The organism is Kosakonia sp., assembly GCF_032104925.1.
Taxonomy (GTDB): Bacteria; Pseudomonadota; Gammaproteobacteria; order Enterobacterales; family Enterobacteriaceae; genus Kosakonia.
The window spans coordinates 57,672-172,552 of the sequence record NZ_DAMCGF010000009.1; the positions used below are offsets into that span (position 1 = coordinate 57,672).

Here is a 114,881-nt window from a genome sequence, read left to right on the forward strand (position 1 = left end):
AAACGGATGCCGGGGAGAACAGCCGCGTCTGGCAACTGTTCATCGGCCGCTGCATCTATTGCGGGCGCTGCGAAGAGGTGTGCCCGACGCGGGCGATCCGTCTGTCGGAAGAGTTTGAACTGGCGGTCACTAACAAAGCCGATCTGTATGTGCGCGCCACCTTCCGCCTGCAGCACTGTAGCGAATGCGGCGTGCCGTTCGCGCCAGAAAAATCCGTGGCGCTGGCGGTGGAACTGCTGGCCCTGAACCAAAACGCACCGCACCAGCTTGAGAACCTGCGGGCGCAGGCCTCTCTCTGCCCGGCGTGCCGCCGACGCGCGGCGCTGGAGCATCGCGGCAGCGTTAACGTGCACTATTACCTGAAGGAGCAAGCATGAGTTCCGACCTGAAAGTGCTGAACCAGCATGTCAGCCAGCCGGTGCCGCTCGAGGAATCCGCGCAGAAAATGAAGCAGCTACTGCTGCGCGATATCCAGCGTTCTGCCTACGTTTATCGTGTCGATTGCGGCGGCTGCAACGGGTGTGAAATCGAAATTTTTGCCGCCATTACGCCGCTGTTTGACGCGGAACGCTTTGGCATCAAAGTGGTGGCTTCGCCGCGCCACGCGGATATTTTGCTGTTTACCGGCGCGGTCACGCGCGCCATGCGCATGCCTGCCCTGCGCGCCTGGGAATCGGCACCGGATCATAAAATCGCCATCTCCTACGGCGCGTGCGGCGTCGGCGGCGGGATTTTTCACGATCTCTACTGCGTGTGGGGCGGCAGCGACACCATTGTGCCGATTGATGTGTGGATCCCCGGCTGTCCGCCGACGCCAGCGGCAACCATCCACGGTTTCGCGGTGGCGCTTGGCTTGCTGGAGCAAAAACTGCACGCCGTCGACCATCAACAAGCGGCAGATGAAATTGCCAGCGTACGCTGGCCGACACTGCCACTGGCATTGCGCGTGACGCTTGAACGGCTGGCGCGCCAGCTGGCGGGTTATCGCCAGGGACGCGAGATCACCGACCAGCTCTTCGCTTTATTAACCGCAGGCGATCCCGCGCAGGCTACGCTGCGGGTAAATAACTGGCTGCAACAGGCGGCGGACCCGCGTCTGACCTCCATCGTGCAGCAACTGATGAACGAGCTGGAGCGTGCCCATGTCTGAGCAGCAAGCGAAAGTGATGTTCTGGATGCTGCGGCAGAAGTTTGTCGATAACAGCGTCGAACTGGAAGAAAAAAGTCGCCAGGTGATGTACTACTCGCTGGCGATTGGTCATCACGTTGGGGTGATTGACTGCCTCAACGTGGCGCTCGAATGCCCGCTTGATGAGTATCAGCACTGGCTAACGTTAATCGACGACGCGGATGCCAGGCGCAAAATGCAGGGGTTATTAACCTTTGGCGAAATTGTCATCGATGCCAGCCACGTGAATACGCTGGCACCGACGTGCGTGGAGTTATCAAAAACAGCAGAAGAACCCTGGCGGAGCTGGAGCCGCCAGTTGCTGCAACATTTACAGGATATGGCGCATGAACCGGCGATCTATCTGATGGTGCGGCTGCTGCGCTGAATGATTCATCACATAAATATCACCCCAGTGATTTATACGTGAAGCTTGTAACACTACAAAAATAAGGGGTAATGTACTATTTACGCTCACTATTAAGGGCGACGTATCCATGATCTTACGGCAGTTGCTGGAACAGAATACTCACACTTCGTTACTCCGGGCGTTTATCCCTTTACCGCCGCCTTTCAGCCCCGTCCAGTTTATCGAATTACGCTTAAATAACGCCCACTTCTGGCGCTGCTTTGATGATGGCAGCGTCGAAACCAGCGAGCGTGAATACGGCGGAAAAGTCAGCGACAGTTCGCTGCACCTTATTCTGCTGGCGCAAAGTGAGGCGCTGGAGTTGCGTTTTGCCCGCACCGATAGCGGCCAGTTCTCGGAGCAGGACAACACGATGTTTAGCTGGCTGGCGCGGCTGGCAAGCCAGGCACTGGAAACGCAACTTTCTCAGGTGGCGTTGAGCGAGTCGATCGAAACGCTGCGTGAAGAGCGCGACCATGATCGGGTGCTGGTGGACATTACCAACTCGGTGCTTTCGCATCTGGATCTTGACGATCTGATCGCCGATGTTTCGCAGGAAATTCACCGTTTTTTCGGTATCGATAATGTCCGCGTGGTTCTGCGCGACACGCTGCACTCCCGCCAGCTTATTTGCCATGCCACCCACTTTCCCAGCTGCCCGCCGGAAACCGAGCGCTTTGCGCTGCGCAGTGATAGCCCGGTGGTGCTGGCGGCGCTCAATGAAAATCAGGGCGCGCTGCTGCACCAGGCGCAGGATGCCGGGTTATGGCAGCGCGATCCGGTATTGCAACAGCTATTGATGCAGGGGTTAAACGTGGTGTTTATTTTGCCACTGACCTTCAGCCACCACGCGCCTGGCGTGCTGTTGCTGGCGCACCGGGACGCCTCAATTTTCAGTGAGCAAAACTGTCGATTATTGCAGCAAATTGCCGACAGAATTGGCATTGCCGTCGATAATGCCGACGCCTACCGGCAGGTGATCCATTTAAAAGAGAATCTGAACAGCGAAAACCGCAAACTGAACGAGCAAATCGCCTCCAGCCAGAGTTTTGGCGACATCATTTACCAGAGTGATGCCATGCGCGACGTGCTTCAGCAGGTCAATATTGTGGCACTGAGCGACAGTACGGTGCTGATCCTCGGTGAAACCGGCACCGGCAAGGAGATCATCGCCCGCGCGCTGCACCAGATGAGCCCGCGCAAAGACAAACCGCTGGTGAAAATCAACTGTGCCGCCATTCCCGCCAGCCTGCTGGAAAGCGAGCTGTTTGGTCACGATAAAGGCGCTTTCACCGGGGCTATTAACGCCCATCGCGGGCGCTTTGAGATGGCTGATGAAGGCACACTGTTCCTCGATGAAATTGGCGATATGCCGCTTGAGCTGCAACCGAAGCTGTTGCGGGTGTTGCAGGAGCGCGAGATCGAACGCATCGGCGGTACGAAAACCATTCCGGTTAACGTGCGGGTGATTGCCGCCACCAACCGCGATCTGCGCCAGATGGTGATTGATCGCGAATTCCGTAACGATCTGTTTTACCGCCTGAATGTGTTTCCGCTGGTGCTGCCGCCGCTACGCGAGCGGCCGGACGATATTCCGCTGCTGGCGCGTTATTTCACGCAAAAACTGGCGCGCCGCCTTAATCGCACCATTGATACCATTCCCGCCGACACCATCCAGCAACTGATGCGCTATGAGTGGCCCGGCAACGTGCGCGAGCTGGAAAACGTCATTGAACGCGCGGTGCTGCTGGCGCGCGACAACACCTTAAACCTGCATCTGCACGCCCAGCCGGTCAGCATGGTGCAGCCGGTTAGCCACGATCCCTTCCCCTTCACGCTGCCCAAAGTGGCGGAGATGATGCGCCCGGAGCCGCCGGAAAATGACGAAGCGGAACGCCAGCAAATTATTCAGGTGCTGCGCGAAACCAACGGCATTGTCGCCGGGCCGCGCGGCGCGGCCGCCAAACTCGGCATGAAACGCACCACGCTGTTATCGCGAATGCAGCGTCTCGGTATCGCCGTGCGCGAAGTGCTGTAACCCCCTTCGGGTTCTGTGAACCCGCTAACGCTCTCTGGTTTGTCGCTGGTATGCGCTATGCATAAGACGGCGGGTGTCTACTATGCATTGAATCAGGAGAATCAAATGGATACTGCCAACGCGTTTGACCTGCGACTTCCTGCGGAAATGGCAAAAGTCGCCGAGCAGTCTGGATTGTATAAAGTCAGCAAACGAAAAGAGCTGTCGTTCTTCCTCGCGATTACTGCGGGCGTGTTTATCTCGATTGCGTTTGTGTTTTACATCACCGTTACCGCCGGGCCTGCGCCTGCGACCGCGCTGGCGAAGCTGGCGGGCGGCGTCTGTTTTTCCCTCGGGCTGATTCTGGTGGTGGTCTGCGGGGCGGATCTCTTTACCTCAACCGTGCTGACGGTGATGGCCAAAGCCAGCGGGTTGATTAGCTGGCGGCAACTGTTTACCAACTGGGTGATCGTCTATTTCGGCAACCTCGTTGGGGCACTGTTTTTTGTGGCGTTGATTTGGTTTGGCGGCCAGGCCATGAACAGCAACGGCTTGTGGGGGCTGAATGTGTTGCAAACCGCTGACCATAAAATGCACCACACCTTTATCGAAGCGGTGTGCCTGGGCACGCTGTGCAATTTAATGGTCTGTCTGGCGGTGTGGATGAGTTATTCCGGCCATACGTTGACGGATAAAATCATGGCGATGTTGCTGCCAATCGGCATGTTTGTCGCCAGCGGTTTCGAGCACAGTATCGCCAACATGTTTTTGCTGCCGCTGGCGGTGATCATTCGTGACTTTTCACCACAGAGTTTCTGGACGGCGGTACACAGCTCACCAGATAACTTCCCGGCGCTGACCATCAGTAACGTGATTACCGATAACCTGCTGCCAGTGACGATTGGCAATATTATCGGCGGCGGCGTGCTGGTGGGGGTGACGTACTGGATTATCTATCTGCGTCATCAGAACGACACGCATTGAGGAGAATGCCGGGCGGCAAGCTGTCTGCCGCCCGGCAAGATTACTCTTCTGACACCGGCGGCGAATCCGGCCAGGCGTGGATCACCGCCTGAATCAGCGTCGCCAGCGGAATAGCGAAAAAGACACCCCAGAAGCCCCACAGCCCGCCGAAGATAATCACCGATAAAATGATCACCAGCGGGTGCAGGTTAACCGCTTCGGAGAACAGCACCGGCACCAGCAGGTTGCCATCCAGCCCCTGAATAATCAGATAAACGGCAAAGCAGCTCCAGAACTCAGTGCCAAGACCGAACTGGAACAGCGCCACGCCAACCACCGGAATGGTGACGACAAACGCGCCGATATAGGGGATCAGCACCGAGAAGCCGACCAGCACCGCCAGCAGCAGGGAGTAGTTGAGACCAAACAGGATAAAACCGATCCAGGTGGCGACGCCGACGACAATCATCTCCAGCACTTTGCCACGGATGTAGTTGGTGATTTGCTGGTTCATCTCTTTCCACACCTGGCCTGCCAGCCCACGGTTGCGCGGCAGCACGCGACGCACGGCGTTGAGCATCTGCTCTTTATCTTTTACCAGGAAGAAAACCATCAGCGGCACCAGCACCAGATAGACCGCCAGCGTCAGCAACCCGACCAGCGAGGCGAGCGAATATTTCACCACGGAATCGCCCATTGTCAGCATGCGGGAGCGCATGTTTTCCGCCATCGCATCGATTATCCCCGCATCCATTAACGCCGGGTAACGGCGCGGTAAGGTGGCGGCAAAATCAGAGAGCTTGCTTAACATGCCGGGCATATCACGGATCAGGTAAATCCCCTGCTGCCAGGCAACCGGCATCACCACAAACGCCATCACCAGCAGGATGCCGACAAACAGCACCAGAACGATGGTGGCAGCCCAGGTACGCGAACAGCCGATACGTTGCAGACGTGCGGTAGGCCACTCAAGCAGGTAAGCGATCACCAGCGCTACCAGCAGCGGCGCAAGAAGGCCGCTGAAGAAGAAGAGAATACAGAACCCCGCGAGCAGAATGACCAGCAGCGCAATCGCCTCCGGATCGCTGAAGCGGCGGCGATACCACTGCATTAACATTTCGAGCATAACGTTCCTTTATGAACCTCTTGAGCGGGGGTAAGGAGTGGAATTGTATCGAAATGTCACAAAAAAGACTTCGCTTTTCGTATCCTTTGCGGGAAACATAGCAATCCACTGAATACAATGTTTTTCATCCCTAAAGGCGGCTACACTCGAAGGCCGGTGAGCCGGAACGACGCCGCCGAAAGCAGGTCAACAGTGTGTCACCCCAAATACAGGAAAGAGGTTATGTTCAGGCAGTTGAAACGAACGCTGGTCGCAACCCTGATTGCCGCACTCAGTGCAGGTAGCGTTGCCCCGGCATGGGCTGATTCGATAGACAGCACGTTGCCGGATATGGGCACCTCGGCGGGAAGCACGCTCTCCATTGGTCAGGAGATGCAGATGGGCGACTATTACGTTCGCCAGCTTCGCGGCAGCGCGCCACTGATTAATGATCCGCTGCTGGTGCAGTACATTAATTCCCTCGGTATGCGTCTGGTGGCGCACGCGGATTCGGTCAAAACCCCTTTCCACTTCTATCTCGTCAATAACGATGAGATCAACGCCTTCGCCTTTTTTGGTGGCAATGTGGTGCTGCACTCCGCGCTGTTCCGTTATACGGATAACGAGAGCCAACTGGCCTCGGTGATGGCGCACGAAATCTCCCACGTCACCCAGCGCCACCTGGCGCGCGCGATGGAAGACCAAAAACGCAACGCGCCGCTGACCTGGGCGGGCGTGCTGGGTTCCATTTTGCTGGCGATGGCTAACCCGCAAGCCGGGATGGGCGCGCTCACCGGCACGCTGGCCGGTACACAGCAAGGGCTTATCAGTTTTACCCAGCAGAACGAACAGGAAGCGGACCGCATCGGTATTCAGGTGCTGCAACGCGCCGGGTTTGATCCGCAAGCGATGCCGACCTTCCTCGAAAAACTGCTGGATCAGTCGCGCTACTCCACGCGCCCGCCGGAAATTTTGCTGACGCACCCGTTGCCGGAAAGTCGCTTGTCGGATGCGCGCAACCGCGCCAACCAGATGCGTCCGGTGGTGGTGCAATCATCCGAAGAGTTCTACATGGCGAAAGCCAGAACGCTGGGCATGTACAACTCCGGGCGTAACCAGCTCACCAGTGACCTGCTGGATGGCTGGTCGAAAGGCAACGTGCGTGAACAACGCGCGGCACAATATGGTCGGGCGTTACAGGCAATGGAAGCGAAAAATTACGCCGAGGCGGCAAAAACCTTGCAGCCGCTGCTGAACGCCAGCCCGAACAATGCCTGGTATATCGACCTGGCGACCGATATCGATTTAGGGCAGAACAAAAGCGCGGACGCCATTAAACGCCTCAATGCCGCCAGCGAACTGAAAACTAACCCGGTGCTGCAACTCAACCTGGCGAACGCTTACCTGGAAGGTGGTCAGCCCGCGGAAGCCGCGCGCATTCTTAACCGTTACACCTTTACGAATAAAGAGGATGTCAACGGCTGGGATTTACTGGCGCAGGCCGAAGCGGCACTGAATAACCGCGATCAGGAACTGGCCGCGCGTGCCGAAGGGTTAGCGCTGGTAGGCAAGCTGGATCAGGCGATCACCTTGCTAAGCAGCGCCAGTTCGCAGGTGAAACTCGGCAGCCTGCAACAGGCGCGTTACGATGCGCGAATTGACCAGCTACGCGAGTTGCAGCAACGGTTCAAGCCGTACCAGAAAATGTAATAAGGAGAAGAGATGTCAGAGACGGTGAAGATTTACCATAACCCACGCTGCTCAAAGAGCCGCGAAACGCTGGCGCTGCTGAAGGAAAACGGCGTTGAGCCAGAAGTGGTGCTCTACCTCGAGACGCCGCCGGACGCAGCGACGGTGCAAAAACTGCTGAAAATGCTCGGTATGTCCAGCGCGCGCGAACTGATGCGCAGCAAAGAAGATCTCTATAAAGAATTACAGCTTAGCGATAGCGCACTGACGGAAGCGCAACTGGTGCAGGCGCTGGTGGATAACCCGAAACTGCTTGAACGCCCGATTGTCGTTAGCCACGGCAAAGCACGAATCGGTCGCCCGCCGGAGCAGGTGCTGGAGATTTTGTAGCATTAAAAAACCCTCGCCGCGTGGCGAGGGTTCAGAGTTTGAGGATCTCTTTGACGAACGGAATGGTCAGCTTGCGCTGGGCGGTGATCGACGCGCGATCCAGCTCATCCAGCGTATCGAACAGCGTGCGCATTTCTCTGTCCAGCCGCTTTAACAAAAACCGCCCCACGTCTTCCGGCAGTTCAAACCCGCGGATCCGCGCCCGCAGCTGTAAGGCTTGTAATTTGTCTTCGTCGGAGAGCGGTTGCAGCTTGTAGATTTGCCCCCAGTCCAGCCTTGAGGCCAGATCCGGCAACCCCAGATTGAGCTGGCGCGGCGGTCTGTCGCCGGTTATCAGCAAGCGGGTTTTGCCCTGTTCCAGAATGCGATTGTAGAGGTTGAAAATCGCCATCTCCCACGGCTCGTCACCGGCGACGCATTCGATATTGTCGATACACACCAGCGAGAGTTGCTCCATCCCATCCAGCACTTCCGGTACAAACCAGGTGCGCTTATCGAGCGGCACATAGCCTACGGCATCGCCGCGCTGGGAGAGTTCGGCACACGCGGCATGCAGCAAATGGCTGCGGCCCGCGCCTTCACGTGACCAGAAATAGATGTATCCGCTGTGCGCCTGGCGCAGAACGTTTTGCAGTGCCGCCAGTAAAGAGGGGTTATCACCCGGCCAGAAACTCGCAAAGGTTTCATCATCGGGTAAGTACAATGGCAGGGAGAGCTGTGCCGGCGTGTTCAGAGGTACCTCAACAAGGCTTACAAAAAACGCAGTGAGTCTATCACAAAATGTTGCAAGGTTTGAACCGGGCGCGAGGCCCGGTTCAATTCTGCACGATGTTTACGACTTCGCGACGTCATCTTCTGGCGCGTCCAGCACCACTTCTTCCGGGCGCAGTACGCTAATCAGTTTAAAGATCAGGCTCAGACCCACACCGACGATCGTCGCCAGCGCCATGCCTTTCAATTCAGCCGCGCCAATGTGCACTTTCGCGCCGCTAACGCCGATGATCAGGATAACGGAGGTGAGGATCAGGTTTTGCGCTTTGCTGTAATCCACTTTCGATTCGATCAGCACGCGGATACCGGAAGCGCCGATTACCCCGTACAGCAGCAGAGAAACACCGCCCATTACTGGCACCGGGATAATCTGGATAGCCGCCGCCAGTTTACCGACGCAGGAGAGCAGAATGGCGATAATCGCCGCGCCGCCAATCACCCAGGTGCTGTAGACGCGGGTAATCGCCATCACGCCGATGTTCTCACCGTAGGTAGTGTTCGGCGTAGAGCCGAAGAAACCGGAGATGATGGTTGAAAGGCCGTTGGCGAACATGGAGCGGTGCAAACCCGGATCGCGGATCAGATCTTTTTTGACGATATTCGCCGTCACCACCAGGTGACCGACGTGCTCGGCAATTACCACCAGCGCCGCAGGCAGAATGGTGAAAATGGCAAACCACTCAAAACGCGGCGTGTAAAACGTTGGCAGCGCGAACCAGTGCGCCTGAGCAATCGGCGTGGTATCGACAACGCCCATCGCGAAGGAGAGCGCATAACCCGCCAGCACGCCAATCAGGATCGGGATAATCGCCAGAAAGCCGCGGAACAGCACCGAGCCAAACACCGTCACGCCCAGCGTCACCAGCGAGATAATCACGGTTTTGGAATCCGCAGACTGCCCTTCCGCAGGCAGCAGACCGGCCATGTTCGCCGCCACACCCGCCAGTTCCAGACCGATGACGGCAACGATTGCGCCCATCGCCGCAGGCGGGAACATCACATCCAGCCAGCCGGTGCCCGCTTTTTTCACAATGAACGAGACGATGCAGAACAGCACGCCGCACATAATGAACCCGCCGAGCGCCACTTCGTAGCCCAGCGGCAGCAACAGCAGTACCGGGGAGATAAACGCAAAGCTGGAGCCTAAATAGGCCGGGATTTTCCCTTTACAGATAAAGATATACAGCAGCGTTCCGACACCATTGAACAGCAGCACGGTGGCCGGGTTAATGTGGAACAGGATTGGCACCAGCACGGTTGCGCCGAACATGGCGAACAGATGCTGTAAACTAAGCGGGATCGTCTGCAAAAGCGGCGGTCTTTCACTTACCCCGATAGCACGGCGCGTCATAGTGTTTTCCTCTGAGTGTTGTTGTTGTCCGCCCGTCCAAAACGGCGGGCAGTGTTATGAATTCCAAAAAAAAGCCGACTATCAAAGTCGGCTTTCGATTTCTTATCAGTTACTTCGTACCAAAGATTTTGTCGCCGGCGTCGCCGAGGCCCGGAATAATGTATCCGTGCTCATTCAGCCCCTGGTCAATCGACGCGGTGTACAGCTCAACATCCGGGTGCGCTTTTTCCAGCGCCGCCAGCCCTTCCGGCGCGGCAACCAGCACCAGCACTTTAATACTGTGGCAACCGGCATTTTTCAGCAGGTCGATGGTAGCGATCATCGAACCACCGGTCGCCAGCATCGGGTCAACAACCAGCGCCATGCGCTCGTCGATGTTGGATACCAGTTTCTGGAAGTACGGTACCGGCTCCAGCGTCTCTTCATTACGGTAGATACCCACCACGCTGATGCGCGCGCTCGGTACGTGCTCCAGCACGCCTTCCATCATGCCCAGACCTGCGCGCAGGATCGGCACTACGGTGATTTTCTTACCTTTAATTTGATCAACCTGTACCGGGCCGTTCCAGCCTTCGATGGTCACTTTTTCCGTTTCCAGATCGGCCGTTGCTTCATAGGTCAGCAGGCTGCCCACTTCTGAGGCGAGTTCACGAAAGCGTTTGGTGCTGATGTCGTTCTCTCGCATCAGGCCCAGCTTGTGTTTGACGAGTGGGTGTTTTACTTCCACGACCTTCATACTCTTCTCCTTTCCCCTGACAGGTGGCAGCCACAAAAAAAATCGCCGGATTATACCGCTTTTTCTCCGTTGCGCTACAGGAAGGCGCTTGATCGCGATCAATCAGACTGGAAAAGAGTATATCGCAAGAATCCGCCGCGCCCTTAAATAATGGACTCGCAAACGTTTGCCTTGGCTGTTAGAATTGCGCCGAATTTTATTTCTACCGCAAGTAAACGCGTGGGGACCCAAGCAGTGACCGATAAAACCTCTCTCAGCTATAAAGATGCCGGTGTTGATATCGACGCGGGCAATGCTCTGGTTGACCGAATCAAAGGCGTGGTGAAGAAAACCCGTCGCCCGGAAGTGATGGGCGGTTTGGGCGGCTTCGGTGCGCTGTGCGCGCTGCCGCAAAAATATCGTGAGCCAGTACTGGTTTCCGGCACTGACGGCGTGGGCACAAAACTGCGTCTGGCAATGGATCTGAAACGTCACGACACCATCGGTATTGATCTGGTGGCAATGTGCGTTAACGATCTGGTGGTACAGGGCGCTGAGCCGCTGTTCTTCCTCGACTATTACGCCACCGGCAAGCTGGATGTTGATACTGCCGCCAGCGTGATCAACGGCATCGCCGAAGGCTGTCTGCAATCTGGCTGTGCGCTGGTTGGCGGCGAAACAGCGGAAATGCCGGGTATGTACCACGGTGAAGATTATGATGTCGCCGGTTTCTGCGTCGGTGTGGTAGAAAAATCAGAAATCATCGACGGCTCGAAAGTGGCTGACGGCGATGTGCTGGTCGCACTGGCTTCCAGCGGCCCGCACTCCAATGGCTATTCGCTGGTGCGTAAAGTGCTCGAAGTGAGCGGTGCCGATCCGCTGGCTACGCAACTGGAAGGCAAACCGCTGGCCGATCACCTGCTGGAACCGACCCGCATTTATGTGAAGTCCGTGCTGGAGCTGATTGAAAATGTCGATGTCCACGCTATCGCCCACCTGACCGGCGGCGGTTTCTGGGAAAACATTCCGCGCGTACTGCCGGATAACACCCAAGCGGTAATCAATGAGTCCTCCTGGCAGTGGCCGGCCGTGTTTAACTGGCTGCAAAACGCCGGTAACGTGAGCCGCCACGAAATGTACCGCACCTTTAACTGCGGCGTTGGTATGGTGATTGCGCTGCCTGCGGCTGAAGCCGATAAAGCCATCACTCTGCTGAATGCGAAAGGTGAAAAGGCGTGGAAAATCGGTATCATCAAAGCATCCGATTCCAGTGAGCGTGTGGTTATTGAATGAAAAACATCGTGGTGCTGATTTCCGGTAACGGAAGCAATTTGCAGGCAATTATCGACGCCTGCAAACAGAAGAAAATCAACGGCACCCTGCGGGCAGTATTCAGTAATAAGGCCGACGCGTTCGGCCTTGAACGTGCGCGGGAAGCCAATATTCCCGCCCATGCGCTGAGCGCAGATCAGTTCGCCAGCCGCGATGCGTTTGACCGCGAGCTGATGCAGGAAATCGACGCCTACGCCCCGGATGTGGTGGTGCTGGCGGGTTATATGCGTATCCTCAGCCCGGCGTTTGTCGCGCATTACGCCGGACGTCTGCTGAATATCCACCCTTCCCTGTTGCCAAAATATCCCGGTCTTCACACGCACCGCCAGGTGCTGGAAAACGGTGATGAAGAACATGGTACCAGCGTGCATTTTGTTACCGATGAGCTGGACGGTGGCCCGGTGATTTTGCAAGCCAAAGTGCCGGTGTTCGAAGGTGATACGGAAGAAGAGATCACCGAACGTGTGCAGTCACAGGAACATGCGATTTACCCGCTGGTGGTCAGCTGGTTTGTTGATGGCCGCCTGAAAATGGACAGCAACAGCGCGTGGCTGGATGGTGTGCGCCTACCGCCTGAAGGCTATGCGGCCGACGAATAATTACTGCAATTTATCGCTTTTCACCCTGCCCGCCGTGGCAGGGTTTCTTTCCTCTTCCCCTGCTAAAAGAAAAAGTTACTTTATTTCCATCACCTTAGATGCGAAAAACGGATTACTGTCATACTTTTTTGGCACAGTTGGACATCTGACGGCAAAGCTCGCCATAATAAGTTGTGTCATACGAAGGGACGCCAGCAACGTTCACCTGTCAGTCAGGGCACCGCGAGAGCGAGAAGGATTTGCCGTGTCCCGAGCAAGAACCGGAGTGTAAACAGGAATGGGTCAGGAAAAGTTATATCTCGAAAAAGAACTAAGCTGGTTGTGCTTCAATGAACGTGTTCTCCAGGAAGCCGCCGACAAAAGTAACCCGCTTATCGAACGCATGCGTTTTTTGGGGATCTATTCCAACAACCTCGACGAATTTTATAAAGTCCGTTTTGCTGAACTGAAACGCCGCTTAATCATTAGCGAAGAGCAAGGCGTTACCACGAATTCCCGCCATCTGCTGGGCAAGATCCAGTCTCGCGTACTGAAAGCCGATCAGGAGTTCGACAGTCTGTACAACGACCTGCTGCTGGAGATGGCGCGTAATCAAATTTTCCTGATTAACGAACGTCAGCTTTCGCAAAACCAGCAGAGCTGGCTGCGCAATTACTTCAAACAATATTTGCGCCAGCACATTACCCCGACGCTGATTAACCGCGAAACCAACCTGGTACGCTTCTTAAAAGATGATTACACCTACCTGGCGGTAGAGATTATTCGCGGCGACGAAATCCGCTACGCGCTGCTGGAGATCCCGTCAGATAAAGTGCCGCGCTTTGTTAACCTGCCGCCGGAAACGCCGCGCCGTCGCAAGCCGATGATCCTGCTGGATAACATTCTGCGTTACTGCCTGGATGATATCTTTAAAGGCTTCTTCGATTATGACGCACTGAACGCCTACTCGATGAAAATGACCCGTGACGCCGAATATGACCTGGTGCACGAAATGGAGTCGAGCCTGATGGAGCTGATGTCCTCCAGCCTGAAACAGCGTCTGACCGCCGAGCCGGTACGATTTGTTTATCAGCGCGATATGCCCGATGCCATGGTCGAGATGCTGCGTGAAAAGCTGACTATCTCCCGTTATGACTCCATTATTCCTGGCGGGCGTTATCACAACTTCAAAGACTTTATTGGTTTTCCGAATGTCGGCAAAGCCAACCTCGTCAACAAACCGATGCCGCGTCTGCGCCACATTGGGTTTGATAAGTTCCGCAACGGTTTTGACGCCATTCGCGAACGCGATGTGCTGCTCTATTATCCGTACCACACCTTTGAACACGTGCTGGAGCTGCTGCGCCAGGCGTCGTTCGACCCGAGCGTGCTGGCGATCAAAATCAACATTTACCGCGTGGCGAAAGATTCGCGCATTATCGATTCGATGATCCACGCCGCGCATAACGGTAAAAAAGTCACCGTGGTGGTGGAGTTGCAGGCGCGTTTCGACGAGGAAGCCAACATCCATTGGGCGAAGCGGCTGACGGAAGCGGGCGTGCAGGTGATCTTCTCGGCGCCGGGCTTAAAAATTCATGCCAAACTGTTCCTCATTTCCCGTATGGAAGGGGAAGAGATTGTGCGCTATGCGCACATCGGTACCGGCAACTTTAACGAAAAAACCGCGCGGCTTTATACGGACTACTCACTGATCACGGCCGATGCGCGCATCACCAATGAGGTGCGCCGGGTATTCAACTTTATTGAAAACCCCTACCGTCCGGTGAGCTTCGATTATTTGCTGGTGTCGCCGCAGAACTCGCGCCGCCTGTTGTACGATATGATCGACACGGAGATTGCTAACGCGCAGGAAGGTAAACCTTCCGGCATTACGCTGAAGCTGAATAACCTTGTCGATAAAGGGCTGGTGGACAGGCTGTATACCGCCTCCAGTTCCGGCGTGCCGGTGAACCTGCTGGTGCGCGGTATGTGTTCACTTATTCCGCAACTGGAAGGCATCAGCGAAAATATTCGTGTCACCAGTATCGTTGATCGTTATCTTGAGCACGATCGCATCTATATTTTTGAGAACGGCGGCGATAAACGCGTTTATCTCTCCTCCGCAGACTGGATGACACGTAACATCGATTACCGTATCGAAGTGGCCGCACCGCTGCTCGATCCGCGCCTTAAACAGCGCGTTCTGGATATCATTGATTTGCTTTTAAGTGATACCGTGAAAGCCAGGTACATCGATAAAGAACTGAGTAATCGCTATGTGCCGCGCGGCAACCGTCGTAAAGTGCGCGCACAACTGGCGATTTACGACTACATCAAATCACTCGAACAGCCCGACTAACCTATGCCGATACAAGAAAAGACGCCACGACCGGAGGAATTTGCCGCGGTCGATCTGGGTTCAAACAGTTTCCATATGGTCATTGCGCGTGTGGTCGACGGCGCAATGCAGATCATCGGCCGCCTGAAACAGCGCGTGCACCTGGCTGATGGTCTGGACAGCAATAACATGCTGAGCGAAGAGGCAATGGAGCGCGGGCTGGCTTGCCTGTCGCTGTTCGCCGAACGCTTGCAGGGCTTTGATCCGGCAAGCGTGTGCATTGTCGGTACGCACACGTTGCGCCAGGCACTGAACGCCACCGAATTTCTTAAACGCGCAGAAAAGGTAATCCCCTACCCGATTGAAATCATTCCGGGCAATGAAGAAGCGCGCCTGATTTTTATGGGCGTGGAACATACACAGCCGGAAAAAGGCCGCAAGCTGGTAATCGATATCGGCGGCGGTTCTACCGAATTGGTGATCGGTGAAGATTTCGAGCCGAAGCTGGTGGAAAGCCGCCGTATGGGCTGCGTAAGCTTTGCGCAGATGTACTTTATGGGCGGCACGATTAACGGCGAAAACTTCCGCCGCGCGCGCATGGCGGCAACACAAAAGCTGGAGTCGCTGGCGTGGCAGTTCCGCATTCAGGGCTGGAATGTTGCGCTTGGCGCATCCGGTAGCATTAAAGCCGCCCACGAAGTGCTGATCGCCTCCGGCGAGAAAGACGGCTTTATCACCCCGGAACGGCTGGAGAAGCTGGTCGCCGAAGTGCTGAAGTACAAAAGTTTCAGCGAACTGAGTCTGCCAGGCCTTTCCGAAGAGCGTAAAGCGGTGTTTGTGCCGGGGCTGGCTATTCTTTGCGGCGTGTTCGATGCGCTGGCGATCCGCGAGCTGCGCCTTTCCGACGGCGCACTGCGTGAAGGCGTGCTGTATGAGATGGAAGGTCGTTTCCGCCACCAGGATATTCGCAGCCGCACCGCGCAGAGCCTCGCCAGCCAGTACAATATCGACCGCGAGCAGGCGCGTCGCGTGCTGGAAACCACCACCCAGATTTACGATCAGTGGCTGGAGCAAAACCCGAAGCTCGCTAACCCGCAACTGGCGGCGTTGCTGAAATGGGCAGCGATGCTGCACGAAGTAGGGCTTAATATTAACCACAGCGGGATGCACCGCCATTCGGCGTACATTCTGCAAAACAGCGATCTGCCCGGTTTTAATCAGGAGCAACAGCTGATGATGGCGACGCTGGTGCGCTGCCACCGTAAGGCTATCAAGCTTGATGATTTGCCGCGCTTTACGCTGTTTAAAAAGAAGCAGTATTTGCCGCTGGTGCAAATCTTACGGCTTGGCGTGCTGCTGAATAACCAGCGCCAGGCGACCACCACGCCGCCGACACTGCGCCTGACTACCGATGCTAATCACTGGACGCTCAGCTTCCCGTACGACTGGTTCAGCCAGAACGCGCTGGTGTTGCTGGATCTGGAAAAAGAGCAGGAATACTGGGAAGCCGTGACCGGCTGGCGACTGAAAATCGAAGAAGAGCACTCTCCGGAAGTGGCGGCCTGAGCCGCCCGTTCGCTACTCGTTAACCAGCGTCTCCAGCGGCGCTGGCTTACCAATCAGATACCCTTGTAAATAGTCGATACCCAGCGCGATTGCCGCGCTGCGTATCTCTTCGCTTTCCACATACTCTGCCACCACCAGCATTTTTTTCATCCGTGCCAGATGGCAAATCGACGCCACAATCTGATAATCCAGGCTGTTCGAGACAATATTGCGGATAAAACTGCCATCGATTTTCAGGATGTCGGCATTAACAGTTTTCAGCCGCGCATAGCTGGCATAACCGGTGCCAAAATCATCGATCGCCACCCGGCATCCCATCTGTTGCAGTTGCCCCAGCGTCTGGTTGGCCTGCTGAAGATTGGTCATTGAGTTGCTTTCGGTGATCTCAAAAATCAACTGCCAGGCTTCGATGCGGTATTTGCGCAATAAACGCCGGACTTCCTGGGCAAACTGCGTGCGGCAAATTGAGGCCGGAGAGAGGTTAATGGAAAAACGCTGGGCGGGGAGTTTTTCACGGTTTTGCGCCATAAACATCAGCACATGTTCGATCACCCATAAATCGATGCGCGACGACAAGCCGAACTCATACGCGACAGGCAAAAACGCATCCGGGCTGATGTTGTCGCCGTTCTCTTCCCGCATGCGCAGCAGGATCTCGTAGTAGTCATCGCCGCGCACGCCATGAATTAACTGAGCCATCAGGATAAAGTGATTTTTTTCCAGCGCCAGTTGCAGGCGATTCATCATATCCACTTTGCTTTTCAGGCTGCGTTGCAGATTCGCCGCGCCCCGGTTTTGCAAATTTTCCGGGTGGTTGGTCGCCAGCGACAAATCGGCGATGGTGCTCATTTCACCGAGCAGTAAATAGAGGTGCTTCACCGGTGAACGCACGTAGCAGTAACTTAACCCCACCTGCGGCTGCAGCGGCATATCATCCCAGATAAAGCGGAACTGCTTGATGCGCGCGTCCAGTTCCTCAATGCGTGTCTGGTGCGACTGGGCATTCAGGCGGATCGCCAGATCGTGCCCGGAAAGTTGATACACGTTCTCTTCCGCCGACAGCAGCGGCCTGAGCCAGTCCGCCATGCGCTGTTTATACTGAATGCGCAGCAGCACGCCATAGTTACGCCCCAGCAGTTCCAGCTCCGGCACGCGCAGAAAACAGAGTACCGACCACGGCGTATCCGCCATAGCCCGGCTCAACGCACGAAGATTGGGCATATTGGCAACCGGATCGATAAACGCCAGACGGCGGGCGCGATCATGCACCAGTCTCTGACGTGTCGCCATCATCGCCATGGCGAGAATGATGAAGGAAAAGACCAGGTAACTTGATGAGGCGATCGCCAGTTGCACGTCGTAAGCGGGAAACCACGGCAAATAACGGTAAAAAAAGTGAATAGAGATGACCAGCAGCGGTGTCCAGACCAGCGACATAAAACGATAGCCGTAGCGCATTGATCCCCACAGCATCACCGGTAACAGAAGTGAAAGCGTGTAGTTGGTGCTGAAAATGGAACTGTTTTTATTCAGCGGCATCAGTAACAGCAGCAAAATGCCAATCACCACGGCGAACCAGACCCCAATCTCAATGCGCGTAACTTTACGATCAAACTCGTGGCGCATTTGCGATAACCACGACATCGCGTAACGCGGATGGCGAATAACGCGGATCAACAAATAGCTAAACGGCACTCCGGTCATCGTCCCGACCAGTAATGCCTGGTAATTGATGAGCATCGGCACATTCCACGCCAGCGCGCCGCCGTCGCTTGTTGCCCGATCGTAAAGATTCAGCCAGACGCCCAGCTCAAGAATAATCAGATAAATCGACGCCGGGCAGAGCACCTGCCAGAAAATACGCTGCGAAACCAGCAATGCCGTGCCATAAGCCACCCGGTGGCGGCGAGTGACAAAAATACGGTAACCCGCCCAGCTAAGTATTACAGGCAGCAGCAAATGCACGCCTTTACTGACCATTTCCAGCGGCGGTGCGGGCCAATAATGGCAAATCAGCGCCAGCACAATGCCCGGCAGCGCCGCCCAGCCATAAAACATCATCAGGGCGATCAGCAACGCCATCGGCAGATAATAGAGAATGACCGTCTGACCAGAAACGGTAGTAAATGTATTAGCGAGGCTAAACAGTGGGTACAAAATAACAGGCGTGATGAGCGGCAAAGCCCACCACTGATCTTTCAGGCGATGATATTTTTGAATAAGTGTCATAGATGCTCGGTTACCCAACCCAGATCCTGGCGGGTGTTTCAGGCAGGTATCCGACCCGACTGTGCTGTGCTACGGTGAAGTGCCAGTTTGTTAACAAACAGAAATTCTAATTCCGGACAATATCTGTTAATTGATTTGCATCAAAAAAAGCGCGCCAGCCAGCTTTAATTACCGGCTTAATGCGCATTATCGTCCATTTTTCATTGCTCACGTAAATATTTAATTTATCTTATATAATTCCTGATGATAATTTAATCATTGTCATTTTGCGCCAGGCTTAATTGACCTGACAAAAAGAGTGTGCATTAATGTCGCTGTCGCCCGTAAATCGGGTATTCCTAAAGGAAACATTGTGAGTCAGGCAACCAGTATGCGAAAACGACATCGATTTGACAGTCGCATGACCCGTATCGTACTTCTTATCAGCTTTATCTTTTTCTTCGGCCGCTTCGTCTATTCATCTATTGGCGCCTGGTACCACCATCAGGACAAAAGCCAGTCACAACAAATCAGTCAGACTATCGACCCCACCGCACGACGCTAAAGTTTACCCGATTTTGCTTACACGCTTTACCGCGTGGGTTTACGCTCGTCTGTGCAACGGTATTCGCTCCATTGCACAAACGCATTGCTTATCTGTCGAGGTTTAACCAGCGCTCTTCCAGCCGCGCCAGCGCCGTGTAGGCTTCGCCAAGCCCAACCGCCAGTTTGAACCCTTCCGGCCAGTGACCAGTTGCGGAAATACCTTCACTTTCAAGCCGCAGAACAAACTGCAAACGCCCATAATCCGACACGCATTCCGCCATGATCTTCGCGATTTGCGCACGTTTAATGACTGAGCCAAAGGTCAATTTCCGCAGCCTCCGCAGATCTTTAATCCCACCGCGCACAGCTTGAATAAAGGTGAACACCACGTATGCCGCCATCAATGCAATCAGCACAGAGAAGGTCGCCTTAAAGACCGGCTCCGCCATCGGATAGCGGGAGATATAATGGATGAGGCTGAAAATAATTCCTACCCCCGCAGCGGATGCCGCAAGAACCGACAGCGCCGCCAGCCATTTTTTGGGGTTCAGCAAATCATGAATTTTACTACGAACAAACCGACAGATTGCCACCCAATCAAGCAACATCAACCCTAACACTACATTCGCGGCGGCCAGCCAGCCGTTATAAATGGCGTATCCGCTATAGGTGTAAAACGGTATCGCCGCCAGCGACAGCGCCGGGGAGAACAGCCCGGCAATACTGATCACCAACAGGATGACAAAACTCATCACGCGAAACAGTACAAAGGTGCCGGATATAAAACCCTTATCAATAAATGACGCAGCAGCGCGAGGAGCCGGACTATCACTGCCCGTTTTTTTCGCTTTCTCTGTTTGCGCCGTGCGCCCCGCTTTGCCGAACAGCAAAATTGGTGCGGTCACCGCCATCGCGTAACTCACGCTGAAAAGGGTAATAAACGGCAGCGCAATGGCCAGTGACAACGTGCTGATAAGTGCTGCTTTCATGCTCCATAAACGCATCTTCGCAACGCGATAAACCCCGCGTAAGGCATCGGATAATGACAAGCTCAGCAGGATATTCTTGCGCCCGCGCCAGAAGTTGGTTTCCGAAATATTCAGCACGTATTTCTTCATCCCCTCTTCCAGCTCATCATTCATTTTCGGCAGATGACGACAGGCGCGAAACGCGGTCTCCTGTAACCAGCCATCCTCACCAGCAATCGCGGTGGTCAGCACCGGCGCGGCACGCGATTCGGAGAGCAGCCCGGTCGCTTCCAGGCAAATTTTCGCCAGCAGAATGTTATCGCCCGTTTTAACGTGCTGTATCACAAAGGCAGAGAGATCCTCTTCGAACGGTTGTAGCACCTCGCGGCGGGAGCCAAATGCGTCAATTAAAAAGCGCAGGCAGTGAATAGCGCGAATGCGCTGACCTGCATCCGCAAAATGGTGCTGGATCTCACCCCAGCAGAGTTCCGCTAACCGTTTTGCTTCGGCTTCGCTACACAACTGGGCATACAGCACCAGCGCATCGCGACCGCGCGAATCCGTAGGAATGTGCGAATCCGGCACTTCCGCGGGCTGCTGCAAAAAGCGGGTGGTGACGAAATACTCCAGAAAGCGTCGATGAACAAACGCAAACGACTTCTCATCGCCAGGGGTGACTCTGGCAATACGGGCAAAACGCAGGAGTTCCAGCACCGTGTCCACGTGTTCTGAATTGAAATAGCTGCGGATCACTTTCACCGGCGCTTCGAGGCCAAACGTCGAGGAGCGAAAAACAAACCACGCGATATCCGTCGCAACCTCGATCACCTCACGAGAGGAGATCCCCGTATCGCGCAGCTCCTGTTTGCAGAGCTGTATCCGGCTGTCGATATAGTTTTTATAAATCTCAGCCTGATTGATCGGCAATGTCTCGTTGACCGCGATCCATTCGCCAAGAAGCGCCATCATAAACGGGTTACGCACCAGCGGGATCAGATCCAGTCGGTGGCTGAATAACGTATTTCGCACCTGATCAGTAAATTGCGGATACCGACTCAGCGCTTCTGAAATACCGGCTTCGGAAAGCGGGCGGACCTCCAGCACTTTATCCGCCAGAAACGCGCGCGTCGGCTGGCGGAATACGCGCGAAGCTAAAACCCCGCGTGAGGCCGTTTGCGTAGTAATAAAGCGCGAGATAACCGTGGACAACGAATCGATGACCGTCGAGTTTTCGCTGGCGTCCAGCAACTCGGAGATCTCATCAAACGAATCGAAGATAAAAAATAAGCGACCGGTACGCCACAGGTCATGAAAGTAATCATTAACAAAATCTCGCGTGTAGGCGTCACCACGCCGGACGAGGTTTTTAATGACAAACGCTTCCAGATCTTCGACAGAAAACTCTTTGCGACCGCCAGTGACAATGCCGTCAGGTACCCACTCGCGCAGGTTGATGTAAATCGGCACGCGGTGCGTCTTTTTAACCTCCGCCAGCATATCTCTGGCAAGTTTGCGCAGCGCCACGCTCTTGCCGGAACCCGGTGCGCCCAGAATCAAAAACGACCGTGAGGTTCTGTCTTTGCGGATCGCGTCTTGCAGCCCAAGGATCTTTTTACGGGAAGCGAGACCTTTCGCTTTACGGATCTCGACCTCGGCTTCCAGTTCGGTGTAGTACTCAGGGCTCCAGTTACTGCTCACGTCAATCGAGGTGAGATCCTGCTGCAACATGTTGCAGAACACCTCCAGCTTTCGTGCAAAACGATCTTCCGGGAAATCCTTTTTCAGCGGCGTCGGATGCCCACCGCCAACGCTTCGATCGCGCAGGCAAAAGAACACAATACCAACGATGATGACAACGCTGGCAAGGATCCACGGCGAAGGCTGGCTGATTAGCTGGATATTCTTCAGCCACGCAGGAGCATTTTGCAGCACCGGCAATGTCCAGATAGTCGGTAACAGCGTATTTAACGCGCTGGAACCGCTGCCAATGATGCCGAACCCGAGCACCAGCACCAGCGCGCGTATCTTGTTCGCACCATACCCGGCGGGCATCAGCAACGGGCGCGTGAAATAGATCATCAGGCAGATAAACACGGCAACTGAAGCCGCATTAAACCACGAGGAATAGAGCCCGGTTCCCACCACGAAGCACAACGCCAACGCAAGGAGGAGTAAAACGAATTTTTGGCTACCCGACATGTGAATCCCTTCTTTGTGCTTGTGACGCCTTTTGCAATAAAACAGCACTATAACGCCTCCGGCACTGCAAGTCGGAAGCAAACTACCTGATTTAGTGGGGGGTTGTATGAGGGGAAAAGCCCGATGCGCATCAGTGAGCAATGGGCACGACGCTTTGACTGCGCATGCGTTGCTTTAATCCGCTACAGCGCGACGGGTGAGGATCTCTTGCACATAATGCTCAATTGCAATGTGATGTTCCCGATTGATGCGCACAATAAAAGTCTGCAGGGAATCGTTCGTTGCGTGGAGCGTATCCGCAAGCAGTTTATCGAAATCGCTTTGCGTGAAACGGGCATTTCCCTTTAGCGTGGAATGCTGAAGCAGGGTGTGCGCAATGATTTCGAGCACGGCGCGTCGGTAATTATCGGCAAGCAGGACATCCAGATCGCTTTGGCGAATAACAAAACGAAAATCGAAGCTGACAAACCCGGAATCGACCGGCAACGAGTATGTCAGTTTATCGCCTTCCTGCCAGACCTGCGGCTCATAGCCATCCCCCATTAGCTTTACTGACTGCATCGCACTCCCCATTCAGCACCGTTGATATGTTCGAATTACCTTAACGTGGTGAAAAACATAGCGTAAAGCCATCACTAATGGCAGTGGCCCACATGGCGAATATAAGCGATCCTGTGAGCCGCCGGAGTAAATCAGCAGGGGAAAAAAATGAATCCAGATAGCAGCGAACTGCCGCCCTTAGCGTGGCCAGAATTTACCGATGAGGCAGCACGGTTGGCCTGGTGGCGCGCCTGCGTACAGGCCTGGCGCGAACAGTGGAATAACCCTGCGCCAGTGGCTCCGGTTAACGCCAAAGAGATTGCAGCGCTTGAACAACGTCTGGGCTGCGCGCTCCCGCCGCTGCTTCGCCGTTATCATGAAACGCTCGGCGCACTCGGACTGGCCGAAAGGTTGTGCAGCGTCACGCCCGCGAAATACGCCAGTATTGAACCGCTGTTAGCGGCTTATCCCGGCATTTTCGGGCTTAAGCTGTGGTTGGGGAGAAGAGGTGAAGATCGTGAAGTTTCATATGTGGGACCGATAGACGATCAGCTTAATGCAAATTATCAAAAAGTTCTTGAAGGATTCCCATTCAAATGACCATTTTAAACAAATCCATAATTTCATTAATCGTGCTTCTAAGCGGGTGCACACTGGGTGACAACCTGGAACATAGATATACTAAAGAAACATTCGTTCCTGCTCACATAAGAAATAAAGATGTATGTCTTTCCTTACCCATTCAAAATAATGAGACTGTGGTTTCAGCAATCACTTATAACGTTGAAAAACCCTTAGAACAGATTATTTTCCCCTCTGACAAACAACCAAAATCTGGTCTTTTTTGTATTTTGCCCACTGAATTTAAGTTTAAAACGGGCCAGGAGTATCTAACCCAGATCGAAGTGAATATAAGAACAAACGGTGAGGATAAAAAATCCACACGTAAAGCATATGTTTCAACCTTCCAGGTCGTACAAAAAGGCGACAGTTTCAATATTATCCAAACGGCTCATAAATAAAAACGACACCCGTGCTCCCTATGTACGGGTTAATTTATTTGCATAGGTTCAAACATTTCTGAGTATAGGCTCATAACTCACAAGCTCAATTGGCCTCAACCGGTTCAGCAGCGTAACGGATTTCAAGCTGATGAGTACGGGGCAAGACAGCATTATAACGAGGTGGCAGCGCGAACACCTGGGTGATGACGTTGTGGAAAAGTGGATGTACTGAGCAGCGCTATATTGGAACAGCAGCAGCGATGTAACAACGTCCGCGCCTTCCATGAGCGCTTCTGTACTGTCGACCAATACGTTGAATAGCGGGTAACCGGGTAACGACGAACCATTAAAGAATCACAAACAAGGCAGGTATAAACCTGCCTTGTTTTTTTTGACAAAACGTTAGCTCAGTTTAAAAACGGCTACCGTCTCTTCCAGCAATTGAGACTGCTCTTTAAGCGAATGCGCTGCTGCTGATGCTTCTTCGACTAACGCGGCGTTCTGCTGCGTTACCGTGTCCATCTGCGCAACAGCCTGGTTTATCTGCTCAATACCGCGACTCTGTTCACCGGTAGAGAGCGCAATTTCCGCCATCAGTTCAGAAACCTGCTTAACGGTGCTGATAATGCGTTGCATGCTTTCGCCCGCCTGCGACACCCTTTCGCTACCCAGCAGCACCTGTCGGCCGGATTCCTCAATAAGCTCTTTGATCTCTTTCGCCGCGAGTGACGAACGCTGCGCCAGATTACGGACTTCGCTTGCCACGACGGCAAACCCGCGCCCCTGCTCGCCGGCTCTTGCCGCTTCAACCGCTGCGTTGAGTGCCAGGATATTGGTCTGGAAAGCAATGTCTTCGATTAAGGAAATGATGGTGTCGATTTTGCCGGCGCTGGATTCGATCTCTTTCATCGACATCACTGCTTTTTCAACAATCGTATTCCCTTCCTGCGCGGAGCTGCGCATCGCCGTCGCAAGGGTATTTGCCTGTTGTGTGTTTTCGGAGGTGTGCTTAACCGTTGAAGTCAGCTGTTCCATGCTGGCAGCGGTCTGCCCAAGAGAAGCCGCCTGCTCTTCGGTACGGGCCGAGAGATCGGTATTACCGGCAGCGATTTCTTCTGCCGCATGGGCCACGCTCTGGCTGGAATTACGCACCTGGGCAATGATTTCCAGAAGAGCAAGACGCATTTGCTCCAGCGAACCGAGCATGTCGCCAATCTCGTCTTTAGAACCGTAAACAACAGGAGTGTGCAGCTCCCCTGCCGCCATCTTCTGGCAGTGCAAACGTGCGGCATCCAGCGGCGAAAGAACACGGCGACGCAGCAGGATAAAGATAGCGACAATGATCAAGGTAAACAGTAAGGCGAAAACACCAATGGTCACCATGCTGTTCACGAAGCGATTCTGCGCGTCGTTGTTAAGGCGCTGGGCGTATTTTTCGCGGAAGGCCAGCAGGTTATCGAGAGTGATTTCAAACTGACGATCAAGCTGCGGGATGGTGGTGCTGACGAGCTGGTTGAAACGCGCCGTGTCGTTGTTGCTCGCGGCGTCCATCAATGGTCGCAACCCTTGATCAACATACGTTTGCCAGGCCTGGCTGTAAGGCGCGGAAAGCGCCTCTTCGCCCTCGACAGGTGGCGCAGCCTTGTAGTTATTGAACGCATCGGTGGCTTTTTGCATCACCGCTTTCGCGCTCTCAAGCGACGCATCCGTTTTCTGTTTGTCGCCCAGGGAGGCGTTAATCATGGCTTCCATCAGACGCACACGCAGTGTGCGGCTATGGTTAATCGGGTCAATAACCGACAGCACGACCCTGATCTCTTTGTTCACGTTATCCAGCGACTGGTTGCTGTGAGTAAGTGACCAAAGGTTAGAAGCCGAGCTGATGAGAAAAATACCAAGTAACAGACTAAAAACGAGAAATGAAAAACGCCTAACTGACATATTTATTACCCAGGGTTGAGGTGATTTCATGAATTTCTGCCCCCTTTGAAAGGAGCATACCGAAGACAACTTATCGGCAATCTGGCGTTAAAATTTAATTTAAATCACATTACACATTTGAATCAAAGAGTTAGAAAGAAGGTACCTGAGAGAAAGAAAATATGCTTAGGATTCACCAATTTATTCAAACTAACGTTTCAAATATGTCGTTTCAGGGAATAACTATTCATCCTGGCGAAGAACCGAGTTTGTTCAAAAAACGCACATTCATGGCATCAAATGGAAGGCAGAAAATGGAATTTATGCGCAGGAGGGGAAATAGAGGTACAGGAGGCTGATAATTTAAAAGCATGGAATTCGAAACAGAAGAGGCTTTTCCACCGCTATAAGGAAGAAAAAGGGAATAAAAACGTTAAATTAAACTTCTAACTGTGTTTTCTGATTAAATCATTTTTATAAATATCAAAGCTTTGTTTAAAGAGCTTTTCATAATCTTAATTTCCATTTGAGTGCTTATATTCTTAATCAATCACACCAAATAAATATGAAGCATCGACAAGAGGTTATAAAAAACATACCTGAAGATTCATACTATTAAGCCGCCTCACATCGGGACAAAAAATATTGAGTTAATTGCCAATAAGTTCCGCAAAAACGCCATAAACAAAAAAGCCCGCTTTCGCGGGCTTAATATTTCTAATATTCAGCAGGAGCTAAATCTTATTCCCACTCAATCGTAGCTGGCGGTTTACCACTGATGTCATACACCACGCGGGAAATACCGTTGACTTCGTTGATGATGCGGTTGGAGACGCGGCCGAGGAAATCGTACGGCAGATGCGCCCAGTGTGCGGTCATAAAGTCGATGGTTTCTACTGCACGCAAAGAGACAACCCAGTCGTATTTACGACCGTCGCCCATCACGCCCACGGAACGAACCGGCAGGAACACGGTGAAAGCCTGGCTCACTTTATTGTAGAGATCGGCTTTATGCAGCTCTTCGATAAAGATTGCATCGGCGCGGCGCAGCAGGTCGCAATACTCTTTCTTCACTTCGCCCAGCACGCGAACACCGAGGCCCGGCCCCGGGAACGGATGGCGGTACAGCATGTCGTACGGCAGGCCCAGTTCCAGACCAATTTTACGCACTTCGTCTTTGAACAGCTCACGCAGCGGTTCAACCAGCCCCATCTTCATCTCTTTCGGCAGGCCGCCCACGTTGTGGTGAGATTTAATAACGTGCGCTTTACCGGTTGCCGAAGCAGCGGATTCGATCACGTCCGGGTAAATGGTGCCCTGCGCCAGCCATTTCACGTCTTCCAGCTTCAGTGCTTCTTCGTCGAACACTTCCACGAACACGCGGCCGATGATCTTACGTTTTGCTTCCGGATCGTTCTCACCGGCCAGTGCGGCCAGGAAACGGGATTCCCCTTCAACGTGAACAATGTTCAGACCGAAGTGGTCGCCAAACATGTCCATTACCTGCTGAGCTTCGTTCAGACGCAGCAGACCGTTATCAACGAATACGCAGGTCAGGTTTTTGCCAATGGCGCGGTGCAGCAGCATCGCGGTCACTGAAGAATCCACGCCGCCGGAGAGGCCGAGGATGACTTTGTCATCGCCAACCTGCTGACGGATGCGCTCAACGGCGTCATCGATAATTTTTGCCGGCGTCCACAGCGCTTCACATTCGCAGATGTCGCGCACAAAGCGCTCCAGCATACGCAGCCCCTGGCGGGTGTGGGTCACTTCCGGGTGGAACTGCACGCCGTAGAAGCGTTTTTCTTCGTTCGCCATGATGGCGAACGGGCAGCTTTCGGTGCTGGCTACGGTGACGAAGTCAGACGGGATCGCCGTCACTTTGTCGCCGTGGCTCATCCACACATCCAGCAGCACTTTGCCTTCTGCGGTCAGCGAATCTTCAATGCCGCGAACCAGCGCGCTGTCGGTCTGCACTTCAACCTGCGCGTAGCCGAATTCACGCTCGTTAGAACCTTCAACGTGGCCGCCGAGCTGCATCGCCATGGTCTGCATGCCGTAGCAGACGCCAAGCACCGGCACGCCAGCTTCGAACACATATTGCGGTGCGCGCGGGCTGTTGTCTTCGGTGGTGCTTTCCGGGCCGCCGGAGAGGATGATGCCGCTTGGATTGAAGTCGCGGATCTGCGCTTCGGTGACATCCCACGCCCACAGTTCGCAGTAAACGCCCAGTTCACGCACGCGGCGCGCAACCAGTTGGGTGTACTGAGAACCAAAATCGAGGATAAGAATACGATGTTTATGAATGTTGTCCGTCATTGACGTTACTTCCGAGGCAAGTTACGAAAGCGCCCGGTGAGAGCACCGGGCGCGAAAATCATTAAGAACCCATGCGGTAGTTCGGGGATTCCTTGGTGATGGTCACGTCGTGAACGTGGCTTTCCTGAATGCCCGCGCCGCTAATGCGCACGAATTCCGCTTTGGTGCGCAGGTCGTCGATAGTACCACAGCCGGTCAGACCCATACAGGAGCGCAGGCCGCCCATCTGCTGGTGAATGATCTCTTTCAGGCGGCCTTTGTAAGCCACGCGGCCTTCGATACCTTCCGGCACCAGTTTGTCGGCGGCGTTATCGCTCTGGAAGTAGCGGTCAGAAGAGCCTTTGGACATCGCGCCCAGCGAGCCCATGCCACGGTAGGATTTGTAAGAGCGGCCCTGGTAGAGTTCGATTTCGCCCGGGGATTCTTCGGTCCCGGCAAGCATCGAGCCAACCATCACCGCGGCAGCGCCTGCGGCGATGGCTTTGGCGATGTCGCCAGAGAAACGGATACCGCCATCGGCAATAACCGGAATACCGGTGCCTTCCAGCGCTTCAACCGCGTCGGAAACGGCTGTGATCTGCGGAACGCCCACGCCAGTCACGATACGCGTCGTACAGATGGAGCCAGGGCCGATACCGACTTTCACCGCGCTGACGCCAGCTTCTGCCAGTGCGCGAGCACCTGCGCCAGTTGCGACGTTACCGCCGATGATTTGCAGATCCGGGTATTTAGCACGGGTTTCGCGAATGCGCTGCAGCACGCCTTCGGAGTGACCGTGAGAGGAGTCAATCAGCAGCACGTCCACGCCAGCGGCAACCAGCGCGTCAACGCGCTCTTCGTTGCCCGCACCTGCGCCAACCGCGGCGCCAACGCGCAGTTGGCCCTGCTCATCTTTACAGGCGTTTGGTTTACGTTCAGCTTTCTGGAAATCTTTAACGGTGATCATGCCGCGCAGGTGGAAGCTTTCGTCGACAACCAACGCTTTCTCAACACGTTTTTCGTGCATTTTAGCGAACACAACTTCGCGGGATTCACCTTCACGTACGGTGACCAGGCGCTCTTTCGGCGTCATGTACACGCTAACAGGCTGGTTCAGGTCGGTGACGAAACGCACGTCACGACCGGTAATGATGCCAACCAGTTCGTTGTCGCCATTCACAACCGGGTAACCGGCAAAGCCGTTACGTTCGGTCAGCTCTTTCACTTCGCGCAGGGTGGTGGTCGGCAGAACGGTTTGCGGGTCTTTAACCACGCCGGATTCATGTTTCTTCACGCGGCGAACTTCTTCTGCCTGGCGCTCAATAGACATGTTTTTGTGAATAAAGCCAATGCCGCCTTCCTGTGCCAGGGCAATTGCCAGGCGCGCTTCCGTCACGGTATCCATCGCCGCAGAGAGCATAGGAATGTTCAGGCGAATGGTTTTAGTGAGCTGCGTGCTCAAGTCGGCAGTATTCGGCAGAACGGTGGAATGAGCGGGAACGAGGAGGACGTCGTCAAACGTCAGTGCTTCTTTAGCGATACGTAGCATGGGCAATATCTCTGACCTGGGGGGTTAAATATTGCCGTGGCATTATACAGAGCGTAACCGATTGCATCCACACTTTTTTAAGAAAAATACTTGCCATCCCCTCGTTTCGGGTTACTATCGAACGAATAACTTGCTGATTTAGAATTTGATCTGGCTCACATGTCGTCGTTCCAATCCCCCTCTATTTTTACGGTTAGCCGCCTTAATCAGTCGGTACGCTTACTGCTGGAACGCGAACTCGGCCAGGTGTGGATCAGCGGGGAAATCTCCAACTTTACCCAGCCCGCTTCCGGTCACTGGTACTTCACCTTAAAAGACGATACCGCCCAGGTGCGCTGCGCGATGTTCCGCAACAGCAACCGCCGCGTCACGTTTCGCCCGCAGCACGGCCAGCAAGTGCTGGTACGCGCCAATATCACGCTGTATGAACCGCGCGGCGAATACCAGATTATTGTTGAGAGCATGCAACCGGCTGGTGAAGGTTTGCTGCAACAGAAGTATGAGCAACTTAAAGCTAAGCTCGCGGCCGAAGGGCTGTTCGACCAGCAATTCAAAAAACCGCTGCCCTCTCCCGCCCATTGCGTTGGTGTTATCACGTCTAAAACCGGCGCCGCATTGCACGATATTCTGCATGTACTGAAACGCCGCGACCCGTCACTGCCGGTGGTGATTTACCCGACTGCGGTACAGGGCGAAGATGCGCCCGCGCAGATTGTGCGCGCCATTGAGCTGGCTAACGCCCGCGAAGAGTGCGACGTACTGATTGTTGGTCGCGGCGGCGGTTCGCTGGAAGATTTGTGGAGCTTTAACGACGAGCGCGTGGCGCGGGCGATTTTTGCCAGCCGCATTCCGGTAGTCAGCGCCGTTGGGCATGAAACCGATGTGACCATTGCTGATTTTGTTGCCGACCTGCGCGCGCCAACGCCCTCTGCGGCGGCGGAAATTGTCAGCCGTAACCAGCTGGAGCTGCTGCGCCAGGTTCAGGCGATGCAACAGCGTTTAGAAATGTCGATGGATTACTATCTGGCAGGCCGTAGTCGCCGTTTTGCCCAGGTACACCATCGTCTGCAACAACAGCATCCGCAACTGCGTCTGGCGCGCCAGCAAACTGTGCTGGAACGCCTGCAACAGCGCATGCATAACGCGCTGGATAATCAGTTAAAACGCGCTTCCGTGCGCCAGCAGCGCACAGTACAGCGTCTGAATCAGCAAAACCCGCAGCCGCGTATTCACCGGGCGCAAAGCCGCATTCAGCAACTGGAATATCGTCTGAGCCAGAATATTCGTGACCGCCTGAGCGGCACACGTGAACGTTTTGGTACGGCAATCACTCACCTTGAAGCGGTCAGCCCGCTGGCAACGCTGGCGCGTGGCTACAGCGTAACCACAGCAATCGACGGCAAAGTGCTGAAACAGACCAAACAGGTAAAAGCGGGCGACAAACTGACCACGCGGCTGAACGACGGCTGGGTAGAGAGTGAAGTCAGTGCCGTTACGCCCGTGAAAAAAACGCGCCAACGTAAATCCTCTTAATTAGCGCGCTCAATAAATCAGACGAACCTATACTTTTTGTTGTTCTTTTTTGTTTTATCAAGGAGATCAACATGAATGCACGTCATCCGTACAGTGTTATCCCGCCTTATATCCTGCGCCGCATTATCGACAATGGCTCTGAACTCCAGCAACGCTGCGCCCGCCAGACCTTAACGCATGTACAAACGTTGATGGCGCACAGCCACGGCAAAGTCGATGCGCCGCTGGTCACTTCGCCCGGCGAACTGGTACGCGATATTTATGACGCTCAGCAAAAAGAGACGTTGCCCGGTGAGCAGGTACGCTATGAGGGCCAGCCACCGACGGGTGATGTCGCCGTCACCGAAGCGTACGACTACCTGGGTGTCACCCATGATTTTTTCTGGCAGGTTTATCAGCGCAACTCGCTGGATAACCAGGGGCTAATTCTCAGCGGCACCGTGCATTACGGCAAGGATTACCAGAACGCTTTCTGGAATGGTCAGCAGATGGTGTTTGGCGATGGTGATGGCGAGATCTTCAACCGTTTTACCATTGCCATTGACGTGGTAGCGCATGAACTGAGCCACGGCGTCACAGAAACGGAAGCCGGGCTGATCTATTTTGAACAAGCTGGCGCATTAAATGAGTCATTATCCGATGTGTTCGGTTCGCTGGTAAAACAGTACCACCAGCAGCAGACGGCGGATCAGGCGGACTGGATCATTGGCGAAGGCTTGCTGGCAAAAGGCATTCATGGCAAGGGGCTGCGTTCGATGTCGAAGCCGGGAACAGCTTATGACGACCCGTTACTGGGTAAAGATCCGCAGCCTGCGCATATGAAAGATTTTATTAAAACGCGTGAAGATAACGGCGGTGTGCACCTGAATTCCGGCATTCCTAACCGGGCATTTTACCTGGCGGCAACCGCTATAGGCGGCTATGCATGGGAAAAAGCCGGATACGCCTGGTATGACACGGTGTGTGATAAGTCACTGGCGCAAAATGCCGACTTCGCCACCTTCGCCAAATTCACCATCAAACATGGCGAAAAACGGTCCGGCAAGAAAGTCGCCGCTGCTATCGAACAGGCGTGGAAAGATGTCGGAGTTTTATGATGAACGAACCCGAATTAACCGACGACGCGGTAGTCGAGTTAGCCCGTGAAGGCGGGCTGGCTTACATTCCTAAACTGAGCGGTGCGCGAAAAATCGTCATCGCCCAGCTCAGTGCGGAGCAGCGCCAGCGGCTGGTGGACATCTTGCACCAGACGCTCCCGCTCGCTGAGCCGCCAGGCCAGCCGGACTCTCCGGGCAGCGGCGATCAGCGCTTCTACCGTTTGCAGATAACCTGGACCGCCCAGCAAACGGATGTGCTGCTGCTTATCCCGGAAAGCAAAGCGCCACCGTCGTTTGTCGAACTGTGGCGCGAAGGGGAAGACTGTATTTGCAAACCTTAGAGCAGCGTAAACTCGACGCGTTTTTTCGAAATCAGCCCGTGGCCGTGCTGGCAGAAAAAGTCAACCGCGCCACAGGCTTTTAACACTTCCAGAGGCTGGTGGCACTCCGGGCAATGTGCTTGTACTTCAATGTCTTTGCCGCAGCCGTCGCAGTGAGCATGTGTTCCCACTACTTGCAGCGGGTTATGGCAAGTCGGGCAGGTAAGTTCCATAAGGCGCTCCTTAATTTTTCACGGGGTTTATCATACACCGCTGGCGACAAAAAACCCGCCTGGAGACGGGTTAAGTGCCGCGTCAGGTTTGGTTTGCTATTCGCCCACCATCACGAAGCGGGAGCTCTCGAATGCCTGATAAACCCGCTGAGAAGGAAATGCCGGGAATGTCGCCCGTTGCGCTGCGGTTTTCAGCGCTGCACAGTAAGCTCTATTCCCTTCCCTCGTCTCGATATTGTTCAGTTTGCCATCATAGGCAAATTCCAGATGTAAGCGGCATTTTTTCCCTTTCCATTCAGAACGATCGGCAAGCCGTGATTCGATAGCGTTTTTTATCGCGCGGGCCTGTTTCCCGTACTCATCCTGATCGGTAAAGCGCCCTGAGTCGCAACTACCAAGCGCAGTGGTTTTATGGCAACCGGAGGGGTGAAGCGGTGTGCAACCTGTCATTACACTGCCCAGCAGTATTAACAGTAAAACCTTCTTCATTTCATATCCCTTTTGAAATTATTTATTGAAGCCAGTTATTAACCCGTTGTTTTTATAGCTATAAAGAGTGTACTGCTATCGACAGGCTGAAACAGCACCTGAATTTTGTAGGTGAGCCAATTCTGGCAAACAAAAAACCCGCCAGGCGGCGGGTTTGAAGCAAGTGATTACTTACTTTTTTTGATGTGCTTAATCAGGCGCTTACGTTTACGCATCTGGTTCGGGGTCAGGGTGTTACGTTTTTCAGCAAACGGGTTTTCCCCTTCTTTGAACTGAATACGGATTGGCGTACCCATCACATCCAGCGATTTGCGGAAATAGTTCATCAAATAGCGTTTGTAAGAATCCGGCAAATCTTTTACCTGATTGCCGTGGATCACCACAATCGGCGGGTTATAACCACCGGCGTGGGCATATTTCAGCTTCACGCGACGACCACGCACCAGCGGCGGCTGATGATCTTCCGCCGCCATGTTCATGATGCGGGTCAGCAATGCGGTACTGACACGGCGGGTGGAGCTGTCATAAGCTTCGCGAACGGATTCAAACAGGTTGCCAACGCCGCTGCCGTGCAGCGCAGAAATAAAGTGAACGCGGGCGAAATCAATAAAGCCCAGGCGGTAATCCAGCGTCTCTTTCACCTGCTCTTTCACTTCCTGGCTCAGACCGTCCCATTTATTGACGACGATAACCAGCGAGCGACCGCTGTTAAGAATAAAGCCGAGCAGCGATAAATCCTGATCGGAGATACCTTCACGGGCATCAATAACCAGCAGCACGACGTTTGCGTCTTCAATAGCCTGCAGCGTTTTGATAACCGAGAACTTTTCTACCACATCGGTGATTTTGCCGCGTTTACGCACACCAGCGGTGTCGATAAGTACGTACTCACGCTCATCGCGCTGCATTGGAATGTAGATGCTGTCGCGCGTGGTGCCCGGCATGTCATACACCACCACACGCTCTTCACCGAGAATTCGGTTAGTCAGTGTGGACTTACCGACGTTCGGACGCCCGACAATAGCCAGTTTGATCGGCAGATCCTGCGGGTTGAAATCGTCTTCCGGCTCTTCTTTCTCGCCGTTTTCGTTAGCTTCGAACTGCGCCCAGTATTCGGCGTCTTCATCCACCTCTTCCGGCGGGTTGAGCTCGTCCATCCACGGCATCAGCACATGTTCAAGCAAGCTGGTCACACCGCGCCCGTGGGAGGCGGCGATAGCATGAATTTCACCCAGACCGAGGGAGTAAAAATCGGCCGTTGCCTGATCCGGATCCAGACCGTCGGTTTTGTTCGCCACCAGGAAGGTCGGTTTTTCGCGTGAACGCAGATGTTTGGCAATGGCCGAATCGGCAGGCATCAGCCCCGCGCGCGCATCGACCATAAACAGCACGACATCAGCTTCTTCAATCGCCAGCAGCGACTGTTCCGCCATGCGCGTTTCCACGCCGTCTTCGGTGCCATCGATACCGCCGGTATCGATACAGATAAATTCGCGGCCTTCAACTTCAGCACGACCGTACTTACGGTCACGAGTCAGACCCGGGAAATCCGCCACCAGCGCATCACGGGTGCGTGTTAAACGGTTAAATAGCGTGGATTTTCCAACGTTAGGGCGCCCGACAAGCGCGACCACAGGTACCATGTTTAAAGCCTCATTACAGAAAATTCATTAGCAAAACGTCGCGGATTGCGCGCCGTTTTAAAAACAGGAAAACGGCTCCTGCAACAGGAGCCGTCTTCAGGAACGACAAACCCGACGCGCTTAGCGCGAAAGGGCGTACACTGTGCCGTCTTTCGCCTGGATCAGCAGTTTGCCACCGGCAACCACCGGCTCGGTCAGGAAACCGGAGCTGTCGACTTTCTGTTGCGCGACAAAACGCCCGTCTTCGACGTTAATCCAGTGCACGTAGCCTTCGCTATCGCCTGTCACAATGTAACCATTATACAACGCCGGAGCGGTAAGGTTACGGTGCAGCAGGTCACTTTGCGTCCACAGGGTTACGCCACCGTCGGTAGTCAGCGCCAGAATACGATCGCTCTGGTCAATCATATAGATGCGGTTACCATCAACCACGAAATCGCTCACTGAGCCCAGCTCGCGTTTCCACATAATCTGGCCGCTACGCAGATCCAGCGCGGTCATGTTGCCGTTATAGGCCAGCGCGTAAACTACGTTGCCAACAACAACCGGCGTGGTATCGACATCGCTCAGACGATCGATCTCTGTCGGGCCATTAGCCTGGGAGATGCGCTGCTGCCAAATCATCTGGCCCTGCTGCATCAATACCGCACTTACGCGACCGTTATCACCGCCGACAATGGCAGCGCCAAAGGCGGTAGTCGGAGCGGATTCACCGCGCAGAGAAAGCGCAGGCATATCGAGGTTGACGGTCCATTTGGTTGCGCCATCGCTTTCGTTCAGCGCCTGCAACTGACCGTTGCTGGTGTGGATCAGCACTAAACCGTCGCTCACTACCGGGCGAGAAAGCGCTTCGCCAGCGACTTTCGTTTTCCACGCCTGCGAACCATCGCTGGTGTTCAGTGCGTAAACCTGCGCTTTTTCGCTGCCCACATAAACATGGCCACCGGAAACGGTCACACCGCCAGAAAGCAGTGCAGCGCGAGTAGAGAACCAGCCATCTTTTTCAGCCAGGTTAACCGACCAAATTTCATGCCCATCTTCAATGCTCACCGCTTTCACCACACCGTGACGATCGGCGGCGTAAACCACGCCATCAGCAAAAGCCGGATGCAGGTTAGAGTAGAAGTCACCAATACCGTTGCCCACGGAGGTGCTCCACGACGTGGTCGGGGTGAACTGGTTTTCAACCACCGGCAACGGGGACATTTTGACAACATCTTCTTCGCTGTTAAACAGGGAACAGCCGCTCAAAAGCGTGACGGAAAGCAGCCCTGGCAGAAGTAATTTACGCAATTGCATCGGGTCCCTCTTAGATGGACAAATTATTGATTTTCATCTGCATCATTTCACTCAGCGCAGGAGAAGCATTGTTTTTAATGCCGTTTTCCCATGCGGTGCGCGCACCTTGTTTATCGCCTTTGCTCAGCAGTGCTTCGCCACGCAGATCGGCAACAATCGCTGACCAGCTTTCCGCTTTGACAGCATCCAGCGTTTTCAGCGCAGCGTCTTGTTGCTTTTGCTGTACCTGAATGCGCGCCAGGCGCACATTGATTATCGACTTGAGATTTTCATCATTCGTCGCAGCCAGCCCTTGCTGCAGCTGAGCGGCGGCTTTATCCAGCTCGTTCTTTTCAACGTATTGCTGCGCCAGCTCCAGCGACGCCAGCGCGCCGTAGGTGTTTTTGTTGTCAGCCGCGAATTTTTCCGCCGCGGTGAACGACTCTGGTTTGTCCGCCGAAAGCGCGGCAACCGCGTTTTCATAAGCCTGTGAAGAGGCTCTCGCCGTGTCCGCCTGATGGCCGTTCCAGTAGCGCCAGCCAACCAGCGCACCAATACCCAAAACGACGCCAACGGCCAGCGCTTTACCATTCTCGGCAAAGAAGCGCTTAATCGCGTCTACCTGGTCGTTTTCGTTTTCGTAAATTTCCACGCAGTCCTTCTCCTTAACGATAATTCACCGGGGAGATTAGCCCAGTAGTGTGCGCAAATGCGCCGCAACGCTCTCCTGCGTTACCGTACTCTGCTCACCAGAGCGTAAATCCTTCACCACAACATTACCGTCGGCAATTTCAGTTTCACCGAGCACCAGTGCGACGCGAGCGCCCCACTTGTCCGCGCGGGCAAATTGCTTTTTAAAATTGCCGCCGCCGTGGTTCATCATCAGCCGTACGCCAGGTAACGCATCGCGCACCTGTTCACCCAACTGCATAGCAGCGGATTGCGTATTGGCGCCAGACGCCACCAGGTATATATCGACAACGGATTCTGCTTTAAATTCCGGATTAACTGCCTGAACTAACAAAACAAGTCGTTCAAGACCCATTGCGAAGCCAACCGCCGGGGTCGCACGACCGCCAAGCTGCTCAACCAGGCCGTCATAACGACCGCCTGCGCAAACGGTGCCCTGCGCGCCAAGACTGGTGGTTACCCACTCGAAAACAGTGCGGTTGTAGTAGTCCAGACCGCGCACCAGACGCTGGTTCACCGTATAAGCGATACCTGCCGCATCAAGGAATGCGCAAAGACCTGCGAAGTGTTCGCGGGACTCGTCATCAAGGTAATCACCCAGTTTCGGTGCATCGTTCAACAACGCCTGAATGTCCTGGTTTTTGGTATCCAGTACGCGCAGCGGGTTGGTATACATACGACGCAGGCAGTCTTCGTCCAGCTTATCTTTATGCTGCTCAAGGAAAGCCACCAGCGCATCGCGATAGGTCGCGCGCGCTTCAAGAGAGCCAATAGAGTTGAGTTCGAGCGCAACGTGCGAAGCAATGCCCAGCTCGCGCCACCAGCGTGCGGTCAGCATAATCAGCTCGGCATCGATATCCGGCCCTTGCAGACCAAACACTTCCACACCCAGCTGATGGAACTGACGGTAGCGTCCTTTCTGCGGACGCTCGTAGCGGAACATCGGCCCAACGTACCACAAGCGCTGCTCCTGATTGTACAGCAGACCATGCTCGATGCCGGCGCGTACGCAGCCCGCGGTACCTTCGGGACGCAATGTCAGGCTGTCGCCGTTGCGATCGTCAAAGGTATACATCTCTTTTTCAACCACGTCGGTCACTTCACCGATCGCGCGTTTGAACAGCGGGGTCTGCTCTACAATCGGCAAACGGATTTCACTGTAACCGTAGCTGCCGAGCACGTTTTTTAAAGTGCCTTCAATGCGCTGCCAGATGGCGGTTTCGCCAGGCAGATAATCGTTCATGCCGCGAATGGCTTGAATATTTTTTGCCACGTTTATTCTCTTTATTAATACAAAAAATGAACCCTCAGGGCCGCGACGAACTGCGGGTCGCGCCGGGCGGGTTCATCATACACGGGAAGCCTGCCGCTTCCCAGCAACCTTATTTTTCTACCTGTTGCACATCGATACGACGCGCTTCATCCAGCATCGACGCTTTCGCGCGAATGCGGGCTTCAAGCTGGCTAATCATATCGCTGTTATCCAGGCGGTCTTTGCGCACGCCATCTTCGTACAGGCCGCTTTTCTTGTTGCCGCCGGTCACACCCAGCGTGGAAACCAACGCTTCGCCTGGGCCATTTACCACGCAACCGATAATGGAGACATCCATCGGCGTGATGATATCTTCCAGCCGCTGTTCAAGGGCGTTGACCGTACCGATAACGTCAAATTCCTGGCGGGAACAGGTCGGACAGGCGATAAAGTTAATGCCGCGCGAGCGAATGCGCAGCGATTTCAGGATATCAAAACCGACTTTGATCTCTTCCACCGGATCGGCAGCCAGCGAAATACGCAGTGTGTCACCAATGCCTTCTGAAAGCAGTAAGCCCAGACCGATTGCAGATTTGACCGCACCTGCACGTGCGCCACCGGCTTCGGTGATGCCAAGATGCAACGGCTGATCAATCTGTTTTGCCAGCAGGCGATAGGATTCAACAGCGAGGAATACGTCCGACGCTTTCACGCTGACTTTGAACTGATCGAAATTCAGGCGATCGAGATGATCGACATGACGCATGGCGGATTCGAGCAGCGCTTGCGGCGTTGGCTCGCCATACTTTTCCTGCAGATCTTTTTCCAGCGAACCGGCGTTAACACCAATGCGAATCGGGATATTTTTATCGCGCGCGCAATCAACAACGGTGCGAATTCGCTCTTCGTTGCCGATATTACCGGGGTTAATGCGCAGGCAGTCAACGCCATATTCGGCGACTTTCAGCGCAATGCGATAGTCAAAATGGATGTCCGCAACCAGCGGGACACTCACTTGCTGTTTGATCAACTTGAATGCTTCCGCCGCGTCCATGGTCGGGACGGAGACGCGGACGATATCCGCGCCGACGCGCTCAAGCGCTTTGATTTGATTGACCGTAGCTTCAACATCCGTGGTACGGGTGTTTGTCATGGACTGTACGGCGATGGGCGCGCCATCGCCAATGGGCACATTACCAACGTAAATCCGTTTCGATTTCCGACGCTGAATCGGGGCCTGGTTATGCATGAAAAATCTCCCGCGTTGCCCGTCTGTTACTGTGCTGCTGATTGTTCGGCATTGAGGGTCAGACGCGCAACCTGGTTAGTTCTGATAAAACGGCTCAGATCGACAGGTTTACCCTGATACTGAATCTGAACGGCTGACGGCGCGCCAATTTTCAGCTTATATGGCGCCTGGCCGGTTAAATTGAGCGTGGCGTCTTTACGTTGCAAGCCACTGAATAATTTCTTCCCGGTGGCATCGCTCACTTCCAGCCAGCAATCGGCAGTAAAGTTCATCACCAGTGCGTTAGTATCTGCTTGCGCACCTGCGACACCGGCCTGGCTGGTCGGGAGCTGTGCAGTATTCGCTGGAGCGGCAGGCTGCTGCATGGCGTCGACATTCGCCTGCGACGGTGCAACAACGGTATTCTGGTTTGCGGTAGCAGCAGGGGTTTGCGGCGCGCTGGCGGCTGGCGTTTGTGCCGTCGCCGACGGGGCTGGCGCTTCAACAGGCGTGCCGGAATTATCAACCGGGTCTGCTGCAGCCGTGTCGTTATTCAGCGGTACGCTTTGCGCGTTACTGTTGCCCGCATTCAATTCCGCAGAAGATTGATCGGCCATGTTGGTGATCTCTTGCTGCTGCGCTTTGTGGTTATCCCACCACCATGCGCCTGTCAGGCCGATTGCGACCAGAAACACCAGCCAGGTGATAAAACTCATCATCCAGCCACCGCGTTTTTTACGCGGTTTGCCTAAAGCAAAAGTCTGCATTGGCGCAACTTTCGCCGCTCTGACCGGCGCTTGTTTTTCAAGAATCGGCAGCAGCTCTTCTTCAGGGATGTGCACAAGGCGGGCATAGGAGCGGATGTAACCGCGTACAAAAGTCGAAGCCAGATCGGCGGGGGACCTGTCCTCTTCGATATCGCGTACCGTGGAGACCTTCAGGCACAAGCGCTCTGCAACCGCTTGCTGGCTGAGTCCAAGTTGTTCACGGGCGTTGCGCAGACGTACGCCAGTGGTTTGTGCTTCATTTTGGTCGTGAGTGGCTTCAGTATTCATTCGCTACAACTACTGGTACGTGAAAATTAAACATTCAGGCGCGCATAACCGCAATGCCTACACGCGCCGCGAAAAAACCGGGTCGGTTAAACCTGGCCCACAGTATAGGACTGTCAGGCTCGTCATAACAGAACAGCTTTCAGCACTTTTTGCTAAACCATTGTTCCATCACTACATACTGCCTTAAAGTCAGGAGAAACGCACCGTAATTATTAATGGCCTGTATATGTACAGGCCAAATAGTCGACATTTTCACAAAATGCAGCATATTCTTCGCGCTGCAACTTATGATTATAGTGCCTTGATCTCAATAGGCTCGCCCTGCATACGCTTACGCATCGTACGTTTGGTACGGTCAATCACATCGCCCGCCAGCTGTCCACACGCGGCATCGATATCATCGCCACGCGTTTTACGCACGATAGTGGTGAAACCATAACTCATCAGCACTTTACAGAAGCGATCGATACGGCTGTTAGAGCTGCGGCCATACGGCGCGCCCGGGAACGGGTTCCATGGGATCAGGTTAATCTTGCACGGTGTATCTTTCAGCAACTCCGCCAACTGGTGCGCATGTTCAGTGCCATCGTTGACGTGATCCAACATCACATATTCGATGGTCACGCGGCCCTGGTTAGCGTTGGATTTTTCCAGATAACGGCGAACGGCGGCGAGGAAAGTTTCGATGTTGTACTTTTTGTTGATCGGTACAATTTCATCGCGAATTTCGTCATTTGGCGCATGCAGAGAGATAGCCAGCGCAACGTCAATCATATCGCCCAGTTTATCCAGCGCCGGAACCACGCCGGAGGTGGAGAGCGTTACGCGACGTTTGGAGAGACCAAAGCCGAAATCATCCAGCATAATCTCCATCGCCGGAACGACGTTGGTCAGGTTGAGCAGCGGCTCGCCCATGCCCATCATCACCACGTTGGTAATGGGGCGGCTGCCGGTGACTTTCGCCGCGCCGATAATTTTCGCCGCGCGCCACACCTGGCCAATAATTTCCGAAACGCGCAGGTTACGGTTAAAGCCCTGCTGAGCCGTGGAGCAGAATTTGCACTCCAGCGCGCAACCTACCTGGGAAGAGACGCACAACGTCGCGCGATCCTCTTCCGGGATGTAGACGGTTTCAACGCGCTGATCGCCCACGGCAATCGCCCACTTGATGGTGCCGTCGGAGGAACGTTGTTCTTCCACCACTTCCGGCGCACGAATTTCGGCGACTTCTTTTAATTTGTTGCGCAGCACTTTGTTGATGTCGGTCATCTCATCAAAGTCGTCGCTGCAATAGTGGTACATCCACTTCATCACCTGATCGGCGCGGAAGGGTTTTTCGCCTAAGTTTTTGAAAAATTCACGCATCTGCTGACGGTTTAAATCCAGCAGGTTAATTTTTGCATCTTTGTTTGGCACCGTGAGAGCGTCGTTCTCAGGCATGACAATTTGTTCAGTCATAATGTATTCCGGCCTCGTTATTACACGTTGTGGCCCGTGGAGGGTTAAAAAGAAGCGCCCCAGGAAAGCATCGGCTCATCCTGGGGCGCAGCATTGTACAAATTCTGACGCACAGATACCACGTTTGCACGCGGCTTTTCACAAATTAAAGTGTAAACCTCGTTACACGTTTAACGAGTGATTAACGAGTGCGCGGGCACACTTCGCCTTCGGCGAAGAAGTAGGCGATTTCACGCGCAGCGGATTCAACGGAGTCAGAACCGTGGGTGCCGTTCTCGGTGAAGCTGTCTGCGTAATCAGCACGCAGCGTGCCTGCCAGCGCGTTAGCCGGGTTGGTTGCGCCCAGCAGGTCACGGTGACGCTGCACCGCGTTTTCACCTTCCAGTACGGAAACCACGATCGGGCCGGAAGTCATGAACTCAACCAGACCGTCAAAGAACGGGCGACCTTCGTGCTCGGCATAGAAACCGCGCGCCTGCTCAACGGTCAGGTGCAGCATTTTGGTGCCGACAATTTTGAACCCTGCCGCTTCAAAGCGAGAGAAGATGCTGCCAATAACGTTTTTTGCCACCGCGTTCGGTTTAATGATGGAAAAAGTACGTTCAATAGCCATGTTTACCTCTGTAAGTTGTTCTGTTGCCCTGAATAGGTGTGGCGCGGATTATAAAGAGCAATACGGGCGTTGCCTATGGATGAAGGTAACATTTTTTTAAAATGAGACTATTTTTAGCAACACACCCCGCCAACAGCGCCATTTCATTGGTTATTGCACCGCAAACTGTACTGTCGCTATCTGCCCTGCGTCATCCATAACCAATAACTGATACTCCCCGCTTTTATCAAGTTTCAGGCTCAATAAGTTGTTATGCGAGGATAACGGTTCGCCATTCAAAAACCACCAGCGACTGCCTTCGCCGCCGCTGCTTTGTAGCGGCAGCAAGGCAAACGCCTGGCCGGGTATGCGTCTGATAACCGCACCCTCACGCACGCCGCTTAATAACAGTGGCGGCGGTGCGTTATCGTCACGAGGCGGGCAGCGTTTATCCGCCGCCGGTAAACGGGCTGCGCGGCGTTCACCGGCAGGTAACCATGGCTCCAGCGGTAGCGGCCAGGCAATCCATGTTTTCTGCTGCGCCTCCGGGCAATCTGCGGCAACCCTGCGCCCCTCTTTATTCAGCCAGAGCGGGAAATTGATCCCGTGCCCGCCTTCCTGCTCCGGCAATAGCAGCGTTGGCGGCTGGCTACCGTCCAACAGCCAGGTGGTAAGTCGACGGCGACAATTGCTGTCGCCAGGCGGCAGGCTTTGCCCGCCCGGCCAACAGATCACGCCACTGCTGACCGTTTGCGGGCGCGGGTCGCGCGGCAGTCTCGCCTGTTCAAGCGCTGAGCGCGGCTGCAACAGATTATTGACCTGGTTAAGTAACGGCACCGCACTGGCAAAACCGAACTGCCCGGCAACGGGCGTGCCGTCAGGTCGACCCGTCCAGATGCCTATCACGTAGCGGGCATTAATTCCTATCGCCCAGGCGTCGCGATAGCCATAACTGGTACCGGTTTTCCACGCCAGCGGCACCACCTGCGGCAACGCTTCGTCGGGCACCGGTTGTGCTTCTCCGGCGAGAATGCGGCGAATAATCCACGCCGCGCCCGGCGACATCAATCGCCGCTCCATCAGCGGGGCGTTGGGGGTCAGGCGCAGGCTTCCCGCTTTCCCCTCACGGGCAAACGCAGTGTAAGCGGCTGCGATATCTTCCAGCCGCGCACCCGCCCCGCCAAGGATGAGTGACAGATTTGGTTCCGCCCCGGTCGGCAAAATCAGCGGCAAACCAACGTTACGCAGATTTCCGGCAAATTTTTTCGGCCCGTAGGCTTCCAGCACCTGCACCGCCGGTAAATTAAGGGAGCGTACCAGCGCTTCATTCATGCTTACCGGGCCATGGAAACCACTGTCAAAATTACCGGGCCGATAATCGCCCACCCGGCGCGGCACATCCTGTAACAGTGAGGCTGGATGAATCAGCCCTTCATCCAGCGCGAGGCCATAAATAAAAGGTTTTAACACCGAGCCCGGCGAACGAACGGCGCTAACCATATCCACATGGCTGAAACGGCTGTCGTCATTGATATCCACGGAGCCAACCCAACCGCGCACTTTCATATCCGTGTGGTCAACGACGATTATCGCCAGCGAGCTGCGCGCCGGCAGGCGGCTTTTCACATTTAACGCCAGATCTTCAAGCTGACGTTGCAGGCTGGCATTCAGCGTGGTGGTGATTTTCAGTGCCTTGCTTTCACCAAGCATTCGCCGGGCGAATAGCGGTGCCAGTTGCGGCATCTGACGCGGCGCCAGCCAGACCGGCTCCTCGCGGGACTCCGCCACCTGCGTTGCCGACCACACCTTTTGCGACACCATGCGCTCCAGCACTTTGTCGCGCGCGGCCTGCGCACGTTGCGGCCAGCGATCCGGGCGTAAACGGCTGGGTGCCTGCGGCAAAACCGCTAACAGCGCCGCTTCGGAATAGCTGAGTTTCGCAGGCGGTTTACCTAAATAAGCCCAACTCGCTGCGCCCACGCCCTGCAGCGTGCCGCCAAACGGCGCGCGGTTCAGATAAAGGGTGAGTATTTCACGTTTTGAGAGGTGCCACTCCAGTTGCAGCGCCCGCCACAGCTGGCGTACCTTGCCGCCGAAGGTGCGCGGATGCGGATCGAGCAGGCGAGCAACCTGCATGGTCAGCGTGCTGCCGCCGGAAACGACATGACCGGAACGCAGATCCTGCCAGGCTGCGCGCGCAATCGACAGAGGATTCACCCCTGGATGCGCCCAGAACCAGCGATCCTCATACTGGATCAGCGCCTGCAGATAGTGGGGCGATACCTCTTCGATAGTGACCGGGTAGCGCCAGATACCATCGGCATCGGCAAAGCGCCACAGCGGCGTACCGTCTTCGGCCACCACCACCCGCGCCGGATCGACCTCGCTCAGCGGCAGCGGCCAGATTTTGTCGGCAGCCATAACGCCCAACACCAACAGCAGCGGAACACCCACCAGCCAGCGCCAGCGGGTGCGTATCAGACGTACGATCCTCACGTTACGGTACGATAATCAGCGGACCACTGGTCGCACCGGTTGCCCGCCACTGCGGAACATACATTGACTCCACCTGCGGAGCGGGAACCTGATAAGTGCCTGGCGTGACCGCGCGCGCCAGGTAAACCAGCGTGACCCACTCTCCTGCGTTTACCGGTACCGCTGCAACAAATCGGTCATCACGAAACTCCATATGCTGGATATCCACTTGTTGCATGCGATTAAGCAGATCCTGCACTTCACTGCCGCTATCTTGCAGACTGGCGCTGCTATCGGCGAGGTTCTGGTTTTCCAGTTCCAGCCCGGCGGGCAGTAAATCAACCACCAGTGCATCCGGTACGTTCTGGCTGGCGTTCACATCGAGACGCACCAGCACCAGTTCACCGCTTTTCAGTGACGAAAGTGATTTACTGCGACCATCGGTTCCGAGGAACGTACGCTCAATTTTTAATACCTTCCCGGACGGCGCGGGTGCCTGCTCCGGATAACCGGTACTGTCGAGACGCAACCATAGCGGTGTGCTGCCGCTATTGGTAACCTGCAATGCCCCCAGTTGATCGGCACTGAGATTACGGCTCTGCGGACGATCGCCACTGAGCCCCGCGGCATCCAGAGAAGTTTGTGCCTGCCACGCGCCAGTGGCGTTTTGCAGGTTACGCCCGGCCATAAATAGCGCATTGCTCTCCTGTGTCGACAACCAGCGCTGACCGTAAGCCTGCTCAGCGAGCGTCGCCAGCAGACGCGGCTGCTCCTGTGCCAGCAGGTTGTTCTCTTCCAGCAGCGCCAGGATCAATGCGTTATCACGCAGTTCGCTGCCGTAATCCGCCAGCCAGAGCCCGGACTGCAGGCGAGACGTTTTCAGCCCCAACGCTAACGCTTGTTCGCTGCGCTGCGCATCGCCCATCAGTTTCAGCGCCACACCCAGCTGCATCAGCGGCAGAGCCGCTTTAGCCTGTTCATGACGTTGCCAGATTTCACGCAGTGCGCCTAACGGTGCTTTCTGCTGGCGCGCCAGCACCAGACCGGCATAGCTTTGTACCGCGAACTTGGTTGCCGGAACGTCATCGCTATAGCGAATGGACATAGCCGCCGGATCCTGCAAATAGCGCAGTAAGCGGTTATTGGCGTTATTCAGCGCATCCATAGGCACGCTGTACCCTTGCGCAGACGCGCTTACCAGGAAGTCGGTGACGTAGGCCGTCAACCAGTACTCTTCCGGCCCGCTCTTGTCCCACAACGCGAAACCGCCATCTTCGCGCTGCATCTGCAGCAGGCGGGAGATACCCAAATCCACCGCCGCGCGGCGCTGCTCATCGCTGTCGCCTTTGATACCCAGCGCTTTCAACTGCGCGGCATTGGTATAAAGCGACGGGAACAACCCGCTGGTGGTCTGTTCAAGACAGCCGTACGGATAAGCACGCAGCTCTTCAATGTAGCGCGCCAGATTCAGCGGCGGCTTGCCGCTAAGCAGTAAGCGACCTTGCAAGGTCACCGGTGAAATATTGGCAAGATGCTGCCCAGGCGTATGCCAGCTCTCACCCGGATTGAGCATCACACCGCTATTGACAGTCTGTGCCGCGAACGGGGGACGCACACCGATTTTCCACTGCTTTTGCTGCGGTGCGAACGTTTCACCCGGTAGGGTCAGGCCACTGATTTGCGCACTAATCTCGCCATCGCCAAATCCCTCCAGCGCACGCACCGGAATAAACAGCGTGGTGCGCTCGCCGGCAGAGAGCTTAACCGGCTCCGGTTGACCGCTTTCCAGTCCCAGCAGGCCGCTCGCCGTCAGCGCGACAGTGAGCGTTTGCGGTTGATCGGTCAGGTTAGTCAGATCCAGCGTCAGGCGCGAGGTATCGCCGCTGCCAAGGAAACGGGGGGTATTGAGATCGGCAATCACTGGCGCGGCCACAATCACTTTGCTTTCGGTGCTACCAAAGTCTTCCGCCGTCCAGGCTTGAGCCATTACGCGCAGCTCGCCGTTGAAATCGCCAATCGGCAAGCTCACCGTCCCTTCACCATTTTCATCAAGCGTTACCGGCTGTGCCTGCTGAGCAATAATGGTGACATGGTTGACCGGCGGTTTGCCGCCACGGTTAAGCTCGTCGCCATCGCCGCCAAAGCGCAGCGCCGCCAGACGTCCCTGCCCTTCAATCACCTGACCATAAATATCGTAAATATCCGCACCGTAGCGTTTCTGGCCGAAAAAGTCCTGCCACGGATCCGGCGTCACATAATCGGTAATGTTCAGCACGCCGCTGTCCACAGCAGAAAGCAGCACGTTAACTTGTTTTGGCGTGGCGCCGTTTTTCACCGCCGCTTTGACTTTCACCGTCAGCGGTTGATTAGGACGCATTTTTTGCGGCGCACTGAGCGTCACGTCAAGGCGACGGTTCTCATCGCCCATTGGGAGATGCAGTAAACCTACCGCGCGTTTTGGCGTGGCGGATTTCGATTTATCGCCAGGGCGCACCACCAGCGTGCTGATATAGAGATCGTGGCGCTGCCACTTCTGATCGACAGGAATACTCAGATCAACGCCCTCTGCCGGCACATCGATCTCTTTCCACCACAGCGGACCTTCACTGGATTCGATCATTGCATAGCCCTTACCAGCGGCAGGCGCGGTGACGTGCAATTTGATGGTATCGCCCGGTTTGTAGGCCGGTTTATCCAGTTTCATCGTCACCCGATCCGGCCTTGCCGCACCGGCGCCATCGGTGTTGTCCTGCCAGCTGTAACCGGCCCAGAAGCGCACGCTACTGATGGTGTCATCCGGCCCTTTCACTTCCAGACGATAGGATCCCCAGTCCACCGGGAAACTGACTTTTCCGGTTTCATCTGCCTTGAGCGTCAGGCTTTGTTCGCCCTCGACCAGATCTTTCTGGTCGAATTGTGATTGCCAGCCTTCGCTTTCCGACCAGTTCCAGAAGTAGTCGCGGCGTTCACGAATCAAGCGCACCTGCAGATCGCTGACCGCTTTTTTCGCGCCACTGGCATCGCTATAAACGATGTCAAAAGCGGCATTGCTGCCCTCATCGACTATCGGCTGGTTCACGGTGGTGTCAGTGCGATAGTCATATACGGCTTTGGAGGCAAATTGCGGACGAATGCCCGGTAGCGTTTGTGCGGGCCAGATAGCCTGTTCTGCGCGGCGTGTCACCGGGCGACCGCCAGACTCCAGCAGGCTGGCTTGTAAAATCACCTGCAATGGTGAGTGCGAATCCTGCCACTGGCTCGGCGTGGTGATTTCGCCCTGCCCTTGTTTATCCAGCGTCAGATGCACTTCGTCCAGGCTACGGCTTAGATTCTCTTCGGCAATATCGCCAAACTGGAAGCCCGGCAGTGCGGGAACGGCTTCGCGCAGCGGGCGCAGGAACAGCTGGCCTTGCAGACTGTTCCCACTGGCCGGCGCGCCATACAGATAGTGACCATCAATGTTAAACACCACATCTGCGGCGGGCTCAACAGGCTCTGGCTGCGGCGTAATGTTCAGCGCCATGCGCTCTGGCATGAAATCTTCAACGTGGAAACCCCACTCACGGGAAAGGTTATCCCCGGTGTTCGCACGGATATGCCACATACCGGTTTGCGCGCTGGCTTCCAGCGGGTAAGTAAACTGGTACAGCCCGTTTTGCGGCTGGCTGACCACCGTGCGGATCACCTGCCCGTCCGGTTTTACCACCTCAAGTTTTACCGGCTGCTCCGCCAGTGGCTTGCCGTCGCTGTCGCGCAGCAGGCCATTAAGGATCACCGTTTCACCCGGGCGGTAGAGATCGCGCGGGCCAAACATAAAGAACTGTTTGCTGTAGCCAGGATCGCCTGCGATGGCGAACTCGGCGAGATCCAGCGCCGGTAATTTCAGATCCAGCAGCGTGGTTTCACCCGCTTTGCGCGCCAGGATCAACGCCGCTTCTTTATCGGTGCTGAGCGTGGCATGACCATCGCTATCGCTGGTGGCCTGCGCCAGGGTTTGCCCTTTCTCGTTCAGCAACATCACTTCAATGCCGGAGAGCGCAGCGCCGTTTTCCAGCCCCTGGGTGAAGATATCCAGCCGGTTGTGGTAACGGTGCGCAGAAAGGCCAATATTACTGAGGGTGAACAGGGTGGCGGCATTGCTGTAGTTGTAATGTCCGGCCTGGTTCATCACCGCGATGTAAACGCCGGTTTGCTGTAACGGCTGAATACCGCCCAGTGGCAACAGCAGTTTTTCACGCGTGTTGCGGGTTGGGTTGAGATCAAAACGGCCGGTATAAACCAGGTCGGCCATTTTCAGTAGCGTTTCCGATTCCCAGTTCGACAACGAACTGCGGTACTCCCACTGGCTGATAAACGCGGCCAGCGATTCCGGTTTCACGCGGTAAAAATTGACGTCAACGTTGTCCACGTTCAGCGCCATCACCGGCAGCCCGTCCACTACTTTGCCTGGCAGCAGCGAACCACGGCTGGCGAAACCGACGCTCGGTTGCACATCGCGGGTGGTGATTGTTTTTTCGTAATCGCTACCGAACGTAGCCTTGTTAAGCGCCAGCAACCCTTTATCGACCGATACCAGCAGCTCGCGGTTCGGTTCGAGATGGCGCAGGCGCAACTCTTTCAGGTTAGGCGCCAGCTCCCAGGCACCATCCACTTTGCCACTTTTTTTATCCACCAGATGCACGGCGGAAGCAAAGTTCTGGTCTGGATCCAACGGCACCGAGAAGGTCAGCACCAACGTTGCTGCGCCGTCAAGCTGCACTTCAGAGGCATCCAGCAGCGTTAACGGTTTGCCTTCGCTGCGTGCGGCAAGCTCAGCAAGCTTTGCTTTATCCTGCGGGATCGCCGCCGGTGTTTTTTGCTCTGGCGCAGGCGCAGCCTTCGATTCGGGAGCAGTGGCGGCCTTAGGCTTATCGTTATCATCGCAGCCCGCGAGCGTAAAGGTGGTGACGAGCGCAAGAGTCAGCGCCGCAAGACGTAGCGGTTTCATTCGTTATCCCTGGTTAAGTAACCTGTTGAAAGAGGCTCACACATTATTATGCGCAACCGTGACAATTACAAAAGCGCCGATGAATTCTGGAAAGCGCCTCGCAAAGCGCACTTAACGTTCTTCACCCTCGCTGTTAAGCCGATCACAGCCCGTAATGTAACATGTTACCTTATGAGTCATTTGTTTTTAAAACAATAAGATAGCTGGATATTTCTTACCACTGGCTGCTAACGTTAAGCGGTCTGTGCACCTTTGTGCGCGGTTCTAATAAGAGAGAACATTATGTCCAGAGCCGTGAATGCCCTACAAAATTTTGGTAAGTCCCTCTTTGGTCCGGTGCTCATTTTGCCCATCGTCGGTTTGTTTATTGCTTTCGGAAATATCTTTGGCAACGGCAACCTGGCCGAATATTTACCCTTTCTTGGTCATCCGTTTATTCAAAACGTCGGCCAGCTCATTGCCAAATCCGCCGTCTCCGTGCTGGCTAACCTGGCACTGGTGTTTGCTGTCGGCATCCCGGTCGGGCTGGCTTCGCGGGATAAAGGCTATGCCGCGTTAATTGGTCTGGTGACGTTTATTGTTTTCATCAACGCCATGAATGTCACTCTGCAGATGCAGGGGGCGCTGGCTCCGGCCGCGCAGATGAAAGCCGCCGGGCAAAGCATGGTGCTGGGCGTGCAGGTGCTGGAGATGGGCGTTTTCGCCGGCATACTCACCGGCGCGCTGTCGGGCTATCTGTACGATAAATATTCCGGCGTACAGTTTTCCGGCGCGATGGCGATTTACTCCGGCCACTGTTTTGTCGCCATTATTATGCTGCCGGTATCCATCGTGCTCGGCGTGGTGATGAGTGAGTTATGGCCCTTTGCCCAGCACGGCATCAGCACGCTGGCGCTGGCGATCAAAGGTGCCGGGCCATTTGGTGTGGCGGTGTACGGTTTTCTGGAGCGCATTCTGGTGCCGACCGGGCTGCATCACCTGGTTTACACACCGTTTCTGTACACGGAGTTAGGTGGTACGGCAGATGTTTGCGGTAGCACCTACCAGGGCGCACGCAATATCTACTTCGCAGAAATGGCCTGCCCGAGCGTTACGCAATTAAGCAGCACGGCAGTGTGGGATGCACGCGGCATCAGTAAAATGTTCGGCCTGCCCGCCGCCGCGCTGGCGATGTATGTCACCGCGAAACCGGAACGCAAAGCCGCAGCAAAAGCCATTTTGATCCCCGCTGCGCTCACCTCGTTGCTGGTGGGTGTGACCGAACCAATTGAGTTTTCGTTCCTGTTTGTCGCGCCGCTGCTGTTTGTGGTTCACGCCGTACTGACCGGCATTGGCATGATGCTGTTTTCCCTGTTTGGCGTTCACGCCATCGGCGCGAATGGCATTATCGATTTCATTCTCTACAACCTGCCACTCGGCACCGTGAAATCCAACTGGCCGATGTACATCCTCGTCGGGCTCATCATGTTCGGCCTCTACTTCGTTATCTTCCGCTTCCTGATTTTGCGCTTCGATATGAAAACACCAGGGCGTGAGGATGACAGCGAAGAGACGCGCCTTTACAGCAAGCAGGATTACCAGGCAAAAGGCAATAACGACGCGGTTGGCGAAGCGATTATCGAAGGGCTGGGCGGGCGGGCCAATATTGAAGTGGTGGATAACTGCTACACCCGCCTGCGCGTCACGGTGAAAGACACCGCGGTAATTAATGAGCCGCAGCTAAAAGCGACAGGCGCGAAAGGCGTGATTAAACAAGGTAATAACGTTCAGGTGGTCTACGGGCTGCATGTCAAAAAAATGCGAGAAGCGGTTGAGATGTTTCTCTAAAGGAGTCCAGAAATGATTAAACCCCCGTTTATTTTATCGATCGCCGGTGGCGGCAGCACCTACACCCCGGGCATTGTCAAAAGCCTGATGGTGAGACTGGAAGATTTTCCGCTGGCGGAAATCCGCCTTTACGATATCGATGAAACCCGGCAAAACACCATCGCGCCGGTGGTGGAAAAAGTGATCCGTGACCACAGCCAGAGCATCAAATTTACCGTCACCAGTGATGCGGAAACGGCGTTTCGCGGCGCACATTTTGTCTTCGCGCAGATGCGCGTCGGGCAGTACAAAATGCGCGAGCAGGATGAAAAGATCCCGCTGCGCCACGGCGTGGTGGGTCAGGAAACCTGCGGGCCTGGCGGGCTGGCTTACGGGCTGCGTACCATTTTGCCAATGGTAGAACTGATAGATCTGGTGGAACGTTACGCCGATAAAAGCGCCTGGATCGTTAACTACTCGAACCCGGCAGCGATTGTCGCCGAAGGGGTGCGCCGTCTGCGTCCCGACGCGCGCGTGCTGAATATTTGTGATATGCCGGTGGCGGCAATGCGCAATATGGGCGCGATCCTCGGCGTTGATCGCCACAAACTGGAGGTGGATTACTTCGGTCTGAATCACTTTGGCTGGTTTACCAAAGTGCGGGTCGATGGTGAAGACCGGCTGCCGGAGCTGCGCGAGCACGTCGCCCGTTTTGGTCTGTTAACTGAAGATGCCGCGCAAACCGATCCGCAACACTCGGATCCGTCGTGGGTGAAAACCTGGCGCAACATCAAGCCGATTATGGATCACTTCCCGGAATTTTTGCCGAACCCCTATTTGCAGTATTACCTGATGCCAAACGACATCGTTGCGCATCAAAACGCTGATTACACCCGAGCCAATGAAGTGATGGACGGGCGCGAGAAAAAACTGTTTGCCGCCGCGGCGGAATATCAGCGCACCGGCATTCTGCCGGATGCGTTCCATGTTGGCGTACACGGCGCGTTTATCGTCGATGTCGCTTGTTCGCTGGCTTTTGACCTGCGCCAGCGTCACCTGGTGATTGTGGAAAACAAAGGGGCGATTGCTAACCTGCCTTACGATGCGATGGTGGAAGTCCCGGCTTATATCACCAGTGAAGGGCCGGAGCCAGTGCGGATGGGCGCGGTGCCGCTGTTTCATCAGACCTTGTTGATGCAACAACTGGCGTCGGAACAACTGCTGGTAGAAGCCACTATTGAAGGCAGTTACGAGAAAGCGCTACAGGCATTTACCCTCAACCGCACCGTACCGACCATGCAGCACGCGAAAGCGATTCTTGATGAGATGATTGAAGCCAACCGTGACTACTGGCCAGCGCTGCAAAAAGCATGGGAAAACGGCAAACCAGCATAAAAATAACGAGGTCGCTCGCGGCGTTAGCGAAGTCGGCTTGTCGGGTCATGAAAAAACGTTAACAATTCAGGTTACTGTTGATGACACGGAGACAACCATGTCCACCTCGTTTTTTGTCGCGGCCGACTGGCTGATAGAGCACAGCGATGATCCCGAAATCCAGCTGATTGATGCGCGGATGGCGCCAGTGGGTCAGGAGCATCGCGACATGAGAGCGGAATACCGCGCCGGGCACCTTCCCGGTGCGGTCTTTTTTGATATCGAAGCCCTTTCCGATCACACCACACCGCTGCCGCATATGCTGACGCGCCCGGAAGCGTTCGCCGTGGCAATGCGCGAACTGGGCATCAGCCAGGATAAACATCTGGTGGTGTATGACGAAGGCAATCTCTTCTCTGCCCCGCGCGCCTGGTGGATGTTACGTAATCACGGCGTGGAAAATGTCTCGATTCTGGCCGGTGGGCTGGCAGGCTGGCAGCGCGATGCCCTGCCGCTGCAAAAAGGCGACGTGCCGCTGCCGGAGTCCGACTTCAATGCCAATTTCGATCCTCACGTAGTGAAAAAACTGACCGACGTGCTGCTGGCGAGCCACGAAGGCACGGCACAAATTGTCGATGCCCGCCCTGCTCCGCGTTTTAATGGCGAAGTGGATGAACCGCGCGCGGGCCTGAAGCGCGGCCATATCCCCGGCGCGCTGAATGTACCGTGGGTCGATTTAGTCGTTGAAGGTGAACTGAAAACCACCGATGAGCTGGCGGCGATTTTCCGCCGTCAGGGTGTGGATCTGCACAAACCGATTATCGCCAGCTGCGGCTCCGGCGTGACGGCATCGGTGGTGATCCTTGCACTGGAAACGCTTGGTGCAAGTAACGTGACGCTGTATGACGGCTCCTGGAGTGAATGGGGCGCGCGCGACGATTTACCCATCGAAACGGCGTAAATGGACAACCGACTGGCACCACTGCTGACGCGCGGGGAGTCGCTGACCCGCGCGGAATATCGCGTTCTTGCGCATCTGACGGAGCACCCGTTGCTGGTGGGGAACATCACGGTACGCGAACTGGCGCAGGCGACATTTGTCTCCACCGCCACCATTATTCGCCTGTGCCAGAAGCTCGGTTTCAGTGGCTATAGCGAGTTTATCTGGCACTGCAAACAGCGGCTGGCAGACACGCCGCACATTACCGGGCCACACAGTGAACCCGCCGAGCTACCCGCCGCTTTCGCGCAGTTTATGGCGAATTATCAGCGCACGTTTCAGTGGGTGAGCGCGGAAAAACGGCAGCATTTTGCCGCCCTGCTGCATGAGCAGGAGAGCTTTTTTCTGTATGGTGCCGGGTTTTCCTATCTGTTTGCTGAGTATCTGACCAAGAAATTGCAGGTGCTGGGCAAGACGGCGTTTATTTCCGGGCCGGGCGACAGCCGGAATATCTTTCTCAGTAACGCGGCGCGCTACCAGGTGTTTATTGCCGTCTCCCGCAGCGGTGAAACGGAACAAGTGCTGGATAAAGCGCGTATTGCGCGCACGGTCGGTATGACGGTGGTGGCATTTACCCGCGCGTCGGTAAACCCGCTGGCGGAGATGGCGGATATCCATTTCGCGCTGTACGACGAAGCGGTGCATTTTGCCGCTGAAGCCGCCGGGATCACCTCGTTCGAGTCGAATCTGGTGCTGCTGATGGATCTGTTGCTGCTGGAAGCGACGCAATAAGGCTTGCCGCTATGCGGCAAGCATCAACAAATGCGCGCATTACGAATGGCTCAGCTCACGCCGCGCCCAGGCCGCCTGAATGTATTCATGAAGCGCAACATACAGCTCCTCAATCGGCATTTTTTCCCGCTGTGCGCCTTTCAACACCCCGCCGGGCAGACTTATCACCACTTTGCGCTTCTTCGGATCAACAACAAAATTGCGGAACAAACGCCCCACGGTGCAGGTAGGTGGCTGATAACCCTCCCGCCAGTAGAGATCGATAAATACCCACTCATTAACGCTACGAATATCAATGTTTTCAATCTCCGCCAGCAACAGCGGCGCGCTGAGCTGATAGCTTTCGATGCCTTGTGCCGTCAGTGTGAACAGCGGCTGGCGCACGCGCGTATACATCGTCCAGCTTCCCAGTCCAAAGATCAGCCCACCAACGGCCAGCCCAAAAATTATCTTCTCCATTGAGGGATTGGAGGTGGCGTTCCACTGGATGCTCAGCGTGAGGACTAAACCGGCACCGGCTACACAGAGCACCGACAGCACCAGGAACAGCCAGAAATTTTTCTTACGCAGCGAGACAACGACGCTTTCCGTGGAGTGTGCTGCCAGATTCTCTAATTCGGCCTGATAAGCGTCATGATGTGCTTCCACATTGCTCGCCATGCCAGCGGTTAACGCGGCTGATAAAGCCGAAGCATCACGGAATAAACTGCGCATCCACTGGTAATCCGCCTCGTCCGCCGGGCGCGACGCCCTGGCCAGCAGCGTTTCATCCAGCGGCACATTCAGTTGCTCGATACGCACGCGCGTCGGCGGGTGGCTGTCTGTTGGATGCGCCAGTTCCTGCTCAAGCGAGGCGGCAACATCAAAACGCCCGCCCTCACGCAGCGAAGCAAACAAGCTGTGCACCAGATCGTGCGTCTCAAGTTTGCGATTAAAGAACAGCTCCATCGGCGCGTTAAAGCGTTCATTGAGCGCAGAGAAACGCAGGAGCGAGGCTGCCAGCGCCTGCGGCGAACTGGTACGCGCGCCCGCAGCGTCCGCCGCCAGTTCGCGTACGCGGCTCCAGCCATTGACCGTTTCATGGAACTGACGGTAAAACCAGAGGCCGAGATGTATAGTCGGGTTGAGCGCCAGCCGCTCAAGCCAGCCGCTGCTCGCCACATCGCGATAAAAGTAGTCGAGACTGTTTTCCATACCGGCATACAGCCCGGCGAAATGCAGGGTGTAGACGGTGTCATTACCGGAAAAGTGTCCCAACTCATGACCAATCACGGCAGCCACTTCGTCTTTATTCATAAACGCGGCGTAGCTGAGCGGGAAATAGAGCGTGTTGCCGGTTAACCGCGCGCCATTTTCAATTTGCACCGGGCTTGCGGTGACGTAAAAACCCTCAAATAAACCGACAACAATATTATCCGGCACAATAGCCTGCCCGCGCTGGGCTAATTCTCTGACCCAGCGCCACAGTTCCGGCGCGTCGGCTTCAGAAACAGCTGCACCATGAACCTGCATATCTTGTGGCTCAAACAGCGCAAAGCAGCGTTTTAGTAAGAACAGGCTTTTCAGCACCATAAATACCAGCGAACCAATGATCAGCAAAACAAATATCACCAGTTTGATATTAAAGGCGCTCGCCCTGCCGAGCGTGTAGATCCAGCACACTTCATATAACAGTACGCAGACCAGCGCGAAACCAATCGACGCCATTACGCCAACCATAATAAATGGCAGTAACTTGCGACAAAGGGTAAACGCGGCAATGAGCTTTTCCGCAGATATACGGGCTTTCCGTACGCTTAAAATACAGAGAATTACCGCGCTGGTACTGGCAATCAAGCCCAACAGGGAAAACAACATACCGGCTTTGGCGAGGATCTGGCGCGACATATCGGCAAATACGCTGTGACCGACAAAACCATATTGCGTGACCTGGTAAACATCCACTTCGTTAATACGGATATTCTGCCAGCAGGCGTAGAAGAAAAGAATTAACGGTACGCCGAAGCAGTACAGCAGGCTTTTTTTGTCCATAAAAAGTAACCGTAAAGAAACGTAAAAACGAACCGTATCACAGGAATGGGGTTAATACATAATTTATGGAATTTACAGCGAAAGCCGTACGACGTTATTAATGAAAGGCTAATAATTCAATTTTTTAAATAATAGAAGGCGGTACATAACATACCGCCTGATAATTAAAGAATGCGATTTTGCTTAAAGTCGCGCAGGAAACTTCCCCAGCGTCGTTCGTAGAAAGGGGTAATATGCGCCATCATAAAATGGCTAATTCCTTTTTCACCTTCAACGACCTGGCAAATATCCACCGGCTCATCGCCGGGGAGCGTATCGGTCGCCACACTGCCCGCCGCGTGAATAATCTCTTCAATATCGCCTTCGGCTTCGATTCCAATCAGCAGATTGGGCTGCTCATCAGCTTTCTCTTTGATTGAGCAGAGAAACGCGCGCTTCACGGTTTTGATGCTTTTAAACAGCGTGGTCAGCGAATCCACCATTTGTGCGGGCGGTTCAGCCACGTCGGAAAGCAGCAGCGCCGTGCCGCCCTCCAGTACTTCCTGCTGGCTTAGAGGGCTGCCCTCTTCGCCCACCAGGTGGCTGATTTCTCGCGGCGTGAACTCTTTGCCGGTCGGCAACCTGGCATTGAGGAACAGCGTCTCGCCGAGCGTCATTTCAAACAGCGTACGCGCGGGCATCACCACAAACGCCTGCTCCTCTTCCACCGCCTGTTGCAGCGCTTCGAGCGAGGTAAAAAACGGGATCACGGAAGAGCCGTCATCTTTTTCCCAGTGCTGCAAATCGAGCGCGCTGTCTTCAACAATGGCTTCACCTTCCGCCGCCGTGCCTGGCACCCAAACCGTGGATTCCAGCAGCGTGCGGAAAAATGCCGGACGATACGCAGGCTCAGTCGCGGCCTGTTCCAGCAGGGTTTCTAATTCGTTTTTGCTTACTGACATAGTGGTTCCAGAGAGTTTCCTCCCCCTTGCGGGAGAGGAAAAAAGATTACTTAGCGGTTAACAGATTCGCCAGGGTACGCACGCCAAGGCCGGTTGCCCCTGCGGCCCACTGCTCAACCGCCGCTTTACGATAGGTAGCTGAGCAGTCGATGTGCAGCCAGCCCTGCTGGTAGTTTTCAACAAAGTGCGACAGGAAACCGGCCGCCGTGCTCGCCCCTGCCGGAAATGAACCACCCGCGGTGTTGTTCAGTTCCGCGAAATTAGACGGCAGCTGATTGCGATGGAATTCGGCCAGCGGCAAGCGCCAGAACGGCTCGTTTTCCGCGCTGGCACTGCTGAGCAAACGTCCGGCAAGCGCATCGTCAAAGCTGAACAGCGCGTGATAATCATTGCCCAGCGCGGTTTTCGCCGCACCGGTCAGCGTTGCCGCATCAATAATCAGCTCTGGTTTCTGCGCAGAAGCGTCGATCAGGCCATCGGCCAGCACCAGACGCCCTTCCGCATCGGTATTCATGATTTCGACGGTTTTACCGTTACGATAACGGATGATATCGCCCAGTTTGAAGGCGTTGCCGCTAATCAGGTTATCGGCACAGCACAGGTACAGTTTGATGCGTTTATCCAGCCCGCGATGGATGGCAAACGCCAGTGCACCGGTCACCAGCGCCGCGCCGCCCATATCGGATTTCATGGAATCCATTGAGGAAGTCGGCTTAATGCTGTAACCGCCGGAATCGAAGGTTATGCCTTTGCCCACCAGCGCGGCATAAACCGGCGCGTCCGGGTTACCGGTCGGGTTGAAGTCCAGCGCCAGCAGTACCGGCGGGCGCTCGGAACCACGGCCAACCGTATGCAGACCGAGATAATTCTGCTCGCGCAGATCTTCCCCTTTGGTGATGCGATACGAGACGTTATCGCCACCGACTTTGTGCAGCAGATCGACCGCGCGCTGCGCCAGTTGCTCCGGCCCTAACTCTTCCGCCGGGGCGTTGATGGTGTCGCGCACCCAGTCGATCACCAGCAGGCGACTATCCAGCTCTTTTTGCTCTGCGTCGTTAAGCTGCGCCCATTCGACTTTGCGCGTGCCTTTTGGCCCTTTATAACCGGCCCAGAACGCCCAGCTGCGATCCGCATCCCAGCCTTCACCGCTCAGGGCAACATGCTTGATGCCCATGCCGTCGATTTTACGCGCGGCGCGTTGGATCAGGCCTAAGTCATCTTTCCCGGTCAGATGCAGTGCGATGCCGTCGTTATTGATGCTGTAAGCGGCTTTTTCACCCCAGCGCGCGTCGGCGCTTTGCGTTGTCAGCGTAATTTTCATAGCTTCTGTCATTATTTTTATCCTTATGGCTGTTCATGAAAACGGGCCGCCCGAAGGCAGCCCGTTTGATGATTACGATGCTTCGTCTAACCAGACTAGCAGAATCGCTTCGAGAATTTTTTCATTCGATGCATTCGGATCATCGTCAAACTCTTCCAGCTCGCAGATCCACTGGTGCATATCGGTGAAACGCACGGTTTTCGGATCTACGTCCGGGCGGCTGTCGTACAGCGCCTCGCCGATTTCGCGGCTATCGGTCCATTTCAGCCCCATATTAGTGCTCCCGCGCGTGGTTGATGGTGTAACGCGGAATTTCAACCACCAGATCTTCATCGGTAACACGCGCCTGGCAGCCTAAGCGGCTTTCCGGCTCCAGACCCCATGCTTTATCCAGCATGTCGTCTTCCTCTTCGCTGCTTTCCGGCAACGAGTCAAAACCTTCACGTACCACACAGTGGCAAGTGGTGCAGGCGCAGGATTTTTCGCAGGCATGCTCAATCTCAATCCCGCCGCGCAGGGCGACATCAAGAATGGTTTCACCGCTCTTAGCTTCCAGAACTGCGCCATCCGGACAGAGATCCTGATGAGGCAGAAAAACAATTTTAGGCATATTAAACCTCGTCGACGGAATGGCCTTTCAGCGCGGTACGTACGGATTGATCCATACGGCGTGCGGCGAATTCCTGGGTTTGTTTATCTACATTTTTAATGGCTTGTTCTATCGCGTCGGTGTCATCGCCGTCGGCAACCGCGCGTAACTGCGCGACTGCGTCGTCGATCTCCGCACGCTCTGCGGCGCTTAACAGCGCGGCGTCAGCGGCAAGCGCGCTGGCAAGACTTTCCAGCACGCGCGCGGCTTCCACTTTCTGCTCCGCCAGCATGCGCGCTTTCACGTCCTGCTCGGCGAAACTCATGGAGTCTTTGATCATGTCGGCGATTTCGCCATCGGTCAGACCGTAGGATGGTTTCACCTGAATGGAGGCTTCCACGCCGGTGGATTTTTCCATCGCGGTTACGCTGAGCAGACCGTCAGCATCCACCTGGAAGGTGACGCGAATATGCGCCCCGCCCGCCGGCATCGCCGGGATACCGCGCAGTGCAAAACGCGCCAGTGAACGGCAGTCTGCCACCAGCTCACGCTCGCCCTGCATCACATGGATAGACATCGCTGTCTGGCCATCTTTGAAAGTGGTGAACTCCTGAGCGCGCGCCACCGGAATGGTGGTGTTACGCGGGATCACTTTTTCTACCAGGCCGCCCATCGTTTCCAGCCCCAGCGAGAGCGGGATGACATCCAGCAGCAGCATTTCGCTGTCCGGCTTGTTGCCAACCAGAATATCGGCCTGGATTGCCGCGCCAATCGCCACCACTTTATCCGGGTCAATCGACGTCAGCGGCGTGCGGCCAAAGAACTCGCCAACCCGCTCGCGCACCAGCGGCACGCGCGTCGAGCCACCGACCATGACCACTTCCAGCACTTCTTGCGCTTCGACACCCGCATCTTTCAGCGCGCGACGACAAGAGAGTAAAGTGCGTTTGACCAGCGTTGAAATCAACGCTTCAAACTGGGTACGTGCAATGGTGCCCTGCCAGCCCGCCACCTCAACGGTGACGCTGTCGGCCTCGCTGAGGGCGATTTTTGCGGCAATCGCCGCATCCAGCAATTCGCGCTGTTGGCGCACGTCGCTGCGATCGGCAATTCCCGCCTGTTCGCAAATGTAATCCGCCAGCAGATGGTCGAAATCGTCGCCGCCGAGCGCGGAATCACCACCGGTCGCCAGCACTTCGAAAACGCCACGGCTCAGGCGCAAAATCGAGATATCAAAGGTGCCGCCGCCGAGGTCATAAACCGCAATCACGCCCTCTTTGCCGGAGTCCAGACCGTAGGCGATAGCCGCAGCGGTCGGTTCGTTCAGCAGGCGCAATACGTGCAAGCCCGCCAGACGCGCCGCATCTTTGGTGCCCTGACGCTGTGCGTCATCAAAATAGGCAGGAACAGTGATCACCACGCCGTCCAGCTCGCCGGAAAGCGTCTCTTGCGCGCGAGCGGCAAGGGCTTTGAGGATATCCGCAGAGACGCGAATCGGGTTAACCAGGCCACCACGCGTGGCAATCATCGGCAGACCATTTTCGCTCGGCTGGAACTGCCACGGCAGGTGCGGGTAACGCGCCTGAATGTCGGCCAGGCTGCGCCCCATCAGGCGTTTCACCGAGCTGATGGTGTTTACGGAGTCCTGCGCGGCGTTGGCGCGCGCATCGTAACCGACAACATGGCTGTCGGCCTGGTAGTTAACCACCGAAGGGAGCAGGTGACGTCCGGCGCTGTCGGCCAGCGTTTCCGCCTGTCCGCTGCGCACGGTGGCAACCAATGAATTGGTGGTGCCGAGGTCGATACCCGCCGCCAGACGACGCTGGTGCGGCGCGGCGCTCAGACCGGGCTCACTAATTTGTAATAAGGCCATGATGTGCTTCCAAAAAATTAAAAACCGAGCAGTTTTTCTTCGAGTTGTTCTGTTGCGCTGCGCAGTTTATCGAGAAAACGCAGTTTACGCACGGTATCCGCCGCCGCGTCCCACGTCTGGCTATCTAATTGCTCCACCATTTGCCGATGGCGGGTGTCATACATTTCTTTCACACGCTGTTGAAATGCTTCCAGACGGGTCGCGTCTTGCGCTTTTTCAATCTCGTCCAGCTCTTCACGCAGCTCAAGTTGTTCCATTAAGAAGGCGGTATCGCGCACCGTGTGTTGCTCGGAGGCTAAATCAAAACCGTGCAGCGACAGCAAATATTCTGCGCGCGTTAGCGGGTTGCGCAGCGTTTGCCATGCCTGGTTAATGGTAGCGGATTGCTGGACGGCAGCCAGTTGTTCCGCCTGCGGGCGGTTTGCGAAGCGATCCGGGTGGAACTGACGTTGCAGATCCTGGAAACGTGTCGCCAGCGCCTGAACATCGAGCGGATAGTGGGCCGGCAACCCAAAGAGGGTGAAGTAATCCATAACAATTCCGGGTGTGCAATCGAAACAAACCCCACGCGCAGGACGCTGCGGTGGGGTCATCGGATGGTGGCGATTAAACGTTGAAGCTTTCGCCGCAACCGCACTCGTCTTTAACGTTCGGGTTGGTGAATTTAAACCCTTCGTTCAGGCCTTCTTTGACGAAGTCCAGTTGAGTGCCGTCGAGGAATTGCAGGCTTTTGCCGTCAACCACTACCTTCACGCCTTTGTCTTCAAACACCGTGTCTTCTTCGTTCGGCGCATCGACAAACTCAAGGACATAAGCCATACCAGAACAGCCGGAGGTTCTCACCCCCAGGCGCAGACCAAACCCTTTACCACGGTTGGCCAGGAAGGTATTGACTCGCGCGGCAGCACTGTCGCTCAGGCTAATGGACATGACAACAACCTCCCGCCTTATTTCGCTTCTTGTTTACTTTTGTAATCCGCAATTGCGGCTTTAATCGCGTCTTCCGCCAGGATAGAACAGTGAATTTTCACCGGCGGCAGTTCCAGCTCTTCGGCGATATCGGTGTTTTTAATCGCCTGCGCTTCGTCCAGTGACTTGCCTTTCACCCATTCGGTGACCAGCGAGCTGGAAGCGATTGCAGAGCCGCAACCGTAAGTTTTAAAACGCGCGTCTTCGATAATGCCTTTATCGTTAACTTTGATCTGCAGTTTCATCACGTCGCCGCACGCCGGTGCGCCAACCATGCCGCTACCAACCGTGTCGTCGTTGTCGAACGAGCCAACGTTGCGCGGGTTTTCGTAGTGATCGATTACTTTTTCGCTATAAGCCATTTTTTCTTCTCCTGCTTGCGCAACTATTAATGATGAGCCCATTCGATGGTGGTCAAATCCACGCCCTGTTTGAACATTTCCCACAGCGGAGAGAGTTCACGCAGACGGCCGATGGATTTACGTACCAGCGCGATGGTGTAGTCAATTTCTTCTTCGGTGGTGAAACGACCTAAAGAGAAACGGATCGAGCTGTGTGCCAGCTCATCATTCATGCCCAGTGCGCGCAGCACGTAGGACGGTTCCAGGCTTGCAGAGGTACAGGCAGAGCCGGAGGATACAGCCAGATCTTTCAGCGCCATGATCAGCGACTCGCCTTCAACGTAGTTAAAGCTGACGTTGAGGATGTTCGGTGCGCCGTGCTCGAGATCGCCGTTCAGGTAAACTTCTTCAATGTCGTTGATGCCGTTCCACAGACGGTTACGCAGCGCGCGCAGGCGTTCCATTTCGCTCGCCATCTCTTCTTTTGCGATGCGGTACGCTTCGCCCATGCCGACGATCTGGTGGACAGGCAGAGTACCGGAACGCATACCGCGCTCATGACCGCCGCCGTGCATCTGCGCTTCGATACGCACACGCGGTTTACGCTGAACGTAGAGCGCACCGATGCCTTTCGGCCCATAAATTTTATGGCCGGAGAAGGACATCAGATCCACTTTCAACTGGCTCAGGTCGATAGGCAGTTTGCCCACGCTCTGGGTGGCGTCAACGTGGTAGATAATGCCGCGCGCACGGCACATTTCGCCGATGGCTGCGATATCCTGTACCACGCCGATTTCGTTGTTCACGTGCATGATGGAAACAAGGATGGTGTCTTCACGCATCGCCGCTTCCAGCTCTTTCAGGTCGATAATGCCGTTGCTCTGCGGAGCAAGATAGGTCACTTCGAAGCCTTCGCGCTCCAGTTGACGGCAGGTGTCCAGCACGGCTTTGTGTTCGGTTTTGCTGGTGATAATGTGCTTGCCTTTTTTCTGATAAAAGTTGGCTGCACCTTTAATCGCCAGGTTATCGGATTCGGTTGCACCGGAAGTGAAGACGATTTCACGCGGGTCCGCACCGACCAGTTCTGCAATCTGGTTACGGGCGATATCTACCGCTTCTTCAGCTTGCCAGCCAAAACGGTGAGAACGGGAAGCAGGGTTACCAAAGGTCCCGTCCAGGGTCAGGAACTGCATCATTTTCTCGGCAACACGCGGATCCACCGGCGTGGTTGCGGAGTAATCGAGATAAATCGGTAATTTCATTGCTCTTTAAACTCCGTACATCGCTCTAATGCAAGGAATCAGGCAACCGGCTGGATGTACGACCGCGTTAACAGGGCACTGTTTTGTGCCCTGGCCCGATTCTGAATTCTGTTTTTTATTATGCGCGCAGTTTGACGTCGATAGCGTCTTGAGCGCGGGTGGTGCGATGGGATTCGTTACTGTGCTGACGATCGGACACATCGAGGATTTCCTGGTTGTTTACCAGTTCGCCCAGCGTGATGTTGTTTAAGAAACCGGTCAGACGATCGCTCAGATCGCGCCACAGCGCATGGGTCAGGCACTTATCACCACCCTGGCAGCCGCTTTTACCCTGGCAGCGGGTTGCGTCTACGGATTCGTCAACTGCGCTAATCACTTCGCCAACGGCAATGGTATTTGCGTCTTTACCCAGCAGGTAACCGCCACCCGGGCCACGTACGCTGGCGACTAAGCCATTTTTACGCAGACGGGAGAACAGCTGCTCCAGGTAGGAGAGGGAAATTCCCTGACGCTCGGAAATATCAGCCAACGGAACCGGGCCCGCTTCGGAGTTGAGTGCAACGTCCAGCATTGCGGTCACGGCATAACGCCCTTTAGATGTCAGTCTCATGTCTTACAAGCCTCAAACTCGCCCCTGCCCGGGGTGTATTATTAATATGTTAATGTTGCATAGCAGACGCAAGTCTGACATTCCCGACTAAATTGGTCAACTATTTAGTTGACTGTTTTAGTCAGGTATTTGTCGTTTAGTGCTTTCATAGAGTTAGGCCGAAAAAAGGCCATTTCCCGGCCTCGCGCATTACTCTTTATGCTTCTGTTCGATCGACGCCAGGATGCCGCGCAGGATATTAAGCTCCTGACTTTCCGGGCGCGCGCGGGTAAACAGACGGCGCAGTTTGTTCATCACCTGGCCGGGGTGGTTTTCACGAATAAAACCGGTTGCCAGCAGCGTTTGCTCCAGATGCCCGTAAAAACGCTCCAGATCATCGACCAGCGGGTACGGCGTCTCTTCATGTTCAACCGCCGGGGCAGTGCTCTCTTGCGCTGCCAGCCAGGCCATGCGCACTTCATAAGCAATAACCTGCACCGCCATCGCCAGGTTCAGCGAGCTGTATTCCGGGTTGGCGGCAATCGCCACGTGGTAGTGGCACTTTTGCAGCTCATCATTGGTGAGGCCAACGCGTTCGCGACCAAATACCAGCGCGATGGGCGCGTGTTGCGCTTCGGCAACGCTTTTCAGCCCGCATTCACGCGGATTGAGCATCGGCCACGGCAGCGTGCGGGAACGCGCGCTGGTGCCAACAACCAGGCTGCAACCGGCGAGCGCTTCATCCAGCGTGTCGACGATTTGCGCATTGCCAATCACATCGCTGGCACCTGCGGCCAGCGCGATAGCCTGTGAATCCGGTTTTACCAGCGGGTTCACCAGCCAGAGATTCGTTAAACCCATTGTTTTCATTGCACGAGCAACAGAGCCCATGTTGCCGGTGTGGGAGGTTTCCACCAGTACGATTCGAATATTTTGCAGCATAGATTTTCAACGGCTAAAGAATATTCGCGCATATTATCATAAAGCAAAGACATAATCCGAATTCGCTGCTATGATATGCGCCGTTTTCCGTTCTTTAACATCCAGTGAGAGAGACCGATGCATCCGATGCTGAACATCGCCGTGCGTGCTGCGCGCAAGGCGGGTAATTTAATTGCCAAAAACTACGAAACTCCGGACACCGTAGAAACCAGCCAGAAAGGCAGCAATGATTTCGTGACCAACATTGATAAAGCAGCCGAAGCGCTGATTATCGAAACAATCCGCAAATCTTACCCGCAACACACCATCATCACCGAAGAGAGTGGTGAGCACGAAGGCGCTGACCAGGATGTGCAATGGGTTATCGATCCGCTGGATGGCACTACCAACTTTGTTAAACGCCTGCCGCACTTCGCGGTATCCATTGCCGTACGAATCAAAGGCCGCACTGAAGTCGCGGTGGTTTACGATCCCATGCGTAACGAACTGTTCACCGCCACTCGCGGTCAGGGCGCACAGCTGAACGGCTACCGTCTGCGCGGCAGCACGGCTCGCGATCTGGATGGCACCATTCTGGCGACCGGCTTCCCGTTCAAAGCCAAACAACACGCCACCACCTACATCAATATCGTCGGCAAACTGTTCACCGAATGCGCGGACTTCCGCCGCACGGGTTCCGCTGCGCTGGATCTGGCCTACGTTGCCGCTGGCCGCGTGGATGGTTTCTTCGAAATCGCGCTGAAACCGTGGGATTTCGCCGCCGGTGAACTGCTGGTGCGTGAAGCTGGCGGTCTGGTATGCGATTTCACCGGTGGTCACAACTATATGATGACCGGCAACATCGTGGCGGGTAACCCACGCGTAGTTAAAGCGATGCTGGCGAATATGCGTGAAGAGCTGAGCGAGGCGCTGAAACGCTAAGTCTGGCTGTACCCGGCGGTGGTTCGCCACCACCGGGTGCTATCAAAACGGTCGTAATCCGCCGCCCGGCGGTAACGCACTGACCCACATTATTACCGACGCGCTAATTAACAACACGCCACCGGCCAGTGCCAGCGTGGTCCAGCCAACCTGTCGCCACAATACCGGCGCACGATCCCCGCTTAATTTCACTGCCAGTTGGCGAAAACCATGGACCAGCAACGCCAGCGAACTGATGGTCAGCGACGTTCCGACCGCCATGGCTAGCGCGGACGCCACGCCCCAGCTAAACACGCCAATCACTTTACTGAACAGCAGCACCATGATCGCACCGGAACAGGGGCGCATCCCCATCGACAAAATAATCATTAACCGTGCGCGCCAGTCATCACCGCTCTGCAACTGCGAGGCCGTGGGTAAATGCTGATGACCGCAACCGCATCCTTCGTGATGCACATGGTGCGGCGTAAAGGCGCGGAATTTCGGCGTTTGTACAAGCGCACGCAGCTTTTTCAACGCTCGCCAGCACAAAAGCACTCCCAGCACACCTACCAGTAAATAACTGCCCTTCTCCAGCCAGTAACTGCTCAAATGCAGCTGCCGCGCGGGCAGCGCCAGAATACTCAGCACAACCACTACCAGCGCAATGGCCACCAGCCCCTGCAACAAAGAAGAGGCCAGCGTTAAGCCAATCGCCGGTTTCAGTTTTGACGGATGCGTGGCGAGCCAGGTGGTGATCACCACTTTGCCATGTCCCGGCCCAAGCGCATGCAGCACGCCATAGACAAAACTGAACAGCAGCAGCGCCCCACCGGCCTGGCGCGGGTTTTCTGCCACCGCTTTCAGTAAGCTGCTCATTTTCATATTCACATCGCGCTGCCAGATAACGCTTTTCACCATCACCTGCGGCCAGATCTGCCACAGCCACAACGCGGCGGCCAGCGCACACAGCATAAAAAGCACCAGCGGCCACCAGTGCAATAAGCGTCGTTTTCGCGCCGTAGCGCTCACCATCACGGACATGTCAGCGTCACCGTCTGGGCAAATTGTTTACCGAGTTCCATATCTTCTGCCGGCGCATCGGCTTTATCCAGCGACTGGGCATAATTCAGCACTTCCTCGCCGGGTTTGGGCGTTTGTACCGCCAGTTTGCAGCCCTGCGGTGCGGCGGCAGGCAATGTCGCGTCGCTCGCTTTTGCGTAACTCATATCGACAAAATAGGTGGGATCGAAAGTGGAAAAAGTATACCGCTGGCCGCTGAGCACCTGTGGTTCGGCGAGCGGCAAAACAAACGTCAGCACCGCCTGGTGCGCGACCTGTTCCATGCCATATTCCGTCGGTCGGTTAAGAAACTTCACTTTCTGCCCGTTGTGCCAGACTTCGGTGAAATAGTGTTGCCCCAGCACGTTTGCCATCACTTCCGCCGCTAGTTTTTTCCAGATCTCATCGCCAGGTTTTGCATTGCCCGCGTCATACAGCAGATCCGCCGAAGTGATCTCATCCATCGTCCAGCGCATTTTCAGCCCGGTGAACTGCCCGTTGTCGATCAACACTTGCGTTTTCATGCGGATAAAACTGTGCGGATGTGCCGTCGCTGAAAACGATAAAAGCGCGAGAAACAGGCCACTGGCGCATTGTTTAACTGCTTGCATGTATTCCTCACGAGAAAAATTCTGTGATGCTCCCCGGCAATCCTGAATGAAAGAGCTGCCGCTGCGCTATCGCTGAGCATACCTTTAACTACGCTTATCAAAAACCCCAACTGGAACCTGACAGATGACAACTGTAATGACACCGCCATCTGCGCTCTCCAGTCCGCAGCGCCGCTGCCAGGTGCTTTTGATGCTCGCCTTGCCGGGGCAACACGTCACCATGGAACATATCAGCGCTATGAATGGAGTGGACGACGCCATGGCTCGCCGGGATATCGCTGAAACGGAAAGTGAAATTCAGCGCTACCACCGGCTCTCTATCGTTCCCCATCCTAACGGCGGCTTTCGGATTGAGGGCGCTCCACTCGATCAACGTTTATGCCTGTTGCACTGGCTTCGCCGTGCGCTGCGGCTGTGCCCGCAATTTATCACGCAACAGTTTACCCCGGCGTTAAAAACCGCGCTTAAACAGCAGGGCATTGCCCGAACGTTATACGACGATACAAACCTGCTGGCGTTGATTAACCTCTGTTCGCGCCGCCTGCAGCGCGTCTTTGAATGCCGGGATATGCAGTTTCTGCGTCTCTATTTGCAATATTGTTTACTGCAGCATCACCACGGACATACCCCGGAATTTAACCCGGTTCAGCAAGAGTGGGCGCAAATGCGCGCCGAGTATCAGGTGGCGCAGGAGATTGTGCGCCACTGGCAGCGTCGCGTTGTCGACTATCCGCAGCAGAATGAGCACCTGTTTTTGTCGCTGCTGTTTATGCTGGTGCGCACGCCCGATCCGCTGCGTGACCAGCAACACCAGGATCGCCGTCTGCAAAAAGCCATCCGCCGGATGATTGCCCGCTTTCACGCTATGGCGGGGCTGCGTTTCAGCGATGAACAAGGCTTAAGTGCTCAGCTCTATATTCACATTGCCCAGGCGCTGGATCGCAGCTTGTTTGGTATTGGCATTGATAACAGCCTGCCCGAAGAGATCAATCAGCTTTACCCGCGTCTGATGCGAACCACCCGCGATGCCTTGCAGGAGCTGGAAGACGAGTATGATTTGCGCTTCAGCGATGAAGAGGCGGGGCTGGTGGCGGTGATTTTCGGCGCCTGGCTGATGCAGGACAGCGATATGCATGAGAAACAGGTGGTGTTGATTACTGGCGAAGACAGTACCCGCGAACAGCAGATTGAGCAGCAACTGCGCGAATTAACGCTGCTGCCGCTCAGTATTAAATATCTGCCACTGGCGGAATTTCGTAAGGCCGGCGCACCGAAAGACGTGACATTAATTATCACGCCTTATACAACGCCGCTGCCGCTGTTCTCTCCGCCGCTGATCCACACCGACGGTCCGCTGAGCGGGCAACAGCAGCGGCATATCCGCGACATGCTGGAAAGCTAGCGGGCCTGCACGGCGACGTTCGGGCGCAGGAACAGGGCCGGAATGGCCAGCACGGCCATGACAAAAAACAGCCCCTGATGCAGATGTTCAAACAGAAAACCGGCGATCATTGTCATCAGTGCAATACTGCCGCCCATCGCGACCGCTGAATAGACCGCTTGTAAGCGGATGACTTCGCTGCCCTGCCGCGCCGAGATATAGCGCATGGCGGCAAGATGGCAAACGGTAAACGTGCCGCAGTGCAGGATCTGGGCAATAATCAGCCACGGAAGCTCGGTCGTCCAGCCCATCAGGCTCCAGCGCACCAGCCCGCAAACGGCGGAAAGCAGCAGCAGATCGCGTGCACTGAAGCGGCGAAACAGACGGTTACTGAGCGCGAAAATCACCACTTCCGCCACCACCCCCAACGACCACAGATACCCGACCGTTGAAGCAGAGTACCCCGCCGACTGCCAGTAAATGGCGCTGAAGCCGTAGTAAGCCGCATGTGCGCCCTGCAGCAGCGACACGCAGGCGAGAAAACGCCAGTTCTGCGCAATCAATACCCGCCACGCCTGCCAGCCTGCGCCCTCCTGCTGGCGATTTTCACCCTGCGGCAAAATGGAAGGACGCAGCAACATACCGAGCAACATGGATGCCGCGCCCAGCGTCAGCAACGCCAGAATCGCCTGGTAATCAAACAGGCTCACCAGCTTGCCGGTGAGCGCCGAACCAATCACAAAAGCAATCGATCCCCACAGCCGTACGCGGCCATAATCCATCGGGAACTGTTTTTGCCAGGTGCCCGCCAGCGCATCGGTGAGCGGCACCAGCGGCGAAAAGAAGAGGTTAAAACCGATGATAATGACCGCCAGCCACGCCACATGCGTTCCTGCATAAAACGCCAGCGCAAACAGCAACGTTGCCAGCGCCAGCACTCGCAGGGCCGTAATCAAGCGGGAAGGATCGCTCACGCGCGGGGCGATGAAAAGGCTGCCAAGAAAGCGGGCGACAAGACCTGCGCCGAGCAACATACCGATGATTTCGGGGGTCAGCCCCACGCCTTTGAGCCAGACGCTCCAGAAAGGTAAAAAGATGCCGTAGCTAAAAAAGTAGGTGAAATAAGCGAGCGCCAGCCAGCGCGTGGACTGCAAGACCATGATTTCCTCCTGAATGGAGGCGATAGTCTGGCGATAAATAACAGGACTGGCAAGTAACAATCAGGCAACACATGCGCTTACCCAACGTTTGCAGGCGAATATCTGCCCTCAGGTTGCTCATCGTTGCTTAGCGAATATAGGAATCCAGCACGCTCAACACCACATCCAGATCCGCTTCACGCTTAATTTCGTCGTTCTCATGCACGATATGATCGGTCAGATGGCCTTTGATCACTTCGCGCATTAACCCGTTTACTGCGCCACGGATCGCCGCGATTTGCTGCAAAACCTGAGCGCATTCATGTGGTTCATCGAGCATTTTTTTCAGCGCGGCAACCTGCCCTTCTATTTTGCTCGCCCGCGCTTTTAGCTTTTTCTTGTCCCGGATGGTGTGCGACATACAGACCTCAAATCGACCGTGCTTAAACGAACCTTAGCATACCATGCATCAACTGGGGGGGAGTTTATTTCTACTGGGGGGTAGTATTTACTACTGGGGGGGAGTAGATTTGAGCGCACAAATTTTTACCGAGAATTATTCTCATGAATGACTTCACCACGCTTTTTCAGCAAGGGAACGCCTGGTTTTTTATTCCGAGCGCCATCCTGCTCGGCGCGCTGCATGGCCTCGAACCGGGGCACTCTAAAACCATGATGGCGGCATTTATCATCGCCATCAAAGGCACAGTCAAACAAGCCGTAATGCTGGGGCTTGCCGCCACGCTATCGCACACGGTGGTAGTGTGGCTGATTGCGCTCGGGGGTATGTATCTCAGCAGTCAGTTCACCGCACAAGCCGTTGAACCCTGGCTGCAAATGGTATCTGCGGCGATCATTTTTGGTACGGCGGTGTGGATGTTTCTGCGCACCTGGCAAGGTGAACGTTCGTGGCACGCCGGGCATCATCATCACCATGAACATGACCACGGCCACACGCACCGTGCACCAAGCCTTGTGCTTCAGCCGGTACAACCAGCTCGTGTCACCGCGCAGCCAACGATCTTGTCGCTGCGAAAAGTGACTAAAGAAGAGGAGTATCAGGATGCGCACGAGCGGGCACATGCACGGGATATTGAGCGACGTTTTACCGGCGGCGAGGTGACTAACGGTCAGATCCTGCTATTCGGTTTAACCGGCGGGCTTATCCCCTGCCCTGCAGCGATCACCATTTTGCTGATCTGTATTCAGCTAAAAGCCATCACGCTGGGCGCAACATTAGTGGTCTCTTTCAGTATCGGGCTTGCACTCACACTGGTTGCGGTTGGCGTTGGCGCGGCAATCAGCGTCCAGCAAGCGGCAAAACGCTGGTCCGGCTTTAACACGCTGGCGCGTAAGGCCCCCTATTTTTCCAGCGCACTTATTGCGCTCGTCGGCGTTTATATGGGCATTCACGGCTATAGCGCGCTGCAATAAGACATAAAAAAACCCGCCGCAGCGGGTTTTTCGAAGCGGAATATACTTAGGCGTAAACCGGGAAACGCGCGCAGATATCCAGAACTTTACCTTTGACGCGCTCGATAACTGCTTCGTCATTGATGTTGTCCAGCACGTCGCACATCCAGCCAGCCAGCTCTTTTACTTCCGCTTCTTTGAAGCCGCGGCGAGTCACAGCCGGAGAACCGATACGGATACCGGAAGTGACAAACGGGCTCTTCGGATCGTTCGGCACGCTGTTTTTGTTCACGGTGATGTTCGCACGGCTCAGCGCGGCATCCGCTTCTTTACCGGTCAGGTTTTTATCCACCAGATCCAGCAGGAACAGGTGGTTTTCAGTCCCGCCGGATACCACTTTGTAGCCACGGTTCAGGAACACTTCCACCATCGCTTTGGCGTTTTTGGCAACCTGCTGCTGGTAAACTTTAAACTCTGGCTCCATCGCTTCTTTCAGTGCCACCGCTTTTGCCGCGATAACGTGCATCAGCGGGCCGCCCTGCGCGCTTGGGAAAACAGCGGAGTTCAGTTTTTTGTACAGCTCTTCGTCACCGCCTTTCGCCAGGATCAGGCCGCCGCGCGGACCCGCCAGGGTTTTGTGGGTGGTGGTGGTCACAACGTGCGCATGCGGAACCGGGTTCGGGTAAACGCCTGCGGCAATCAGACCCGCAACGTGTGCCATATCAACGAACAGGTAAGCACCGATGCTGTCGGCGATTTCACGCATTTTCGCCCAGTCAACGATACCGGAGTAAGCAGAGAAACCACCGATAATCATCTTCGGTTTGTGCTCTTTCGCCTGCTTCGCCATGTCTTCGTAGTCAATTTTACCGGACTCATCAATACCGTAAGGGATGATGTTGTACAGTTTGCCAGAGAAGTTAACCGGGGAGCCGTGAGTCAGGTGGCCGCCCTGCGCCAGGTTCATACCCAAAACGGTATCGCCCGGTTGCAGCAGCGCGGTGTAGACCGCGAAATTCGCCTGCGAGCCGGAGTGCGGCTGCACGTTAGCGTAATCCGCGCCAAACAGTTCTTTCGCGCGATCAATCGCCAGTTGCTCAACGATATCCACATATTCGCAACCGCCGTAGTAGCGTTTGCCCGGATAACCTTCGGCGTATTTGTTCGTCAGCTGAGAGCCCTGAGCCTGCATTACACGCGGGCTGGTGTAGTTTTCGGAGGCGATCAGTTCAATGTGTTCTTCCTGACGTACTTTTTCCTGCTCCATAGCCTGCCACAGTTCGGCATCATAATCGGCAATGTTCATTTCACGCTTTAACATCCGCATCTCCTGACTCAGCTAACAAAACAACTCTAAATGAGGGCCCAAATTTGGGGAACGGCCCACAGTATAACTGATTAATATTCTGATAACAGGTCTTGACAAAGGTTTTTACGCAAACGATTGGCTCCGCGTCAGACAAGGGTTTGAGCGATAAGACACTTCCCTGTTAAAGCGGATTTCTTTTCAGGTTTGTGATGCAACTTATTCACGATGTAAATCCCTTTACATTGTCCGCTCTTTACAAGCCAGGTCGCTGCGCTATAAGATGTATTTAAAATACAACTTTAAATAATCTGTAAAAAAGGAAGCAATCATGCTCGACGCCCAAACCATCGCTACGGTCAAATCCACTCTTCCCTTGCTGGCGGCTACCGGCCCAAAACTCACCGCTCATTTTTACGACCGGATGTTCACTCACAATCCGGAACTGAAAGAGATTTTCAATATGAGCAACCAGCGCAATGGCGATCAGCGTGAAGCACTGTTCAACGCCATTGCCGCTTACGCCAGCAATATTGATAATCTTGCCGCGCTGCTGCCGGCGGTTGAAAAAATCGCCCAGAAGCACACCAGCTTCCAGATCCAGCCGGAACAGTACAACATTGTTGGCACACACCTGCTGGCGACGCTGGATGAGATGTTCAGCCCGGGGCAAGAAGTGTTAGACGCCTGGGGAAAAGCCTACGGCGTACTGGCGGGTGTCTTTATCAACCGTGAAGCGCAAATCTACAGCGAACACGCTGAAAAAGTTGGCGGCTGGCAAGGCACGCGCCCGTTCCGCCTGGTAGAGAAAAAACCGCAGAGCGCACTTATCACCAGCTTTGAATTCGAACCCGTCGACGGTCAGCCGGTCGCCGCTTATCAGCCGGGGCAATATCTGGGTGTCTGGCTGAAGCCTGAAGGTTTCGCTAATCAGGAGATCCGCCAGTATTCACTGACCCGCAAGCCCAACGGCAAAAGCTACCGTATCGCGGTAAAACGCGAAGCGGGTGGGCAGGTTTCTAACTGGCTGCATAACAGTGCGAAAGTGGGCGATATCGTGCATCTTGCAGCGCCTGCCGGGGATTTCTTTATTGATGTGCAGAGCAACACGCCGGTCACGCTGATCTCCGCGGGTGTCGGTCAAACACCGATGCTGGCGATGCTCGACAGCCTTTCAAAATCACAACATGCCGCGCAGGTAAACTGGTTCCACGCCGCGATGAATGGCGAGGTGCATGCCTTTGCCGATGAAGTAAGCAAACTGGGTGCGTCGCTGAACCATTTTTACCAGCATGTCTGGTATCAACAGCCTGCGGCGGCTGAGGTGAACAGCGGTCACTATCACAGTGAAGGGTTGATGGATTTGCACGCGCTGGAAGGGAAGTTCAGCGATCCGGCGATGCAGTTTTATCTCTGCGGCCCGGTCGGTTTTATGCAGTTTGTCGCGCAACAGTTGGTCACACTTGGCGTGAACAAAGAGAGCATTCATTACGAATGCTTTGGCCCGCATAAGGTGTTGTAAAACAGGCACCCTCACCCTGAGGGGTGAGGGAAAATATCAGATTGCGGCGTCGTCTTCTTCGCCGGTACGGATACGCACCACGCGTGCGACATCAAAGACGAAGATCTTACCATCGCCGATTTTACCGGTCTGGGCAGTACGGATAATGGTGTCCACGCAGGTATCAACGATGTCGTCAGTCACGACAATTTCAATCTTCACCTTCGGCAGAAAATCCACCATATACTCCGCGCCACGGTAAAGTTCAGTGTGGCCTTTCTGACGACCAAAACCTTTCACTTCCGTTACCGTCATCCCGGTGATGCCGACTTCAGCCAGCGCTTCACGTACATCATCCAGTTTGAAAGGTTTAATAATCGCATCAATCTTTTTCATGGTCGTTCCTTACACGCTCTTGCCAGTCTGCTGCATCGTAATCGGTTGCTCACAGTACCATAATCATTTCGCCATTACTCTTTAAAGTCGTTGGCGTCGAGCTCATGGCGGGAGAGTAATTTGTAAAACTCGGTGCGGTTGCGCCCCGCCATGCGCGCGGCATGCGTGACATTGCCCTTAGTGATTTGCAGCAGCTTGCGCAGGTAGTTCAGTTCAAACTGGTTACGCGCCTCAACAAAGGTCGGCAATGCCGTATTTTCCCCTTCCAGCGCCTGCTCCACCAGCGCATCGCTGATAACCGGCGATGAAGTGAGCGCCACACACTGTTCAATGACGTTAACCAACTGGCGCACATTGCCAGGCCAGCCGGCGGTCATCAGCCGCTTCATGGCATCGGTGGAAAACGCGCGAACAAACGGTTTATGTCTCTCTGCCGACTGTTTCAGCAAATGATTGGCCAGTAGCGGAATATCTTCCGCACGCTCAGCTAACGCCGGGATCTTCAGGCTCACCACATTCAGCCGATAGTAGAGATCTTCGCGAAACTCGCCGCGCGCCATCGCTTTCGGTAAATCACGGTGCGTGGCTGAAATGATGCGCACATTAATATCGATATCGCGGTTACTGCCAAGCGGGCGCACTTTGCGCTCCTGCAACACGCGCAGCAGTTTGACCTGCAACGGAATTGGCATATCGCCAATCTCATCAAGGAACAGCGTGCCGCCCTCCGCCGCCTGGAACAGCCCCTCCCGGCTACTGACTGCGCCGGTAAACGCACCGCGCGCATGACCGAACAGTTCAGATTCCAGTAACTGTTCCGGCAACGCGCCGCAGTTAATGGCGATAAACGCACTTTTGCTGCGCGGACTGGCGTTATGAATCGCCTGCGCGAGCACCTCTTTCCCGGTACCGCTCTGGCCGTTAATCAGCACGCTCACGTCAGATTGCGCCACCATCCGCGCCTGCTCCAGCAGACGCAGCATTACCGGGCTACGAGTGACTATGGTTTCACGCCACTGGTCATCCATCGCCGAACCGCTGTGCTCCAGCGCATCGTCAATCGCTTTATACAGCGCGTCTTTGTCCACCGGTTTGGTCAGAAAGCTGAACACGCCCTGCTGGGTCGCGGCCACCGCATCGGGAATCGAGCCGTGGGCCGTCAGGATAATCACCGGCATGCCCGGCTGTACGCGCTGGATTTCGGCAAACAGCTGCATACCGTCCATCTCATCCATGCGCAGATCGCTTATTACCAAATCGACCTTTTCCCGCGCAAGAATGCGTAACCCTTCCTGCCCGCTTTCCGCCGTGACGATGCTATAGCCTTCGCTGGTGAGGCGCAGCCCCAGCAGTTTTAACAGCCCCGGATCGTCATCCACCAGCAACAGATGGGCAGGTTTACGGCTGGTCATGGTTTCACATCCTCCTGAGTGCCGTCGCTTTTAGACGGGTGAGAACTGTCCGGCAGGTCAGTAGCGGCGGGTTTATTGCGCGTGGAGAGACGCCGTTCGATATCGGTGAGGTTTTCCAGTTTACGGGTAGTTGTTTCCAGTTGTTCGCGCAGGAATTGTTGCTGCTGGCGCAGACTATCCAGCTCGCTGTCCGCGGATTGCTGTAACTTCGCGTAACGGGCGCGCTCTTCCGCCAGTTGTAATTGGGCTTTTTCACCATCGCGCCACAGCTCAAACAGTGGACGAACCTGCGCAGGGATCGTGGGGCTTAATGCGCCCAGCCGCTCGGTGTATTCACGACGCTCAAGCGGCGAAATTTTGGCGTTAGAGAGCAAAATGCCGCGCCTGAACGTGGCCTGCCAGTTATCGTCAGACCAGGTACGTGCTTCAGCACGCGCGGCGGCAGGCGATAAACGTTGCGCACAGTCCATACCGCGCAGCCAGTAAAGCGGGTTGGTGTCGACGTTTTGCCCGGACAGCGACCAGATATCGTCGCAATCTGTGGACAAGAAATCGGCCAGTTGATGTTCAGGGAGCCGTTCTTCCTGGAGGTCATGAATCGCGCTTTGCGGTTTTTGTGCAACACACCCCGCCAGCAGCAGACAAGGAAACACGCGAAGCCAGGCGTTTTGCTGTGTAACCGCGTTAATCACGCGGGAAAAAACATGCGACATACTCACCAGATTTAGATTCATTGAGTGGATTTTTCCGGCGCATTGAGAGGTAACTCAATACGGAAACAGACATCAGCTTTGCTGCTCGCCACCAGATGCAGCTCGCCTTGCATACGGCGAATGCAGTCCCTGGCAATGCTTAGCCCCAACCCGCTGCCTTTCACCGCGCCTTTTCGCTGGTGGCTGCCCTGGAAGAACGGTTCGAAGATCATTTCACGCTCCGTTTCAGGGATCGGCGTACCGGTATTTGCCACTTCGATACAGAGCCGCGCGTTGGCAGTATAGCTGTGCAGAGAAATGTTACCGGATTCAGCACCATAGTGCACCGCGTTGGAGTAAAGATTATCCAGCACGCTCATCAGCAACATCGGTTCGGCCTGGCAGGTCGCCACATCAAGGGCGACATCGGTATGCATCATTTTAGCTCGCGCCGGCAAACTGTGGGCAGAGATCACCATTTCTACCAGTGGTGCAAGTTCCACGGTTTCCAGCTCTACCGAACCCTCCGCCAGCTTGCGGTTGTAATCCAGCAATTGCTCAATCAGTTTTTGCAGATTGCGGCTGCTGGCATCGAGGATCTCCACCACCTCTTTCTGTTCCATCGTCAGCGGTCCGACAACCTGATCGGCCAGCAACTCGGTACCTTCGCGCATGCTGGCAAGCGGCGTTTTAAGCTCGTGGGAAAGGTGGCGTAAGAATTGATGACGCTGTGATTCAAGCCAGGCGAGTCTTTCGCTCAGCCAGAGGATCCGTTCCCCAACATAACGCAGTTCGCGCGGGCCTTTAAAGACAACGCTACGGCCCAGGGTTCTCCCCTCGCCCAAGCGATTAATCATCCGCTCGATGCCCTTCACCGGACCGATGATCATGCGGGTAAACAGCAGGACCAGCGCCAGGCTCACCAGGAACAGCACCAGCGCCTGCCAGCCGAAAAACTGGCCGCGTTCGGCAATTTCCAGCTGAAGCTGTTGCCCGCGGGAAAAAACCACCGCCCGTGTCGATTGCACCATCTCGGTATTGGCGGCGGCAAACGCTTCAAGCTGCGCAGAAGCCTCGGCAGACGGGCCGCTATTTTTACATTGCAACTGGGCGAGCGCGTTTAAATCCTGGCGCAACGCCTGGTAAAGTTTATCGTCAGGGAGCACGCCCGCGTGGGCGTCAAGCATTTCGCTATAACGCTTACGCTGATTCTGATACACGCGCGCCAGGGTGGCATCATCCAGCACACAGTACTGCCGGTAGCTACGCTCCATTTCCAGTGCGGCATTGGTCATTGCTTCACTGCGACGCGCGTCAATCAGCGTTGTGCGGTTAGTCTGCAACGCCTGCGCACTGAGTGCGTTCAGGCTTTGCCACGCCTGCCAGGCTAACACCAGCAGCGGCAACAGGATTAACAAAAACGCCATCATGACCAGTTGGCGAAGCGAGCGGGGGAAAACAGGCCAGCGTTTCAATGCACTTCTCTCGCAAAAAAAGGTATGGAGATGCTAACTGATTTACCAAAAGCCAGAAACAACAAAGCCGGGTATTAACCCGGCTTTGTTATGAAATTAGGCGGTGCCTAACTCGACGTTTCGCCCGATGCCTGATAAAGCAACGCAATTATCAGCAGGTGGACGGCAGGCACCTTTAAGTGCGTCATTCGAAGTTTATGTAGCGCGTCCCGAAGGGGCTGACATAAGGAGGTGAATGAGCCACTGCGTAATATTATGCAGGTATTGTGCCAACACGCCAACAATTAATTAAAGCTATTGATTTTTAATCATTTAATATTTTAAAAATGAAAGTGTGATGTGCTTATCATTTCAACAACCTGTCGCTATTTAGCAACACACTGATAGCATCAAAAATAAATCATTTATAATCAATAAATTAAATGTCTCTTTTTGGAGACACCACTTAATACCCTATGTCGGGAAATGCAGACACTTTTGCTCAGACGAAAAAAAGCCCTCTTACAAAGAAGAGGGCTTACTGATGATGACGAAATTAACCCAACTGTTTACGGGCGTTGCGGAAGATACGCATCCACGGACTGTCTTCGCCCCAGTTTTCTGGATGCCAGGAGTTGGAAACGGTGCGGAACACGCGCTCCGGGTGCGGCATCATAATGGTTACGCGCCCGCTTTCACTGGTCACAGCCGTAATGCCGTTCGGTGAGCCGTTCGGGTTCGCCGGATAAGTTTCCGTCACGACCCCGGTGTTATCCACGTAGCGCAACGCCACCAGCCCTTTGCTTTCCAGCTGCGCCAGATGCGCGCCATCACGCACTTCCACGCGACCTTCACCATGAGAAACAGCGATTGGCATCTGCGAGCCAACCATACCGCTCAGCAGCAGCGACGGGCTTTGCGTCACTTCTACCAGGCTGAAGCGTGCTTCAAAGCGGTCGGAGTGGTTACGCACAAAGCGCGGCCACAGCTCGCTGCCCGGGATCAGTTCACGCAGGTTAGACATCATCTGGCAACCGTTACATACGCCCAGCGCCAGTGTCTGCGGACGGTGGAAGAAGGTTTCGAACTCGTCACGCACACGCTCGTTGAACAGAATCGATTTCGCCCAACCCTCACCTGCACCCAGCACATCGCCATACGAGAAGCCGCCGCAGGCAACCAGCGCCTGGAAGTGCTCAAGGCCAGTGCGCCCTGCCAGCAGATCGCTCATATGCACGTCAATGGCATCAAAACCGGCGCGATGGAATGCAGCCGCCATTTCAACGTGCGAGTTGACGCCCTGCTCACGCAGCACAGCCACTTTTGGCCGTGCACCGGTAGCAATGAACGGTGCAGCGATATCGTCGTTGATATCAAAAGAGAGTTTCACGTTGAGGCCCGGATCGTTGTCATTGGCTTTCGCCTGATGCTCCTGATCCGCACACTCCGGGTTATCACGCAGGCGCTGCATCTGCCAGGTGGTTTCCGCCCACCACATGCGCAGCTGAGTACGACTTTCGCTGAACACCGCCTGGCCATCAGCTTCAATCACAAAGCGATCGCCAGCAACGGCAGTACCGAGATAGTGAACGCTATCACCCAGACCATAAGCCGCGAGCACGCTTTCTACCGCTTCGCGATCGGCCGCGCGCACCTGAATCACCGCGCCCAGCTCTTCATTAAACAACGCCGCCAGACGATCCTGGCCCAGAGACGCGATATCAACGTTGATGCCGCAGTGACCGGTAAAGGCCATCTCTGCCAGCGTGACCAGCAGGCCGCCATCGGAGCGATCGTGATAAGCCAGCAGTTTGCGGTCCGCCACCAGCGCCTGGATAGCATCAAAGAAACCTTTCAGTTGCTCAACGTTACGCACATCAGCCGGTTTGTCACCCAGCTGGCGGTAAACCTGTGCCAGCGCGGTGGCGCCCAGTGCGTTATTGCCATTACCCAGGTCAATCAGCAGCAGGGCGTTATCTTCCGTGGAAAGCTGCGGAGTAACCGTGCGGCGAACATCTTCAACACGGGCAAACGCGGTGATCACCAGTGACAGCGGCGAGGTCATTTCGCGCTGCTCGCTGCCTTCCTGCCAGCGGGTTTTCATCGACATGGAGTCTTTACCCACAGGAATGGTTAAACCGAGCGCCGGACAAAGCTCTTCGCCCACTGCTTTCACTGCGGCATACAGCCCGGCGTCTTCACCCGGGTGCCCGGCGGCGGCCATCCAGTTCGCCGACAGCTTAATACGTTTGATATCGCCAATCTGCGTTGCAGCGATGTTAGTGAGCGCTTCCCCCACCGCCAGGCGGGCGGAAGCGGCGAAGTCCAGCAGCGCCACCGGCGCGCGTTCGCCCAGCGCCATCGCCTCACCGTAGTAGCTATCAAGGCTGGCGGTGGTGACTGCACAGTTCGCCACCGGAATCTGCCACGGGCCAACCATCTGATCGCGCGCGACCATACCGGTCACCGTACGGTCGCCGATGGTCACAAGGAAGGTTTTTTCCGCCACGGTCGGCAGGTGCAGCACGCGGTTAACCGCATCGGCAATGGAAATGCCCTGCACGTTCAGCGCTTCGCCAGCCGCCTGACGAGACGCGACATCGCGGGTCATCTTCGGCGTTTTACCCAGCAGCACATCCAGCGGCATATCGATCGGCTGGTTGTTAAAGTGGCTGTCGTTAAGCGTCAGATGTTGGGCTTCCGTCGCTTCACCAATCACCGCGTACGGCGCGCGCTCGCGGCGGCACAGCTCGTCAAACAGCGCCAGTTGATCGGCGGCAACCGCCAGCACGTAGCGCTCCTGCGATTCGTTACACCAGATCTCAAGCGGGCTCATTCCCGGCTCATCGCTCAGAATATCGCGCAGCTCAAAACGACCGCCGCGACCGCCGTCGCTCACCAGCTCCGGCATGGCGTTAGAAAGGCCGCCCGCGCCAACATCGTGAATAAAGAGGATCGGGTTGGCATCACCCAGCTGCCAGCAGCGGTCGATAACTTCCTGGCAACGACGTTCCATCTCCGGGTTGTCACGCTGTACGGAGGCAAAATCAAGATCCGCGTCGGACTGACCGGATGCCATTGAAGAGGCCGCGCCGCCGCCCAGACCGATATTCATCGCCGGACCGCCCAGCACGATCAGTTTCGCGCCAACGGTAATTTCACCTTTCTGCACGTGATCGGCACGGATGTTGCCGATGCCGCCCGCCAGCATGATCGGTTTGTGGTAGCCGCGCAGCTCTTCGCCATTGTGGCTGTTCACTTTCTCTTCATAAGTACGGAAGTAACCATTCAGCGCCGGACGACCAAATTCATTGTTGAACGCCGCGCCGCCCAGTGGGCCGTCGGTCATAATGTCCAGCGCGGTGACGATACGATCCGGTTTACCGAAATCCTCTTCCCACGGCTGTTCAAAGCCAGGGATACGCAGGTTAGAAACGGAAAAGCCCACCAGCCCCGCTTTTGGCTTCGCGCCACGGCCGGTTGCGCCTTCATCGCGGATCTCGCCGCCGGAACCTGTCGCCGCCCCTGGCCACGGCGAAATCGCCGTCGGGTGGTTGTGAGTTTCCACCTTCATCAGAATATGCGCCGGTTCCTGATGGTAGTCGTAACGCCCTTCCCCGCGATCGGCGAAGAAGCGCCCCACTTCGGAACCTTCCATCACTGCGGCGTTATCTTTATAGGCCGACAGCACGAAATCCGGCGTTTGCTCGAAGGTGTTTTTGATCATTTTGAACAGCGACTTCGGCTGCTGCTTGCCATCAATCACCCAGTCGGCGTTGAAAATTTTGTGGCGGCAGTGCTCAGAGTTCGCCTGCGCGAACATATAAAGCTCAATGTCGTTCGGATTGCGCCCCAGGCGAGTAAACGCCTCTTGCAGGTAGTCGATTTCGTCTTCCGCCAGCGCCAGCCCCAGACGCAGGTTGGCATCAATCAGCGCCTGACGGCCTTCGCCGAGCAGATCCACGCTCTGTACCGGCGCAGGCTGATGGTGCTCAAACAGGCGTTCGGCGTCGGCTTGTGACGTGAATACGCTCTCCATCATGCGGTCATGCAGCTCTGCGGCAACGTCGTTCCACTGGGCGTCAGTCAGCCCGGCTGCGTCAACGTAATAGGCGACGCCGCGCTCAAGGCGATTGATTTTGTTGAGGCCGCAGTTGTGAGCAATATCGGTAGCTTTAGAAGACCAGGGAGAGATGGTGCCGGGACGAGGAGTGACGAGCAGTAATTTTCCGGTCGGGGTATGGCTGCTAAGGCTCGGGCCGTATTTCAGCAAGCGCTGGAGCCGCGCGTATTCATCTTCTGTCAGCCCATCATTGAGATCGGCGAAGTGAGCGTATTCGGCGTAAATGTTGCTTACCGGGAGGTTGGCGGCCTGAAAACGTGCCAGCAGTTTGTTGATACGGAAAGCGGACAATGCAGGCGAACCACGCAGAATTTCCATCATAAGTCTCTCGTCTTCGATTACGAAGCGTCGGGGACGCTTTAAGTGTGCACCAGGGGAAAACGGGCGTCATTATAGAGAATCCTGCGCGCCGACGAAACCGTTTGCGTCGAAATAAAATCGCCGTCAATTTTTAACAATAGCTGTCGCCGAATGCTCTAATTAGTTGCCAACTGGCGTTTTGTTGCGCAGAATGCCGCTCAATCACCGACAAACCTTACTGTTATCATCACGAGAATCTTCTGAGGCAAAGCACGGCGCAGAGAATTAACTCCTTGAAAAAATTTAAGATTAATTATCTGCTCATCGGCATTGTCACCCTGCTGCTGGCAGCGGCCCTGTGGCCTTCTATCCCCTGGTTCGGCAAAGCCGACAATCGCATCGCGGCGATCAAAGCTCGTGGGGAGCTGCGCGTCAGTACGGTTGCCACACCGCTCACTTACAACACCGTTGATGGCAAAACGTATGGGCTGGATTACGATCTCGCGCAGCATTTCGCCGATTACCTTGGCGTCAAACTGAAAGTCACGGTGCGCCAGAATATCAGTCAACTGTTTGACGACCTTGATAATGACGACGCCGATATGCTCGCCGCCGGGTTGGTCTACAACAGCGAACGGGTGAAGAACTATCAAACCGGGCCGGTCTACTATTCGGTTTCTCAGCAACTGGTGTACCGGGTGGGCAGCTACCGCCCCCGTACGCTGGAATCCGTAAATGCCAGCCAGTTAACCATCGCTCCCGGTCATGTCGCCCTGGACGATCTGCGTGAATTAAAAGAGAAGAAGTACCCGGAGTTAAGCTGGACGGTGGATGAAAAGCTCGGCACGACCGCGCTGCTGCAACAAGTGGTCGACGGGAAACTGAGCTACACCGTCGCTGATTCGGTCGCCATTAGCCTGTTCCAGCGCGTGCATCCCGAGCTGGCGGTGGCGCTGGATATCACCGATGAGCAACCCGTCACCTGGTTTAGCAAGCGCGATGACGACAATACGCTGTCGGCCGCGATGCTCGATTTTTTCAATTATATGAATGAAGACGGCACGCTTGCGCGGCTGGAGGAGAAATATCTCGGCCATGGCGAGGATTTTGACTATGTCGACACGCGTACCTTTTTACGCGCCGTCGATAGCGTGCTGCCGGATCTGCAACCGCTGTTTGAAAAGTACGCCCAGGCGATCGACTGGCGACTGTTAGCGGCCATCTCTTATCAGGAGTCACACTGGGACTCCCAGGCCACTTCACCCACCGGCGTTCGCGGCTTGATGATGCTGACGCGTAATACGGCGCAGAGCTTAGGTTTAAGCGATCGCACTGACGCCGAGCAAAGCATCAGCGGCGGCGCGCGTTACCTGGTGGACATGATGAGCAAAGTGCCGGACACCGTACCGCAGGATGAAAAAATCTGGTTCGCGCTGGCGGCTTACAATATGGGCTACGCGCACATGCTGGATGCCCGTGCGTTAACGGCGAAAACCAAAGGCAACCCGGACAGTTGGGCAGACGTGAAACAGCGCCTGCCGTTATTAAGCCAGAAACAGTACTACAGCAAGCTGACGTACGGCTACGCTCGCGGACACGAAGCCTATGCCTATGTGGAAAATATTCGTAAGTATGAAATTAGCCTGGTCGGTTATTTACTGGAAAAAGAGAAAGAGGCCGCAAAAGCAGTGAAGCTGGCCAGGAGTTACCCGGCGGTATCAACAGAAGAATTAAATCGCCCGGCTTACGGCGTGCTGCCCTTTAGCGCGTTAACCGCTAATGAAGCCTTCCCGCGTAACCCGCTGCTGGTGTCCGACGCGCTGGTGCAAAACCCGCTAAAAGTTAACCGCTAGCGCTTAACGCCACTACGCGCTAAAAAGCAGTAGGATCGCCAGCCGGTTTTTTCAGGGCTTTCTTCTCCAGCCGACGCTGGCGGAAGAAATCGCTCAGCATCGCGGCGCATTCGTCGCGTAACACGCCTTCGGTTATCTCCACCCGATGGTTCATGCCCGGATGGTGCAACACATCAATCAACGATCCCGCCGCGCCGGTTTTTGCATCCCGCGCACCAAAAACCAGTTGACCGATACGGCTGTGCACCATGGCACCCGCGCACATAACGCATGGCTCCAGCGTGACATATAAAGTGGTATCAATAAGACGGTAGTTTTGCAGCACCAGCCCACCCTGGCGCAACGCCATAATTTCCGCATGCGCGGTAGGATCGTGGCGGCCAATCGGCCGGTTCCAGCCTTCGCCGATCACCTGACCGTTATGCACCAGCACCGCGCCTACCGGCACTTCGCCCTCTTCCCAGGCGCGTTTCGCCAGCGTGAGCGCATGACGCATCCAGACGTCGTGATTCAGTTCAGGAATGGACAAAGCGAGATACTCCAGTAATTCAGGCGGAGCGCATTATACACAGCCGTTATCGGTTCGACACTACTCGAGCTGTTGCAAGTCGCCACGCGGCGTCACGCGCCAGCGGTGCTGGCAAAAATAGAGCAACGGGTTGTCTTGCTTGCTGTCGCTGTAACCGCTGTAGAGGCGCAACGGGGTACCGATTTTGCGTTCAAGCTGGGCGACTTTTTCATGACCGAGACAGCGCATAGTCAGCACCCAGCCACCGTAGCGGCGGCTGATTTGGCTGGCTATCAGATTAACGCGCGGGAGCCACGGAGTATCATAATAGACCTGCTCCACCAGCGGCTGCGGCGAACCGGTAATCAGCCAGATATCCGCATCGGACGCCGCCAGATAGTTGGTTAACCGCGTTTGCACGACCGGGAAGGCGGTAACATGCTCACGAAACCAGCTGACAAATTTCTGCTGCAACGCATTCAGGTGCCGTTCGCTATGGCCAAACGTGCAGCCCCACAGCAGCAAGCTCATTGGCCAGCGCGCGGCGCGTCCTTTGAGTAATAATCCGCCCGCAATCACCGGCAACAAAGGCAGCACCAGCAACGCATTTAACGGCTGATGACGCAAAACGTAACGCAGAAACGTACCAAACATATCCTGCTGATGCAGGGTACCATCCAGATCAAAAAAGACGACGCGGCGCTCGCTGTTAGCCAAATGGGAGTCCTCTGTTGGTTAACCTTCGACCGCCGGGCCTCTCCTTCTGGCGATCGCTCTTTCAATAGCCTAACAGATAGCCCCTCACTTTTCCGGTAACAATCGGTCACCGATACCTGTAATAATCAGCGGCTATGTTGGCAAAGCCAGGATGCTTTACACTGGCCCGAACCTTTACTTCACCGCGATCCTGATGACAACACAACATACGCGCGCCTTTCATTTTGCCCCGTTTCGCCATCTGTTTTTTGCCCGTCTGCTGACAGTGCTCGGTAACGGCATTGCCCCCATTGCGCTGGCTTTTGCGGTGCTGGACATTGGCGGTTCCGCCACCGAACTCGGTATTGTGGTGGCCGCTCGCTCACTGTTTAACGTGGCGTTTTTGCTGGTCGGCGGTGTGCTGGCCGATCGCTATTCACGCAGCCAGGTGCTGGTGCTGTCGTCGCTGGTCGCCGCCTGTTCGCAAGGCGTTGTCGCCTGGCTGGTGCTGGACGGTTCAGCGACGGTGCTGCTCCTCGCGATACTCGGCACGATTAACGGCGCGGCGGCGGGGATCGCGCTGCCGGCTTCGTCCGCGCTGGTGCCGCAAACAGTGCCAGCGCATAACCTGCGCGAAGCCAATGCCTTTATCCAGCTTGGTATTTATAGCGGAACGGTCGTCGGCGCGTCGCTCGGTGGCATCCTCACCAGCGCCGTCGGGCCTGGCTGGGGGCTGGCGATTGACGCACTGGGCTTTGCCGCCTCGGCTCCGCTTTATCTCGCCATTCGCATGGGCGCTATTCAGGAGACAGCGGCGCAAAGCAATATCCTGCAAGATCTGCGCGATGGCTGGAAAGAGTTCATCAGCCGCGCCTGGGTGTGGGCCATTGTCGTGCAGTTCACCATTATTAATGCCACGTTCAGCGGCGTGGTGATGGTACTCGGCCCGATCATTGCCGATGCCTCGTTTGGCCGCACGCGCTGGGGAATGATTGTCGCCGCGCAGAGCGTGGGCTTGATTGTCGGTTCATTCCTCGCGCTGCGCTGGCGTCCGCGACGCGATCTGTTTATCGGCGTGATGCTGGTTGCCGTATGCGCGGTGCCGATCTATCTCCTCAGCCAAAATGTTTCTACAACGTGGTTGCTGGCGGCGTTTTTCCTCGCAGGCGTCAGTTTCGGCCTGTTCGGTGTGGCGTGGGCGCAGTCATTACAAACACATATTCCGCCAGAGAAGCTGGCGCGTGTTTATGCCTACGATGCAATGGGATCATTTATCGCTATTCCGGTTGGTGAGCTGGCCGCCGGGCCACTGGCGACGCACTTTGGTAGCAGCAACGTGCTGATCGCCTCGGCAATCGCGGTGGTCATTGCCTGCGCAGGTGCCAGTTTTATTCCGGCAATTCGTCTGCTCGATAATTCACCGAAGGTTAAACAACGCAGCCTCAGCGGATCCTCTTGATCGCTGTCAAAACCCATTCAGGGATATTTTGTGCTAAAAGAATTTTTAATTCATAATCGCAATCTATTACTGGAATATAAAATTCATTCATCGGCAAAATATCGCGGATGGGTTTGCTCCCGGAGATCTTATGAATTGTCTAATCCGCATTCGCCAGCGCTACCCAGGCCTTGCGCAGAGCGATAAAAAGCTGGCGGAATTTCTGCTGGAAAACCCCGATCGCGCACGCCATTTGAGCTCGCAACAACTGGCCGCCGAAGCAGGCGTCAGCCAGTCAAGCGTCGTGAAATTTGCCCAGAAGATGGATTTCAAAGGCTTTCCGGCGATGAAGCTGGCGATCAGCGAAGCGTTAGCCAGCAATAGCAATCCGTGGTCTATGCCGGTGCATAACCAGATCCGTGGCGATGATCCGCTGCGGGTGGTGGGCGAAAAGCTGATTAAAGAGTACCAGAGCGCCATGCATGCCTCGCTCGATGTTAACAGCGAGGAGAAACTGCTGGAGAGCGTGCGGCTGCTGCGCGAAGCGCGGCGTATTATCCTGACGGGTATCGGCGCTTCCGGGCTGGTCGCACGTAATTTTGGCTGGAAACTGATGAAAATCGGCGTTAACGCGGTGGTCGAGCAGGATATGCACGCGCTGCTGGCAACCGTGCAGGCGATGGAGCCGGGCGATCTGTTGCTGCCGGTCTCTTATAGCGGCGAACGCCGAGAAATCAACATGGCGGCCGATGAGACACTGCGCGTTGGCGGCAAGATCCTCGCCATCACCGGCTTCACGCCGAACGCATTACAGCAGCGGGCCACGCACTGCCTGTACACCATCGCGGAAGAGCAAGCGACACGCAGCGCGGCGATTTCTTCCACCAGCGCGCAAATGATGCTCACGGATTTACTGTTTATGGCGCTGGTACAGCAGGATCTTGAGCATGCGCCGGAGCGTATTCGCCATAGCGAAGAACTGGTGAAAAAACTGGTGTAGCCTCCCGTCCTGACGGACGAGGTGCCTTAGCGCGGTTACTCGCCGTCGCTGGTCAGATGTTGCACTATCTCCTCGCGTATCATTTCTGCGAGCAGAGCATGGTTTTTGGTGGTCGGGTGCATATTGTCCCAGAAAACAAACGCCCCGTTCGCCGTTTTACATGCCTGCTTCACCGCGACACCTGTGGCGTAAGAGATGCCGGAAGCGGAGATATTCAGGCAAGTTTCGCTGGTATTAACAAAGCCATATTTACCGCTTTCACTGAGCAGATCATTAAATGCGCTATCCAGTTTGACGGTGAAAAAATTCGCTTTCGGATACGCGGTGCGTAATTCGCCGAGCAGGTGGTCCAGCTGCTGGTTAAACTTCTCTGATTTGTTTTTTAGCGCCTCTTTTTCCGCCGGTGTCCAGGTAGCGACACCAGGAATGACAGAGAAATCAGGCAGCCTGAATATCGCGATATGCTGCGCTCCCAGTGCCGCCAGACGCGCCAGCTGTATGCGGTACGTAGCGATGATATCGTCCGGCGTTTTTGCGCCAGTGATAAAATCATTACCGCCAAACAGCACCGTAAACAGGGTCTGCGCGATGTCATAATTCTCTGTTTTACTCAGATAAGCGCTGAAAGAATCCAGCTGCTTATCAAAACCGTTAAATAACGGTTTCTCACCGCTTTCCGCATTGGCTGTCGCCCATACATAGCCCGGTAAATTAAGTGAACCGGCCAGATATTCGTGCCAGACTTTGCCATTAGAAAAATGACCAAGAAACCACGATGCGTGATTTGGAACCGTGCCGTATGAGCCGTTATAAACATTAATCGTATCGCTAAGGCTGTCGCCAAATATGACCATGCGATCAATTTTATTATTGCCAAACAGTATCGCTGGCTGCGCCTGCCCCTGATGCCAAATCATATAATACCAGGAGAGCGCGTAATCGGAAGCATAAGGAATAACGGTCTGCGCATTAATATTGCTGGCCTTCAACGTGCTCCGGCAGATATTTACCAGGTTTGCGTAGGATGATTCGCTATAAAACATATTTGCCAGCGGCGTGGTGCTATACCAATACCCGCGCAGCTTAAGGTAGTTACTCCCGTCACGCGCCCATGTCCAGGATGAGGCAGGATTACTTTGATCCTGATTATCGATGTTATACACACATTTGATATAGGTTGACGTCTCGTCGTTTGTCCGCAACGCACGCTGGTTTGCGGAGGATTCATACGCAGGCGGTACCGGCGTTGTATAGGTATACTCATTCGCCGCATTCGCCAGCCCGCTTGTGATACTGGCAATAAATGCGATATATAATTTCGCTCTTTTCATCATAATCCCTTATTAATTATCCCTGCCAGGCCGCGCTAAAATAGAACAACATTCATATATCAGAGACAGGGTGATCATTCTTAATCAATAAAAAGACACCGCACTCTATTCTGCCCGTGTGTTATTTATATTTTCAGCGCAGAAATATTATCCGGTCAATGACGCTTTTCTTATGTTTGATTAAGAACATTCGCCAAAACGTCTCAGGAGGGAGTAGAAAGGTTGTCCCGCGCCACTTTTGTGCGCAAAAACATCATCGTGATTGGGGCTACCCGGTTTCTGTGGTAAAGTGCGCCGGTTAACATTCAGTAGTTTCCAGATAGCATCCAGATTTGACGGTAATTCTTTGAAATGGCTTTACTCATTACAAAACGCTGCATCAATTGCGACATGTGCGAACCGGAATGTCCGAACGAAGCCATTTCGATGGGCGACAGCATTTATGAAATCAACAGCGATCGGTGTACCGAGTGCGTCGGCCATTACGAAACCCCGACTTGCCAGAAAGTGTGCCCGATACCCAATACCATCCTCAAAGATCCAGCGCATGTGGAAACTGAAGAACAGCTGTGGGACAAGTTTGTCCTGATGCACCACGCAGATAAGATTTAGCTCTCGATAATCACCGTCGCGCAGGCGTAATGGCGTTCATCCGCCAGCGTCACGTGCATGGCGCGCACGCCCATCTGCTCCGCCATCCGCAGTGCTTCATCCCAAAGGCGCAGGCTCGGTTTGCCCAGCGCATCGTTAAACACTTCGAACTGATTAAACGCCAGCCCGTTACGGATCCCCGTGCCTAAGGCTTTTGCCGCCGCTTCTTTGACCGCAAAGCGTTTCGCCAGAAACCGCACCGGCTGCTGATGCGCCTGATACAGCACCCACTCGTTGTCGCTCAGCACCCGTTTAGCCAGGCGATCGCCACTGCGGGCGACCACCGCTTCGATGCGGGCTATCTCGACGATATCCGTACCTAATCCCAGAATCGCCATTACGCGCGCGCTTCCAGCATCAACCGTTTCATCTCTGCTACCGCCTCTTTCAGGCCGCTCATTACCGCGCGGCCAATAATGGCGTGACCGATGTTCAGCTCGTGCATTTCCGGCAGCGCGGCAATGGCTTTGACGTTGTGATAGGTCAGGCCGTGTCCGGCGTTAACTTTCAGGCCAAGGCTTGCTGCGTAGGTCGCTGCTTTAGCAATGCGTTCAAGCTCTTTTGCCTGATCGGCATCGCTTTTAGCATCCGCGTAGCAACCAGTGTGAATTTCGATGTACGGTGCGCCAACCTCTGCCGCCGCTTTGATCTGCTCAGCATCAGCATCGATAAACAACGACACCAGGATGCCCGCCTGCGCCAGTCGCTGGCAGGCGTCGCGCATTTTCTCGCGTTGCCCGGCCACATCCAGCCCACCTTCGGTGGTGACTTCCTGGCGTTTTTCCGGCACCAGGCAGCAAAAATGCGGTTTGGTTTCACAGGCAATCGCCAGCATCTCTTCGGTCACCGCCATTTCCAGATTCATTCGGGTGTGCAAAGTCTGGCGCAGAATGCGCACGTCGCGGTCAGTAATATGACGACGATCTTCACGCAAATGCACCGTGATGCCATCAGCGCCTGCTTGCTCGGCGATAAAAGCGGCCTGCACCGGGTCCGGATAGGCCGTCCCGCGCGCGTTACGCAGTGTGGCGATGTGATCGATGTTGACGCCCAACAATAATTCAGCCATGACAATCCTCAATGTTCTCAAAGGCACTGACGCGCGCTTCGCCGCGTCAGTCCGGTTGTTATTCTGCTATCTTTTTGGCACGAACTGCCGGAACAGCTCCCGGCTTTTCAGCGGTTTGCCTCCAAGATACGGCTTTAACGCGATACGGGTAAAGCGCTTTGCGGCGCGGAGTGTATCGGCATCCGGGAACTCCCTCTCCGCCAGTGCGCGTAAATGCCGCCCGGTAAAGGTGCTGTTATCTATCACGACACTGGCAATAAAGCCCTTTTCTTCCCGGTAACGATAAGTCATTACATCATCGACCGGCTCGCCGCTGCCGGCGCAGTGGAGAAAATCAACGCCATAACCCAGATGCCCGAGCAGCGCCAGCTCAAAACGGCGCAGCACCGGTTCCGGCGTGCTGGTGACACCTGCCAGGGCCTGGATACAGTGCAGGTAATCAAAAAACAGTTCAGAAAAGCGCGTCTCGTGTTCAAGCACGCGGGAGATAAGTTCGTTAACGTAGAGACCGCTGTAGAGCGTGATGCCGCTGAGCGGCAGTGCCAGCGATACCGCTTCCGCGCTGCGCAGCGTTTTAACTTCGCCACGCCCGCCAAAGCGCACCAGCAGAGGAGTGAAAGGCTGTAATGCGCCCTTCAGATTAGAACGTTTGGAACGTGCGCCTTTGGCGACAAGGCGCACACGACCAGACTCTTCCGTGAAGACGTCCAGCATCAGGCTGGTTTCGCTCCACGGGCGACTATGCAGAACAAAAGCGCGCTGCCAGCCTTCCATATTATTCTCGTCGTCTTTCAGGCCGCAGCAGCGCTGGCTTCATCCGCGCATCCAGAGCGCTTATTCGAGCAAGCACCTGAACACTCAAAGCCTGGCAGTTTGCCTGCAACCCGGGAGCCATACAGAGCAGGCTCTTAGAGATCGTCTACGTAACCGAGACTACGCAACGCGCGTTCGTCGTCGGCCCAGCCGGATTTCACTTTCACCCACAGTTCCAGGTGAACTTTGGCTTCGAACATCTCTTCCATATCTTTACGGGCTTCAATACCGATGGTTTTGATTTTGGCACCTTTGTTGCCAATCACCATCTTCTTCTGCCCTTCGCGCTCAACAAGGATCAACCCGTTGATGTCGTAACCACCTCGTTCGTTGGTCACGAACTGTTCGATCTCCACGGTGACCGAGTACGGCAGTTCCGCACCGAGGAAACGCATCAGTTTTTCGCGGATGATTTCCGAGGCCATAAAGCGCTGTGAGCGGTCGGTCACGTAATCTTCCGGGAAGTGATGCACCGCTTCCGGCAGATGCTTACGCACGATGCCCGCGATGGTATCAACGTTCAGACCGGTCTCGGCAGACAGCGGCACGATATCGAGGAAATTCATCTGGCTGCCCAGCCACTGCAGGTGCGGCAGCAGATCGGCTTTCTCCTGCACGTTGTCCACTTTGTTGACCGCGAGGATCACCGGCGTTTTGCCGTCACGCAGCTTGTTCAGCACCATTTCGTCATCCGGCGTCCAGCGGGTGCCTTCCACAACGAAAATGACCAGTTCAACGTCACCGATGGAGCTGCTGGCAGCTTTGTTCATCAGACGGTTGATGGCACGTTTCTCTTCCATGTGCAGGCCCGGGGTATCGACGTAAATCGCCTGATACGCGCCCTCAGTATGGATACCGACGATGCGGTGGCGCGTGGTCTGCGCCTTACGAGAGGTGATGGAAATCTTCTGCCCAAGCAGATTATTCAACAAGGTGGATTTGCCAACGTTGGGACGTCCGACGATGGCAATAAATCCGCAATAGGTTTTTTCTTCGCTCATTCCAGCTCCAGTTTTTTCAGCGCCTGTTCGGCGGCAGCCTGCTCCGCCTTGCGACGGCTGGAACCTGTGCCAACCACCGGTTCACTCAGGCCGCTGACCTGGCAGTGGATAGTAAATTCCTGATCGTGCGCTTCGCCGCGCACCTGCACCACCAGATAAGACGGCAGCGGCAGATGGCGACCCTGCAGAAACTCCTGCAGGCGCGTTTTCGGATCTTTTTGTTTATCGCCAGGACTGATTTCATCAAGGCGCGTTTGATACCAGCTCAGAATTAATTGTTCGACGGTCTGAATATCGCTATCAAGAAACACCCCGCCAATTAACGCCTCAACGGTGTCTGCCAGAATCGATTCACGGCGAAAACCGCCGCTTTTCAGTTCGCCCGGCCCTAAGCGCAGACATTCACCCAGTTCGAATTCGCGGGCAATCTCCGCCAGCGTATTTCCACGCACCAGCGTCGCGCGCATGCGGCTCATATCACCTTCGTCCACACGCGGGAAACGATGATAGAGCGCGTTAGCAATCACATAACTTAAAATAGAGTCACCGAGAAATTCGAGACGCTCGTTATGTTTGCTACTGGCGCTGCGGTGGGTTAATGCCTGCTGCAACAGATCCTGATGTTGAAAAGTGTAGCCCAGCTTCCGTTGAAGCCGATTAATTACGATGGGGTTCATGCGATACCAATAAATAAATGCGTCAACAATGCAGCACACGAAACCGACCTGAGAAAACCAACGCGGTTTCGTGTGCTGTGGCGCCCGGGGGAACCAGCCTTAAACTTCGGGGGAATATTCTATACGCAACGACCGGGGTTGTCGTTAGTCTGGTGGGAATAATATTGGAAATAATTAAGGGCGCAATCGCGTTGATTGCGCCCTGGTTAATTAATGAATTCCGCCGATACGATTCAGGCGCACGCCTGTCGGCCATTCACCTTCTTGTTTTTCGAAACTCATCCAGATTGCCGTGGCACGGCCAACCAGGTTCGCTTCCGGCACAAAGCCCCAGTAGCGGCTGTCTGCGCTGTTATCGCGGTTGTCGCCCATCATAAAGTAATGACCCGGCGGCACAATCCAGGTAGCCAGCGGCTGGCTCTGCTGACGATAGTAGATCCCCAGTTGATCCTGCGCGATAGGCACGGTCAGAATGCGGTGCGTCACATCCCCCAGCGTCTCTTTACGCTCGGTTAAACGTACGCCATCCGGCAGGGACTGGCCTTTCGGTAACTGGAAGAAACCGCTGCTTGCCTCACCACCGGAGCGACGTCCGAAGGTCTGCACAAAATCGCTCTCTTCAACGTTGCTGTAAGTGATAGGCAAAGCGCTACCGCAAGCCTGACCAGAGCTGCAGTTCGGCTGCACGGTCACTTGTTTGGTCACGGGATCGTAGGTCACTTTATCGCCCGGTACGCCAACCACACGTTTGATGTAATCCAGACGCGGATCGTCCGGGTATTTAAATACCGCAATGTCACCACGTTTCGGATGACCGGTTTCAATCAGCGTTTTCTGGTAGATCGGATCTTTAATTCCATAGGCGAACTTCTCCACCAGAATGAAATCACCGATAAGCAGCGTTGGCATCATTGAACCAGATGGGATCTGGAACGGTTCGTAAATAAACGAACGCACCACCAGCACAATAGCCAGCACCGGGAATACGGACGCACCGGTTTCCAGCCAGCCAGGCTTCGGACCGATCTTCTTCAGCGTTTTTGCATCAAGCGCATCGCTTGTCGCAACTTGCGCAGCGGCCTGACGTTCCCGACGTTTTGGTGCAAAAATAAATTTATCCAGGCACCATAAAAAACCCGTCACCAGTGTCGCGATCACCAGGATCAGGGCAAACATGTTCGCCATGCCAACTCCTTAGGATTATTTGCTATCTTTGCCCACATGCAGAATGGCAAGGAACGCTTCCTGCGGCAGTTCGACGTTGCCGACCTGCTTCATGCGTTTCTTACCTTCTTTCTGTTTCTGCAGCAGCTTTTTCTTACGGCTCACGTCACCGCCGTAGCATTTCGCCAGCACGTTTTTACGCAGCTGTTTGACTGTCGAACGGGCAATAATGTGGTTACCGATCGCCGCCTGAATCGCGATATCAAACTGCTGACGCGGGATCAGTTCTTTCATTTTCTCGACCAGCTCACGGCCACGGTACGGGGCGTTATCGTTATGGGTGATCAGCGCCAGCGCATCCACACGCTCACCGTTGATCAGCACGTCCACACGCACCATGTTAGAGGCCTGGAAACGCTTGAAGTTGTAATCGAGTGACGCATAACCGCGCGACGTTGACTTCAGACGATCGAAGAAGTCCAGCACCACTTCCGCCATCGGAATTTCGTAAGTCAGCGCAACCTGGTTGCCGTGGTAAACCATGTTAGTCTGCACACCACGTTTCTCTACGCACAGCGTGATAACGTTGCCAAGGTACTCCTGCGGCAGCAGCATGTGACACTCGGCGATAGGCTCGCGCAGTTCGTCAATGTTGTTCAGCGGCGGCAGCTTAGACGGGCTATCGACGTAAACCACTTCTTTATTGGTGGTCTGCACTTCGTAGACTACGGTCGGTGCGGTTGTGATCAGATCCAGATCGTATTCACGCTCAAGACGCTCCTGGATGATCTCCATATGCAGCAGACCGAGGAAGCCGCAGCGGAAACCAAAGCCCAGCGCGGTGGAGCTTTCCGGTTCATAGAACAACGAGGCGTCGTTGAGGCTCAGTTTGCCGAGCGCATCGCGGAAGTTTTCGTAATCGTCAGAGCTGACCGGGAACAGACCGGCATAAACCTGCGGTTTGACCTTCTTAAAGCCTGGCAGCGCTTTATCTGCCGGGTTGCGGGAGGAAGTCAGGGTATCGCCCACTGGCGCGCCGAGAATGTCTTTAATCGCACAAACCAGCCAGCCTACTTCGCCACACTTCAGTTCGGTGCGATCAACCTGTTTCGGCGTGAAAATCCCCAGGCGGTCGGCGTTATAAACCTGCCCGGTACTCATCACCTTAATTTTGTCGCCTTTGCGCATGGTGCCATTTTTGATACGCACCAGAGAAACCACGCCAAGGTAGTTATCGAACCAGGAGTCGATGATCAGTGCCTGCAACGGCGCCTCCGGATCGCCTTCCGGCGGCGGGATGTCACGTACCAGGCGTTCCAGCACATCGGGCACGCCCACGCCGGTTTTCGCCGAGCAGCGCACCGCATCGGTGGCGTCGATGCCAACAATGTCTTCAATTTCTTCTGCAACACGCTCAGGATCGGCGGCTGGCAGATCGATCTTATTCAGTACCGGTACGACTTCCAGATCCATCTCGATGGCGGTATAGCAGTTTGCCAGCGTCTGCGCTTCCACGCCCTGGCCCGCATCCACCACCAGCAGTGCGCCTTCGCAGGCGGCGAGCGAACGGGAAACCTCGTAGGAGAAGTCAACGTGACCGGGGGTATCGATAAAGTTCAGCTGGTAGGTTTCGCCATTGTTGGCTTTGTAATCCAGCGTGACACTTTGCGCTTTAATGGTAATGCCGCGCTCACGTTCAAGATCCATGGAATCAAGAACCTGGGCTTCCATTTCGCGATCGGAAAGACCACCGCAAATCTGGATGATACGGTCAGACAGCGTCGACTTACCGTGGTCGATGTGAGCGATGATCGAAAAGTTACGAATATTCTTCATATAGTGAGTTTTTATGCCTTACGAGTAACTAAGAGGCCTGTACGCGCCTGACGTCAATGTACTGAAACGCCGCATTCTACACTACAACAACAATGCGGGGAAATGCTGATACCAGGCAGAAAAGTATCGCTATTATCGTAAGACTTAAAGAGGATATTACGGCTGGCGTTCAGCGGATGCGTTGTCGACGCGGATAAGATCCGGAGGCAGGCCGACGCTGAGAATAACCGGCTGCCATTCGCTGCGAGTGGCAAGCTTTGGCGACAAACCACGGGCCAGTAAAAAACCGCCGACGCCGCCAAGCACTGCGCCGCAAAGCGCGGCGAGATCCTGGCCGAAGAGCGCCTGGAAAATGGCGCCCATGACAAACAGGCCTACCAGCGGCGACATATAGACCAGTACCGCGGAGCCCAGCAGGCTGCTCTCGGCGATGCCTAATTCAACTTTCTGCCCGGCAACTAACGGCTCGGCACTGGGCACGGCAATGGTATGCGTGGTTTGCGGACCGAGTTTATTCAGCACGCGGCTGCCGCAACCGGCACGCGAAGCGCAACTGCTACAGGAAGCTTTGACATCACATTCGACCAGCGCGTTACCATTTTGCCAGGAAACGACGGTCGCCCACTCTTTTATCATTGTGCGGCCTTAAATTTGAGACTGTCCGCAATACGTTTTGCGGTTTGCGGCGGCAATTCACCGACAACCGTGATTTCAGCGTTATCACGAACCGTCGTGCTCACGGTACGTCGACCGGTGCGCAGCATCTGATCGGCGCTGTTCTGATTAGCACGGTTAACGTTAACGGAGAAGCTGAACAAGCCGTCGGAATAGAGGCGGGATTCAACGGGCATATCCATGGTTGGCAGTTGGCGGCGGCTGCTGGAGACTTCGCTAAACCCTTGGGGCAACCAGGCCGGTTCCCAGTTAAACACGACGTTATCGCCAGCCGGAAGTGAAAGCAGCGGCGGCAAACTGGCTTTCGCCAGTGTTTGCATGCTGTTGGTCACCTGGCCGTTGACGGTAACAGCAATAACGCGGAACTGTTCAAGGGTTTCACCATCACGATCAAGCAAATCAACGCGCATCGGCAGGCGGGTTTCTTCATCCATCCACACAATATAGCTATAACGGGTGCCATCACGCGCCACAACACGGATCACTTCGCACAACCGGTCGGCAATGCGCGTGCGTCCCACTGAGATGAAATCGTAATAGGGAGAAAGACGTTTGAAGTCGGTATAAACCAGCGACGGCAATGAATCGACGATGAAGTTGCCGTTGAGCGTGAAAGGCTCAAGACCCGGCTCGAAGTAGCTGATCTCATTGCCACGCTGTACCACTTCGCGGCGGGGGCCGTCCATTTGCAACAACTGCGCAAGCGGCTGATCGTTAAGACGCACATGGCGGTAGCGTAACGATTCAACACCCTGCTTATTGATGCTGACAAAAGAGAGTTCATAGTTGAGCGACTGGCTCGCCACGTTCATTTGCTGCAGCAACGCCCCGGACGAAACATCAGCCGAGGCGTTGACAGAGAAGAACAAGCCAGTAGCCACAAAAGACATGGCACACCAAAGTTGCTTCATTACTGCGATTGCGTTCCTAAAGTTTGATTTCCTGGCACTTGAACAGCTGCTTGCTGTGTTTGCGCCTGCTCAAACTGAAGCTGTTCGGAGTGCAGACGGCGTTGCAGTTCATAATCCTGCAGCATCGCATTAATGCGACGACGTTGTTCCTGCACCTGCTGTTGCTGACCGGCATTTGCCGTCGCATCAGACGGAACACCCAAACTCACCGGACTGGCTTTGCCCATCATCGGCAGCGTATTAAACACTGGCGCTTCGGGCTGCTGGGTTGATTCAGCCGAGCCATTATAGTGCTGGACGCCAACAATTACAGCAAGCGATACGCATGCCGCAACGCCCATCTGGGTAAGCTGGCTGGCCCACGGACGAACTTTGTGCCAGAACGGCATTTTCTGCCATTGGTGAGGAGCGGGCTGAGCTTCAGGAATCAATGGCGCCGGCGCCTGAACAGCGTCATTCTCAATCGCGGCCATTACTCGGGCTGAGATATCGAAATGGAGGAGATCGGCGGTGTCACCACGCATGGAATCGCGGATGAGATGGTAGCTCTCCCAGGTTTTCTGCATTTCCGGATCCTGAGACAACTCAACGAGCAGCTCACTATCCAGCGTTTCACCATCCATTAAAGCGGAAAGTTGTTCTTTCTGCATGCCTAATACCTTTTTCAGTATCCCGCTATCGTCAACGCCTGATAAGCGGTTGAACTTTATTATCAATAGCTTCCCGCGCACGGAAGATACGCGAACGAACGGTACCTACCGGACAATCCATTATGGCCGCAATCTCTTCATAACTCAGGCCATCCAGCTCCCGCAACGTAATTGCCATACGTAAATCTTCCGGGAGTGACTCAATGGTACGAAAAACTATTTGTCGCAGTTCTTCTGACAACATTAAGTTCTCAGGGTTCGAAATTTCTTTCAGTGCACCGCCACTTTCGAAGTTTTCTGCTTCAATTGCGTCCACATCACTGGATGGCGGCCTGCGCCCTTGGGCAACCAGGTAATTTTTCGCTGTATTAACCGCAATTCGGTACAGCCAGGTATAAAAAGCGCTATCCCCCCTGAATGAATCAAGCGCGCGATAGGCTTTTATAAATGACTCTTGTACGACATCAGGCACATCGCCCGAAGGGACATAACGGGAAACCAGACTCGCCACTTTATGCTGGTAGCGCACCACCAGTAAGTTAAACGCTTTCTGATCTCCTTTCTGGACCCTTTCGACCAGGACCTGATCCGTTAACTGCTCGCTCATCCGAGGTAAAGTCTCCCCAAAACCAATTTCCACGCGTATCCAGAACGCCACTCCAATACTGCACTATATGAGCAAGCAGCCAGTTAGAGGGGCAGTATGTGATAAAGTTCCGTTACGCCTTTGTTTTTGTGCATCGTTCCACAGACTTTTCATTCTCACTCATTATAAGTCCGCAAACTTTGAACAATGTGTTTTCTCAAAGAAAAGACCTTAAGACCGCCAGAGAGTAACGCAATACCGCTTTTTTTTCATCTCTAATACGCCCTCGCTAACAAACTGCTTATTAATAGCTTTTTTCCGGTTATCTCTTTTCCCCCTTACCTACATGTTTAGCCGTTAATACAAGAGCAACAAAAAACAGTGATCAATTGCCGCTTACGGTGCTATGCTGCGCAAACACTGTTTAGTAAATTAAACAAACCATGAAAACGACTCCTGAACTCTCCTGTGATGTACTGGTCATCGGCAGCGGCGCGGCCGGTCTTTCGGTGGCTTTACGGCTTGCAGACAAACATAAGGTCATTGTTTTAAGCAAGGGTCCCATTAGCGAAGGTTCGACATTTTATGCGCAGGGCGGTATCGCTGCGGTATTTGATGAAACCGATAGCATCGAATCGCATGTGGAAGACACGCTGATTGCCGGTGCCGGGATTGTGGAGCGCCATGCCGCCGAGTTTGTCGCCAGCAACGCGCGCCAGTGTGTCCAGTGGCTTATTGATCAAGGCGTGTTGTTTGATACCGAAGTCGCTGCCAACGGCGAAGCCAGTTACCATCTCACGCGCGAAGGCGGGCATAGCCACCGCCGCATTCTGCATAGCGCCGACGCGACCGGCAAAGAGGTCGAAAACACGCTGGTCACCCAGGCGATTAACCATCCGAACATTCGCGTGCTTGAGCGCTGCAATGCGGTGGATCTGATTATCTCCGACAAAATTGGCCTGGCCGGAACGCGCCGTGTGGTGGGCGCGTGGGTGTGGAACCGTAATAAAGAACAGGTGGAAACTTGCCAGGCAAAAGCTGTGGTACTGGCAACCGGTGGCGCCTCAAAGGTCTATCAGTACACCACCAATCCGGATATCGCCTCCGGGGACGGTATCGCCATGGCCTGGCGTGCGGGCTGTCGGGTGGCGAACCTGGAGTTTAATCAATTTCACCCTACCGCCCTGTTCCACCCGCAGGCGCGCAACTTCCTGCTCACGGAAGCGTTACGCGGTGAAGGCGCACATTTGAAACGCCCGGACGGCACCCGTTTCATGCCAGATTTTGACGCGCGGGGCGAGTTAGCGCCACGCGATGTGGTCGCCCGTGCGATCGATCATGAAATGAAACGCCTCGGCGTCGATTGCATGTATCTCGATATCAGCCATAAACCGGCTGAATTTATCCGTCACCATTTCCCGATGATTTATGAAAAGTTGCTCGGGCTTGGCATTGATTTAACCAAAGAGCCTGTTCCGATTGTACCCGCGGCACATTACACCTGCGGCGGCGTCATGATTGACGATCGCGGGCGTACCGACGTCGACGGGCTGTATGCCATTGGGGAAGTGAGCTATAGCGGTTTGCACGGAGCAAACCGCATGGCGTCGAACTCGCTACTGGAGTGTCTGGTCTACGGCTGGTCTGCAGCGGAAGATATCGCCCACCGTTTACCGCATGCCCAGGCGGTCACGACGTTGCCAGCATGGGATGAAAGTCGCGTGGACGATGCCGATGAACGGGTTATTCTGCAACACAACTGGCACGAATTACGGCTGTTTATGTGGGATTACGTCGGTATTGTGCGCACCACTAAACGCCTTGAACGGGCGCAGCGCCGTATTACGTTGTTGCAGCAGGAAATCGATGAATACTACGCGAACTTCCGTGTTTCGAATAACCTGCTGGAATTGCGCAACCTGGTGCAAGTCGCGGAGTTAATTGTCCGCTGTGCGATGGCGCGCAAAGAGAGCCGCGGGTTGCATTTCACGCTGGATTACCCCGATTTACTGCCGGAATCCGGCCCGACAGTGCTCTCGCCACAAAACTACATAAACAGATAAAACGCCTGGGTCAGCGCAGTGTAGCTCTCTGAGTAACGCTGATCTGGCCCACGGATCACCAGACGATCGGCAAACATTTCGCCATCTCGCGGTGAGAAAGCCAGCAGGACCCGATGCGGCAAGCGGCTTTCTGTTTCAGTCACATCCGTACGCAAACGCAGATGCCAGCCCAGCGTTTGCGCTTTGCTGACAAAGGCTTCGCTGATTTCAATCGGCAGAACGACGCAGAAAAATCCCTCTTCCGTAATCAGCGTTGCGCCAATTTCCAGCAAGGACTGATGATCAAGCGTTGTGGTATAGCGCGCTTTATCGCGCTCTGGCGTGGCGCATTGCACCCCTTCGTCAAAATAGGGTGGATTGCTGACAATCAGATCGAAGCGGGCGGTGTTTTCCGTGCTCCACTGGCAGATATCCGCCTGATGCACGGTAATGCGCTCCGCCCACGGCGAGGCCTGGACATTTTCCTGTGCCTGCCCCGCAGCTTGCTCATCCAGCTCGACGGCATCAATTGTTACTTCTGGCGATGTGCGTTGCGCCAGCATCAGCGCCAGCAGCCCACTGCCGGTACCAATGTCCAGCACATGCCGCGCTTTGGAAACTGGTGCCCACGCGCCTAACATCACCCCATCGGTGCCCACTTTCATGGCACAGCGATCGTGCGCAACAAAAAAATCTTTAAACGTGAAGCCGTCACGGCGCAACTGAGCCTTTGACTGGGACATCTTTACAACCTCGATTCGGAAACCGGTGTAGCATAGGGGAAAGCAAAGCGCCGGAAAAGCAATAAGCAGACAACAGATGAAGATTGCAGCCGTAACGTCTATAATCGGCGCCCCACACAGAGGTAGATCATGACTGTAACGACTTTTTCCGAACTCGAACTTGACGACAGCCTACTGGACGCGCTCCAGAGTAAAGGCTTTACACGCCCGACCGCCATCCAGGCCGCCGCCATTCCGCCTGCGCTTGAAGGGCGTGATGTCCTCGGTTCCGCCCCTACCGGCACCGGTAAAACGGCGGCATATCTGCTGCCTGCGTTGCAGCACCTTCTGGACTTCCCGCGTAAAAAATCCGGCCCGCCGCGTATCCTGATCCTGACGCCGACCCGCGAACTGGCGATGCAGGTTGCCGATCACGCGCGTGAACTTGCCGCGAACACGCATCTGGATATCGCCACCATTACCGGCGGTGTCGCGTATATGAACCACGCGGAAGTGTTCAGCGAAAACCAGGATATCGTGGTCGCGACCACTGGCCGCCTGCTGCAATATATTAAAGAAGAGAACTTCGACTGCCGCGCGGTAGAAACGCTGATCCTTGACGAAGCAGACCGCATGCTGGACATGGGCTTCGCACAAGATATCGAGCATATTGCCGGTGAAACCCGCTGGCGTAAGCAGACCATGCTGTTCTCCGCAACGCTGGAAGGCGAGGCCATTAAAAATTTTGCTGAGCGCCTGCTGGAAGATCCTGTCGAAGTTTCCGCCACGCCATCAACGCGTGAGCGCAAGAAAATTCACCAGTGGTACTACCGTGCCGATGACGTCGCCCATAAAACCGCGCTGCTGGTACATCTGCTCAAGCAACCTGAAGTTAGCCGCTCTATCGTGTTTGTGCGCAAACGCGAACGTGTGCATGAGCTGGCGAACTGGCTGCGTGAAGCGGGTATCAACAACTGCTATCTCGAAGGTGAGATGGTACAGGCGAAGCGTAACGAAGCGATCAAACGCCTGACTGAAGGTCGTGTGAATGTGCTGGTCGCCACCGATGTCGCCGCTCGCGGCATTGATATCGATGATGTCAGCCACGTCTTTAACTTCGATCTGCCGCGCAGCGGCGATACCTACCTGCACCGCATCGGTCGTACAGGCCGCGCGGGTCGTAAAGGCACCGCGATTTCGCTGGTCGAAGCGCACGATCATCTGCTGCTGGGTAAAATTGGCCGTTATGTTGAAGAGCCGCTGAAGCCGCGCGTAATAGATGAATTGCGTGCGAAAACGCGCGCTCCCAGTGAAAAGCTGACAGGCAAACCGTCGAAGAAAGTGCTGGCGAAGCGCGCAGAGAAGAAAAAAGAGAAAGAAAAAGAGAAACCGCGCGTGAAGCAACGCCATCGTGACACCAAAAACATTGGCAAGCGACGTAAGCCGAGCGCTGCAAGTACTGCGCCGCAAAATACAGAAGAGTAAAAAAACGCCGGGATATCCCGGCGTTTTTATGTGTGCCTGAAATTACAGGCTTTCAGTAAATGTACGAGCAATAACGTCGCGCTGCTGTTCTGGCGTCAGAGAGTTAAAACGCACAGCATAACCGGAGACACGAATCGTCAGCTGTGGGTATTTTTCCGGGTGTTCAACGGCATCAAGCAGTGTTTCACGACGCAGCACGTTAACGTTCAGATGCTGGCCGCCTTCAACGCGCACTTCCGGTTTCACTTCCATCGGAATTTCACGGTATTCGATATCGCCGAGTTTGCTAACCGCAACCACTTCATCTTCTGCATAACCCGCTTTGGCACATACGCAACGAGCTTCGCCTTTGTCGTTATCGAGCAGCCAGAACGAATTCAGCAGGTTGTCATTGGCAGCTTTAGTAATCTGGATACCAGTAATCATGAATAGCCTCCCTTAGGCACATTATTTGATTAGCCGGAATCTTTCCGGCCAATTGGTAAAACCATTGTTGTCTGATTGTTTATATACCAGTCCGACATGCGGCATTCTTTGATTTAAATCAATAAAAACCACACAGTGAAAATGGCTATTGAGGAATATACTTGTTTTATATCAAGTTACACCAGTCACACCGACTTAAAATTTTTGTAAATTTTAAAAATATTTTTAGGATTTTCGTTCACGGACGACAGTGAATTTTGTTCCGGGGAAATAAGCAGTTAAGCTACGGGGAACGAACTTCGCAGGAGAGCGGGATGACCACTTCATTAACATGGCATGATGTGCTGGCAGAAGAAAAACAGCAGCCGTACTTTATTAATACCCTTAGCACGGTGGCGGCTGAACGCCAGTCCGGAATAACCATCTATCCGCCGCAGAAAGATGTGTTCAACGCCTTTCGTTTCACTGAGCTTGGCGATGTCAAAGTTGTGATCCTCGGCCAGGATCCCTACCACGGCCCGGGACAAGCTCACGGTTTGGCGTTTTCTGTTCTTCCGGGCATTGCACCTCCCCCTTCTCTGCTGAATATGTATAAAGAGCTGGAAGCCAGCATCCCGGGTTTTGTGCGCCCGCAACATGGTTATCTCGAAAGCTGGGCGCGTCAGGGCGTGCTGCTACTTAATACCGTACTCACCGTACGCGCCGGTCAGGCGCACTCGCACGCAAGCCTCGGCTGGGAAACCTTCACCGATAAAGTGATTAGCCTGATTAATGAACACCGCGAAGGCGTGGTCTTTCTGCTTTGGGGTTCGCACGCACAGAAAAAAGGGGCGATTATCGACACAAAACGCCATCATGTTCTGAAAGCACCGCATCCGTCACCGCTCTCCGCGCACCGTGGATTTTTCGGCTGTAACCATTTTGTCCTGGCGAATCAATGGCTGGAAAAACAGGGCGAAACGCCAATCGACTGGATGCCGACACTCCCGGCAGAGAGTAAGTAAAAATCAGCCTCCAGAAAAGACGGCGTTAATTGCCCCCTGTAAGGACTTTAAAAAGCCTCTGCCAGGCTTGTGAGATTGAAATCCAACAGCAATAAAGCAGAGCCCAAAAGGTGTTGATGACCATACCCACAGGGTGTGATTTTCAGCGAGTAGAATAAAAAAATGCCAGCATTACGCTGGCATTTTTTATTGCATATGGCGTTGCGCTATCAGGCTTTATTTTGACGCCACCACTCTGCCAGCAACACGCCGGTTGCGACAGACACGTTGAGGCTTTCAACGTTGCCGGTGCCTTCAATTGAGACGCTTAAATCTGAACGAGACAGCGTCACATCAGACAAACCATCACGCTCCTGACCCAGCACCAGCACCATCTTTTTCGGCAACTCAGCTTTAAACAGCGGCGTTCCGTTGTGGCTGGAAGTGGTCACCAGCGCGTAACCCGCCTGGCGGAACTCTTCCAGCGCATCGACAAAGCTATCGCCGGTGATCGGCTGAACGTGTTCCGCGCCGCCTTCAGCCGTACGGACAGCCGCGCCAGATTCAACCACTGCCGCATCCTGCAATACCACGCCTTTCACACCGAAATGTGCGCAGCTACGCATAATTGCGCCGAGGTTGTGCGGGTTGCCCACATCTTCCAGCGCCAGCACGCAATCTTCTTCTGCGGCATTCGCCACCCATTTCTGGACGCTAAGACCATTACGCTTTTTGATCAGGAAGCATACGCCGCCGTGATGTTCTGTACCGGAGGCTTTCGCCAGTTCGTCTTCATCAACCACATGATACGCTTTACGGTTCGCGGCCATCCAGCGCAGAGCTTCTTTAAAACGCGGGGTCACGCTCTGCACAAACCAGGCGCGGACAATCGATTCAGGACGGCTGCTGAACAGTGCCTGGCAGGCATTTTCGCCATAGACGCGCGTCTCTTCCGCGCGCTGACGGCGCAGCACTTCCGGATCGATAAAACTTTTACCGCTAATACCACCGTGATCCGGTTTTTCCGGCGTTTCGTCGCCCGGCGCACGGGAAACGGTACGCCACGGCGAATCACTCTGGTTACTGAAATTGTCTCGCTGCGGGCGGCTTCTGTCATCACGAGCAGGGCGGCCCCGGTCATCGCGAGCAGAACGACTTCTGTCGTCACGGCCAGCACGACCTTTATCATCGCGGGAGGTGCGACGGTCATCGCCACCGCGCGAAGACGTTCCGCTACGCGCTGGCCCTTTCCCGGTGCGCGGGTTATAGCCACGTTTATCGGAATCATCATCACTGCGGACATACATCACTTTGACCTTGCCGCTTTTATTCTTTAATTCATCGTTCATGCTTTTCTCCACCAGCGCTGCGCGAAGCGCGCAGATTACCTGATGTGCTGGCGCTTAGCCATTAATTCGTTCAAAAGTTATCGGCTATTGTACTCATTGAATAAAACGCGTTGTCGTTTAAAACCTTCTTATCAATAATATGTAACATTGAAGAAACATACCGGCGAAACGCCGCTTTGTACCATCGCTTCCCTGAGGTTAGTTATGAATACCGTATGTGCAAGCTGTCAGGCGCTGAACCGCATTCCTGAAGAAAGAATGAACGACGGCGCGAAATGTGGGCGCTGTGGACATGAGCTGTTCGATGGAGATGTAATCAATGCGACTGGCGAAACCCTGGATAAGCTGCTGAAAGATGACCTGCCTGTGGTTGTCGATTTCTGGGCGCCATGGTGCGGCCCGTGCCGCAACTTCGCGCCGATTTTCGAAGATGTCGCAGAAGAACGCAGCGGTAAAGTACGCTTTGTAAAAGTTAACACCGAAGCCGAGCGCGAGCTCAGTGCGCGTTTCCGCATTCGCAGTATTCCAACCATTATGCTGTTCAAAAATGGCGAAGTGGTGGACATGCTAAGTGGCGCGATGCCAAAAGCGCCGTTCGACAGCTGGCTTAACGAATCACTGTAATCCTTTCGGGGCGCATCTTGTGCCCCGTTTTCAGCTCTGCGACAATGGCGTTTTTCTTGCGCGACCTTCATGACCAATAACGCTGTTCTCCAACTCCGTGCTGAGCGCCTTGCCCGCTCGACGCGCCCGTTTCTGGCGCGTGGCAACCGTATTCGCCGCTGCCAGCGCTGCTTGCTGCCGCTGAAAAACTGTCTGTGTGATACCTTAAAACCGGCTTGCGCCAATAGCCGTTTTTGCCTGGTCATGTTCGACACCGAGCCAATGAAACCCAGTAACACCGGGCGTTTGATTGCCGATATCCTGCCCGATACGCAGGCTTTTCAATGGTCGCGTACCGAACCACCGCAAGCGCTTATTGATTTATGTACCAGTGACGAGTACCAACCGATGGTTGTCTTCCCGGCGTCTTACGCGGGCAGCGAACGTCAGGTGTTGAGCGCTCCCGCCGCCGGCAAACCGCCACTGTTTATTATGCTGGATGGCACCTGGACCGAAGCGCGTAAAATGTTTCGCAAAAGTCCCTATCTGGATGCATTACCGGTTATCTCCGTCGATCTGTCACGCGTGTCTGCCTATCGTTTAAGAGAAGCGCATGCAGACGATCAATACTGCACAGCGGAAGTGGCCATTGCCCTGTTGGATCTCGCTGGCGACAACACCGCAGCGCAAGCGCTCAGCGATCACTTCACCCTGTTCCGCGAGCGTTACCTGGCGGGGAAACCGCATCATCCATCCGCCATCACAGCAAACGCCGTAGAAAACGTTTAATATCATCGGGTCACTCTTTTGCGGAGGCCGGTATGAGCCAACGAGGGCTGGAAGCGTTATTACGTCCCCGATCGATTGCGGTGGTGGGTGCATCCATGAAGCCGGATCGCGCGGGTTTTTTAATGATGCGCAATTTACTGGCAGGCGGTTTCGCCGGTCCTGTCTTACCGGTAACGCCCGCCTATAAAGCAGTTCAGGGTGTTCTGGCGTGGCCGGATGTCGCCAGCCTGCCTTTCACGCCCGATCTTGCGGTGTTGTGTACCCACGCTAAACGTAATTTGACGCTGCTTGAGGCGCTCGGCCAAAAGGGGTGTAAAACCTGCATTATTCTTTCCGCTCCGCCCGAGCAGCATGCCGATTTGCTGGCCTGCGCTGGCCGCTATCAGATGCGGTTGCTTGGCCCAAACAGCCTGGGCTTGCTCGCCCCCTGGCAAGGCCTTAACGCCAGTTTTTCGCCGGTGCCGATTACACGCGGCAAACTGGCGTTTATTTCCCAGTCTGCCGCCGTCTCCAATACCATCCTCGACTGGGCGCAGCAGCGGGAAATGGGGTTTTCTTATTTCATCGCACTCGGCGATAGCCTCGATATTGATGTTGATGAACTGCTCGATTTCCTGGCGCGCGACAGTAAAACCAGCGCTATCCTGCTCTATCTGGAACAGCTAAGTGACGCCCGTCGCTTTGTTTCCGCCGCACGTAGCGCATCACGTAATAAACCGATTCTGGTCATAAAAAGCGGTCGCAGCCCGGAAGCGCAGCGTCTGCTGCATTCCCATGCGGGGCTCGATCCGGCCTGGGATGCGGCAATTCAGCGCGCCGGTTTATTGCGGGTACAGGATACCCATGAACTTTTTTCCGCCGTCGAAACGCTCAGCCATATGCGCCCGTTGCGCGGCGAACGGTTGATGATCATCAGTAATGGCGCAGCCCCCGCCGCACTGGCACTGGATGAACTGTGGTCACGCAACGGTAAGCTGGCCACGCTGAGTGAAGAGACAATAACGCAGTTGCGCGCCGTGCTGCCGGAGTATGTGGAACCCGCTAACCCGCTGGACTTGCGCGATGACGCCAGCAGCGAGCGTTACATCGCCGCGTTGAATATTCTGCTCGACAGCCAGGATTACGATGCGCTGATGGTGATCCACGCGCCCAGCGCCGCAGCGCCCGGCAGCGAAAGCGCGGTGGCGTTAATTGACGCGCTGAAAAAACACCCACGCGGGAAATACGTTACCGTATTGACCAACTGGTGCGGTGAGTTTTCCTCGCAGGAAGCGCGGCGTCTGTTCAGCGAAGCCGGGTTGCCAACTTACCGAACGCCTGAAGGCACCATCACGGCCTTTATGCATATGGTGGAATATCGGCGAAACCAGAAACAGCTACGTGAAACGCCAGCGATCTCAGTGAGCCTGACAGCAGATACCGCCGCAGCACACAACCTTCTGCAACAGGCACTGGCCGATGGTGCATCAACGCTGGATACCCATGAAGTGCAGCCAATTTTACGCGCCTGGGGGCTGCAAACGCTGCCGACCTGGATTGCCAGCGACAGTGCGGAAGCCGTGCATATTGCCGAACAGATTGGCTACCCGGTCGCGCTGAAATTACGCTCTCCCGATATCCCACATAAGTCGGAAGTCCAGGGGGTAATGCTTTATCTGCGTACCGCGAAAGAGGTGCAGCAGGCTGCTGATGCGATTATCGATCGCGTCAAAATGAACTGGCCGCAGGCGCGCATCCATGGTTTGCAAGTGCAGAGCATGGCGAACCGTGCTGGCGCACAGGAACTGCGTGTCGTGGTAGAACACGATCCAGTTTTTGGCCCGCTGATCATGTTAGGTGAAGGCGGCGTTGAGTGGCGGGCAGAGGATCAAGCCGCTGTGGCGCTTCCACCACTGAACATGAATCTGGCGCGCTACCTGGTCATTCAGGCGATCAAAAGTAAAAAGATCCGCGGGCGCAGCGCATTACGCACGCTGGATATCGCTGGCCTGAGCCAGTTTTTAGTTCAGGTCTCAAATTTGATTGTCGATTGCCCGGAAATCGAACGGCTCGACATTCATCCTTTGCTGGCTTCCGGCAGCGAATTCACGGCGCTGGATGTCACAATGTCTATTGCGCCCAGCGCCGGGAACGGTGAGACGCGTCTTGCGATTCGCCCCTATCCGCAGCATCTGGAAGAACATGTTGAGATGAGAAATGGCGAACAGTGCTTGTTCCGCCCGATTCTTCCCGAGGACGAACCTCAGTTGCAGGCATTTATTGCCAGGGTGACAAAAGAAGATCTCTATTATCGCTACTTTAGCGAGATCAACGAATTTACCCACGATGATTTAGCGAATATGACGCAGATCGACTACGATCGGGAAATGGCCTTCGTGGCCGTGCGCAGCACCGATCAGGGCGAAGAGATTTTGGGCGTAACCCGCGCTATTTCCGATCCGGATAATATCGACGCTGAATTTGCCGTGCTGGTGCGATCCGATTTGAAAGGGCTCGGGCTCGGACGACGTTTACTTGAAAAGCTCATCAGTTATACCCGGGATCACGGACTTAAGCGCTTGAATGGTATTACTATGCCCAACAATCGCGGCATGGTGACACTGGCGCGTAAACTGGGATTCGATGTCGATATCCAACTGGAAGATGGCATAGTCGGTTTGTCGCTCCATCTGACACAGACAGAGTAATCCCGAGTAAGGTACTGGAAATGTTGACCACTTTAGCAGGCTCGGTGTTATTATTGCCCGCTTATGTCGTCTGCATGCAACAGAAGACCCTTCAATAAACAGAGAAGAAACGCACTGTGATGTTGTCAAAATTTAAGCGTAATAAACATCAACAACACCTTGCCCAATTACCCAAGATTTCTCAGTCAGCTGATGATATAGAGTTCTTCTATGCTCCTGCTGATTTCAGGGAGACGCTGCTTGCGAAGATAGCCACCGCAACGCGCCGGATCTATATCATTGCCCTGTATCTTGAGCAGGATGATGGCGGGAAAGGAATTCTGAACGCGCTGTATGAAGCAAAACGCCAGCGCCCGGAGCTGGATGTTCGCGTCCTCGTTGACTGGCATCGCGCTCAGCGCGGCCGTATTGGCGCAGCAGCGTCGAATACCAATGCGGACTGGTACTGCCGTCTGGCGCAGGAAAACCCTGGCGTTGTCGTTCCCGTTTACGGCGTGCCGGTTAATACCCGCGAAGCGCTTGGCGTGCTCCACTTCAAAGGCTTTATTATTGATGACTGCGTGCTGTATAGCGGCGCGAGCCTTAACGATGTTTACCTGCATCAGCACGATAAATACCGCTATGACCGTTATCAGTTGATCCGCAATCCGCAGATGGCAGACGTCATGCAAGGCTGGGTTGAGCAGAATCTGATTCAGGGTCGTGGCGTGAACCGCCTTGACGATCCGCTGCGTCCTAAAAGCCCGGAAATCAAAAATGATATCCGCCTGTTCCGCCAGGAATTGCGCGATGCATCGTACCATTTCCAGGGCGATGCAGATAACGAACAGCTGGCAGTGACTCCGCTGGTTGGTCTGGGTAAATCCAGCCTGCTGAATAAGACGATTTTCCATCTGATGCCGTGCGCAGAGCACAAGCTGACGATTTGTACGCCCTATTTCAACCTGCCTGCGGTACTGGTACGCAATATTATTCAATTGCTGCGCGAGGGGAAAAAAGTCGAAATCATCGTTGGCGATAAGACGGCCAATGACTTTTTCATTCCTGAAGATGAGCCGTTTAAGATTATTGGCGCGTTGCCTTATCTGTATGAGATAAACCTGCGTCGTTTCTTAAGCCGCCTGCAATATTATGTGAATACCGACCAACTTGTCGTTCGCCTGTGGAAAGATGACGATAACAGTTACCACCTGAAAGGAATGTGGGTCGACGATGAGTGGATCCTGCTCACCGGGAACAACCTGAACCCGCGCGCCTGGCGTCTGGATCTGGAAAACGCGGTGCTCATCCACGATCCAAAACATGAGCTGGCCGCACAGCGTGATAAAGAGCTGGAGCTTATTCGCACGCACACCACAGTGGTAAATCATTACCGCGATTTGCAGAGCATTGCGGATTACCCGGTGAAAGTACGTAAGCTGATACGCCGCCTGCGCCGTATCCGCATTGATAAACTGATTAGCCGCATTCTTTAACCTTAAGCCCCGTCCCTGCGATGGGGCTTTTTTTCAGGTCTTCCAATGAAATACACCTTGCTGGCAACAACACTGCTGCTGACAGGCTGTAGCCATATGGCGAACGATAGCTGGAGCGGGCAGGATAAAGCACAACATTTTCTTGGTTCGGCCATGCTTTCCGCAGCCGGGAATGAATACGCACAACATCAGGGCATCAGCCGTGACCGAAGTGCGGTATACGGCCTGATGTTTTCTGTCAGCCTTGGCGCATCGAAAGAGTTATGGGATAGCCGCCCGGCAGGGAGCGGCTGGAGCTGGAAAGATTTCGCATGGGATGTTGCCGGTGCCACAACCGGTTTTGCCGTGTGGCAACTGGCAAGATAGACACTAAAGCCGGATGCCTTTCCCTTTACGATGCAGCATCAGGGAAACCAGAAATGCCAATGCGCCCATCACCGTAACGTACCAGAAAAAGCTGCTTTCAAAACCAGCCGATTTGAGCGACAGCGCAACATACTCTGCCGAACCACCAAACAGCGCATTCGCCACGGCATAAGATAACCCGACACCTAGCGCACGAACCTGCGCCGGGAACATCTCGGCTTTCAGGATCCCACTGATTGAGGTGTAGAAACTGACAATCACTAATGCCAGCATGACCAGCGCGAACGCGGCATAAGGCGAAGTGACGCTGTGCAGTGCGCTGAGAATCGGGACAGTACAGAGCGTGGCAAGGCCGCCGAACAGCAACATTGAGGAACGGCGGCCTATCTTGTCCGACAGCGCGCCGATAACGGGTTGAATGAGCATAAAGACAAATAACGCAACTGTCATAATGACGCTGGCAACGTTGGCATGCATTCCGGCGGTATTTACCAGATATTTTTGCATATAGGTGGTAAAGGTGTAGAACGCCAGTGAGCCGCCAGCCGTAAAGCCAAGCACCATAATGAAAGCCTTGCGGTTACGCCACAGCCCTGTTAGCGAGCCCGCTTCTTTCAGGGCTCGTACCTCCTGCCGTGAGGTTTCATCAAGTTGTCGGCGTAACCACAGCGCAACAATAGCCAGTGCGGCACCGAGCGCAAACGGAATACGCCATCCCCAGGCACGTAAATCTTCGTCGCTCAGAACCTGCTGCAATACAACCACAACCAACAGAGCCAGCAATTGCCCGCCGATCAACGTGACATACTGAAATGATGCGTAAAATCCTTTACGCCCTTCCACTGCAACTTCGCTCATATAAGTCGCGCTTGTGCCATATTCCCCCCCCACTGATAGTCCCTGGAACAGGCGCGCCAGCAGTAATAATGCTGGTGCCCAGGCACCGATGGAGTCATAACCGGGCAGGCAGGCGATGACCAGCGATCCCAGGCACATCATACACACCGAGATGAGCATCGATGCCTTACGTCCGCGCCTGTCAGCGATACGGCCAAATAACCAGCCTCCGATCGGTCGCATCAGGAAGCCTGCGGCAAAAACACCGGCGGTTTGTAATAACTGAGTTGTCGTATTGCCTGCGGGGAAAAAGATGTGCGCGAAATAGAGGGAGCAAAAGGAGTAGACATAGAAATCAAACCACTCCACCAGGTTACCTGATGAAGCGCCAATGATCGCCCATACCCTGCGTCGGGTATCGCTACTGGTGAGCGAGTCTCGTGTTGTCACACTGCTTTCTGCCATTCTATTGATACTCCTGCTAAAGATTTTGGAGATATGAACCTTGTGAATATCCATATCCACTCAGCGCAAAGATCAAAATGTTACACATTTGTTATATCACAGGAGTGATTTGCATCACATTTCAACTTAGCAAGGTAAGCAATTCAGAATAGGGCATGTGCGAACTTGAAAAAGCCCCGCGCTTACGCATGAGGCTTTGTTTGATCAGGCAGTCACGCCTGTTGTACGCTGGCGCCGGAGGCATGCTGCTTTTTCCGCCACGCACAGAGGGACTGCTGAAAACCAGCAACCAGCAACCAGCATCGCAGATGCTTAAGTTCGCAGCGCAGAAACGCAAAAAGGCCATCCGTCAGGATGGCCTCTTCACTTGTTTGATGCC

The 114,881-nt window shown here is 54.8% G+C and carries 99 protein-coding genes (1 of these 99 only partly in view); 37 read left to right on the top strand and 62 right to left on the bottom strand.

Annotated elements, in window-relative coordinates:
• The 5 genes from hyfH to focA all read left to right on the top strand — a co-directional run.
• Positions 1-377, top strand: partial view of a hydrogenase 4 subunit H gene (hyfH, locus tag RT644_RS17360; RefSeq protein ID WP_020454686.1) — the 3' portion only. It extends 172 nt beyond the left edge of the window; 377 of the gene's 549 nt are visible here — the last part of the coding sequence; the start codon falls outside the window, past its left edge; the stop codon is at positions 375-377.
• Complete coding sequence (locus RT644_RS17365; protein ID WP_020454687.1) at positions 374-1,150, top strand: NADH-quinone oxidoreductase subunit B family protein; 777 nt, start codon at positions 374-376, stop codon at positions 1,148-1,150. The genes hyfH and RT644_RS17365 overlap by 4 nt, the downstream gene beginning before the upstream one ends.
• Positions 1,143-1,556, top strand: a complete 414-nt coding sequence (locus tag RT644_RS17370) for a formate hydrogenlyase maturation HycH family protein (protein WP_097407632.1) — start codon at positions 1,143-1,145, stop codon at positions 1,554-1,556. The genes RT644_RS17365 and RT644_RS17370 overlap by 8 nt, the downstream gene beginning before the upstream one ends.
• A gap of 109 nt (positions 1,557-1,665) precedes the next feature.
• The gene (locus RT644_RS17375) at positions 1,666-3,615 is read left to right on the top strand and encodes a sigma 54-interacting transcriptional regulator (protein WP_313627375.1); all 1,950 of its coding nucleotides are present in this window, start codon (positions 1,666-1,668) and stop codon (positions 3,613-3,615) included.
• A 105-nt stretch (positions 3,616-3,720) separates the two neighbouring features.
• On the top strand, positions 3,721-4,578 hold the full coding sequence (focA, locus tag RT644_RS17380) for a formate transporter FocA (RefSeq protein ID WP_313627376.1): 858 nt from the start codon (positions 3,721-3,723) through the stop codon (positions 4,576-4,578).
• Between the two features lie 40 nt (positions 4,579-4,618).
• Here the strand turns inward: focA and RT644_RS17385 are convergent, their stop codons facing one another.
• Positions 4,619-5,683 carry an AI-2E family transporter gene (locus RT644_RS17385; RefSeq protein WP_017458961.1) on the bottom strand — a complete coding sequence of 355 codons (1,065 nt, stop codon included), beginning with the start codon at positions 5,681-5,683 and terminating at the stop codon, positions 4,619-4,621.
• A gap of 222 nt (positions 5,684-5,905) precedes the next feature.
• On the opposite strand from RT644_RS17385, the gene bepA reads away from it, so the two are divergent.
• Positions 5,906-7,372, top strand: coding sequence for a beta-barrel assembly-enhancing protease (gene bepA / locus RT644_RS17390; RefSeq protein WP_160269190.1), 1,467 nt, complete (start codon positions 5,906-5,908; stop codon positions 7,370-7,372).
• A gap of 12 nt (positions 7,373-7,384) precedes the next feature.
• Positions 7,385-7,741, top strand: a complete 357-nt coding sequence (gene arsC / locus RT644_RS17395) for an arsenate reductase (glutaredoxin) (protein WP_020454692.1) — start codon at positions 7,385-7,387, stop codon at positions 7,739-7,741.
• Positions 7,742-7,772: 31 nt separating this feature from the next.
• Here arsC and RT644_RS17400 read toward each other — a convergent pair whose 3' ends face one another.
• The 3 genes from RT644_RS17400 to upp form a co-directional block, all read right to left on the bottom strand.
• Positions 7,773-8,474 carry a DnaA inactivator Hda gene (locus RT644_RS17400; RefSeq protein ID WP_065370367.1) on the bottom strand — a complete coding sequence of 234 codons (702 nt, stop codon included), beginning with the start codon at positions 8,472-8,474 and terminating at the stop codon, positions 7,773-7,775.
• Positions 8,475-8,573: 99 nt separating this feature from the next.
• Entirely contained in the window at positions 8,574-9,863 is a 1,290-nt protein-coding gene (uraA, locus tag RT644_RS17405) for a uracil permease (RefSeq protein ID WP_045510364.1), read from the bottom strand.
• A gap of 109 nt (positions 9,864-9,972) precedes the next feature.
• Complete coding sequence (upp, locus tag RT644_RS17410; RefSeq protein WP_017458966.1) at positions 9,973-10,599, bottom strand: uracil phosphoribosyltransferase; 627 nt, start codon at positions 10,597-10,599, stop codon at positions 9,973-9,975.
• Between the two features lie 234 nt (positions 10,600-10,833).
• Here upp and purM point away from each other — a divergent pair, with 234 nt between their 5' ends.
• The 4 genes from purM (at position 10,834) to ppx (ending at position 16,392) form a co-directional block, all read left to right on the top strand.
• Positions 10,834-11,871, top strand: coding sequence for a phosphoribosylformylglycinamidine cyclo-ligase (purM, locus tag RT644_RS17415; RefSeq protein ID WP_044489701.1), 1,038 nt, complete (start codon positions 10,834-10,836; stop codon positions 11,869-11,871).
• On the top strand, positions 11,868-12,509 hold the full coding sequence (gene purN, locus RT644_RS17420; protein WP_045510372.1) for a phosphoribosylglycinamide formyltransferase: 642 nt from the start codon (positions 11,868-11,870) through the stop codon (positions 12,507-12,509). The genes purM and purN overlap by 4 nt, the downstream gene beginning before the upstream one ends.
• Before the next feature lie 277 nt (positions 12,510-12,786).
• Positions 12,787-14,847 carry a polyphosphate kinase 1 gene (gene ppk1 / locus RT644_RS17425; RefSeq protein WP_017458969.1) on the top strand — a complete coding sequence of 687 codons (2,061 nt, stop codon included), beginning with the start codon at positions 12,787-12,789 and terminating at the stop codon, positions 14,845-14,847.
• Between the two features lie 3 nt (positions 14,848-14,850).
• Positions 14,851-16,392, top strand: a complete 1,542-nt coding sequence (gene ppx, locus RT644_RS17430; protein ID WP_020454696.1) for an exopolyphosphatase — start codon at positions 14,851-14,853, stop codon at positions 16,390-16,392.
• A 12-nt stretch (positions 16,393-16,404) separates the two neighbouring features.
• On the opposite strand, the gene RT644_RS17435 is transcribed toward ppx, so the two are convergent.
• Entirely contained in the window at positions 16,405-18,621 is a 2,217-nt protein-coding gene (locus RT644_RS17435) for an EAL domain-containing protein (protein WP_097408025.1), read from the bottom strand.
• A 352-nt stretch (positions 18,622-18,973) separates the two neighbouring features.
• Here RT644_RS17435 and RT644_RS17440 point away from each other — a divergent pair, with 352 nt between their 5' ends.
• Positions 18,974-19,165: a YfgG family protein gene (locus RT644_RS17440; protein ID WP_071925214.1), complete on the top strand. Its 192-nt coding sequence runs from the start codon at positions 18,974-18,976 to the stop codon at positions 19,163-19,165.
• 88 nt (positions 19,166-19,253) lie between these two features.
• Here RT644_RS17440 and RT644_RS17445 read toward each other — a convergent pair whose 3' ends face one another.
• Both RT644_RS17445 and RT644_RS17450 read right to left on the bottom strand, forming a co-directional pair.
• Complete coding sequence (locus RT644_RS17445; protein WP_313627377.1) at positions 19,254-22,313, bottom strand: NACHT domain-containing protein; 3,060 nt, start codon at positions 22,311-22,313, stop codon at positions 19,254-19,256.
• Between the two features lie 174 nt (positions 22,314-22,487).
• The gene (locus tag RT644_RS17450) at positions 22,488-22,874 is read right to left on the bottom strand and encodes a hypothetical protein (RefSeq protein ID WP_313627378.1); all 387 of its coding nucleotides are present in this window, start codon (positions 22,872-22,874) and stop codon (positions 22,488-22,490) included.
• A gap of 147 nt (positions 22,875-23,021) precedes the next feature.
• On the opposite strand from RT644_RS17450, the gene RT644_RS17455 reads away from it, so the two are divergent.
• Both RT644_RS17455 and RT644_RS17460 read left to right on the top strand, forming a co-directional pair.
• Complete coding sequence (locus RT644_RS17455) at positions 23,022-23,453, top strand: hypothetical protein (RefSeq protein ID WP_313627379.1); 432 nt, start codon at positions 23,022-23,024, stop codon at positions 23,451-23,453.
• Positions 23,450-23,875, top strand: coding sequence for a putative T6SS immunity periplasmic lipoprotein (locus tag RT644_RS17460; protein ID WP_313627380.1), 426 nt, complete (start codon positions 23,450-23,452; stop codon positions 23,873-23,875). The genes RT644_RS17455 and RT644_RS17460 overlap by 4 nt, the downstream gene beginning before the upstream one ends.
• Before the next feature lie 384 nt (positions 23,876-24,259).
• Here the strand turns inward: RT644_RS17460 and RT644_RS17465 are convergent, their stop codons facing one another.
• The 3 genes from RT644_RS17465 to guaB form a co-directional block, all read right to left on the bottom strand.
• Positions 24,260-25,798, bottom strand: coding sequence for a methyl-accepting chemotaxis protein (locus RT644_RS17465; RefSeq protein ID WP_045510386.1), 1,539 nt, complete (start codon positions 25,796-25,798; stop codon positions 24,260-24,262).
• 720 nt (positions 25,799-26,518) lie between these two features.
• Positions 26,519-28,096, bottom strand: a complete 1,578-nt coding sequence (guaA, locus tag RT644_RS17470; RefSeq protein ID WP_020454704.1) for a glutamine-hydrolyzing GMP synthase — start codon at positions 28,094-28,096, stop codon at positions 26,519-26,521.
• A gap of 61 nt (positions 28,097-28,157) precedes the next feature.
• Complete coding sequence (gene guaB / locus RT644_RS17475) at positions 28,158-29,624, bottom strand: IMP dehydrogenase (RefSeq protein WP_017458982.1); 1,467 nt, start codon at positions 29,622-29,624, stop codon at positions 28,158-28,160.
• A 159-nt stretch (positions 29,625-29,783) separates the two neighbouring features.
• Between guaB and xseA the strand changes: the two genes are divergently transcribed.
• The 3 genes from xseA to RT644_RS17490 all read left to right on the top strand — a co-directional run bounded on the left by xseA (position 29,784) and on the right by RT644_RS17490 (position 32,595).
• Positions 29,784-31,157 (top strand): exodeoxyribonuclease VII large subunit, encoded by a 1,374-nt coding sequence (gene xseA, locus RT644_RS17480; RefSeq protein ID WP_097407561.1) that lies wholly within the window; start codon positions 29,784-29,786, stop codon positions 31,155-31,157.
• 71 nt (positions 31,158-31,228) lie between these two features.
• Complete coding sequence (locus RT644_RS17485; RefSeq protein WP_020454706.1) at positions 31,229-32,254, top strand: M4 family metallopeptidase; 1,026 nt, start codon at positions 31,229-31,231, stop codon at positions 32,252-32,254.
• Complete coding sequence (locus RT644_RS17490; RefSeq protein ID WP_044489702.1) at positions 32,254-32,595, top strand: protealysin inhibitor emfourin; 342 nt, start codon at positions 32,254-32,256, stop codon at positions 32,593-32,595. Before RT644_RS17485 ends, RT644_RS17490 begins: the two co-directional genes overlap by 1 nt.
• On the opposite strand, the gene RT644_RS17495 is transcribed toward RT644_RS17490, so the two are convergent.
• From RT644_RS17495 to RT644_RS17550, 12 genes are all read right to left on the bottom strand, one after another.
• Positions 32,592-32,807 (bottom strand): zinc ribbon domain-containing protein, encoded by a 216-nt coding sequence (locus tag RT644_RS17495; protein WP_020454708.1) that lies wholly within the window; start codon positions 32,805-32,807, stop codon positions 32,592-32,594. The two genes, RT644_RS17490 and RT644_RS17495, sit on opposite strands and share 4 nt — an antisense overlap.
• Positions 32,808-32,903: 96 nt before the next feature.
• Positions 32,904-33,296, bottom strand: a complete 393-nt coding sequence (locus tag RT644_RS17500) for a cell envelope integrity TolA C-terminal domain-containing protein (RefSeq protein ID WP_020454709.1) — start codon at positions 33,294-33,296, stop codon at positions 32,904-32,906.
• A 167-nt stretch (positions 33,297-33,463) separates the two neighbouring features.
• Positions 33,464-34,939 carry a ribosome biogenesis GTPase Der gene (der, locus tag RT644_RS17505; RefSeq protein WP_020454710.1) on the bottom strand — a complete coding sequence of 492 codons (1,476 nt, stop codon included), beginning with the start codon at positions 34,937-34,939 and terminating at the stop codon, positions 33,464-33,466.
• A 120-nt stretch (positions 34,940-35,059) separates the two neighbouring features.
• A complete protein-coding gene (gene bamB / locus RT644_RS17510) occupies positions 35,060-36,238 on the bottom strand; it encodes an outer membrane protein assembly factor BamB (protein ID WP_020454711.1) in 1,179 nt (392 codons plus the stop codon).
• A gap of 10 nt (positions 36,239-36,248) precedes the next feature.
• Positions 36,249-36,869 (bottom strand): YfgM family protein, encoded by a 621-nt coding sequence (locus RT644_RS17515; protein ID WP_017458990.1) that lies wholly within the window; start codon positions 36,867-36,869, stop codon positions 36,249-36,251.
• Positions 36,870-36,905: 36 nt separating this feature from the next.
• On the bottom strand, positions 36,906-38,180 hold the full coding sequence (gene hisS, locus RT644_RS17520) for a histidine--tRNA ligase (protein ID WP_020454712.1): 1,275 nt from the start codon (positions 38,178-38,180) through the stop codon (positions 36,906-36,908).
• A 109-nt stretch (positions 38,181-38,289) separates the two neighbouring features.
• On the bottom strand, positions 38,290-39,408 hold the full coding sequence (gene ispG / locus RT644_RS17525; protein ID WP_017458992.1) for a flavodoxin-dependent (E)-4-hydroxy-3-methylbut-2-enyl-diphosphate synthase: 1,119 nt from the start codon (positions 39,406-39,408) through the stop codon (positions 38,290-38,292).
• Positions 39,409-39,434: 26 nt separating this feature from the next.
• The gene (gene rodZ, locus RT644_RS17530) at positions 39,435-40,442 is read right to left on the bottom strand and encodes a cytoskeleton protein RodZ (protein ID WP_313627381.1); all 1,008 of its coding nucleotides are present in this window, start codon (positions 40,440-40,442) and stop codon (positions 39,435-39,437) included.
• Between the two features lie 291 nt (positions 40,443-40,733).
• Complete coding sequence (locus tag RT644_RS17535) at positions 40,734-41,900, bottom strand: bifunctional tRNA (adenosine(37)-C2)-methyltransferase TrmG/ribosomal RNA large subunit methyltransferase RlmN (protein WP_045510414.1); 1,167 nt, start codon at positions 41,898-41,900, stop codon at positions 40,734-40,736.
• Positions 41,901-42,081: 181 nt separating this feature from the next.
• Positions 42,082-42,513, bottom strand: coding sequence for a nucleoside-diphosphate kinase (ndk, locus tag RT644_RS17540; RefSeq protein ID WP_017458995.1), 432 nt, complete (start codon positions 42,511-42,513; stop codon positions 42,082-42,084).
• 150 nt (positions 42,514-42,663) lie between these two features.
• Positions 42,664-44,988, bottom strand: coding sequence for a peptidoglycan glycosyltransferase PbpC (gene pbpC / locus RT644_RS17545; RefSeq protein ID WP_313627382.1), 2,325 nt, complete (start codon positions 44,986-44,988; stop codon positions 42,664-42,666).
• 1 nt (position 44,989) lies between these two features.
• Complete coding sequence (locus RT644_RS17550; RefSeq protein WP_313627383.1) at positions 44,990-49,954, bottom strand: alpha-2-macroglobulin; 4,965 nt, start codon at positions 49,952-49,954, stop codon at positions 44,990-44,992.
• A 282-nt stretch (positions 49,955-50,236) separates the two neighbouring features.
• Here RT644_RS17550 and RT644_RS17555 point away from each other — a divergent pair, with 282 nt between their 5' ends.
• From RT644_RS17555 to RT644_RS17570, 4 genes are all read left to right on the top strand, one after another.
• Entirely contained in the window at positions 50,237-51,781 is a 1,545-nt protein-coding gene (locus RT644_RS17555; RefSeq protein WP_313627384.1) for a PTS transporter subunit EIIC, read from the top strand.
• A gap of 12 nt (positions 51,782-51,793) precedes the next feature.
• Positions 51,794-53,155, top strand: a complete 1,362-nt coding sequence (locus RT644_RS17560; protein ID WP_020454719.1) for a 6-phospho-alpha-glucosidase — start codon at positions 51,794-51,796, stop codon at positions 53,153-53,155.
• A 97-nt stretch (positions 53,156-53,252) separates the two neighbouring features.
• Positions 53,253-54,095: a 3-mercaptopyruvate sulfurtransferase gene (gene sseA / locus RT644_RS17565; RefSeq protein WP_045510426.1), complete on the top strand. Its 843-nt coding sequence runs from the start codon at positions 53,253-53,255 to the stop codon at positions 54,093-54,095.
• On the top strand, positions 54,096-54,866 hold the full coding sequence (locus tag RT644_RS17570) for a MurR/RpiR family transcriptional regulator (protein ID WP_020454721.1): 771 nt from the start codon (positions 54,096-54,098) through the stop codon (positions 54,864-54,866). It abuts the gene before it with no gap.
• Positions 54,867-54,905: 39 nt separating this feature from the next.
• On the opposite strand, the gene RT644_RS17575 is transcribed toward RT644_RS17570, so the two are convergent.
• From RT644_RS17575 to trmJ, 12 genes are all read right to left on the bottom strand, one after another.
• The gene (locus RT644_RS17575; RefSeq protein ID WP_313627385.1) at positions 54,906-56,897 is read right to left on the bottom strand and encodes a M48 family metallopeptidase; all 1,992 of its coding nucleotides are present in this window, start codon (positions 56,895-56,897) and stop codon (positions 54,906-54,908) included.
• Between the two features lie 164 nt (positions 56,898-57,061).
• Entirely contained in the window at positions 57,062-57,838 is a 777-nt protein-coding gene (sseB, locus tag RT644_RS17580; protein ID WP_313627386.1) for an enhanced serine sensitivity protein SseB, read from the bottom strand.
• Between the two features lie 46 nt (positions 57,839-57,884).
• The gene (gene pepB / locus RT644_RS17585; protein WP_045510439.1) at positions 57,885-59,171 is read right to left on the bottom strand and encodes an aminopeptidase PepB; all 1,287 of its coding nucleotides are present in this window, start codon (positions 59,169-59,171) and stop codon (positions 57,885-57,887) included.
• 60 nt (positions 59,172-59,231) lie between these two features.
• A complete protein-coding gene (gene iscX / locus RT644_RS17590) occupies positions 59,232-59,432 on the bottom strand; it encodes a Fe-S cluster assembly protein IscX (protein ID WP_007370809.1) in 201 nt (66 codons plus the stop codon).
• A 1-nt stretch (position 59,433) separates the two neighbouring features.
• Entirely contained in the window at positions 59,434-59,769 is a 336-nt protein-coding gene (fdx, locus tag RT644_RS17595; RefSeq protein ID WP_017459006.1) for an ISC system 2Fe-2S type ferredoxin, read from the bottom strand.
• A 1-nt stretch (position 59,770) separates the two neighbouring features.
• Positions 59,771-61,621, bottom strand: a complete 1,851-nt coding sequence (gene hscA / locus RT644_RS17600) for a Fe-S protein assembly chaperone HscA (RefSeq protein WP_160269135.1) — start codon at positions 61,619-61,621, stop codon at positions 59,771-59,773.
• A gap of 17 nt (positions 61,622-61,638) precedes the next feature.
• A complete protein-coding gene (gene hscB, locus RT644_RS17605; protein WP_160269133.1) occupies positions 61,639-62,154 on the bottom strand; it encodes a co-chaperone HscB in 516 nt (171 codons plus the stop codon).
• 73 nt (positions 62,155-62,227) lie between these two features.
• Positions 62,228-62,551, bottom strand: coding sequence for an iron-sulfur cluster assembly protein IscA (gene iscA / locus RT644_RS17610; RefSeq protein ID WP_017459009.1), 324 nt, complete (start codon positions 62,549-62,551; stop codon positions 62,228-62,230).
• A 17-nt stretch (positions 62,552-62,568) separates the two neighbouring features.
• Positions 62,569-62,952 (bottom strand): Fe-S cluster assembly scaffold IscU, encoded by a 384-nt coding sequence (gene iscU, locus RT644_RS17615; RefSeq protein WP_017459010.1) that lies wholly within the window; start codon positions 62,950-62,952, stop codon positions 62,569-62,571.
• 26 nt (positions 62,953-62,978) lie between these two features.
• Positions 62,979-64,193: a cysteine desulfurase gene (gene iscS, locus RT644_RS17620; protein WP_020454727.1), complete on the bottom strand. Its 1,215-nt coding sequence runs from the start codon at positions 64,191-64,193 to the stop codon at positions 62,979-62,981.
• Between the two features lie 118 nt (positions 64,194-64,311).
• On the bottom strand, positions 64,312-64,803 hold the full coding sequence (gene iscR / locus RT644_RS17625) for a Fe-S cluster assembly transcriptional regulator IscR (RefSeq protein WP_020454728.1): 492 nt from the start codon (positions 64,801-64,803) through the stop codon (positions 64,312-64,314).
• 189 nt (positions 64,804-64,992) lie between these two features.
• Complete coding sequence (trmJ, locus tag RT644_RS17630; protein ID WP_313627387.1) at positions 64,993-65,724, bottom strand: tRNA (cytosine(32)/uridine(32)-2'-O)-methyltransferase TrmJ; 732 nt, start codon at positions 65,722-65,724, stop codon at positions 64,993-64,995.
• A gap of 117 nt (positions 65,725-65,841) precedes the next feature.
• On the opposite strand from trmJ, the gene suhB reads away from it, so the two are divergent.
• The gene (gene suhB / locus RT644_RS17635) at positions 65,842-66,645 is read left to right on the top strand and encodes an inositol-1-monophosphatase (protein WP_045510446.1); all 804 of its coding nucleotides are present in this window, start codon (positions 65,842-65,844) and stop codon (positions 66,643-66,645) included.
• 42 nt (positions 66,646-66,687) lie between these two features.
• Here the strand turns inward: suhB and RT644_RS17640 are convergent, their stop codons facing one another.
• Positions 66,688-67,668: a nickel/cobalt transporter gene (locus tag RT644_RS17640; RefSeq protein WP_313627388.1), complete on the bottom strand. Its 981-nt coding sequence runs from the start codon at positions 67,666-67,668 to the stop codon at positions 66,688-66,690.
• Entirely contained in the window at positions 67,659-68,297 is a 639-nt protein-coding gene (locus RT644_RS17645; RefSeq protein ID WP_045510452.1) for a DUF1007 family protein, read from the bottom strand. Before RT644_RS17645 ends, RT644_RS17640 begins: the two co-directional genes overlap by 10 nt.
• A gap of 124 nt (positions 68,298-68,421) precedes the next feature.
• On the opposite strand from RT644_RS17645, the gene csiE reads away from it, so the two are divergent.
• Positions 68,422-69,699 (top strand): stationary phase inducible protein CsiE, encoded by a 1,278-nt coding sequence (csiE, locus tag RT644_RS17650; protein ID WP_313627389.1) that lies wholly within the window; start codon positions 68,422-68,424, stop codon positions 69,697-69,699.
• Here csiE and RT644_RS17655 read toward each other — a convergent pair.
• Together RT644_RS17655 and rcnR are read right to left on the bottom strand one after the other, a co-directional pair.
• Positions 69,696-70,838: a 3-phenylpropionate MFS transporter gene (locus RT644_RS17655; protein ID WP_045510469.1), complete on the bottom strand. Its 1,143-nt coding sequence runs from the start codon at positions 70,836-70,838 to the stop codon at positions 69,696-69,698. The two genes, csiE and RT644_RS17655, sit on opposite strands and share 4 nt — an antisense overlap.
• A gap of 127 nt (positions 70,839-70,965) precedes the next feature.
• The gene (rcnR, locus tag RT644_RS17660; RefSeq protein WP_017459019.1) at positions 70,966-71,238 is read right to left on the bottom strand and encodes a Ni(II)/Co(II)-binding transcriptional repressor RcnR; all 273 of its coding nucleotides are present in this window, start codon (positions 71,236-71,238) and stop codon (positions 70,966-70,968) included.
• Positions 71,239-71,381: 143 nt separating this feature from the next.
• On the opposite strand from rcnR, the gene RT644_RS17665 reads away from it, so the two are divergent.
• Positions 71,382-72,251 (top strand): nickel/cobalt efflux protein RcnA, encoded by an 870-nt coding sequence (locus RT644_RS17665; protein ID WP_313627390.1) that lies wholly within the window; start codon positions 71,382-71,384, stop codon positions 72,249-72,251.
• A 46-nt stretch (positions 72,252-72,297) separates the two neighbouring features.
• Here RT644_RS17665 and glyA read toward each other — a convergent pair whose 3' ends face one another.
• Positions 72,298-73,551, bottom strand: a complete 1,254-nt coding sequence (gene glyA / locus RT644_RS17670; RefSeq protein ID WP_313627391.1) for a serine hydroxymethyltransferase — start codon at positions 73,549-73,551, stop codon at positions 72,298-72,300.
• 316 nt (positions 73,552-73,867) lie between these two features.
• Between glyA and hmpA the strand changes: the two genes are divergently transcribed.
• A complete protein-coding gene (gene hmpA / locus RT644_RS17675) occupies positions 73,868-75,058 on the top strand; it encodes an NO-inducible flavohemoprotein (RefSeq protein WP_313627392.1) in 1,191 nt (396 codons plus the stop codon).
• Between the two features lie 36 nt (positions 75,059-75,094).
• Here hmpA and glnB read toward each other — a convergent pair whose 3' ends face one another.
• The 5 genes from glnB to purL form a co-directional block, all read right to left on the bottom strand.
• Complete coding sequence (glnB, locus tag RT644_RS17680; RefSeq protein WP_002438074.1) at positions 75,095-75,433, bottom strand: nitrogen regulatory protein P-II; 339 nt, start codon at positions 75,431-75,433, stop codon at positions 75,095-75,097.
• Between the two features lie 74 nt (positions 75,434-75,507).
• Positions 75,508-76,845: a two-component system response regulator GlrR gene (gene glrR, locus RT644_RS17685; RefSeq protein WP_017459023.1), complete on the bottom strand. Its 1,338-nt coding sequence runs from the start codon at positions 76,843-76,845 to the stop codon at positions 75,508-75,510.
• Complete coding sequence (gene qseG / locus RT644_RS17690; RefSeq protein WP_020454737.1) at positions 76,842-77,579, bottom strand: two-component system QseEF-associated lipoprotein QseG; 738 nt, start codon at positions 77,577-77,579, stop codon at positions 76,842-76,844. The genes glrR and qseG overlap by 4 nt, the downstream gene beginning before the upstream one ends.
• On the bottom strand, positions 77,576-79,012 hold the full coding sequence (gene qseE / locus RT644_RS17695; RefSeq protein ID WP_071925215.1) for a two component system sensor histidine kinase QseE/GlrK: 1,437 nt from the start codon (positions 79,010-79,012) through the stop codon (positions 77,576-77,578). The genes qseG and qseE overlap by 4 nt, the downstream gene beginning before the upstream one ends.
• A gap of 535 nt (positions 79,013-79,547) precedes the next feature.
• Entirely contained in the window at positions 79,548-83,435 is a 3,888-nt protein-coding gene (gene purL, locus RT644_RS17700; RefSeq protein ID WP_020454739.1) for a phosphoribosylformylglycinamidine synthase, read from the bottom strand.
• Between the two features lie 239 nt (positions 83,436-83,674).
• On the opposite strand from purL, the gene mltF reads away from it, so the two are divergent.
• Positions 83,675-85,267 carry a membrane-bound lytic murein transglycosylase MltF gene (mltF, locus tag RT644_RS17705; RefSeq protein WP_238328396.1) on the top strand — a complete coding sequence of 531 codons (1,593 nt, stop codon included), beginning with the start codon at positions 83,675-83,677 and terminating at the stop codon, positions 85,265-85,267.
• A gap of 19 nt (positions 85,268-85,286) precedes the next feature.
• On the opposite strand, the gene tadA is transcribed toward mltF, so the two are convergent.
• The gene (gene tadA, locus RT644_RS17710) at positions 85,287-85,811 is read right to left on the bottom strand and encodes a tRNA adenosine(34) deaminase TadA (protein ID WP_174240595.1); all 525 of its coding nucleotides are present in this window, start codon (positions 85,809-85,811) and stop codon (positions 85,287-85,289) included.
• A gap of 45 nt (positions 85,812-85,856) precedes the next feature.
• Positions 85,857-86,492 (bottom strand): phosphatidylglycerophosphatase C, encoded by a 636-nt coding sequence (gene yfhb / locus RT644_RS17715; protein ID WP_020454742.1) that lies wholly within the window; start codon positions 86,490-86,492, stop codon positions 85,857-85,859.
• 193 nt (positions 86,493-86,685) lie between these two features.
• Here yfhb and RT644_RS17720 point away from each other — a divergent pair, with 193 nt between their 5' ends.
• Both RT644_RS17720 and RT644_RS17725 read left to right on the top strand, forming a co-directional pair.
• Positions 86,686-87,930 carry an MFS transporter gene (locus tag RT644_RS17720; RefSeq protein ID WP_313627393.1) on the top strand — a complete coding sequence of 415 codons (1,245 nt, stop codon included), beginning with the start codon at positions 86,686-86,688 and terminating at the stop codon, positions 87,928-87,930.
• Positions 87,931-88,060: 130 nt separating this feature from the next.
• The gene (locus RT644_RS17725; protein WP_020454744.1) at positions 88,061-88,909 is read left to right on the top strand and encodes a MurR/RpiR family transcriptional regulator; all 849 of its coding nucleotides are present in this window, start codon (positions 88,061-88,063) and stop codon (positions 88,907-88,909) included.
• Positions 88,910-88,944: 35 nt separating this feature from the next.
• Here RT644_RS17725 and RT644_RS17730 read toward each other — a convergent pair whose 3' ends face one another.
• Positions 88,945-90,240 (bottom strand): SGNH/GDSL hydrolase family protein, encoded by a 1,296-nt coding sequence (locus tag RT644_RS17730; RefSeq protein ID WP_313627394.1) that lies wholly within the window; start codon positions 90,238-90,240, stop codon positions 88,945-88,947.
• Between the two features lie 351 nt (positions 90,241-90,591).
• Between RT644_RS17730 and RT644_RS17735 the strand changes: the two genes are divergently transcribed.
• Complete coding sequence (locus tag RT644_RS17735; protein ID WP_017459033.1) at positions 90,592-90,852, top strand: YfhL family 4Fe-4S dicluster ferredoxin; 261 nt, start codon at positions 90,592-90,594, stop codon at positions 90,850-90,852.
• Here the strand turns inward: RT644_RS17735 and acpS are convergent.
• From acpS to rpoE, 11 genes are all read right to left on the bottom strand, one after another.
• The gene (gene acpS, locus RT644_RS17740; RefSeq protein ID WP_045510492.1) at positions 90,849-91,229 is read right to left on the bottom strand and encodes a holo-ACP synthase; all 381 of its coding nucleotides are present in this window, start codon (positions 91,227-91,229) and stop codon (positions 90,849-90,851) included. The two genes, RT644_RS17735 and acpS, sit on opposite strands and share 4 nt — an antisense overlap.
• Positions 91,229-91,960 carry a pyridoxine 5'-phosphate synthase gene (gene pdxJ, locus RT644_RS17745; RefSeq protein WP_017459035.1) on the bottom strand — a complete coding sequence of 244 codons (732 nt, stop codon included), beginning with the start codon at positions 91,958-91,960 and terminating at the stop codon, positions 91,229-91,231. Before pdxJ ends, acpS begins: the two co-directional genes overlap by 1 nt.
• A 66-nt stretch (positions 91,961-92,026) precedes the next feature.
• Complete coding sequence (gene recO / locus RT644_RS17750; protein ID WP_017459036.1) at positions 92,027-92,734, bottom strand: DNA repair protein RecO; 708 nt, start codon at positions 92,732-92,734, stop codon at positions 92,027-92,029.
• A 134-nt stretch (positions 92,735-92,868) separates the two neighbouring features.
• Positions 92,869-93,774 (bottom strand): GTPase Era, encoded by a 906-nt coding sequence (gene era / locus RT644_RS17755; RefSeq protein WP_020454746.1) that lies wholly within the window; start codon positions 93,772-93,774, stop codon positions 92,869-92,871.
• The gene (rnc, locus tag RT644_RS17760) at positions 93,771-94,451 is read right to left on the bottom strand and encodes a ribonuclease III (RefSeq protein WP_044489704.1); all 681 of its coding nucleotides are present in this window, start codon (positions 94,449-94,451) and stop codon (positions 93,771-93,773) included. The genes era and rnc overlap by 4 nt, the downstream gene beginning before the upstream one ends.
• 210 nt (positions 94,452-94,661) lie before the next feature.
• Entirely contained in the window at positions 94,662-95,636 is a 975-nt protein-coding gene (gene lepB / locus RT644_RS17765) for a signal peptidase I (protein ID WP_313627395.1), read from the bottom strand.
• Between the two features lie 15 nt (positions 95,637-95,651).
• A complete protein-coding gene (lepA, locus tag RT644_RS17770; RefSeq protein WP_020454749.1) occupies positions 95,652-97,451 on the bottom strand; it encodes a translation elongation factor 4 in 1,800 nt (599 codons plus the stop codon).
• A 156-nt stretch (positions 97,452-97,607) separates the two neighbouring features.
• Entirely contained in the window at positions 97,608-98,087 is a 480-nt protein-coding gene (rseC, locus tag RT644_RS17775; protein WP_020454750.1) for a SoxR-reducing system protein RseC, read from the bottom strand.
• Positions 98,084-99,037: a sigma-E factor regulatory protein RseB gene (rseB, locus tag RT644_RS17780; protein ID WP_020454751.1), complete on the bottom strand. Its 954-nt coding sequence runs from the start codon at positions 99,035-99,037 to the stop codon at positions 98,084-98,086. Before rseB ends, rseC begins: the two co-directional genes overlap by 4 nt.
• Positions 99,037-99,687 carry an anti-sigma-E factor RseA gene (gene rseA, locus RT644_RS17785; RefSeq protein WP_097400249.1) on the bottom strand — a complete coding sequence of 217 codons (651 nt, stop codon included), beginning with the start codon at positions 99,685-99,687 and terminating at the stop codon, positions 99,037-99,039. The genes rseB and rseA overlap by 1 nt, the downstream gene beginning before the upstream one ends.
• Before the next feature lie 31 nt (positions 99,688-99,718).
• On the bottom strand, positions 99,719-100,294 hold the full coding sequence (gene rpoE / locus RT644_RS17790; protein WP_000003307.1) for an RNA polymerase sigma factor RpoE: 576 nt from the start codon (positions 100,292-100,294) through the stop codon (positions 99,719-99,721).
• A 422-nt stretch (positions 100,295-100,716) separates the two neighbouring features.
• Between rpoE and nadB the strand changes: the two genes are divergently transcribed.
• On the top strand, positions 100,717-102,336 hold the full coding sequence (nadB, locus tag RT644_RS17795; RefSeq protein ID WP_313627396.1) for an L-aspartate oxidase: 1,620 nt from the start codon (positions 100,717-100,719) through the stop codon (positions 102,334-102,336).
• On the opposite strand, the gene trmN is transcribed toward nadB, so the two are convergent.
• A complete protein-coding gene (gene trmN / locus RT644_RS17800) occupies positions 102,321-103,058 on the bottom strand; it encodes a tRNA(1)(Val) (adenine(37)-N(6))-methyltransferase TrmN (protein WP_313627397.1) in 738 nt (245 codons plus the stop codon). The genes nadB and trmN overlap by 16 nt on opposite strands.
• A 129-nt stretch (positions 103,059-103,187) precedes the next feature.
• Here trmN and srmB point away from each other — a divergent pair, with 129 nt between their 5' ends.
• Positions 103,188-104,522, top strand: coding sequence for an ATP-dependent RNA helicase SrmB (gene srmB / locus RT644_RS17805; protein ID WP_097407585.1), 1,335 nt, complete (start codon positions 103,188-103,190; stop codon positions 104,520-104,522).
• A 42-nt stretch (positions 104,523-104,564) separates the two neighbouring features.
• Here the strand turns inward: srmB and grcA are convergent, their stop codons facing one another.
• Entirely contained in the window at positions 104,565-104,948 is a 384-nt protein-coding gene (grcA, locus tag RT644_RS17810) for an autonomous glycyl radical cofactor GrcA (protein WP_020454756.1), read from the bottom strand.
• 314 nt (positions 104,949-105,262) lie between these two features.
• Between grcA and ung the strand changes: the two genes are divergently transcribed.
• Positions 105,263-105,952 (top strand): uracil-DNA glycosylase, encoded by a 690-nt coding sequence (ung, locus tag RT644_RS17815; protein ID WP_020454757.1) that lies wholly within the window; start codon positions 105,263-105,265, stop codon positions 105,950-105,952.
• 209 nt (positions 105,953-106,161) lie between these two features.
• Here the strand turns inward: ung and RT644_RS17820 are convergent, their stop codons facing one another.
• Complete coding sequence (locus tag RT644_RS17820) at positions 106,162-107,280, bottom strand: tRNA/rRNA methyltransferase (RefSeq protein WP_269230551.1); 1,119 nt, start codon at positions 107,278-107,280, stop codon at positions 106,162-106,164.
• 204 nt (positions 107,281-107,484) lie between these two features.
• Here RT644_RS17820 and trxC point away from each other — a divergent pair, with 204 nt between their 5' ends.
• The 5 genes from trxC to RT644_RS17845 all read left to right on the top strand — a co-directional run bounded on the left by trxC (position 107,485) and on the right by RT644_RS17845 (position 113,200).
• Complete coding sequence (gene trxC, locus RT644_RS17825) at positions 107,485-107,904, top strand: thioredoxin TrxC (protein WP_020454759.1); 420 nt, start codon at positions 107,485-107,487, stop codon at positions 107,902-107,904.
• Between the two features lie 69 nt (positions 107,905-107,973).
• Entirely contained in the window at positions 107,974-108,672 is a 699-nt protein-coding gene (locus RT644_RS17830) for a tRNA-uridine aminocarboxypropyltransferase (RefSeq protein WP_020454760.1), read from the top strand.
• 32 nt (positions 108,673-108,704) lie between these two features.
• Entirely contained in the window at positions 108,705-111,359 is a 2,655-nt protein-coding gene (locus RT644_RS17835; protein WP_313627398.1) for a GNAT family N-acetyltransferase, read from the top strand.
• Between the two features lie 119 nt (positions 111,360-111,478).
• Positions 111,479-112,834 (top strand): CDP-diacylglycerol--serine O-phosphatidyltransferase, encoded by a 1,356-nt coding sequence (gene pssA, locus RT644_RS17840; protein ID WP_020454762.1) that lies wholly within the window; start codon positions 111,479-111,481, stop codon positions 112,832-112,834.
• Positions 112,835-112,879: 45 nt separating this feature from the next.
• On the top strand, positions 112,880-113,200 hold the full coding sequence (locus RT644_RS17845) for a YfiM family lipoprotein (RefSeq protein ID WP_097407588.1): 321 nt from the start codon (positions 112,880-112,882) through the stop codon (positions 113,198-113,200).
• 3 nt (positions 113,201-113,203) lie between these two features.
• On the opposite strand, the gene RT644_RS17850 is transcribed toward RT644_RS17845, so the two are convergent.
• A complete protein-coding gene (locus RT644_RS17850; RefSeq protein WP_313627399.1) occupies positions 113,204-114,502 on the bottom strand; it encodes an MFS family transporter in 1,299 nt (432 codons plus the stop codon).
• Positions 114,503-114,881 lie beyond the last annotated feature (379 nt).

What these genes read in the sequence shown, in the direction of transcription:
- RT644_RS17365 (WP_020454687.1), top strand. Translation starts at nt 374, where the DNA reads ATGAGTTCCGACCTGAAAGTGCTGAACCAGCATGTCAGCCAGCCGGTG.
- RT644_RS17370 (WP_097407632.1), top strand. Translation starts at nt 1,143, where the DNA reads ATGTCTGAGCAGCAAGCGAAAGTGATGTTCTGGATGCTGCGGCAGAAG.
- RT644_RS17375 (WP_313627375.1), top strand. Translation starts at nt 1,666, where the DNA reads ATGATCTTACGGCAGTTGCTGGAACAGAATACTCACACTTCGTTACTC.
- focA (WP_313627376.1), top strand. Translation starts at nt 3,721, where the DNA reads ATGGATACTGCCAACGCGTTTGACCTGCGACTTCCTGCGGAAATGGCA.
- RT644_RS17385 (WP_017458961.1), bottom strand. Translation starts at nt 5,683, where the DNA reads ATGCTCGAAATGTTAATGCAGTGGTATCGCCGCCGCTTCAGCGATCCG.
- bepA (WP_160269190.1), top strand. Translation starts at nt 5,906, where the DNA reads ATGTTCAGGCAGTTGAAACGAACGCTGGTCGCAACCCTGATTGCCGCA.
- arsC (WP_020454692.1), top strand. Translation starts at nt 7,385, where the DNA reads ATGTCAGAGACGGTGAAGATTTACCATAACCCACGCTGCTCAAAGAGC.
- uraA (WP_045510364.1), bottom strand. Translation starts at nt 9,863, where the DNA reads ATGACGCGCCGTGCTATCGGGGTAAGTGAAAGACCGCCGCTTTTGCAG.
- upp (WP_017458966.1), bottom strand. Translation starts at nt 10,599, where the DNA reads ATGAAGGTCGTGGAAGTAAAACACCCACTCGTCAAACACAAGCTGGGC.
- purN (WP_045510372.1), top strand. Translation starts at nt 11,868, where the DNA reads ATGAAAAACATCGTGGTGCTGATTTCCGGTAACGGAAGCAATTTGCAG.
- ppk1 (WP_017458969.1), top strand. Translation starts at nt 12,787, where the DNA reads ATGGGTCAGGAAAAGTTATATCTCGAAAAAGAACTAAGCTGGTTGTGC.
- ppx (WP_020454696.1), top strand. Translation starts at nt 14,851, where the DNA reads ATGCCGATACAAGAAAAGACGCCACGACCGGAGGAATTTGCCGCGGTC.
- RT644_RS17435 (WP_097408025.1), bottom strand. Translation starts at nt 18,621, where the DNA reads ATGACACTTATTCAAAAATATCATCGCCTGAAAGATCAGTGGTGGGCT.
- RT644_RS17445 (WP_313627377.1), bottom strand. Translation starts at nt 22,313, where the DNA reads ATGTCGGGTAGCCAAAAATTCGTTTTACTCCTCCTTGCGTTGGCGTTG.
- RT644_RS17450 (WP_313627378.1), bottom strand. Translation starts at nt 22,874, where the DNA reads ATGCAGTCAGTAAAGCTAATGGGGGATGGCTATGAGCCGCAGGTCTGG.
- RT644_RS17455 (WP_313627379.1), top strand. Translation starts at nt 23,022, where the DNA reads ATGAATCCAGATAGCAGCGAACTGCCGCCCTTAGCGTGGCCAGAATTT.
- RT644_RS17460 (WP_313627380.1), top strand. Translation starts at nt 23,450, where the DNA reads ATGACCATTTTAAACAAATCCATAATTTCATTAATCGTGCTTCTAAGC.
- RT644_RS17465 (WP_045510386.1), bottom strand. Translation starts at nt 25,798, where the DNA reads ATGTCAGTTAGGCGTTTTTCATTTCTCGTTTTTAGTCTGTTACTTGGT.
- guaA (WP_020454704.1), bottom strand. Translation starts at nt 28,096, where the DNA reads ATGACGGACAACATTCATAAACATCGTATTCTTATCCTCGATTTTGGT.
- guaB (WP_017458982.1), bottom strand. Translation starts at nt 29,624, where the DNA reads ATGCTACGTATCGCTAAAGAAGCACTGACGTTTGACGACGTCCTCCTC.
- xseA (WP_097407561.1), top strand. Translation starts at nt 29,784, where the DNA reads ATGTCGTCGTTCCAATCCCCCTCTATTTTTACGGTTAGCCGCCTTAAT.
- RT644_RS17485 (WP_020454706.1), top strand. Translation starts at nt 31,229, where the DNA reads ATGAATGCACGTCATCCGTACAGTGTTATCCCGCCTTATATCCTGCGC.
- RT644_RS17490 (WP_044489702.1), top strand. Translation starts at nt 32,254, where the DNA reads ATGAACGAACCCGAATTAACCGACGACGCGGTAGTCGAGTTAGCCCGT.
- RT644_RS17495 (WP_020454708.1), bottom strand. Translation starts at nt 32,807, where the DNA reads ATGGAACTTACCTGCCCGACTTGCCATAACCCGCTGCAAGTAGTGGGA.
- RT644_RS17500 (WP_020454709.1), bottom strand. Translation starts at nt 33,296, where the DNA reads ATGAAGAAGGTTTTACTGTTAATACTGCTGGGCAGTGTAATGACAGGT.
- der (WP_020454710.1), bottom strand. Translation starts at nt 34,939, where the DNA reads ATGGTACCTGTGGTCGCGCTTGTCGGGCGCCCTAACGTTGGAAAATCC.
- bamB (WP_020454711.1), bottom strand. Translation starts at nt 36,238, where the DNA reads ATGCAATTGCGTAAATTACTTCTGCCAGGGCTGCTTTCCGTCACGCTT.
- ispG (WP_017458992.1), bottom strand. Translation starts at nt 39,408, where the DNA reads ATGCATAACCAGGCCCCGATTCAGCGTCGGAAATCGAAACGGATTTAC.
- rodZ (WP_313627381.1), bottom strand. Translation starts at nt 40,442, where the DNA reads ATGAATACTGAAGCCACTCACGACCAAAATGAAGCACAAACCACTGGC.
- RT644_RS17535 (WP_045510414.1), bottom strand. Translation starts at nt 41,900, where the DNA reads ATGACTGAACAAATTGTCATGCCTGAGAACGACGCTCTCACGGTGCCA.
- ndk (WP_017458995.1), bottom strand. Translation starts at nt 42,513, where the DNA reads ATGGCTATTGAACGTACTTTTTCCATCATTAAACCGAACGCGGTGGCA.
- RT644_RS17550 (WP_313627383.1), bottom strand. Translation starts at nt 49,954, where the DNA reads ATGAAACCGCTACGTCTTGCGGCGCTGACTCTTGCGCTCGTCACCACC.
- RT644_RS17555 (WP_313627384.1), top strand. Translation starts at nt 50,237, where the DNA reads ATGTCCAGAGCCGTGAATGCCCTACAAAATTTTGGTAAGTCCCTCTTT.
- RT644_RS17560 (WP_020454719.1), top strand. Translation starts at nt 51,794, where the DNA reads ATGATTAAACCCCCGTTTATTTTATCGATCGCCGGTGGCGGCAGCACC.
- sseA (WP_045510426.1), top strand. Translation starts at nt 53,253, where the DNA reads ATGTCCACCTCGTTTTTTGTCGCGGCCGACTGGCTGATAGAGCACAGC.
- RT644_RS17570 (WP_020454721.1), top strand. Translation starts at nt 54,096, where the DNA reads ATGGACAACCGACTGGCACCACTGCTGACGCGCGGGGAGTCGCTGACC.
- RT644_RS17575 (WP_313627385.1), bottom strand. Translation starts at nt 56,897, where the DNA reads ATGGACAAAAAAAGCCTGCTGTACTGCTTCGGCGTACCGTTAATTCTT.
- sseB (WP_313627386.1), bottom strand. Translation starts at nt 57,838, where the DNA reads ATGTCAGTAAGCAAAAACGAATTAGAAACCCTGCTGGAACAGGCCGCG.
- pepB (WP_045510439.1), bottom strand. Translation starts at nt 59,171, where the DNA reads ATGACAGAAGCTATGAAAATTACGCTGACAACGCAAAGCGCCGACGCG.
- iscX (WP_007370809.1), bottom strand. Translation starts at nt 59,432, where the DNA reads ATGGGGCTGAAATGGACCGATAGCCGCGAAATCGGCGAGGCGCTGTAC.
- fdx (WP_017459006.1), bottom strand. Translation starts at nt 59,769, where the DNA reads ATGCCTAAAATTGTTTTTCTGCCTCATCAGGATCTCTGTCCGGATGGC.
- hscA (WP_160269135.1), bottom strand. Translation starts at nt 61,621, where the DNA reads ATGGCCTTATTACAAATTAGTGAGCCCGGTCTGAGCGCCGCGCCGCAC.
- hscB (WP_160269133.1), bottom strand. Translation starts at nt 62,154, where the DNA reads ATGGATTACTTCACCCTCTTTGGGTTGCCGGCCCACTATCCGCTCGAT.
- iscA (WP_017459009.1), bottom strand. Translation starts at nt 62,551, where the DNA reads ATGTCCATTAGCCTGAGCGACAGTGCTGCCGCGCGAGTCAATACCTTC.
- iscU (WP_017459010.1), bottom strand. Translation starts at nt 62,952, where the DNA reads ATGGCTTATAGCGAAAAAGTAATCGATCACTACGAAAACCCGCGCAAC.
- iscS (WP_020454727.1), bottom strand. Translation starts at nt 64,193, where the DNA reads ATGAAATTACCGATTTATCTCGATTACTCCGCAACCACGCCGGTGGAT.
- iscR (WP_020454728.1), bottom strand. Translation starts at nt 64,803, where the DNA reads ATGAGACTGACATCTAAAGGGCGTTATGCCGTGACCGCAATGCTGGAC.
- trmJ (WP_313627387.1), bottom strand. Translation starts at nt 65,724, where the DNA reads ATGCTGCAAAATATTCGAATCGTACTGGTGGAAACCTCCCACACCGGC.
- suhB (WP_045510446.1), top strand. Translation starts at nt 65,842, where the DNA reads ATGCATCCGATGCTGAACATCGCCGTGCGTGCTGCGCGCAAGGCGGGT.
- RT644_RS17640 (WP_313627388.1), bottom strand. Translation starts at nt 67,668, where the DNA reads ATGTCCGTGATGGTGAGCGCTACGGCGCGAAAACGACGCTTATTGCAC.
- RT644_RS17645 (WP_045510452.1), bottom strand. Translation starts at nt 68,297, where the DNA reads ATGCAAGCAGTTAAACAATGCGCCAGTGGCCTGTTTCTCGCGCTTTTA.
- csiE (WP_313627389.1), top strand. Translation starts at nt 68,422, where the DNA reads ATGACAACTGTAATGACACCGCCATCTGCGCTCTCCAGTCCGCAGCGC.
- RT644_RS17655 (WP_045510469.1), bottom strand. Translation starts at nt 70,838, where the DNA reads ATGGTCTTGCAGTCCACGCGCTGGCTGGCGCTCGCTTATTTCACCTAC.
- rcnR (WP_017459019.1), bottom strand. Translation starts at nt 71,238, where the DNA reads ATGTCGCACACCATCCGGGACAAGAAAAAGCTAAAAGCGCGGGCGAGC.
- RT644_RS17665 (WP_313627390.1), top strand. Translation starts at nt 71,382, where the DNA reads ATGAATGACTTCACCACGCTTTTTCAGCAAGGGAACGCCTGGTTTTTT.
- glyA (WP_313627391.1), bottom strand. Translation starts at nt 73,551, where the DNA reads ATGTTAAAGCGTGAAATGAACATTGCCGATTATGATGCCGAACTGTGG.
- hmpA (WP_313627392.1), top strand. Translation starts at nt 73,868, where the DNA reads ATGCTCGACGCCCAAACCATCGCTACGGTCAAATCCACTCTTCCCTTG.
- glnB (WP_002438074.1), bottom strand. Translation starts at nt 75,433, where the DNA reads ATGAAAAAGATTGATGCGATTATTAAACCTTTCAAACTGGATGATGTA.
- glrR (WP_017459023.1), bottom strand. Translation starts at nt 76,845, where the DNA reads ATGACCAGCCGTAAACCTGCCCATCTGTTGCTGGTGGATGACGATCCG.
- qseG (WP_020454737.1), bottom strand. Translation starts at nt 77,579, where the DNA reads ATGAATCTAAATCTGGTGAGTATGTCGCATGTTTTTTCCCGCGTGATT.
- purL (WP_020454739.1), bottom strand. Translation starts at nt 83,435, where the DNA reads ATGATGGAAATTCTGCGTGGTTCGCCTGCATTGTCCGCTTTCCGTATC.
- RT644_RS17720 (WP_313627393.1), top strand. Translation starts at nt 86,686, where the DNA reads ATGACAACACAACATACGCGCGCCTTTCATTTTGCCCCGTTTCGCCAT.
- RT644_RS17725 (WP_020454744.1), top strand. Translation starts at nt 88,061, where the DNA reads ATGAATTGTCTAATCCGCATTCGCCAGCGCTACCCAGGCCTTGCGCAG.
- RT644_RS17730 (WP_313627394.1), bottom strand. Translation starts at nt 90,240, where the DNA reads ATGAAAAGAGCGAAATTATATATCGCATTTATTGCCAGTATCACAAGC.
- RT644_RS17735 (WP_017459033.1), top strand. Translation starts at nt 90,592, where the DNA reads ATGGCTTTACTCATTACAAAACGCTGCATCAATTGCGACATGTGCGAA.
- acpS (WP_045510492.1), bottom strand. Translation starts at nt 91,229, where the DNA reads ATGGCGATTCTGGGATTAGGTACGGATATCGTCGAGATAGCCCGCATC.
- pdxJ (WP_017459035.1), bottom strand. Translation starts at nt 91,960, where the DNA reads ATGGCTGAATTATTGTTGGGCGTCAACATCGATCACATCGCCACACTG.
- recO (WP_017459036.1), bottom strand. Translation starts at nt 92,734, where the DNA reads ATGGAAGGCTGGCAGCGCGCTTTTGTTCTGCATAGTCGCCCGTGGAGC.
- era (WP_020454746.1), bottom strand. Translation starts at nt 93,774, where the DNA reads ATGAGCGAAGAAAAAACCTATTGCGGATTTATTGCCATCGTCGGACGT.
- rnc (WP_044489704.1), bottom strand. Translation starts at nt 94,451, where the DNA reads ATGAACCCCATCGTAATTAATCGGCTTCAACGGAAGCTGGGCTACACT.
- lepB (WP_313627395.1), bottom strand. Translation starts at nt 95,636, where the DNA reads ATGGCGAACATGTTTGCCCTGATCCTGGTGATCGCGACACTGGTGACG.
- lepA (WP_020454749.1), bottom strand. Translation starts at nt 97,451, where the DNA reads ATGAAGAATATTCGTAACTTTTCGATCATCGCTCACATCGACCACGGT.
- rseC (WP_020454750.1), bottom strand. Translation starts at nt 98,087, where the DNA reads ATGATAAAAGAGTGGGCGACCGTCGTTTCCTGGCAAAATGGTAACGCG.
- rseB (WP_020454751.1), bottom strand. Translation starts at nt 99,037, where the DNA reads ATGAAGCAACTTTGGTGTGCCATGTCTTTTGTGGCTACTGGCTTGTTC.
- rseA (WP_097400249.1), bottom strand. Translation starts at nt 99,687, where the DNA reads ATGCAGAAAGAACAACTTTCCGCTTTAATGGATGGTGAAACGCTGGAT.
- rpoE (WP_000003307.1), bottom strand. Translation starts at nt 100,294, where the DNA reads ATGAGCGAGCAGTTAACGGATCAGGTCCTGGTCGAAAGGGTCCAGAAA.
- nadB (WP_313627396.1), top strand. Translation starts at nt 100,717, where the DNA reads ATGAAAACGACTCCTGAACTCTCCTGTGATGTACTGGTCATCGGCAGC.
- trmN (WP_313627397.1), bottom strand. Translation starts at nt 103,058, where the DNA reads ATGTCCCAGTCAAAGGCTCAGTTGCGCCGTGACGGCTTCACGTTTAAA.
- srmB (WP_097407585.1), top strand. Translation starts at nt 103,188, where the DNA reads ATGACTGTAACGACTTTTTCCGAACTCGAACTTGACGACAGCCTACTG.
- grcA (WP_020454756.1), bottom strand. Translation starts at nt 104,948, where the DNA reads ATGATTACTGGTATCCAGATTACTAAAGCTGCCAATGACAACCTGCTG.
- ung (WP_020454757.1), top strand. Translation starts at nt 105,263, where the DNA reads ATGACCACTTCATTAACATGGCATGATGTGCTGGCAGAAGAAAAACAG.
- RT644_RS17820 (WP_269230551.1), bottom strand. Translation starts at nt 107,280, where the DNA reads ATGAACGATGAATTAAAGAATAAAAGCGGCAAGGTCAAAGTGATGTAT.
- trxC (WP_020454759.1), top strand. Translation starts at nt 107,485, where the DNA reads ATGAATACCGTATGTGCAAGCTGTCAGGCGCTGAACCGCATTCCTGAA.
- RT644_RS17830 (WP_020454760.1), top strand. Translation starts at nt 107,974, where the DNA reads ATGACCAATAACGCTGTTCTCCAACTCCGTGCTGAGCGCCTTGCCCGC.
- RT644_RS17835 (WP_313627398.1), top strand. Translation starts at nt 108,705, where the DNA reads ATGAGCCAACGAGGGCTGGAAGCGTTATTACGTCCCCGATCGATTGCG.
- pssA (WP_020454762.1), top strand. Translation starts at nt 111,479, where the DNA reads ATGTTGTCAAAATTTAAGCGTAATAAACATCAACAACACCTTGCCCAA.
- RT644_RS17845 (WP_097407588.1), top strand. Translation starts at nt 112,880, where the DNA reads ATGAAATACACCTTGCTGGCAACAACACTGCTGCTGACAGGCTGTAGC.
- RT644_RS17850 (WP_313627399.1), bottom strand. Translation starts at nt 114,502, where the DNA reads ATGGCAGAAAGCAGTGTGACAACACGAGACTCGCTCACCAGTAGCGAT.